The sequence below is a fragment of the Aestuariirhabdus sp. LZHN29 genome (assembly GCF_049985285.1).
In the GTDB taxonomy this organism is placed as follows: Bacteria; Pseudomonadota; Gammaproteobacteria; order Pseudomonadales; family Aestuariirhabdaceae; genus Aestuariirhabdus.
In genome coordinates, this window is record NZ_JBNIEU010000005.1 from 113,740 (window position 1) to 229,082 (window position 115,343).

General features: G+C 53.6%; 107 protein-coding genes and 1 pseudogene (2 of these 108 only partly in view). 36 read left to right on the top strand and 72 right to left on the bottom strand.

Annotated elements, in window-relative coordinates; all coding sequences use genetic code 11:
• From choW to ACP3PW_RS16295, 7 genes are all read left to right on the top strand, one after another.
• A protein-coding gene (gene choW, locus ACP3PW_RS16265; protein WP_426417789.1) for a choline ABC transporter permease subunit crosses the window boundary here: on the top strand, nucleotides 1–381 show its 3' end. 468 nt of this gene lie to the left of the window's left edge; only the last 381 of its 849 coding nucleotides appear in the window; its start codon lies beyond the left edge, outside the window; its stop codon occupies nucleotides 379–381.
• Nucleotides 378–1,550 carry a choline ABC transporter ATP-binding protein gene (gene choV / locus ACP3PW_RS16270; RefSeq protein WP_426417790.1) on the top strand — a complete coding sequence of 391 codons (1,173 nt, stop codon included), beginning with the start codon at nucleotides 378–380 and terminating at the stop codon, nucleotides 1,548–1,550. Before choW ends, choV begins: the two co-directional genes overlap by 4 nt.
• Nucleotides 1,551–2,085: 535 nt before the next feature.
• Nucleotides 2,086–2,433 carry a DUF3024 domain-containing protein gene (locus tag ACP3PW_RS16275; RefSeq protein WP_426417791.1) on the top strand — a complete coding sequence of 116 codons (348 nt, stop codon included), beginning with the start codon at nucleotides 2,086–2,088 and terminating at the stop codon, nucleotides 2,431–2,433.
• A 106-nt stretch (nucleotides 2,434–2,539) separates the two neighbouring features.
• The gene (locus ACP3PW_RS16280; protein WP_426417792.1) at nucleotides 2,540–2,983 is read left to right on the top strand and encodes a phosphate-starvation-inducible PsiE family protein; all 444 of its coding nucleotides are present in this window, start codon (nucleotides 2,540–2,542) and stop codon (nucleotides 2,981–2,983) included.
• Nucleotides 2,984–3,005: 22 nt separating this feature from the next.
• Entirely contained in the window at nucleotides 3,006–3,617 is a 612-nt protein-coding gene (locus ACP3PW_RS16285) for a MarC family protein (protein ID WP_426417793.1), read from the top strand.
• A 110-nt stretch (nucleotides 3,618–3,727) separates the two neighbouring features.
• Nucleotides 3,728–4,513, top strand: coding sequence for a GGDEF domain-containing protein (locus tag ACP3PW_RS16290; RefSeq protein WP_426417794.1), 786 nt, complete (start codon nucleotides 3,728–3,730; stop codon nucleotides 4,511–4,513).
• Between the two features lie 424 nt (nucleotides 4,514–4,937).
• Entirely contained in the window at nucleotides 4,938–5,510 is a 573-nt protein-coding gene (locus ACP3PW_RS16295; protein WP_426417795.1) for a YdeI/OmpD-associated family protein, read from the top strand.
• A 350-nt stretch (nucleotides 5,511–5,860) separates the two neighbouring features.
• On the opposite strand, the gene ACP3PW_RS16300 is transcribed toward ACP3PW_RS16295, so the two are convergent.
• Together ACP3PW_RS16300 and ACP3PW_RS16305 are read right to left on the bottom strand one after the other, a co-directional pair.
• On the bottom strand, nucleotides 5,861–8,638 hold the full coding sequence (locus ACP3PW_RS16300) for an AsmA family protein (RefSeq protein ID WP_426417796.1): 2,778 nt from the start codon (nucleotides 8,636–8,638) through the stop codon (nucleotides 5,861–5,863).
• Nucleotides 8,639–8,763: 125 nt separating this feature from the next.
• The gene (locus ACP3PW_RS16305; RefSeq protein WP_426417797.1) at nucleotides 8,764–8,952 is read right to left on the bottom strand and encodes a YgaP family membrane protein; all 189 of its coding nucleotides are present in this window, start codon (nucleotides 8,950–8,952) and stop codon (nucleotides 8,764–8,766) included.
• Between the two features lie 99 nt (nucleotides 8,953–9,051).
• On the opposite strand from ACP3PW_RS16305, the gene ACP3PW_RS16310 reads away from it, so the two are divergent.
• Genes ACP3PW_RS16310 through ACP3PW_RS16320 form a run of 3 tightly spaced genes read left to right on the top strand, consistent with a single transcriptional unit; the run spans nucleotide 9,052 to nucleotide 13,833 of the window.
• Nucleotides 9,052–9,354: an ArsR/SmtB family transcription factor gene (locus ACP3PW_RS16310; RefSeq protein ID WP_426417798.1), complete on the top strand. Its 303-nt coding sequence runs from the start codon at nucleotides 9,052–9,054 to the stop codon at nucleotides 9,352–9,354.
• A gap of 5 nt (nucleotides 9,355–9,359) precedes the next feature.
• Nucleotides 9,360–12,743: an efflux RND transporter permease subunit gene (locus ACP3PW_RS16315; RefSeq protein ID WP_426417799.1), complete on the top strand. Its 3,384-nt coding sequence runs from the start codon at nucleotides 9,360–9,362 to the stop codon at nucleotides 12,741–12,743.
• 4 nt (nucleotides 12,744–12,747) lie between these two features.
• On the top strand, nucleotides 12,748–13,833 hold the full coding sequence (locus ACP3PW_RS16320; protein ID WP_426417800.1) for an efflux RND transporter periplasmic adaptor subunit: 1,086 nt from the start codon (nucleotides 12,748–12,750) through the stop codon (nucleotides 13,831–13,833).
• A gap of 247 nt (nucleotides 13,834–14,080) precedes the next feature.
• Here ACP3PW_RS16320 and ACP3PW_RS16325 read toward each other — a convergent pair whose 3' ends face one another.
• Nucleotides 14,081–14,722 (bottom strand): hypothetical protein, encoded by a 642-nt coding sequence (locus ACP3PW_RS16325; protein WP_426417801.1) that lies wholly within the window; start codon nucleotides 14,720–14,722, stop codon nucleotides 14,081–14,083.
• A gap of 188 nt (nucleotides 14,723–14,910) precedes the next feature.
• Here ACP3PW_RS16325 and xthA point away from each other — a divergent pair, with 188 nt between their 5' ends.
• The 3 genes from xthA (at nucleotide 14,911) to ACP3PW_RS16340 (ending at nucleotide 18,756) form a co-directional block, all read left to right on the top strand.
• Nucleotides 14,911–15,726, top strand: coding sequence for an exodeoxyribonuclease III (xthA, locus tag ACP3PW_RS16330; RefSeq protein WP_426417802.1), 816 nt, complete (start codon nucleotides 14,911–14,913; stop codon nucleotides 15,724–15,726).
• Nucleotides 15,727–15,740: 14 nt separating this feature from the next.
• Nucleotides 15,741–16,658 (top strand): LysR family transcriptional regulator, encoded by a 918-nt coding sequence (locus ACP3PW_RS16335; RefSeq protein WP_426417803.1) that lies wholly within the window; start codon nucleotides 15,741–15,743, stop codon nucleotides 16,656–16,658.
• A gap of 124 nt (nucleotides 16,659–16,782) precedes the next feature.
• Entirely contained in the window at nucleotides 16,783–18,756 is a 1,974-nt protein-coding gene (locus ACP3PW_RS16340; protein WP_426417804.1) for an acetoacetate--CoA ligase, read from the top strand.
• 66 nt (nucleotides 18,757–18,822) lie between these two features.
• Here ACP3PW_RS16340 and ACP3PW_RS16345 read toward each other — a convergent pair whose 3' ends face one another.
• The 12 genes from ACP3PW_RS16345 to ACP3PW_RS16400 form a co-directional block, all read right to left on the bottom strand.
• Nucleotides 18,823–19,176: a PilZ domain-containing protein gene (locus tag ACP3PW_RS16345; RefSeq protein WP_426417805.1), complete on the bottom strand. Its 354-nt coding sequence runs from the start codon at nucleotides 19,174–19,176 to the stop codon at nucleotides 18,823–18,825.
• 59 nt (nucleotides 19,177–19,235) lie between these two features.
• On the bottom strand, nucleotides 19,236–20,249 hold the full coding sequence (locus ACP3PW_RS16350) for a DNA polymerase III subunit delta' (RefSeq protein WP_426417806.1): 1,014 nt from the start codon (nucleotides 20,247–20,249) through the stop codon (nucleotides 19,236–19,238).
• Between the two features lies 1 nt (nucleotide 20,250).
• Nucleotides 20,251–20,886: a dTMP kinase gene (gene tmk, locus ACP3PW_RS16355; protein WP_426417807.1), complete on the bottom strand. Its 636-nt coding sequence runs from the start codon at nucleotides 20,884–20,886 to the stop codon at nucleotides 20,251–20,253.
• Nucleotides 20,883–21,929, bottom strand: a complete 1,047-nt coding sequence (mltG, locus tag ACP3PW_RS16360; protein ID WP_426417808.1) for an endolytic transglycosylase MltG — start codon at nucleotides 21,927–21,929, stop codon at nucleotides 20,883–20,885. Before mltG ends, tmk begins: the two co-directional genes overlap by 4 nt.
• A complete protein-coding gene (pabC, locus tag ACP3PW_RS16365) occupies nucleotides 21,926–22,750 on the bottom strand; it encodes an aminodeoxychorismate lyase (protein ID WP_426417809.1) in 825 nt (274 codons plus the stop codon). Before pabC ends, mltG begins: the two co-directional genes overlap by 4 nt.
• Complete coding sequence (gene fabF / locus ACP3PW_RS16370; RefSeq protein ID WP_426417810.1) at nucleotides 22,750–23,994, bottom strand: beta-ketoacyl-ACP synthase II; 1,245 nt, start codon at nucleotides 23,992–23,994, stop codon at nucleotides 22,750–22,752. Before fabF ends, pabC begins: the two co-directional genes overlap by 1 nt.
• A 109-nt stretch (nucleotides 23,995–24,103) precedes the next feature.
• The gene (gene acpP / locus ACP3PW_RS16375) at nucleotides 24,104–24,337 is read right to left on the bottom strand and encodes an acyl carrier protein (protein WP_426417811.1); all 234 of its coding nucleotides are present in this window, start codon (nucleotides 24,335–24,337) and stop codon (nucleotides 24,104–24,106) included.
• A gap of 163 nt (nucleotides 24,338–24,500) precedes the next feature.
• Nucleotides 24,501–25,244 carry a 3-oxoacyl-ACP reductase FabG gene (fabG, locus tag ACP3PW_RS16380; RefSeq protein WP_426417812.1) on the bottom strand — a complete coding sequence of 248 codons (744 nt, stop codon included), beginning with the start codon at nucleotides 25,242–25,244 and terminating at the stop codon, nucleotides 24,501–24,503.
• 26 nt (nucleotides 25,245–25,270) lie between these two features.
• Entirely contained in the window at nucleotides 25,271–26,209 is a 939-nt protein-coding gene (gene fabD, locus ACP3PW_RS16385; RefSeq protein ID WP_426417813.1) for an ACP S-malonyltransferase, read from the bottom strand.
• A gap of 133 nt (nucleotides 26,210–26,342) precedes the next feature.
• Nucleotides 26,343–27,353, bottom strand: a complete 1,011-nt coding sequence (gene plsX, locus ACP3PW_RS16390) for a phosphate acyltransferase PlsX (RefSeq protein ID WP_426417814.1) — start codon at nucleotides 27,351–27,353, stop codon at nucleotides 26,343–26,345.
• A 7-nt stretch (nucleotides 27,354–27,360) separates the two neighbouring features.
• On the bottom strand, nucleotides 27,361–27,543 hold the full coding sequence (gene rpmF, locus ACP3PW_RS16395) for a 50S ribosomal protein L32 (protein WP_426417815.1): 183 nt from the start codon (nucleotides 27,541–27,543) through the stop codon (nucleotides 27,361–27,363).
• Nucleotides 27,544–27,563: 20 nt separating this feature from the next.
• Complete coding sequence (locus tag ACP3PW_RS16400; RefSeq protein ID WP_426417816.1) at nucleotides 27,564–28,091, bottom strand: YceD family protein; 528 nt, start codon at nucleotides 28,089–28,091, stop codon at nucleotides 27,564–27,566.
• A 126-nt stretch (nucleotides 28,092–28,217) separates the two neighbouring features.
• Between ACP3PW_RS16400 and ACP3PW_RS16405 the strand changes: the two genes are divergently transcribed.
• Nucleotides 28,218–28,814, top strand: coding sequence for a Maf family protein (locus tag ACP3PW_RS16405; RefSeq protein WP_426417817.1), 597 nt, complete (start codon nucleotides 28,218–28,220; stop codon nucleotides 28,812–28,814).
• 29 nt (nucleotides 28,815–28,843) lie between these two features.
• Here the strand turns inward: ACP3PW_RS16405 and sppA are convergent, their stop codons facing one another.
• The 3 genes from sppA to rluC are packed head-to-tail and all read right to left on the bottom strand — an operon-like array spanning nucleotide 28,844 to nucleotide 31,546.
• Nucleotides 28,844–29,854: a signal peptide peptidase SppA gene (gene sppA / locus ACP3PW_RS16410; protein WP_426417818.1), complete on the bottom strand. Its 1,011-nt coding sequence runs from the start codon at nucleotides 29,852–29,854 to the stop codon at nucleotides 28,844–28,846.
• 56 nt (nucleotides 29,855–29,910) lie between these two features.
• Nucleotides 29,911–30,579, bottom strand: coding sequence for an HAD family hydrolase (locus ACP3PW_RS16415; RefSeq protein WP_426417819.1), 669 nt, complete (start codon nucleotides 30,577–30,579; stop codon nucleotides 29,911–29,913).
• Nucleotides 30,572–31,546 carry a 23S rRNA pseudouridine(955/2504/2580) synthase RluC gene (gene rluC / locus ACP3PW_RS16420; RefSeq protein WP_426417820.1) on the bottom strand — a complete coding sequence of 325 codons (975 nt, stop codon included), beginning with the start codon at nucleotides 31,544–31,546 and terminating at the stop codon, nucleotides 30,572–30,574. The genes ACP3PW_RS16415 and rluC overlap by 8 nt, the downstream gene beginning before the upstream one ends.
• Nucleotides 31,547–32,066: 520 nt before the next feature.
• Here rluC and rne point away from each other — a divergent pair.
• The 6 genes from rne (at nucleotide 32,067) to ACP3PW_RS16450 (ending at nucleotide 40,062) form a co-directional block, all read left to right on the top strand.
• Nucleotides 32,067–35,000 (top strand): ribonuclease E, encoded by a 2,934-nt coding sequence (gene rne, locus ACP3PW_RS16425; protein ID WP_426417821.1) that lies wholly within the window; start codon nucleotides 32,067–32,069, stop codon nucleotides 34,998–35,000.
• Nucleotides 35,001–35,169: 169 nt separating this feature from the next.
• Nucleotides 35,170–35,901, top strand: a complete 732-nt coding sequence (locus ACP3PW_RS16430) for a glycerophosphodiester phosphodiesterase family protein (protein WP_426417822.1) — start codon at nucleotides 35,170–35,172, stop codon at nucleotides 35,899–35,901.
• Between the two features lie 197 nt (nucleotides 35,902–36,098).
• The gene (locus tag ACP3PW_RS16435) at nucleotides 36,099–37,172 is read left to right on the top strand and encodes an extracellular solute-binding protein (protein ID WP_426417823.1); all 1,074 of its coding nucleotides are present in this window, start codon (nucleotides 36,099–36,101) and stop codon (nucleotides 37,170–37,172) included.
• Between the two features lie 62 nt (nucleotides 37,173–37,234).
• The gene (locus ACP3PW_RS16440; RefSeq protein WP_426417824.1) at nucleotides 37,235–38,344 is read left to right on the top strand and encodes an ABC transporter ATP-binding protein; all 1,110 of its coding nucleotides are present in this window, start codon (nucleotides 37,235–37,237) and stop codon (nucleotides 38,342–38,344) included.
• The gene (locus ACP3PW_RS16445; RefSeq protein ID WP_426417825.1) at nucleotides 38,331–39,191 is read left to right on the top strand and encodes an ABC transporter permease; all 861 of its coding nucleotides are present in this window, start codon (nucleotides 38,331–38,333) and stop codon (nucleotides 39,189–39,191) included. Before ACP3PW_RS16440 ends, ACP3PW_RS16445 begins: the two co-directional genes overlap by 14 nt.
• 7 nt (nucleotides 39,192–39,198) lie before the next feature.
• Nucleotides 39,199–40,062: an ABC transporter permease gene (locus ACP3PW_RS16450; protein WP_426417826.1), complete on the top strand. Its 864-nt coding sequence runs from the start codon at nucleotides 39,199–39,201 to the stop codon at nucleotides 40,060–40,062.
• A gap of 14 nt (nucleotides 40,063–40,076) precedes the next feature.
• Here the strand turns inward: ACP3PW_RS16450 and ACP3PW_RS16455 are convergent, their stop codons facing one another.
• From ACP3PW_RS16455 to ACP3PW_RS16495, 9 genes are all read right to left on the bottom strand, one after another.
• On the bottom strand, nucleotides 40,077–40,745 hold the full coding sequence (locus ACP3PW_RS16455) for a haloacid dehalogenase type II (protein ID WP_426417827.1): 669 nt from the start codon (nucleotides 40,743–40,745) through the stop codon (nucleotides 40,077–40,079).
• Between the two features lie 72 nt (nucleotides 40,746–40,817).
• Nucleotides 40,818–41,843 (bottom strand): UDP-N-acetylmuramate dehydrogenase, encoded by a 1,026-nt coding sequence (murB, locus tag ACP3PW_RS16460; protein WP_426417828.1) that lies wholly within the window; start codon nucleotides 41,841–41,843, stop codon nucleotides 40,818–40,820.
• A complete protein-coding gene (locus tag ACP3PW_RS16465) occupies nucleotides 41,840–42,307 on the bottom strand; it encodes a low molecular weight protein-tyrosine-phosphatase (RefSeq protein ID WP_426417895.1) in 468 nt (155 codons plus the stop codon). Before ACP3PW_RS16465 ends, murB begins: the two co-directional genes overlap by 4 nt.
• 2 nt (nucleotides 42,308–42,309) lie before the next feature.
• Entirely contained in the window at nucleotides 42,310–43,071 is a 762-nt protein-coding gene (gene kdsB, locus ACP3PW_RS16470) for a 3-deoxy-manno-octulosonate cytidylyltransferase (RefSeq protein WP_426417829.1), read from the bottom strand.
• On the bottom strand, nucleotides 43,068–43,250 hold the full coding sequence (locus ACP3PW_RS16475; RefSeq protein ID WP_426417896.1) for a Trm112 family protein: 183 nt from the start codon (nucleotides 43,248–43,250) through the stop codon (nucleotides 43,068–43,070). The genes kdsB and ACP3PW_RS16475 overlap by 4 nt, the downstream gene beginning before the upstream one ends.
• Nucleotides 43,243–44,256 (bottom strand): tetraacyldisaccharide 4'-kinase, encoded by a 1,014-nt coding sequence (gene lpxK / locus ACP3PW_RS16480; RefSeq protein WP_426417830.1) that lies wholly within the window; start codon nucleotides 44,254–44,256, stop codon nucleotides 43,243–43,245. Before lpxK ends, ACP3PW_RS16475 begins: the two co-directional genes overlap by 8 nt.
• Complete coding sequence (locus ACP3PW_RS16485) at nucleotides 44,253–44,672, bottom strand: ExbD/TolR family protein (protein WP_426417831.1); 420 nt, start codon at nucleotides 44,670–44,672, stop codon at nucleotides 44,253–44,255. The genes lpxK and ACP3PW_RS16485 overlap by 4 nt, the downstream gene beginning before the upstream one ends.
• Nucleotides 44,669–45,304: a MotA/TolQ/ExbB proton channel family protein gene (locus ACP3PW_RS16490; protein WP_426417832.1), complete on the bottom strand. Its 636-nt coding sequence runs from the start codon at nucleotides 45,302–45,304 to the stop codon at nucleotides 44,669–44,671. The genes ACP3PW_RS16485 and ACP3PW_RS16490 overlap by 4 nt, the downstream gene beginning before the upstream one ends.
• Nucleotides 45,305–45,367: 63 nt before the next feature.
• Nucleotides 45,368–47,671 carry a DNA internalization-related competence protein ComEC/Rec2 gene (locus tag ACP3PW_RS16495; protein ID WP_426417833.1) on the bottom strand — a complete coding sequence of 768 codons (2,304 nt, stop codon included), beginning with the start codon at nucleotides 47,669–47,671 and terminating at the stop codon, nucleotides 45,368–45,370.
• A 79-nt stretch (nucleotides 47,672–47,750) separates the two neighbouring features.
• Between ACP3PW_RS16495 and ACP3PW_RS16500 the strand changes: the two genes are divergently transcribed.
• Both ACP3PW_RS16500 and ACP3PW_RS16505 read left to right on the top strand, forming a co-directional pair.
• Nucleotides 47,751–48,287 carry a DUF2062 domain-containing protein gene (locus ACP3PW_RS16500; protein ID WP_426417834.1) on the top strand — a complete coding sequence of 179 codons (537 nt, stop codon included), beginning with the start codon at nucleotides 47,751–47,753 and terminating at the stop codon, nucleotides 48,285–48,287.
• Between the two features lie 8 nt (nucleotides 48,288–48,295).
• Nucleotides 48,296–48,583, top strand: coding sequence for a hypothetical protein (locus ACP3PW_RS16505; protein WP_426417835.1), 288 nt, complete (start codon nucleotides 48,296–48,298; stop codon nucleotides 48,581–48,583).
• A 93-nt stretch (nucleotides 48,584–48,676) separates the two neighbouring features.
• Here ACP3PW_RS16505 and lolD read toward each other — a convergent pair whose 3' ends face one another.
• Nucleotides 48,677–49,366: a lipoprotein-releasing ABC transporter ATP-binding protein LolD gene (lolD, locus tag ACP3PW_RS16510; protein ID WP_426417836.1), complete on the bottom strand. Its 690-nt coding sequence runs from the start codon at nucleotides 49,364–49,366 to the stop codon at nucleotides 48,677–48,679.
• Complete coding sequence (locus ACP3PW_RS16515; RefSeq protein ID WP_426417837.1) at nucleotides 49,359–50,603, bottom strand: lipoprotein-releasing ABC transporter permease subunit; 1,245 nt, start codon at nucleotides 50,601–50,603, stop codon at nucleotides 49,359–49,361. Before ACP3PW_RS16515 ends, lolD begins: the two co-directional genes overlap by 8 nt.
• 92 nt (nucleotides 50,604–50,695) lie before the next feature.
• Between ACP3PW_RS16515 and ACP3PW_RS16520 the strand changes: the two genes are divergently transcribed.
• Nucleotides 50,696–51,274, top strand: a complete 579-nt coding sequence (locus ACP3PW_RS16520) for a PilZ domain-containing protein (protein WP_426417838.1) — start codon at nucleotides 50,696–50,698, stop codon at nucleotides 51,272–51,274.
• Between the two features lie 2 nt (nucleotides 51,275–51,276).
• Nucleotides 51,277–51,567, top strand: a complete 291-nt coding sequence (locus ACP3PW_RS16525; protein WP_426417839.1) for a hypothetical protein — start codon at nucleotides 51,277–51,279, stop codon at nucleotides 51,565–51,567.
• A 194-nt stretch (nucleotides 51,568–51,761) separates the two neighbouring features.
• Here the strand turns inward: ACP3PW_RS16525 and sthA are convergent, their stop codons facing one another.
• The 10 genes from sthA to ACP3PW_RS16575 form a co-directional block, all read right to left on the bottom strand.
• A complete protein-coding gene (gene sthA / locus ACP3PW_RS16530; RefSeq protein WP_426417840.1) occupies nucleotides 51,762–53,156 on the bottom strand; it encodes a Si-specific NAD(P)(+) transhydrogenase in 1,395 nt (464 codons plus the stop codon).
• Nucleotides 53,157–53,238: 82 nt separating this feature from the next.
• A complete protein-coding gene (gene nqrM, locus ACP3PW_RS16535) occupies nucleotides 53,239–53,478 on the bottom strand; it encodes a (Na+)-NQR maturation NqrM (protein ID WP_426417841.1) in 240 nt (79 codons plus the stop codon).
• 11 nt (nucleotides 53,479–53,489) lie between these two features.
• Nucleotides 53,490–54,491 carry an FAD:protein FMN transferase gene (locus ACP3PW_RS16540; RefSeq protein ID WP_426417842.1) on the bottom strand — a complete coding sequence of 334 codons (1,002 nt, stop codon included), beginning with the start codon at nucleotides 54,489–54,491 and terminating at the stop codon, nucleotides 53,490–53,492.
• A gap of 97 nt (nucleotides 54,492–54,588) precedes the next feature.
• Complete coding sequence (nqrF, locus tag ACP3PW_RS16545) at nucleotides 54,589–55,821, bottom strand: NADH:ubiquinone reductase (Na(+)-transporting) subunit F (protein ID WP_426417843.1); 1,233 nt, start codon at nucleotides 55,819–55,821, stop codon at nucleotides 54,589–54,591.
• 17 nt (nucleotides 55,822–55,838) lie between these two features.
• Nucleotides 55,839–56,450, bottom strand: a complete 612-nt coding sequence (nqrE, locus tag ACP3PW_RS16550; protein ID WP_426417844.1) for an NADH:ubiquinone reductase (Na(+)-transporting) subunit E — start codon at nucleotides 56,448–56,450, stop codon at nucleotides 55,839–55,841.
• A 2-nt stretch (nucleotides 56,451–56,452) separates the two neighbouring features.
• The gene (locus ACP3PW_RS16555; protein ID WP_426417845.1) at nucleotides 56,453–57,121 is read right to left on the bottom strand and encodes an NADH:ubiquinone reductase (Na(+)-transporting) subunit D; all 669 of its coding nucleotides are present in this window, start codon (nucleotides 57,119–57,121) and stop codon (nucleotides 56,453–56,455) included.
• 1 nt (nucleotide 57,122) lies between these two features.
• A complete protein-coding gene (locus ACP3PW_RS16560) occupies nucleotides 57,123–57,899 on the bottom strand; it encodes a Na(+)-translocating NADH-quinone reductase subunit C (RefSeq protein WP_426417846.1) in 777 nt (258 codons plus the stop codon).
• Nucleotides 57,889–59,100, bottom strand: a complete 1,212-nt coding sequence (locus ACP3PW_RS16565) for an NADH:ubiquinone reductase (Na(+)-transporting) subunit B (protein WP_426417847.1) — start codon at nucleotides 59,098–59,100, stop codon at nucleotides 57,889–57,891. Before ACP3PW_RS16565 ends, ACP3PW_RS16560 begins: the two co-directional genes overlap by 11 nt.
• A 3-nt stretch (nucleotides 59,101–59,103) precedes the next feature.
• Nucleotides 59,104–60,441 (bottom strand): Na(+)-translocating NADH-quinone reductase subunit A, encoded by a 1,338-nt coding sequence (locus ACP3PW_RS16570; protein ID WP_426417848.1) that lies wholly within the window; start codon nucleotides 60,439–60,441, stop codon nucleotides 59,104–59,106.
• 493 nt (nucleotides 60,442–60,934) lie between these two features.
• On the bottom strand, nucleotides 60,935–62,389 hold the full coding sequence (locus ACP3PW_RS16575; protein ID WP_426417849.1) for a glyceraldehyde-3-phosphate dehydrogenase: 1,455 nt from the start codon (nucleotides 62,387–62,389) through the stop codon (nucleotides 60,935–60,937).
• Nucleotides 62,390–62,610: 221 nt separating this feature from the next.
• On the opposite strand from ACP3PW_RS16575, the gene mfd reads away from it, so the two are divergent.
• Nucleotides 62,611–66,069, top strand: a complete 3,459-nt coding sequence (mfd, locus tag ACP3PW_RS16580) for a transcription-repair coupling factor (RefSeq protein WP_426417850.1) — start codon at nucleotides 62,611–62,613, stop codon at nucleotides 66,067–66,069.
• Nucleotides 66,066–67,112: a CsiV family protein gene (locus ACP3PW_RS16585; RefSeq protein ID WP_426417851.1), complete on the top strand. Its 1,047-nt coding sequence runs from the start codon at nucleotides 66,066–66,068 to the stop codon at nucleotides 67,110–67,112. Before mfd ends, ACP3PW_RS16585 begins: the two co-directional genes overlap by 4 nt.
• Here ACP3PW_RS16585 and ACP3PW_RS16590 read toward each other — a convergent pair whose 3' ends face one another.
• From ACP3PW_RS16590 to ACP3PW_RS16610, 5 genes are all read right to left on the bottom strand, one after another.
• Complete coding sequence (locus ACP3PW_RS16590; protein ID WP_426417852.1) at nucleotides 67,113–67,856, bottom strand: S-methyl-5'-thioinosine phosphorylase; 744 nt, start codon at nucleotides 67,854–67,856, stop codon at nucleotides 67,113–67,115.
• Entirely contained in the window at nucleotides 67,853–68,968 is a 1,116-nt protein-coding gene (locus ACP3PW_RS16595; RefSeq protein ID WP_426417853.1) for a mechanosensitive ion channel family protein, read from the bottom strand. Before ACP3PW_RS16595 ends, ACP3PW_RS16590 begins: the two co-directional genes overlap by 4 nt.
• On the bottom strand, nucleotides 68,961–69,983 hold the full coding sequence (gene nagZ, locus ACP3PW_RS16600) for a beta-N-acetylhexosaminidase (RefSeq protein ID WP_426417854.1): 1,023 nt from the start codon (nucleotides 69,981–69,983) through the stop codon (nucleotides 68,961–68,963). Before nagZ ends, ACP3PW_RS16595 begins: the two co-directional genes overlap by 8 nt.
• Before the next feature lie 25 nt (nucleotides 69,984–70,008).
• On the bottom strand, nucleotides 70,009–70,485 hold the full coding sequence (locus ACP3PW_RS16605) for a L,D-transpeptidase family protein (RefSeq protein ID WP_426417855.1): 477 nt from the start codon (nucleotides 70,483–70,485) through the stop codon (nucleotides 70,009–70,011).
• 68 nt (nucleotides 70,486–70,553) lie between these two features.
• Nucleotides 70,554–71,180, bottom strand: a complete 627-nt coding sequence (locus tag ACP3PW_RS16610) for a TetR family transcriptional regulator (protein ID WP_426417856.1) — start codon at nucleotides 71,178–71,180, stop codon at nucleotides 70,554–70,556.
• A 193-nt stretch (nucleotides 71,181–71,373) separates the two neighbouring features.
• Here ACP3PW_RS16610 and lexA point away from each other — a divergent pair, with 193 nt between their 5' ends.
• Nucleotides 71,374–71,973, top strand: a complete 600-nt coding sequence (lexA, locus tag ACP3PW_RS16615; RefSeq protein ID WP_426417857.1) for a transcriptional repressor LexA — start codon at nucleotides 71,374–71,376, stop codon at nucleotides 71,971–71,973.
• A gap of 90 nt (nucleotides 71,974–72,063) precedes the next feature.
• Here the strand turns inward: lexA and ACP3PW_RS16620 are convergent, their stop codons facing one another.
• The 7 genes from ACP3PW_RS16620 to ACP3PW_RS16650 all read right to left on the bottom strand — a co-directional run bounded on the left by ACP3PW_RS16620 (nucleotide 72,064) and on the right by ACP3PW_RS16650 (nucleotide 80,110).
• Complete coding sequence (locus tag ACP3PW_RS16620) at nucleotides 72,064–72,294, bottom strand: hypothetical protein (RefSeq protein ID WP_426417858.1); 231 nt, start codon at nucleotides 72,292–72,294, stop codon at nucleotides 72,064–72,066.
• A gap of 69 nt (nucleotides 72,295–72,363) precedes the next feature.
• Nucleotides 72,364–72,819, bottom strand: coding sequence for a DUF6586 family protein (locus ACP3PW_RS16625; RefSeq protein WP_426417859.1), 456 nt, complete (start codon nucleotides 72,817–72,819; stop codon nucleotides 72,364–72,366).
• Complete coding sequence (gene topA / locus ACP3PW_RS16630) at nucleotides 72,816–75,458, bottom strand: type I DNA topoisomerase (protein ID WP_426417860.1); 2,643 nt, start codon at nucleotides 75,456–75,458, stop codon at nucleotides 72,816–72,818. Before topA ends, ACP3PW_RS16625 begins: the two co-directional genes overlap by 4 nt.
• A 165-nt stretch (nucleotides 75,459–75,623) precedes the next feature.
• Nucleotides 75,624–75,845 carry a DUF1653 domain-containing protein gene (locus ACP3PW_RS16635; RefSeq protein WP_426417861.1) on the bottom strand — a complete coding sequence of 74 codons (222 nt, stop codon included), beginning with the start codon at nucleotides 75,843–75,845 and terminating at the stop codon, nucleotides 75,624–75,626.
• A gap of 57 nt (nucleotides 75,846–75,902) precedes the next feature.
• Nucleotides 75,903–77,078 carry an acetyl-CoA C-acyltransferase FadA gene (fadA, locus tag ACP3PW_RS16640; RefSeq protein WP_426417862.1) on the bottom strand — a complete coding sequence of 392 codons (1,176 nt, stop codon included), beginning with the start codon at nucleotides 77,076–77,078 and terminating at the stop codon, nucleotides 75,903–75,905.
• Between the two features lie 33 nt (nucleotides 77,079–77,111).
• A complete protein-coding gene (gene fadB / locus ACP3PW_RS16645; RefSeq protein ID WP_426417863.1) occupies nucleotides 77,112–79,262 on the bottom strand; it encodes a fatty acid oxidation complex subunit alpha FadB in 2,151 nt (716 codons plus the stop codon).
• A gap of 368 nt (nucleotides 79,263–79,630) precedes the next feature.
• Nucleotides 79,631–80,110, bottom strand: coding sequence for a hypothetical protein (locus ACP3PW_RS16650; RefSeq protein WP_426417864.1), 480 nt, complete (start codon nucleotides 80,108–80,110; stop codon nucleotides 79,631–79,633).
• Between the two features lie 57 nt (nucleotides 80,111–80,167).
• Between ACP3PW_RS16650 and ACP3PW_RS16655 the strand changes: the two genes are divergently transcribed.
• Complete coding sequence (locus ACP3PW_RS16655) at nucleotides 80,168–80,602, top strand: universal stress protein (RefSeq protein ID WP_426417865.1); 435 nt, start codon at nucleotides 80,168–80,170, stop codon at nucleotides 80,600–80,602.
• 79 nt (nucleotides 80,603–80,681) lie between these two features.
• Here the strand turns inward: ACP3PW_RS16655 and ACP3PW_RS16660 are convergent, their stop codons facing one another.
• Complete coding sequence (locus ACP3PW_RS16660) at nucleotides 80,682–81,350, bottom strand: DUF6901 family protein (RefSeq protein ID WP_426417866.1); 669 nt, start codon at nucleotides 81,348–81,350, stop codon at nucleotides 80,682–80,684.
• A 13-nt stretch (nucleotides 81,351–81,363) separates the two neighbouring features.
• The gene (locus tag ACP3PW_RS16665; protein WP_426417867.1) at nucleotides 81,364–83,304 is read right to left on the bottom strand and encodes an ATP-binding cassette domain-containing protein; all 1,941 of its coding nucleotides are present in this window, start codon (nucleotides 83,302–83,304) and stop codon (nucleotides 81,364–81,366) included.
• Nucleotides 83,305–83,567: 263 nt separating this feature from the next.
• Between ACP3PW_RS16665 and ACP3PW_RS16670 the strand changes: the two genes are divergently transcribed.
• Entirely contained in the window at nucleotides 83,568–85,520 is a 1,953-nt protein-coding gene (locus ACP3PW_RS16670; RefSeq protein WP_426417868.1) for a transglycosylase SLT domain-containing protein, read from the top strand.
• Here ACP3PW_RS16670 and ACP3PW_RS16675 read toward each other — a convergent pair.
• The gene (locus ACP3PW_RS16675; RefSeq protein ID WP_426417869.1) at nucleotides 85,513–86,304 is read right to left on the bottom strand and encodes an MOSC domain-containing protein; all 792 of its coding nucleotides are present in this window, start codon (nucleotides 86,302–86,304) and stop codon (nucleotides 85,513–85,515) included. The two genes, ACP3PW_RS16670 and ACP3PW_RS16675, sit on opposite strands and share 8 nt — an antisense overlap.
• Before the next feature lie 188 nt (nucleotides 86,305–86,492).
• On the opposite strand from ACP3PW_RS16675, the gene ACP3PW_RS16680 reads away from it, so the two are divergent.
• The 3 genes from ACP3PW_RS16680 (at nucleotide 86,493) to ACP3PW_RS16690 (ending at nucleotide 92,220) form a co-directional block, all read left to right on the top strand.
• Entirely contained in the window at nucleotides 86,493–87,581 is a 1,089-nt protein-coding gene (locus ACP3PW_RS16680) for an efflux RND transporter periplasmic adaptor subunit (protein ID WP_426417870.1), read from the top strand.
• A 4-nt stretch (nucleotides 87,582–87,585) separates the two neighbouring features.
• The gene (locus ACP3PW_RS16685; protein WP_426417871.1) at nucleotides 87,586–90,636 is read left to right on the top strand and encodes a MexW/MexI family multidrug efflux RND transporter permease subunit; all 3,051 of its coding nucleotides are present in this window, start codon (nucleotides 87,586–87,588) and stop codon (nucleotides 90,634–90,636) included.
• A 357-nt stretch (nucleotides 90,637–90,993) separates the two neighbouring features.
• Nucleotides 90,994–92,220 carry an EAL and HDOD domain-containing protein gene (locus ACP3PW_RS16690; RefSeq protein WP_426417872.1) on the top strand — a complete coding sequence of 409 codons (1,227 nt, stop codon included), beginning with the start codon at nucleotides 90,994–90,996 and terminating at the stop codon, nucleotides 92,218–92,220.
• On the opposite strand, the gene ACP3PW_RS16695 is transcribed toward ACP3PW_RS16690, so the two are convergent.
• From ACP3PW_RS16695 to ACP3PW_RS16705, 3 genes are read right to left on the bottom strand one after another with little or no spacing between them, the layout of a single operon-like run.
• On the bottom strand, nucleotides 92,208–93,761 hold the full coding sequence (locus tag ACP3PW_RS16695; RefSeq protein ID WP_426417873.1) for an FGGY-family carbohydrate kinase: 1,554 nt from the start codon (nucleotides 93,759–93,761) through the stop codon (nucleotides 92,208–92,210). The two genes, ACP3PW_RS16690 and ACP3PW_RS16695, sit on opposite strands and share 13 nt — an antisense overlap.
• Nucleotides 93,754–95,358 carry a glycerol-3-phosphate dehydrogenase/oxidase gene (locus ACP3PW_RS16700; protein ID WP_426417874.1) on the bottom strand — a complete coding sequence of 535 codons (1,605 nt, stop codon included), beginning with the start codon at nucleotides 95,356–95,358 and terminating at the stop codon, nucleotides 93,754–93,756. Before ACP3PW_RS16700 ends, ACP3PW_RS16695 begins: the two co-directional genes overlap by 8 nt.
• A 26-nt stretch (nucleotides 95,359–95,384) precedes the next feature.
• Nucleotides 95,385–97,007, bottom strand: coding sequence for an FAD-binding oxidoreductase (locus ACP3PW_RS16705; protein ID WP_426417875.1), 1,623 nt, complete (start codon nucleotides 97,005–97,007; stop codon nucleotides 95,385–95,387).
• Between the two features lie 126 nt (nucleotides 97,008–97,133).
• On the opposite strand from ACP3PW_RS16705, the gene ACP3PW_RS16710 reads away from it, so the two are divergent.
• A complete protein-coding gene (locus ACP3PW_RS16710) occupies nucleotides 97,134–98,171 on the top strand; it encodes an AraC family transcriptional regulator (RefSeq protein ID WP_426417876.1) in 1,038 nt (345 codons plus the stop codon).
• Here ACP3PW_RS16710 and ACP3PW_RS16715 read toward each other — a convergent pair.
• A complete protein-coding gene (locus ACP3PW_RS16715; RefSeq protein ID WP_426417877.1) occupies nucleotides 98,146–99,030 on the bottom strand; it encodes a cation diffusion facilitator family transporter in 885 nt (294 codons plus the stop codon). The genes ACP3PW_RS16710 and ACP3PW_RS16715 overlap by 26 nt on opposite strands.
• Before the next feature lie 178 nt (nucleotides 99,031–99,208).
• On the opposite strand from ACP3PW_RS16715, the gene ACP3PW_RS16720 reads away from it, so the two are divergent.
• Nucleotides 99,209–100,714, top strand: a complete 1,506-nt coding sequence (locus tag ACP3PW_RS16720) for a cobyric acid synthase (RefSeq protein ID WP_426417878.1) — start codon at nucleotides 99,209–99,211, stop codon at nucleotides 100,712–100,714.
• Here the strand turns inward: ACP3PW_RS16720 and cobS are convergent.
• The 6 genes from cobS to ACP3PW_RS16750 all read right to left on the bottom strand — a co-directional run bounded on the left by cobS (nucleotide 100,662) and on the right by ACP3PW_RS16750 (nucleotide 105,148).
• Nucleotides 100,662–101,429, bottom strand: coding sequence for an adenosylcobinamide-GDP ribazoletransferase (cobS, locus tag ACP3PW_RS16725; RefSeq protein WP_426417879.1), 768 nt, complete (start codon nucleotides 101,427–101,429; stop codon nucleotides 100,662–100,664). The two genes, ACP3PW_RS16720 and cobS, sit on opposite strands and share 53 nt — an antisense overlap.
• Before the next feature lie 2 nt (nucleotides 101,430–101,431).
• On the bottom strand, nucleotides 101,432–102,055 hold the full coding sequence (locus ACP3PW_RS16730) for a histidine phosphatase family protein (protein ID WP_426417880.1): 624 nt from the start codon (nucleotides 102,053–102,055) through the stop codon (nucleotides 101,432–101,434).
• Nucleotides 102,045–103,106: a nicotinate-nucleotide--dimethylbenzimidazole phosphoribosyltransferase gene (gene cobT / locus ACP3PW_RS16735; RefSeq protein WP_426417881.1), complete on the bottom strand. Its 1,062-nt coding sequence runs from the start codon at nucleotides 103,104–103,106 to the stop codon at nucleotides 102,045–102,047. Before cobT ends, ACP3PW_RS16730 begins: the two co-directional genes overlap by 11 nt.
• 23 nt (nucleotides 103,107–103,129) lie before the next feature.
• Nucleotides 103,130–103,645 (bottom strand): bifunctional adenosylcobinamide kinase/adenosylcobinamide-phosphate guanylyltransferase, encoded by a 516-nt coding sequence (cobU, locus tag ACP3PW_RS16740; RefSeq protein ID WP_426417882.1) that lies wholly within the window; start codon nucleotides 103,643–103,645, stop codon nucleotides 103,130–103,132.
• Nucleotides 103,638–103,901, bottom strand: a complete 264-nt coding sequence (locus tag ACP3PW_RS16745; protein ID WP_426417883.1) for a glutaredoxin family protein — start codon at nucleotides 103,899–103,901, stop codon at nucleotides 103,638–103,640. The genes cobU and ACP3PW_RS16745 overlap by 8 nt, the downstream gene beginning before the upstream one ends.
• 92 nt (nucleotides 103,902–103,993) lie before the next feature.
• Nucleotides 103,994–105,148, bottom strand: coding sequence for a DUF5610 domain-containing protein (locus ACP3PW_RS16750; protein WP_426417884.1), 1,155 nt, complete (start codon nucleotides 105,146–105,148; stop codon nucleotides 103,994–103,996).
• A gap of 137 nt (nucleotides 105,149–105,285) precedes the next feature.
• Here ACP3PW_RS16750 and ACP3PW_RS16755 point away from each other — a divergent pair.
• Nucleotides 105,286–105,468 (top strand): annotated as a pseudogene (locus ACP3PW_RS16755) (J domain-containing protein); the annotation flags it as partial.
• Between the two features lie 309 nt (nucleotides 105,469–105,777).
• Nucleotides 105,778–106,848 (top strand): hypothetical protein, encoded by a 1,071-nt coding sequence (locus ACP3PW_RS16760; RefSeq protein ID WP_426417897.1) that lies wholly within the window; start codon nucleotides 105,778–105,780, stop codon nucleotides 106,846–106,848.
• 5 nt (nucleotides 106,849–106,853) lie between these two features.
• Here ACP3PW_RS16760 and pepN read toward each other — a convergent pair whose 3' ends face one another.
• From pepN to ACP3PW_RS16800, 8 genes are all read right to left on the bottom strand, one after another.
• A complete protein-coding gene (gene pepN / locus ACP3PW_RS16765) occupies nucleotides 106,854–109,487 on the bottom strand; it encodes an aminopeptidase N (protein WP_426417885.1) in 2,634 nt (877 codons plus the stop codon).
• A gap of 6 nt (nucleotides 109,488–109,493) precedes the next feature.
• Nucleotides 109,494–110,330, bottom strand: a complete 837-nt coding sequence (locus ACP3PW_RS16770; RefSeq protein ID WP_426417886.1) for a DUF2797 domain-containing protein — start codon at nucleotides 110,328–110,330, stop codon at nucleotides 109,494–109,496.
• Between the two features lie 3 nt (nucleotides 110,331–110,333).
• A complete protein-coding gene (locus ACP3PW_RS16775) occupies nucleotides 110,334–110,609 on the bottom strand; it encodes a YeaC family protein (RefSeq protein WP_426417887.1) in 276 nt (91 codons plus the stop codon).
• A complete protein-coding gene (locus ACP3PW_RS16780) occupies nucleotides 110,609–111,493 on the bottom strand; it encodes a rhomboid family intramembrane serine protease (RefSeq protein WP_426417888.1) in 885 nt (294 codons plus the stop codon). Before ACP3PW_RS16780 ends, ACP3PW_RS16775 begins: the two co-directional genes overlap by 1 nt.
• Entirely contained in the window at nucleotides 111,480–112,490 is a 1,011-nt protein-coding gene (locus ACP3PW_RS16785; RefSeq protein ID WP_426417889.1) for a metallophosphoesterase, read from the bottom strand. Before ACP3PW_RS16785 ends, ACP3PW_RS16780 begins: the two co-directional genes overlap by 14 nt.
• A gap of 2 nt (nucleotides 112,491–112,492) precedes the next feature.
• A complete protein-coding gene (locus ACP3PW_RS16790) occupies nucleotides 112,493–113,374 on the bottom strand; it encodes an NAD(+) kinase (RefSeq protein ID WP_426417890.1) in 882 nt (293 codons plus the stop codon).
• Between the two features lie 75 nt (nucleotides 113,375–113,449).
• Nucleotides 113,450–114,892: a hypothetical protein gene (locus tag ACP3PW_RS16795; protein WP_426417891.1), complete on the bottom strand. Its 1,443-nt coding sequence runs from the start codon at nucleotides 114,890–114,892 to the stop codon at nucleotides 113,450–113,452.
• 239 nt (nucleotides 114,893–115,131) lie between these two features.
• On the bottom strand, nucleotides 115,132–115,343 hold the 3' portion of the coding sequence (locus ACP3PW_RS16800) for an FAD-dependent oxidoreductase (protein ID WP_426417892.1). 1,828 nt of this gene lie beyond the right edge of the window; 212 of the gene's 2,040 nt are visible here — the last part of the coding sequence; its start codon lies off the right edge, out of view; it ends in the stop codon at nucleotides 115,132–115,134.

Below are 115,343 nucleotides of genomic sequence, written 5' to 3' on the forward strand. Positions count from 1 at the left end.
CCCGGCCTGATCTCAACCATCATCTTTGCCATAGCGGCGCCCATTCGACTGACGGCGCTGGGTATCAGCAATGTCCCCGAAGAGCTGCTGGAAGCCGGCAAAGCCTTTGGCGCTACACGCTGGAAGTTACTGTTCAGGGTCGAGTTACCTGCCGCCATGCCCAGTATCATGGCCGGCGTCACCCAGTGCATCATGTTGGCGCTGTCCATGGTGGTCATCTCGGCGCTGGTCGGTGCCGATGGACTGGGTAAACCGGTGGTCAGGGCGCTGAATACTGTCAATATTTCCCAGGGGTTTGAGGCGGGGCTGGCCATCGTGCTGGTCGCGATCATCCTCGATAGATTGTGCAAGCAACGCGAAACAAAGGATGTCAATCCATGAGCCTGATCGAAATTGAACACCTGGACGTTATCTTCGGTGGTGAACAGGCGAAGGCGATCCAGTTACTGGATCAGGGCATGAGCCGGCAGGACATTATCGATCAGAGTGGCTCCGTAATCGGTGTTCAGGATGCCAACCTACAGGTTAAAAAGGGAGAGATCTGCGTGCTGATGGGGCTTTCCGGATCCGGAAAATCAAGCCTGCTGCGTACCGTCAACGGGCTAAACCCGATCAGTCGCGGTAGCCTTAAAATTCACGATGATGATCGCATCATCGATCTGGCAACCTGTGACGAGAAAACGTTGCGCCACCTGCGTACCCACCGTATCTCCATGGTGTTCCAGAAGTTTGCGTTGATGCCCTGGTTGTCGGTATTGGACAATGTTGCCTTTGGATTAGAGATGAAGGGCGTGAGCAAGAGGGAACGACAACTAAAAGCGATGGAAAAACTGGAGATGGTGGGGCTCAATGAGTGGGCCGCATCGCTCCCTCATGAACTATCGGGCGGCATGCAGCAACGGGTGGGACTTGCCCGTGCCTTCGCCATGGATACCGACATTCTGCTAATGGATGAGCCGTTCTCGGCGCTGGATCCGTTGATCCGGGCGCAGCTTCAGGATGAGTTGCTAGAGCTGCAGCGGAACCTGAAAAAGACCATTATTTTTGTGAGTCACGACCTCGATGAGGCACTTAAAATCGGCTCCCATATTGCGATCATGGAATCGGCTCGGATTATTCAGCATGGTGAACCGGAACAGATCGTACTGAATCCAGAAAACGGCTATGTAGAGAACTTTGTTGCCCACACCAACCCGTTAAATGTTCTGGTTGGTCGTACCCTGATGTCGTCCCCCGATCAGCTGAAAACCGATGGAGATCGCCTCATCCTGGATGGCAATCACAACTATTGGATCGAGCTGGATCAAGGCAAAATTAGCCGTGCGGGTAAGGCTGGCAATCTGCTGGATACCCGGCGCTGGGTCGAGGGCGACGGGGAGCGAGGAGCGTTTGCCGTCGCGTCACCGGATATCAGCATGCGCGACGCGATCAATCTGCGTTATAGCAGCCGCCTGCCGGTGTTGCTGGAGGAGGGCGGATTATTTGCCGGCGTGTTGAATGACGCCAACTTCTACTACGCCTTGCTGGGTAAGCACTTCGTTGCAGATTAGCAGAGTAGGGCGAACGCCCCCGAGTCGTTGACCCCTAGACGACTCTTTTGAATGTTTCTGTGAGGCCGCGTCAGGGTGCCGCTAACCCCGCCCACAATCTCCTCGGCTGTGGTCACGCCATTCAGCGCGCTAAGTACCGTAAAGCCTGCTTTAACGGTGATCGCTTCAAGGCGAGAGTTAGCGCCAGGAGGGCAGGCGTCGACTGTTCGCTGTAACGGGGGGATGACAGTAAGCTTCTTAAGGCGGAAAACGGATGATACCGGCCTATGTGATCACGAAAACTTGCAGGTGATGTCTCGTTTGCCGCTGGATAAAATAATAAATTAATCATTATTAGATAGTTAGCTTACTTCGGTTGGAAATAGACTGCGCAATGGTGCGAAACTATAAGCGCGCTCGGTTTGCCCGGGCAGAAAACGGAAAGTTAGTATAGAATCCTATTTTATTAACCCGTCACGGCTGTTTCATAAAAATCTGCCAAGGCATATATGAGATCGCTCGCTGTTAAAATGTTATGTTGTCATAGATATTGGTCATGGCATTCAGTGAACTCGAGATAGCACGTTACAAGAAAGAGGTCGGTGCCTATGTCGAAGGCAAGCGGCCTGCTATCCACATTCGGAAAGAACTGGATATTGGGTTTCGGGTTAAGGGCCAGTCCGTCGAAATCTTCGAAATTCGCCCCCGCTGGGAAGATTCGACAGAAATTTTGGAGCACCCTGTCGCTAAAGCAACGTACGTGAAGACCCAAAAAACATGGAAAGTATTTTGGCAACGTGCCGATCTCAGGTGGAACGGGTACAAGCCTGTCCTCACAGTGGCTACAATCACAGAGTTTCTCACCCTAGTCGAAGCAGATGAATATGCGTGTTTTTGGGGTTAACCACGTAACAATCGGGCAAGGAACGCGGCTAGGACCTCTGGTGTGTTGCGCACCACCTTCGTCCCTTTACATGGGGAGTTATGATAACATTAGGAGTATAGAATAAGTGAGTAAAAGCATTGAAAAGGCTGTTTCTACTATTCATACAATAAAGAAGTGGATGTCATTTATTGTTCTTATTTTAATGGTAGTAATCGTAGGTATCGCGATAGTAGAACTAGGCATACTCCTCTATGTTGATCTATTTGATCCGACAGACGGAGTCCTTTTTCTTGAAATAGACGCGCTGTTTAGAATATTTGGCTTCTTTTTCGTTATCCTTATAGGTTTTGAGCTCGTAGAAACTGTAGAGATGTATTTCAGAAATAATGTTATCCATGCTGAGGTTGTTTTATTGGTAGCGGTTATAGCTGTTTCTCGAAAGGTGATTCTACTAGATTTAGAAAAATATGATCCTTTAGCAATAATAGGTTTAGGTATTATTATTTTTTCATTAGGTGGCTGCTACTGGCTTATCAAGATGAGTTTTAGAAATAGAGTGCGCGCATAAAAAATCCTTCAAAAGGAACTAAATGGTGATTGATTTTGTTGCAACTTTCATTGTTTTCTTCGCTGTTATTGATCCTATCGGCACGGTACCAGTGTTTATTGCAGTGACATCTCATTTCGATAAAACGGAGAAAAACAGAATTGCGCTCATTGCGACACTTGTTGCAGCGATTATTCTTGTGTTTTTCGCCGTTGTTGGCGAGCTCATCCTGACTGCGATGTCGATACCACTAGCTGCATTCCAGATTGCAGGTGGAATCATATTATTTTTATTTGCGCTAACAATGATTTTTGGTGAGAGCAAACCAGACGAAGAGATCAAGCTTGCTTATAGTCGTCAGGAAACAGCCATTTTCCCTCTTGCGATTCCGTCTATTGCGAGCCCTGGTGCAATGTTAGCTGCTGTTCTATTGACCGAAAACAATCGCTACAACATCTGGGAGCAAGCACAAACAGCCGCGGTCATGCTGGTGGTGTTGATTTTGGTCTATTTGTTGTTGTTATTGGCTGGCCAGATAAATCGAATAATTGGTGTTGGTGGTGCGAGCGTAGTGAGTCGTGTGATGGGCATGATACTGGCTTCGGTTGCAACATCAAATGTCCTGGAGGGTATCAAAGTCTATTATGGCTTCTGAAAGCCGAATGCAAAAAAATCGCGCCCAGCCGGACCTTCTCAAGCGCGACGCGCTTTCATCGGCCACTGATGCAAGGTGTTATGTATAACACTCGAGAGTCTAAGTAAGTTATGTCGGTTTATGATATTAATACAAAAAAAAGCATATTAAATAGCTTAAAACAGAAAAGATGGCGATATGCGTTTCTTGGTGTTGTATTAAGCTTCATAGGCCCTTTGGGCGAGTGGTTATTTGTTAAGTTATTATCCAGATCGATCAATGACTCCTTTTACTTAACTTTGATTTACACAGAAATTTTTTCTTTGATACTTTTTAGTGTTTTTGGATACATTCTTGGGAAACATACCGAGAAGATAGAGCAGCTTGCTTTTCATGATAACCTTACAGGTCTCTATAATCGTCACTACCTGTTTGAAAAGCTGAACGAGTTAATGGCTCTGCATAAGCGATACCAAGAAAAACTTAGCCTTGTAATGATCGATTTAGATCATTTTAAAAAAGTAAACGACTCATATGGTCACGCAGTTGGGGATAAAACGCTAAAGGCTGCTGCGAAATGTATTATGCAGGAAATCAGAGACACGGATTTAGGTAGTCGATATGGCGGTGAAGAATTTGTTATTATTTGCCCTCATACAGCTGTGAGCGATTGTCATGAAGTAGCTGAGCGTATACGCACTTCAATCAATAGCTTGCAGTCAGACGCCTTGGGATTTCCAGGTCCACAGACTATATCTGCGGGCGTGTATGAATTGTCATCGGATCAGGACATGTCACTGACACAAATACTGAATAATATTGACGTAGCGCTTTATCACGCAAAAAAAACGGGCCGAAACAAAGTAGTGATTTATAGCCCAGATGTGTTCGAAAAACGTGATAGTAACACCCTGTAAATGGTGCAGGAAAAATTTTCGCTAAGCGCGGCTATGCATCTTGAAGCTTGGTTCGGCATGGGGGCTATTTTCCTTGTGATTGGAGTTAGCAGGTTTAAGTAAATTGTTTGCCGTCAGAATCCGTTGCCCCCTAAAGGCGAATTTGCGTATTTCTGTGAGGAGGCCTGGCAGTGACGGGCTTGCTCCACTCATACCTTCCCGGCTGAGCCCCACGCGCTACCCAGCGCGGTCAGTACCGTAAAACCTGCTTCTACGGTGATCGCTTCAAGGCGAGAGTTAGCGCCAGGGCAGGGCTGTAAACTGTTCCGCTGGGCGCGGTGGTGACAGGAGTCCAAGGTGTACCTTAAGGCCAAGGAGCAATGACCCTGCTGGTTTCGTTTTCCGTCACCTCAACGCGGTGCTATGCCGAAGAGAATCAAATTCGATGCCTGAACCCGATCCATTGAGAATCCTGACATTTGCAACCCCGAAAGATCTCGGCGAGTGGCTCAAGTTGAATCACGCGACCGAATGTGAATTGTGGGTAAAAATATTCAAGAAAAATACCGGAATCCTGAGCGTAAACTGGAATGATGTGGTGATCGAGGCTCTATGCTGGGGTTGGATCGATGGTGTTAAGAGGTCGGTCGATGATCAAGCCTATCTTCAGCGCATTACGCCCAGAAAAGCGCGAAGCAACTGGTCTAAAAGGAACACAGATCACGTGGAGCGTTTGATAAGTGAGGGCCGGATGATGGAACCTGGGCTCCTCCAGGTTCGTGCTGCGAAAACGGACGGTCGTTGGGAAAACGCCTATGTAGCAAGTGAGATAGAGGTGCCCGCGGATTTCCTCGCGGCACTGGAGAACCAACCCAATGCCAAACGCTTTTTTGAAACACTCACCAAATCGAGTCGTTATGCTATCGCGTACGGACTGACAAGTGCGAAAAAGCCCGAGACCAGGCAGCGGCGGTTTGCAAAATTCATGAATATGCTTGTTGACGAAGAAAAGCCTTAATAGGTGGAATACGGCATGACATGCTGCGCAAGTCGACGTATATCCTGCAAACCAATGGCAAATCAATGGGATCAGAGTCATTGGTATTGAGCCTGCCAGCGGTAAACAGAATTACGAAGTCACATTGAACGCTGCACAGATTAACTCCGGCATGAAGGACGCCTGGCTTAACTTGCGCGTGGAAGTCGTAGAGTCCAATCAAGCGCCCTGGTTAGCCAGGGTGCGGAAGCGAGTCTAACGAGCGCCCGCACACCGGGCTAACGACTCAATAGCGCATAATGTATATTATGTTAAATTAGTTGTTGAGATGTAACAACGTACTCCTGGCGTACTAAACGCCCCTACTTCTATTAGTTTGTTGCTGAAGGTTCGCGCTCTTTTTGCTTTTCCAGAACAGCTTCGCAACCGCTCGTCTTGTTCTGGGTGGTGTCATCATTGCTGGCTTCCTCCTCGCCGCGGAACTTGTTCCACAGCTTATCGGCCAGATACGCAGTGACACCGATGCCCGGTAGCAGCGCCGCTGCTCCCACTTTTAAAGCGGCCGCTTCCATGGGCAGCGCTTTTACGTTGGGGGCTTGCAGTTGGCCCTTGATGTTGACAGCGGTGATGCTTGAGTAGAATTTTTTTTTCTCTTTGGGTAACAACACCATATCAATGGTTTCGTTACCCAGGTCGATGGTAGCCGTACCTTCGATTCTCAAGTTGGAGCCATCGGCTACCAGTACCTTGCTGCTCGCGACTCCTTGATCAATCTTAAATGCACCGATCATGCAGTTAAGCTGGGTGTACGCCTGTTGGGATTGGACGCGGCCCAATGCCCAGCCAAACACGTCTACAGAGAGTAATCGAATGTATTTAAGGGGGATTTGGGTCTCTTCAACGCCAAAACCAGCGGTGCCCGAGAGGTTGGATGCCACTTCCTGGGGTGAGTTACCCTGGCTCTGGATGTCGATACGGAGCCATGATTCACCGAGTACCTGAATGCTGTCTTGGGCCTCCGCGATCAGTCTTTCAAGTTTCAGGTTTTCGGCGGCAAGTTTTAGCGTAAATTTCGGGGTGGAGGCAGCTTCTATTTTGAGATCCAGATCCCCTTTCCCCCCTTCGACCTCTACTTGCAGCGGATAGATATGAATCACCGACTCCTTCGCGCTGATGTGAGCGGCCAGTTTGCCCGCGGTTACCGCAGCCCCTGAAATCTGGTCGATATTGAGATCAAGCTCCAGACCGAGGTTTTCCGCCCAGGAAAAATCAAAAGGGGTGCGGCTAAATAGCCTGGTTTGGTCAATCTCTTGTGGAGTGTTCGTCTCCCCCGCCTTCGCTGAATCACCTGCTTCAGCCACTGCTTCGATAGGGTGGGGTGCGTCGCTGTCCGAGCCCTTCTCTTTAAGCCCCAGGTCTGAAAGGTGAAGCTTGGGTATGTCTACCTTTCCCCGTACCAGGATTTTTTCGTTTTCCCAGTTAATATCCACTTCACTATGACTCTCTGTTTCACCTAAAGCATCACCACCCTTGTAGTTGAGCTTGTTTCGGCCAATGGTGATTGCCCCGCTCGTGGTGTATGGCGAAATTCCGCTAAAATCCACCCCCAGCTCCGTGCCGAGGGCCGCTGGATTTGCGATTTGTACCTTATAATCGAACCCTGTCATCTCTGAGGTGGGTGACTGGGAGCGGTTTGTGGTGATGTGCGCCTGATACAGCTGGGTGCCGGTTGAATCCAGTTCCAACTTCTCGACGCGCCACTGCCCCTCCTCTTGCACTACGTTGAAGTGACCCTTAATGCGACCTAGCTTGCCTGATGTTCGGTTTGAAAACGCTTCGTCGTTTACCGCCACGCGAGCGAGTGTAGCGGTGGCGGCATCTACCTGTCCTTGAACCCTTATTGATTGGGACGCAGTTAGTGCGATGCTACCCGCTGCCTGTAGCTCAGGTTGAGCCTTTGGGCCAACAGTCAAGGAGATGTCGTCGACACTGATCTTTTGCCTATCCCGCACAAGGGTGCCGGTAAGGGATACCGGGCCAATATCCTCTATTGCCGATTTTCCTGGTGGAGCATCGGGCTGATGGGGGGCAGCTTGCACCTCTTTGGTGGCAGCGCCCCCCAAAGCCTCTATCAAATCGGCCACTTGGCCGAGGTTTTCGGTGCCAAAGCTGGCTTTCAGGTTCAGGTCCTGGAGTTCTAACAGATGGCCAACCTCCCCCTTAATGTCGAGGGAGACGCCTTGGGTATGGGTTAACGAGATGGAGAGATTTTTTAGTTGTGGGTCGGACAGGCTGCCGGTAACACTGGTACTGAGGTCCAACGTCTTAAGCGGCAGGTCGGGCGTGTCGAAAAGCGATAGCAGGCCACTAACATCCTCTCCTTTTGCTGCTATTTTGAGGTCCAGGCCCTTTCCCGTTGCCGGGTCCGCAATGGTCGCGCTCACCCGGGCGTTATGGCTTTTGCTGCTGAGGGTAATATCAACTCCATAGCCGGAACCCGATTCAGCGTAACTACCTTTAACAGAAAAAGGTTCGGACCCCAGGCTCCCAGTACCCGAAACCACTCCGTCAATCAGGGCTGGCTTGTTGTTTCCCGCCTCAGAAACCTTGGGCGCAATGGCGAATCGGTCCAGAACCAGAGTCCATGGCGCTGTGCGGCCGCTCTCCTGCAAGCTCAGGGTGATGCTTTTCAAATCGACGCGGTCAACAATAATTGCAGGAAGGTAGAGCGGCGTGTCCGGGTCACTCTGACTGGGCCCGGTGTCCAGAATCTGTATGTGGGTGTTGACCAGTTTAAGGGTGCTGAAGCGCCAGGTACGGGATCTCAGGGATGAAATAATATCCAGCCGCGCCTCAAATTTACCGGACGCTATTTTGTAGCTGCCATCATCCGCAATCAGTTGCGCTGTGTTTGCGGAAAGCGATAACTCCTTGCCGATACCAATAGCCAATGTCCCGTCGAGCTTAAGGGTGCTATCGAGAAAATGGTCGGCGCCCCAGATAAGGGCTCCGCGATATTGCTCATTGCTCACCAGCAGTACGATGGTTGCGCAGATTATAACGATAGCGGCCAAGAAGATACCGAGGCTCTTCGCTATACGCACACTCCAGGCCGCTATCGGCCCGTTATTAAACTTTCCCTGTTCCACTTGTCCACCAAGCGTCTGTCTGCCGTTGTCCTATTATATCGGGCAACGGCAAGCACCGTTACTCTCTTTAGCGATGATCCTCGTCAAAAGGGGTTGGTGCTGCCTGGGTTTGGCGGTTGTGGCGTTTAACCGGATACACCGAGCTTTCGCAAAACCGTCATCATCGGACACCATTTGGTGAAGGCCGACTGGAATAGATTGAGGCCAACAAAGCCCGTCAACCACAACCAGGAGGGGTCGACGTAAACGGCGGCGAGACAGCTGGCCATAACGACGACACCGGCAATAAGTCTTAAATATTCATTCACATTCATGTTTGCTGCCCTTCTATTAAATATATTAGATTTTTCTAATATTTGTTTATCTTAAAAAGTAAATGCTAATATAGCAACATCAATAACGAGGCCGGTTAAATGAGCGTAAAAAACGAAGAGATATTGGCGCAGAACGCCCATAGCGCAGAGCAGTTACTCAAACAAATGGCCAACAAGAATCGTTTGATGGTGCTCTGTACATTGATGGACCAGGAGCTGTCGGTCGGAGAGCTCAACCAGCGGGTTCCCCTGTCTCAGTCGGCCCTCTCGCAACACCTTACAGTGCTGAGGGATGCCGGGCTTGTCGCTACACGTCGTGAATCCCAAACCATCCATTACCGGATTAACGACCCTCGTGTCGGCAAGATCCTTGATGCGCTTTACAGCATCTTTTGTGAGTAATCATTATGCCTGACACTGGTGTTTTAAGTCGTTGGATTAGAGCTTCCCTGACCAGTAAAGCCCCGCTCTATCTTTTTCTGTTGGCGCTGGTCAGTGGCATTCTCGGGCTCGAGTTTACTCCCCGTGAGGAGGAGCCCCAGATTGTAGTTCCGATGCTGGATGTGACCGTAGAGGCTCCCGGACTAACAGCAAAACAGGTAGAGCGACAGGTTACGGTGCCCCTGGAAAAGTTACTTTCACAGATACCGGGGGTTGAGCATGTCTACTCAAGTTCATCATCGGGTGCCAGTGTTGTCACGCTCCGCTTTCTGGTGGGTGAAGATCGTGAAGATTCAATTCTTAATACATACAATAAGTTATATTCGAATTCTCATCTAATACCTGCGGTTGTGGAGGGGTGGCAAGTACGACCCGTCGAGGTGGATGATGTGCCGATCCTGATGCTTGGACTGTGGAGCAAGGACCGGGCACAGGTGGATGATTTCCTTTTGCGCCGGCTGGCCGAGGAGTTGTCGACCCAGCTACAAGGGATCAAGCAGACCGGTTCGGTTTATGTGATCGGTGGTCGTGCCAGGACGGTCTCGGTTTACCTGGACCCTGAGCGGCTAGCGGCTCATCAAACCGGTGCAACCGAGGTGTTGCGAGCCATTCGGCTATCCAACCAATTAAAGGCGTTGGGGGTGTGGACCCTCGATAACCAGTCATTCCAGCTGGAAAGTGGCGATGCGTTGCGGGACGTGGAGCAGCTCCGCAGCCTGGTGGTCGGAGTCATTGACGGAACTCCGATACTGCTGGGAGACGTAGCCACGATCGAGGATGGTCCCGCTGAAGCGGAAAACTATACCTGGTATCAGCAGCTTGATTCGGCGTCGAACAGATCCCCCGCCTTCCCTATGGTGGCTATCAGTGTTGCTAAACAGCGTGGCAGCAATGCGGTTTCGGTATCCCGTGAGGTTCAGGAGCGGCTCGCCGAGCTGGAACAGGACTGGTTCCCGCCCGGCGTTGAGGTTAAGGTTTTGCGCGACTATGGTGCAACCGCAAACGAAAAGGTTAATAGCCTGACCTCAAATTTGGCGTTGGCGGTGGTTATTGTCATTGTCTTTGTCGGTCTGTTTCTGGGTTGGCGCGCGGCATTGGTGGTCGGTTTGGCGGTGCCTGTTTGCTATGGCGTGACCCTGGGGTTGGATCTTGCGTTTGGTTACACCATCAACAGGGTTACCCTTTTCGCTCTTATTCTTGCTCTCGGATTGCTGGTCGATGACCCCATCACCGGCGCTGATAACATTGACCGACACCTGCGAAACGGCAAGGGCTCCAGAAGCGACCGTATTGTGGCTGCGATGAGCGAGATCCGTACTCCATTGCTGATGTCGACCCTGACCATCGTACTGGCCTTCGTTCCTTTGGGTTTCATTACCGGGATGATGGGACCCTATATGGCGCCGATGGCCTTCAATGTTCCCCTCAGCGTGATCATGAGTACGTTGGTGGCGTTCATGATCACCCCCTGGATGGCGAAGCGGCTGTTGCGGCCTTCACGCCAATGTCGGCGTCGCCCCGATAGTCGCCTGCTCAGATTCTACCGGGCATTACTGGGACGAATTCTGGATACCCGTGGGCGCGCGAAAGCGACCCTATGGATGATGCTGCTGCTTTTTGTGGTCGCAGCGTCCCTGCCGCTACTGCGTGCGGTGCCCCTCAAGCTGTTACCTTATGACAATAAAAATGAGGTGCAGGTCCTTATTGATCTTCCCGAGTCGGCAAGTCTTGAGGCGACCGCAGCTACGACCTCCATGATCGCCCACCAGGTATTGCGGGTCTCTGAAGTTGAATCCGTCGCTGCTTTCGTTGGTGTCCCCTCTCCCATCGATTTTAATGGCATGGTGCGCCGCTATTATCAGCGCCAGCAACCCCATCAGGCCGAGCTAAGGCTGGTGTTACTGGATAAGCCGATGCGGGAGCATCAATCCCACGCCGTTGTTTTGCGGCTCAGGGAGTTGCTCGCCCCTATGGTGCGCGACGGAGTATCGATAAAGGTCGTTGAGGTTCCCCCGGGGCCGCCGGTGATGAGCACACTGGTTGCGGAGATCTATGCTGACCCCCTGGCGCCATCATCAACCGCCGAGACTAGCGCCCGGAATTTGATCGCCAGGCTTAAAAGAGAGCCCCATGTGGTCGAGGTGGATTCGAGTCTGGAGGCGAACCAGCCGCTGCTGCGTTTCGTTACGGATAAGCAGAAGGCGGCGCTGGCTGGTATCTCGACCGAAACGCTCAATGACACCCTGGCGATCGCTAATCGGGGCGTGGTGGCGGGTTACATCCGCCAGCCCCGTGAGGCGAGCCCCCTCCCCGTTCTGCTTCGCATCCCTCAGGCGTCTCGCGCAGATGCCGGTGATTATGATCGGCTGCTGGTGAAGGGGGAGTCAGGCGCTCTACAGAAAAGTGATAGAACGGGGCTGGAGCGGGAGCCGCAACCGCTCGTCGCCCTGGGAGAGCTTGGAGCATGGAAAAGATTTGATGTTGAAAAAACAATACATCATAAGGATTTACGGCCTGTTATTTATGTGACAGCTGAACTTTCTGGAAGAACCCCGGCGGAAGTGATTGCCGACTTGAATGCTGACCTCGAACCCAGCGCCGCCTCGTCAAGCACGGCCAGAATCGAGCCGGAAAATGTATCTCCATGGCAACAGCGCTCTTTTCTGTCGCCCGGGGGTGGGGATACCTGGCACAGCCTGCACGACACGGAGCTGAGCTGGAGCGGTGAGGGCGAATGGCGGATTACCGTACGGGTGTTCAGGGATATGGGCATCGCCTTTGCTTTTGCACTGATGGCGATCTATCTGGTACTCAGGGTGCAAACCGGTTCCGCAGCACTTTCGTTGATTATTATGTCGGCTATCCCGTTGACGGTGATTGGCATTATGCCCGGTTTCTGGCTGCTCAATCAGTTGGGGGAACGCACGGTTGCCGGGGCTCCGGACCCGGTACTATTTACCGCCACCGCCATGATCGGAATGATAGCCCTGGCAGGAATCGTGGTACGCAACTCACTGATCCTGGTGGAGTTCATTAGCCAGGCCCGACTGCAGGGGATGGCGATCCGTGAAGCGCTGATACAGGCAGGGTCGGTGCGGATGAGACCTGTCTTGCTAACGGCGGGAACCACGTTGCTGGGGAATTTGGCGATCACCCTCGATCCTGTTTTTAACGGACTCGCTTTGGCAATTATTTTTGGCATCGTCGCCTCGACGCTCTTCACCCTGTTGGTGGTTCCGGCTGTCTACCTGCTGGCGTTTGATCGCGCGACACCAGACGGATCACTTAAAGGCGTTGTAAGCCCCAAAGGGCGGGCGTTTCCTACTCTACAGAATACCCATGAGGATTGATTTCATGACATCATCCATTACGCGCATTGCCCTGCCCCTTATAGTCCTGGCTAGCCTACTCTTAGGGCTCGGTTTTATGGCCGGAGTATTCGACAATAAAGTAGCGCCGGGGCTGTCGTCTTCCCCTGCCGGAGTCGCTGCCAGTCATCGCGTTACGCTGGAGTCTGTTGAGCGCAGCGAACCGGTTCCTGCGACGATAAGAGCGAGGCAGTCAACCCGAGTTTCATCGCGAATTCTGGCGCGCATTAAGACCATTGAGGTGCGAGCAGGTGATACCGTCACCCCGGGTCAGGTATTGGTGAAGCTGGAGCAGGAGGACCTTTCGGCGCGAGTCAGCCAGGCCAGTTCGCGCTCTAACGCTGTGCTCGCACGCCAACGGGAAGCGGCCAGCACGCTTGCACGGATAGAGTCTCTGTTCGCGCGTGGCGCCGTCTCCCAGTCTGAACTTGACCGCGCGCGCTCCACCTTTGATGCACTCTCTGCCGACTCAAGTGCCGCGCAGCAAGCGCTCAACGAGGCCCGTACAGCCCTCTCCTATACGGTTATTCGCTCCCCCATTGCCGGTCGTGTCGTTGATCGCTACTCCGAGCCCGGTGATACGGCCCAGCCCGGCTTACAGTTGCTGGCACTCTATAACCCCGGGGCGATGCAAGTGGAGGCGGCTGTGAGAGAGTCATTAGCGCTGGGCCTGAAGCCCGGAGATGGTGTTGATGTCGATGTGCCGGCGTTGGGAAAAACACTGCCAGGGCGTATTGAGGAGATTGTTCCCGCTGCCAGTGCCAGCACGCGAAGTTTTTCAATAAAAGTACAGGTTCCTGCGCAGCCCCGCCTGCTACCGGGGATGTACGCCAGAATGCAGGTTCCCGTTGAGGATGTCGTGCGCATTACCATTCCACGGAACTATGTGGCGCAGGTTGGCCAGCTCAGCCTGGTTTGGGTCTCTCGCAATGGGGTAGTGGAAAAGCGGATAGTGCGCCTGGGCAGAGCGTTAGCCCGTAACAGGGTTGAGGTGATTGCAGGTTTGGCGGAGGGTGAGGGATTGCTCCTCCCCCACCTCGCGGACGAAGCACTTGCCCGTGGGACGTTGTAGAATCAGAGGGTTGAATAGCGCCTATTTGGGGGCGCTAAGATTGGCGAAACAGGGGGCACCGGTGCTCGTAAGTGCAACGGTAAGGCCGACAACCAGTAGGGCGTAGATCAACATGATGGATATCCTCGGGAAACTACCGCCATCATCTCACCAAAGAGCGGCGCCCCCAATCCGTGAATCTACCCATAGCATTGCGGTTTTCCACTAGAACCTCCGACGCAGGCTTTCTACCCTGCCTGGGGCAGGGCTAAACCAGACGGACAGGGTTCGCCCTTAACAGCACTTTTTCCTCGAGGTCGTCTACGGCCAGGGTGTCGATAACCTGATAACCCTGCGCGAGGTAGTAATCCAGAAAGGCCGGGTTAGCGGTATCAATAACGACTCCACGTGCCTCCGGGTCGTTTTCTACCCGGCGATGAATTTCGTCCAGTAGCAGTTTTCCAAGTCCAATATGACGCTGTTCGGTACTGATACCGATCAAGGGGATCTGGTAGCAGTTACGCAGGTGGCTGGCTACCCGCCCCTGGTACTCGCTAAGGCGCTCAGTGCAGCCAAACCCGGCCGTAAGAAACATCTTCCAGCGCCAGCTAAAAATGTCAGCCAGAGGTTTTGGGTTTGGACTGTAAAGCACCGCGACGCCGGCTAAACGCTCATTAACCAACAGGCCCAGCACGGGATCATCGGAATCGAAGTAGATGCTGCACATCTCCCGGATTCCGCTGCGCAACCGTTGGGCGAAGCCATCGACTTCTGAGGAGAATAAACGCTGGTATATGGGGCAATCACGGTAGGCATGAAACAGCAGGGAGCGGGTTTCCCGCTTCCAGCTATCGTCTAGCTCGATGATGCGAGTTTGCTGGGAACTCTGGTTGGACTGCGTGCTCTGCATGGGCGTTACCTCCGCTCCAGGGTCAGGTTGATGAGCGACTGCGTGACAATTAACCTAGCAAAAAGATCAACATAAGACCAATCGCTCCGCTCCCAATTTGACCGAAAGCCACCTTATAATACCCGACTTATGTGGTAAGCTTCTGATTTCTTGCTTGTTTTCCTCTTGAGAGTTAATTCGACAAAAATATGAAACTGGTCTCTTTCAACGTTAATGGAATACGCGCGCGCCTCCATCAGCTGCAGGCGTTAATTGATCGGCATCAACCCGATGTGATCGGCATTCAGGAAAGTAAGGTGGTGGACAACGAGTTCCCCCACGGAGCTATTACCGAGATGGGCTACCACGCAGAGATTCATGGCCAAAAAGGCCACTACGGCGTGGCCCTGCTGAGTCGAACCCCACCACGGCGAGTTATAAAGGGCTTCCCTGGTGACGACCCTGCTGATCAGAAACGGATGATCATGGCGGAGTATGCGATCGAGGGAGAGGAACCCCTGATGATTCTTAATGGCTACTTTCCCCAGGGTGACAATCGCGCCCACGAAACCAAGTTTCCTAATAAACGCCGCTTCTACGGGGATCTGATCGAGTACCTGACAACAGAGCATAAGCCCTCTGAACGACTACTGGTAATGGGAGATTTTAATATCTCCCCTACTGACGCAGATATCGGCATTGGGGTGGATAATGCGAAGCGTTGGCTTCGTACCGGCAAGTGCAGTTTTTTGCCCGAAGAGCGCGAATGGTACCAACAGCTGCTGGGTTGGGGGCTTGAGGATTGCTATCGCGCAATTCACCCCGATGCCACGGACCATTACAGCTGGTTTGACTACCGTAGCCGTGGATTTGACGATGATCCCCGTCGCGGGCTAAGAATCGACACCTTGCTGGCAACACAGGCGCTCAAGGCCAAGTGTGTTGACGCTATTATCGACTACGATATCCGGGGGATGGAAAAACCATCAGACCACTGCCCTGTCCTGGTTCGCTTTGAACCCTAAGCGAGGAGCTGTGCATGAATCTTAGTGGCATAGACCTTAATCTGTTTGTTGTGTTTGAAGCGATCTACAACGAGGGCAACCTGACCCGGGCGGGACAGGTTGTTGGTATCACCCAGCCCGCGGTAAGCAATGCCCTGTCGCGCCTGCGGGACACCTTTGACGACCAGCTTTTTATTCGCTCCTCCCAGGGCATGGTACCCACTCCCCTGGCGCAGAATATTATTGGCCCGGTACGGCAGGCCCTGCAGTTAATGCGCAATAGTGTGCAGCATGGTGATGAATTCATACCCGCCAGCGCCGACAAATTGTTCCGCTTTAGCATGGGAGACCTGACCGAAGCCCTGTTTTTGCCTGCCGTTTTTTCGCGCATGGCGAGCATCGCCCCCCGCGTTCGAATCGAGAGTTTTCAGGTCCGGCGCAGGGAAGCCTCCAAAGAGCTGGCGAGTGGCCGCCTGGATTTCGTCATTGATGCCAACCTGCCCCTGGATGAGCAGCTACACCATGTACAGCTTTACGAGGAGCGGTATGTTTGCGTGCTCAGAAAGGAACATCCTCTTGCCGCAGATACCATTACACCCGAGCAGTACCTCGCCCTCGATCATATTCAGGTATCAAGCCGCCGAAGCGGTTTGGGCTATGTGGATTTGGCTCTCGGCAAGCTAGGCTTGCAGCGCCGCATCGCCTTGCGTGCCAATTATAATTTGATGGCATCGCGAGTCGTAAAGACAACCGATATGGCATTAACGATTCCCTATAGCCTTTTCGCGGGAGACCCTGACCTGCGAGTGCTGGAGTTGCCCTTCAAAGGGGTAGATCCACTGCAGTGTCACCTCTATTGGCACGACAACTCGGAACACGATCCTGCGAGTGTCTGGATGCGAACATTTTTAACGTCCATGGCGCGGGAGGTTTTTGGCAGCTGCGCACGTTAACGTCTTGTTCGTCTTTACGTTAACGTAAACTGCAAGTAAAGTATTCGCAAGCACCCTTTCGGTGCCAATGAACAGATTGCCGCAACGCCTGAAGCCGTGGCAAAGACCAAACAGGATACACCCCATGGATCAACCGCTCTGGACTCCATCGGAGGAGCGCATCGCCCGGGCGAACCTCACCGATTTCCGTAATGCCCTCAACAGCAATCGATTCGGTACGACACCCGGGCTCAACCTGCAAGACTATTGGCAACTGCACCAGTGGAGTGTGGATCATGCCGGCCTCTTCTGGGACGCTATTGCCCGCTATGACGGCATTCACTTTTCCACCCCTCCGGATGCAGCGGTGGCCGATGAAGACAAGCTTCCCGGTGCCTGCTGGTTTCCCGGCGCGAGGTTAAACTTTGCGCAAAACCTGCTACGCCGACGGGATAGTCACTGTGCGTTGGTCTTTCGGGGTGAAAATGGCGAGCGCCGGACGGTAAGTTATGAGGAGCTTTATCGCGCGGTTGCACAGCTCGCCAACAGTCTCAAGGCGCGCGGGCTGGTAAAGGGTGATCGGGTAGCCGCATTTATGCCTAACTGCCTGGAAACCGTTATTGCGATGCTAGCCACCACCAGTTTGGGGGCTGTCTGGTCCTCCTGCTCCCCCGATTTTGGTATCAATGGGGTGATTGACCGATTTGGGCAGATTAAACCCCGAGTGCTGTTTACAACAGACGGCTATTTTTACAATGGGAAGGTTCTCGATAACCTGGAAAAGGTGGCGCAAATTGAGGGTCTGATCGACTCTCTGGAGACCGTGGTCGTAGTGCCCTTTTTAGAGCCCTCGAACCCAGCACCGGAGCTGGGAGCCCTGACGCTCGCTGTTCATTGGGATCAGATGCTGGATAACGATGCCGAAGATATTCACTTCGAGGCGACTGCGTTTAACGATCCTCTCTACATCGTGTACTCATCGGGCACTACGGGAGTCCCTAAATGCATCGTTCATGGCGTCGGCGGCACGCTGCTTCAGCATCGTAAAGAACACCTTTTGCATACAGATCTTCATCCGCAAGATGTGCTGTTCTATTACACGACCTGTGGTTGGATGATGTGGAACTGGCTGGTGAGTGGGCTGGCGAGTGGCGCGACCCTGGTGCTTTATGATGGATCGCCCTTTTACCCCGAACCGCGCTCCTTGATCGATATGGCAGAGCAGGAGTCCATTACCGTTTTCGGCACCAGTGCCAAGTATATTGCGGCGCTGGAAAAGGCCGGAGTTCGTCCTGTCAAAACCCACAAGTTACCCGCATTGCACACAATACTGTCGACGGGCTCCCCCCTTTCCCATGAAAGCTTTGATTATGTTTACCGAGAGGTTAAGCCGGACCTTTGCCTGAGCTCTATCTCCGGGGGAACCGATATCCTGTCTTGCTTTGCGTTGGGAGCACCCGTACTTCCGGTTTCTCGGGGCGAGCTACAGTGCACAGGGCTTGGAATGGATGTTCACTTTGTCGATGATGAAGGGCACAGTCATATAGGCGCAAAGGGTGAGTTGGTGTGCCGAAACAGCTTTCCCTCAATGCCCATAGGGTTCTGGAATGATGAGGACGGATCTCGCTACCGGAGTGCGTACTTTGAAAGCTTCGAGGGCTGGTGGTGTCACGGAGATTACGGAGAGCGCACGGCTACCGGTGGCGTCATGATTCATGGCCGGGCCGATGCCGTGTTGAACCCGGGTGGCGTACGTATCGGCACCGCCGAGATCTACCGGCAAGTAGAGCAGATCCCCCAGGTGCAGGAAGCGATCTGCGTCGGTCAGCGCTGGAATGATGACGTCAGGGTGGTTCTTTTTGTCCGTTTGAGTGCAGGCGTAGAGCTGGATGACGACCTGATAGCGCTCATTCGTAGCTCGATCCGAAAAAATACGACTCCTCGTCATGTTCCCGCCAAAGTGATAGCGGTTGCGGATATTCCCCGCACAATTAGCGGCAAAATTGTCGAGCTGGCCGTGCGTAATGTAATACATGCAGAGGCGGTCAAGAATACCGATGCGCTGGCTAACCCTGAAGCGCTTGAGCTGTATCGAAATCTTCCGCAGCTGCAGTACTAGAGCTGATCCGCCCACAAAAAAACCGCCAGATGGCGGTTCTTTTTCAGGCGGCCCGTAATGTTGGGCTTACATGGTATGGGTGGGGCGATCGGATTCGAGAGAGCCCGCCAGATAGGTCTCGATCTTGTTACGGGCGATATCGTCTTTCTCATTAAACTGGACGCCTATCCCTGCCGCGCGGTTGCCCTGGGCCCCACGGGGCGTTACCCAGACGACTTTACCTGCAACCGGGATCTTTTCCGGTTCATCCATCAGGTTTAAGAGCATAAACACTTCATCACCCAATCCGTAATTCTTATTGGTCGGGATGAAGAGACCACCGTGACTAACAAAGGGCATATAGGCAGCATAGAGTACCGCCTTATCCTTGATCGTTAGTGACAGTATTCCGTTACGGGGCGATGGCTTGGCTTGGTTCATGGTTATCCAGAAGCAACTGTATCGATGGAGTGTGTGTACAGGCTTTATTATTCACTATTTTAGCCGAGAGTTAAATGCAACCATCGAATCAGCAACTCTTCGAGCATGAGATGACGGTTGAGATTGGCAGAGCCTTGGCTAAGGGCTCGTTGCTCGTTAACCCATTGCAATAGCTCAAATAGCGAGCGTGAACTGGCCTTGCTGCCAATGTAGCTGGCCATGGCAGCCAGATCCGGGTTGCTGAGCGTTGTTGCATCCCCTGTCTGTTGCATTCGCACGATATCGGCCAGCCAGCCGGACACCCACCCCAGCAACTGAGTCACATCCTGATCTTTCCATCGCTGGGCGATCTCCATAGGAGAATTTTTGCCCTTGGTGACCGAGCCGATCTCTTCAATCAGGCGGGCTCGCTCCTTGAGGATCTGGTCATTAGCAAATTGTAATGCCGTCAGGGGCTGTCCATCCGCCAGGGTGAGCAACAGTTCCAGCTCCCCGGGTTCGACGTTGGAAAGTCCCCCCAACCATTCAAGGCTCTCCTGACGTGCCGGAAGCGGGAAAGGCAGCTGTTGGCAGCGGCTGTTAATGGTCGCGAGCATCGCCCCCTGACGCGCAGAGACCAGCAGGATCAAGGTTTTCTCCCCCGGCTCTTCAAGGGATTTAAGGAGTGCGTTAGCTGAGTTGCTGTTCATCGCCTCCGCAGGATTGATGATGATGACCCGGTAGCCGCCCTGCTGGGCAGTTTTGGATGCGAATTCAATCACCTCCCTCACCTGGTCAACTTTTATAATCCGACTCTTCTCTTCCGGTTGCAGTATCCTCAGGTCGGGGTGGCTACCAGAGCGGAACAGGTTGCAGTTTTTACAATGGCCGCAGGCAGCCTCCCCTTCGGGTTGGGAGCAGAGAACATAACCCGCAAACGCGGTCGCGAAGGAAAACTTTCCTGTTCCCCTGGCACCTTTTAACAGATAGGCATGGGACAGCTTTTCGGTTGCTTTCTGGGCGCAGAGCCGCTGCCACTGGGTCGCTTGCCAGGGATAGGGGTGCAGTTTGAAGTCGCCGCTCTCGTAAGTCATATTACTGCCCCAGCAGTCGAGCCATCACCTGCCGAACCTGATGCTCAACCGCGTCAAGTTCTACGGAGGCATCAATGACTCGAAAGCGCTGGGGGTATTGCTTAACCCGGGCCAGGTAGCCCTCTCGAACGCGTTCAAAAAATGCCATCTGCTCGCTCTCGAAGCGGTCAAGCTCACCCCGCTGCCGAGCCCGCTCCATCCCCACCTCAATGGGAAGGTCGAAAAGCAGCGTCAGGTCCGGCTGCAACCCCTTCTGAACCAACTGCTCAAGCTGGGTAATCTTGTCAAGGGCGATGCCTCGCCCTGCCCCCTGGTAAGCGAAAGTAGCGTCGGTGAAGCGGTCACACAATACCCACTCGCCTCGCGACAAGGCTGGAAGTATTACCCCGTTAAGGTGTTGTGCACGCGCTGCAAAGGCCATCAACAACTCTGCATCTGCCGCCACTGGCTCCTGGCGCGGAGCCAGGAGTAACTCCCTAATCTCTTCTGCCAGGGGCGTCCCACCGGGCTCTCTGGTATGAACAAAGGCGATACCTGCCGCACTCAGGCACTCTTTAACGACAGCGATGTTGGTACTCTTCCCGGCACCCTCACCGCCCTCTACCGTAATGAACCGGGGCTTTAGCTGCGATGTCACTTTGTAGCGTCTCCATTCGCCGGTGATGAGCGGTAGTCTTTCCGGCGTTTGAGTTGGTATTTCTTTACCGCCCTGTTGTGCTCTTCAAGGGTTGCAGAGAACTGGTGACTACCATCCCCGCGGGCGACAAAATAGAGGCTGTTGCCGGATTTGGGGTGCAGGGCTGCGTGTATCGCCTCCCGGCCTGCCAACGCAATCGGTGTTGGAGGAAGCCCTGCGATACGATAGGTATTGTAGGGCGTGAATTCGTTGAGGTGCTTGCGTGTTATGTTGCCCTTGTAGCGATCACCGAGGCCATAGATAACGGTTGGGTCCGTTTGCAGACGCATCCCCCTCTTCAAACGACGCACAAACACGCCGGCAATTTCGCCGCGCTCTTCCGCAACGCCTGTCTCGCGCTCTACTATCGAGGCCATTATCAATGCCTCGTATGCTGACTCATAGGGCAGGTCGGGGGCTCGCTTGCTCCACTCTTCATCGAGCACGGCCTGCAGCCGGTCATAGGCCCGTTTCGCCAACTCTATGCCCGGAGTGCCGGCAGTAAAGAAATAGGTGTCGGGAAATAGCAAGCCTTCCGGTTGTTCGGGTAGCCCCAAAGTCTGTGCCAGGGTGGTTACATTCAGTGGTGGAGAATCCGCTAAAAGGCCCTCTTGTGTGCGGATAGCGGTGAGGGCATCAGCCACGGTTCTTCCCTCGACAAGGGTAATGCTGAGTTGTTGCACCCGGCCATTAACCATCATATCCAGTAGTGCGGACACCTGGGTTCCGGGTGAAATCTGGTAACTCCCGGATTTGATTTTTGTCGCATTCCCCTGCAGTCGACTGTGCCATTCGAACCAGCGGGCATCGTCAATTAACCCTTGCGCCACCATATCGCGGGAAACTGATTTGATAGAACTTCCACGTGGCACATCCATAACGAGGGTCTCGTCATTCATCAGCATCGAATCGCCATATTGATCGAGGGAGTTAATCACTAGATACCCTCCTACTAGAACCAATAAAAACAATGAGATGGCGATAATAGCTAAACGTCGAATCATCTATTTAAGGCCTCTTCCACCCGTTGCTGGACGGTTCGTGTCACCGGGCCGATGCTCCAACGGTGAGCGGCGTAGGCAACCACTGGCCAGACACCGAACACGCTATTGCAAATAAACAGCTCATCGGCTTCGAATAATTGCTCAAGGAAAAGTGATCCTGTTTCCACCGCTATTCCCCACTGGGCAGCATGGTTGATTACAAACTGCCGGCAAACACCTGCCACTCCGCTCATAGAAAGGTCGGGCGTCAGCAGCGTACCAGCGGAGACCAAAAATAGATTGCTCATGGTGCCTTCTATCGGCTGGTTGTTGATATTGAGCATGAGCCCTTCTGCATAACGAGCGTCGTCCCACTCCCCTCGCGCCATAACCTGTTCGAGGCGATTGAGGTGTTTCATGCCCGCGGTGGCAGGAGACAGGCCAAGGCGGGTTTGGCAGTCAAATAGCTCAATACCGTTAACACCGGGGCCGTCTGTATAATCGGGCACCTCAAAGCATGTGAGTATGCGATGGTGGGACTCGCAGCCCGAGGGGTTGTAGCCGCGCCCCCCGACACCCCGGCTCAGAATGATTTTGAGGACGCCCTCTGTTATCTCATTGATCAACAGGTATCGCTGAATCTCGGAGACCAGGGCACCAGAGTCAAGGCTGAGACCCAGTCGGGTGGCCCCCTCCAACAGGCGTTCCATGTGAAGCTCGAAAAGAGTGGGCCGGGATTTGGTTATGCGAATGGTTTCAAAGAGACCATCTCCATAGGCAAGCCCCCTATCCAGCGGGCTAACCCCGGCCGCTGGTTCCCCATTAAGCCACACCGGGTGCATCAGGGCTCGATTCGAGAGAACAGAAGCGAGCCGTTAGTACCACCAAAGCCAAAGGAGTTTGAGAGCGCGTGATCAATTTTCATTTTACGCGCCTTGTGTGGCACATAGTCGAGCCTGCAACCTTCACCGGGGTTATCAAGATTGATGGTTGGTGGAGCAATCTGGTCACGAATCGACAATATGCTGAATATTGACTCGACGGCACCTGCAGCTCCAAGCAGATGACCAATCATCGATTTGGTTGAGCTGACAGCAATGTTTTTGGCGTGATCCCCCATGACCGACTCAACCGCCTGGCTTTCTGCGATATCCCCAGCGGGGGTCGAGGTGCCGTGGGCGTTAATATAGTCGACCTGCGAGGGGCTCAGGGATGCATCCTCGATGGCGTTTAGCATTGAGGACGCGGCGCCCTCTCCGCTTTCGGGGGGAGCGGTCATATGAAAGGCGTCACCACTCATACCGAAGCCGGATAGCTCGGCATAGATGTGAGCGCCGCGCTTTCGGGCGTGTTCATACTCCTCGAGGACCAGTGCGCCGGCGCCATCACCGAGCACGAATCCATCCCGGTCGCTGTCCCAGGGCCGGCTGGCCGCGGCTGGGTCATCGTTACGGGTAGACAGCGCCCTTGCAGCGGCAAAACCTGCCATCCCGATCTCACAGGAGGCTTTTTCAGCCCCCCCTGCAATCATAATGTCTGCTTCGCCGTATGCGATGTTACGCCCCGCCATGCCGATGCAGTGAGTGCCCGTGGTGCAGGCCGTGCTAACGGCGTAATTGGGGCCTTTAAAGCCATAGATTATAGAAAGGCGGCCACTGATCATATTGATGATGGCGCCAGGAACAAAGAACGGTGATATCCGTCGGGCTCCACTGCTGGCGAGGGTTTTAACGTTATCTTCGATCATGCTGAGTCCGCCGATTCCCGAACCCATTACAACCCCTGCGCGACGGGCGTTGGACGGGTTGATTTCGATGCCGGAATCTTCAATCGCCTGTGCGGCCGCAGCGATGCCGTACTGCATAAAGATATCGATCTTGCGGGCATCCTTGGCGGCCATATAATCCGTGACATCAAACCCCTCGACGACACCGCAGATGCGGGTGCTGTATGACACTGCATCAAAGTGCTCGATCATACCGATGCCACTGCGGCCGGCAAGTACGCCGTCCCAGCTGGTTTTTACCGATGAACCGAGCGGGGTCAACATCCCTAACCCCGTAACCACTACACGCCGACGTGACACTTCGATCGTCTCCTTACTGCAAGCATGGCAGAGTATTTTTTCTGTCCCATATACACAAGAAAAGCCGCACTACCAGGTAGGGCGGCTTTTCACAGAAGCAAAACGCTGACTACTGATGCGCGATCACGTAATCAATGGCTTCCTGAACAGTGGTGATTTTTTCAGCTTCTTCGTCAGGAATTTCAGTTTCAAACTCCTCCTCCAAAGCCATTACCAACTCTACAGTGTCCAGAGAATCAGCACCAAGGTCTTCTACGAACGACGAGCTGTTGTTAACTTCTTCTTCTTTTACGCCAAGCTGTTCGCAAACAATCTTTTGGACGCGTTCTTCGATGGTACTCATACCTTGTTTAACTCCTATTAAGAATTCGGTCGACTATTTAGGTCGCCGGCTAATTTTATATAAACGTCAGTCGGCTTTTCAAGCAGGTGTTACGTAATCTAACCAAATAAGTTTCGATTAGGTGGTGATTTCGGTCAAAAAAGCATCAAACTCACCAAAATGGCTAACCCATGTACATCCCGCCGTTAACATGGAGGGTTTCACCGGTAACATAGCCCCCACCCTCTCCCGCCAGAAAAGCAACGGCAGCGGCGATCTCTTCGGGCTTGCCAAGTCGTGCAGCAGGGATCTGTGCCAGCAGGTGCGCCTTGTGGTCTTCGGGTAACTCTTTGGTCATATCGGTGTCAATAAAGCCGGGGGCGACAGAGTTAACCGTGATTCCACGAGAGCCGATCTCCCGAGCCAGGGATCGACTAAAACCTTCAACTCCTGCTTTAGCCGCCGCATAGTTGGTTTGGCCAAGGTTCCCCATTGAGCCAACAACCGAGCTGATGTTGACAATACGTCCCCAGCGCGCCTTGGTCATACCTCGAAGGCAGGCTTTGCTCAGCTTATAAATTGAACTCAGGTTGGTACTGATAACGTCGTCCCACTGGGCGTCTTTCATGCGCATCAGAATGTTGTCCTGGGTGATTCCAGCGTTATTGATCAGAATCTGGGGCGCTTCGTACTGTTCGGCTATGGCTTTGAGAACGGTACTGATGGACTCGTCGTCACACACATTAAGCTTCATGCCGGTGCCTTGAACACCGTTTTCAACCAGTGTCTTTGAGATGTTTTCTGCACCATTGTCACTGGTCGCGGTGCCAATAACGATCGCACCAAGCTTGCCGAGCTCCAGGGCTATGGCTTGGCCAATACCGCGGCTTGCACCGGTGACTAAAGCTACTTTTCCATTTAAACTCATTGGGTTATCGCCTTAAGTTAATTTTTTTATGAGGTTAGTTCCAGTGCCTTGGCGAAGCCGTCGGCACTCTCGATGGAGGTCGCACTGAGGCTGCGATCGATCCGCTTGGCAAGGCCGGATAGTACCTTCCCGGGCCCACACTCAAACAGCACTGAGACGCCACTATTAGCTAACATCTGCACGCTATCTACCCAGAGTACGGGACTGTATAGCTGCTGCAACAGATTTTCCCGTACTTGCTCTGGGCTGCTTGCAACTTTGGCCGCGACGTTTTGCACTACCGGAATCTCCGGGGTGACAAAAGCAATATTGTTAAGGGTCTGGGCCAGTTGCTCTGCTGCGGGCCGCATCAATTCGCAATGAGATGGGACGCTCACAGGGAGGGCTAATGCGCGTTTGGCACCCGCTTCTTTACAGTGGCCTATGGCGCGCTCTACCGCCGCCGCGCTACCGGCTATTACGACCTGCCCTGGAGAGTTGTAGTTTACGGCACTAACAACATCGCCGTTGGCTGCTTGCTCGCAAGCTGTCCGCACCTGCTCATCGGTAAGGCCGAGAATCGCTGCCATGGCCCCTTCGCCTGCCGGTACTGCTTGCTGCATCAGTTGCCCGCGCATGTTAACCACTTTCACGGCATCGGCAAAGTTGATGCTGTTAGCACAGACTAGCGCAGAGTATTCGCCCAGGCTGTGTCCCGCCATGTATGCAGGGCGTAGCTCACTGCGTTGCTGCCAAAGGCGCCATAGCGCAACACTGCAAGTCAGCAAGGCTGGCTGGGTGATCTCGGTGGAGTTGAGCTGTTCTCCAGGCCCAGTGAGGATAATTCCTGAAAGGTCGATGCCCAGGGCTTCCGAAGCTTCGGTGAACGTATCACGAATGATAGTTTCTTGTTCGTGCAGGTCGGCAAGCATGCCCACTTGCTGGGAGCCTTGGCCGGGAAATACAAACGCGATTTGACTGCTCATTGGTATTGGAAATCTCACATGTAGGGTAGATTGTTCAATATTATCCCGCCAAGGTTTGGCTCCAATGGCGAGATTCAAGAGCACGTATTATAGGGGAAGCGATACTGGCTGGGGGTAACGATATGTTTCTGTTTTAAACCAGTAGGTGTTCAAGGTGCTCGTTAAGCAGGCTGGGAACACTGTTTTCGGCCTCCTCCATCGCTTGCCGAATGGCCTGCTGGATTCGTTTACAATCTGATTGGCCGTGGCTTTTGATGACGATGCCCTGCAGACCCAGCAGGCTGGCACCGTTATAGCGGTCAGGGTCACCGCTATGAAGCAGGCGATCCAGATAGGGCTTAAACAGTCGCGATGCCAGTTTCGTGTACCAGTTACGGGAGGCGATCTGCTGTATGTTGTCTTGTAGCATGCGCCCTAGCCCTTCACTTGTCTTGAGCGCGATATTACCTACAAAACCATCGCATACGATCAGTTCGCATTCACCTGAAAAGAGATCCGAGCCTTCGATGAAGCCTTGATAGTTGAGGGCTTCGTTTTGCTTGATAAGCTGGGCTGCCAGGCGTACCTGCTCGTTCCCCTTCATCTCTTCAGCGCCTACGTTGAGTAGGCGAATACGAGGCCGGGGCTTGTGATGTAGGGCGGTGATCATCGCCGCCCCCATCACTGCAAACTGGTACAGGTGCTCAGCCGTGCAATCGACATTAGCACCAAGATCGAGCATATAGGTGCAGCTTTTCGGGGTTGGAAGCCGGGTAATAATCGCGGGTCGTTCAATGCCTGGAAAAGTCTTGAGCAGAAACCGCCCCAACGCCATCAGCGCACCGGTGTTACCGCAGCTGATACAGGCCTGTGCGGGACCTAATGATACCTGCTCCAGCGCAATGCGCATGGAGGATACTCGCTTGGAGCGAAGGGCAACGGAGGGCTTGTCGCCCATCAACACCACTTCGGGTGCGTGTACGATAGAAAGGCGTGATGTATCGTAGGGGGGGCAGTCGCCAAGATGCTCCCTTAGAATAGGAGTATCGCCGACCAAAATCAGGGAGAGATCGGGGTGCTCTTGCAAACTGGCTATCGCGGCAAGAACGGCTTCACGGGGACCGAGGTCCCCGCTCATCGCATCAAGGGCAACAGTAGTTGCCATTGGCAAATTACTCGTCGTTTTTGCTAGCTACCACTTTCTTGCCACGGTAAAAACCGTCAGCACTAACGTGGTGGCGAAGGTGAGTTTCGCCGGTAGTTGAATCAACGGACAGAGTTGGTGTATCCAAACCGTCATGTGAGCGACGCATATCGCGACGTGAACGGGTTTTTTTGTTCTGCTGAACAGCCATGCTAGTAGCTCCTGATCAAATCAATTGTCAGATTTAAGGTTAGCAAGCACGCTAAAGGGGTTCGGTTTCCCGGTATCCTTTGCCTCGTCGGCAAACTCACCCGTGGAATACCCTTTACTCGACTTGCATTCATCCTCCCGGTGGTAGGGTATCAGGGGAAGCGCCAAAATAAGCTCCTCCTCTATGAGGGAGGCTGTTGCCATCTCCTCTTCACCCACCACAACGGGCTCGTAATGCTTGGGTAGTGACTTGGCACCGTCCTCGTTCCAGACGACCGCCAGGTGACACTCACCTTCGACGTTTAGATTGACCGCTTCGAGACAGCGTTGGCAGATCATCGTAACCGGCGCGCTCATCTTTGCGTCTATGACAAAGAAACCCTGCTCATCACGATCAAAGCGTAAAGAAGCCGTAACGGCCCCCTCACTATCTGCCAGATAATCCTGCAGCCGCTTAAGGTCGTCAAGATCAATAGTGCCACTTAAGTGAGCCCCTTTACGGGCCAATTTCCGTGGATCTATCTTCTTGGGAAGGGTCTCGGTCAACATAAGCGCGCAATCATAGGGATATGGTGCCCCTGTGTCAAAGGGAAAAAAGGCCAGAAGCCACTAAAAATCAAGGTTTTGGCTCTGTTATGATGGCACTCGACTCGTTTTAAGGTTAAACAGGCACTTATGACCACCATCCTCCCCCCTCTGGTGCTGGCATCCAGCTCTCCGTATCGACGTATTTTGCTCGACCAGCTTGATTTAACATACGACTGGGCAGCACCGGATATCGACGAAACCCCAATACCCGGAGAGCCGGCAGATAGGCTGGCGATTCGTCTGGCGAAGGAGAAAGCTCGCAGCCTGAGTTCACGCTTTACTCATCATTTACTGATTGCCTCGGATCAGGTGGCGGTTATAGATGACGCTTTGTTGGGTAAGCCCGGAGGACGACCCCAGGCGATCACACAGCTGAAAGCCTGCAGCGGGCGACGCGTGAGTTTTTTGACGAGCCTCTGTGTGCTCAACACAGCAACCGGTAAAGAGCACATAAGCCTGAGTCCCTATTCGGTGCAATTCAGGGAGCTGACCCACACCCAGATAGAGAGCTATCTGGACAGGGATCAACCCTTTGATTGCGCCGGTAGCTTTAAAGTTGAAGGCCTGGGCGCGGCGCTATTCCTTTCCCATGAAGGGGAAGACCCCTCCAGCCTGATTGGTCTCCCTCTTATTCAGCTCTGTACAGCACTGCAAGCCGAAGGTGTCGATCCGCTGGTCCGGTGACCCTGGAAGCTTACGATTAATAGAGAAGGCTAGCGCAACGGCGGGCCGGTTAATCCCAGCCGGGTAGACATCGCTTCGACGGCACCAGCACCGATCCGCTTGGCGAACCGCTCGATAGGCGACTCCTCCTGTGTGAAATCGACGATATTCTCCTCGCCAATGATTTCCCGCGCCACGTAGCCGCTACTGCCCAGCCCATCAATCAACCCCATATCAAGTGCCTGCTCACCGGACCAGACCAATCCTGAAAAGAGTGCCGGGTCCTGCTTCAAGCGCTCCCCTCGCCCCCGCTTCACACTCTCAATAAACTGCTGGTGAGTGGTTTCCAATACGCTCTGCCAAAACTCTACCTCGTCACTGTCCTGAGGGCGAAACGGGTCCAGAAACCCTTTGTGCTCTCCGGAGGTATAGATGCGCCGATCCACTCCCAGCTTGTCGAGGAGATCCACAAAACCAAAGCCGGCCGAAACCACGCCGATTGATCCGACCAGACTGGCCTTGTCTGCATAGATCTCATCAGCGGCGGCAGCTACGTAGTAGGCTCCCGAGGCGCCAATGTCACTGATGACCGCGTAAACAGGAATATTGCCATGCAGCGCCTGCAAGCGGTTTATCTCGTCGTAGATGTACCCTGATTGCACAGGGCTGCCACCAGGACTGTTGATGCGCAGAATAATGCCTTTAGTGCCGTTATCCTCATAAGCGCTCCTGAGTGCAGCGACGATATTATCCGCGCTTGCCTGCTCCTTGTCGGCGATCACCCCTTGCACATCAATCAGGGCTGTATGGCTCACAGAACCACTGCTGCTGGTTAAGTCGAGCTGGTCGGAAGCCAGGAAGAGGTAGCCGAGAAAAAATAGATAGGCAAAGGTTAAAAGTTTAAAAAAGATACCCCAGCGCCGACTGGAACGTTGCTCCTTTACGACCGAATTGACGAGATTATCAAGCACTCGCCGTTGCGTTTTCTCGAGGTCCTGCTCAGCATTGTTGGCCTCAGCCGTGTTCGGCTCGCTATTCTCTTTCCAGTTATCCTGAGTCATCTATTTAGTGCTTCCTTTATATGGCTATAGGCAGTGAGCCGAAATGTACGTCAAGATCAAGAAACGATCGATCGATCGAGAAACGCCATTACGTCATCGAAGTGGTGTGCAGACAATACGGGGGCGTATGGCGCAAGTCGATCGATGCTGTGGGCACCATACCCCATTGCGATACGATCAACCCCCGCCTGCCGAGCCATATCCATATCGTATTCCGTGTCACCGACCATAATCGCATCTTCCGGGGCGGTGCCGGTTTCCTCAAGAATCTCCATCAGCATTTGTGGGTGCGGCTTGGAGCGGGTTTCGTCGGCACAGCGAGTTGCATCGAAAGCGCCATGCCAGCCACAAACATCGAGCACCCGATTGAGGCCGCGACGGCTCTTTCCTGTTGCTACGGCTGTTTTAAGATTCGACTCCCACAGGCAGGCCAACCCCTCCTCTACTCGCTCATAAAATTCAGAGGGTGAATCCTCGCGCCCAAGAAAATGATGGGAGTAGCGATCACGCATCCTATCCATGGTCGTAGCGCAGCTCACCCCAGGATAAAGCTTGCGGAATGCTTCGGGTAATCCCAAGCCGATAATATCGCGGTACTGCTCAGCCTCAAGAATGTCGAGGCCTGTATCTTCTGCGGCGAGCGCCAAACATTGGCAAATACGGCCGGCGGAATCGATAAGGGTGCCATCCCAATCAAAAATAACGAGTTGATACTGTTTATTCATTGCGTAGTGCGGTTAAGCCCTCTTCCAGGTCATCAGGCAGTGCTGCCTTGAACTGCTGTCGTTTGCCGCTGCCAGGAAGATTGATCTCCAGCGCAGCTGCGTGTAAGAACAGACGCCGAATCCCGCGCCCCTTGTAGTACTGATTGACCTCTTTGCTGGTATACTTGTCATCGCCTACGATTGAATGGCCCGCATGCAGAGCGTGAACCCGAATCTGATGGGTGCGCCCAGTCACGGGGGTGGCTTCTACCAGGGTGCTGTCTCTAAATCGCTCAATGACCCGAAACCGGGTCAGGGACGCTTTACCCTCCGGGTCCACTCGCACTACCCGCTCGCCGGATTGCAGGGTGTTTTTACGCAGAGGCGCATTAACTTGGCGGGTGCGGGTTGGCCAGCGGCCCTCTACAAACGCCCAATAGGTTTTATTGACCTGATTATTGCGAATTTGTTCATGAAGATCCCGTAGCGCGCTGCGCTTTTTTGCGATCATCAGGCACCCCGAGGTATCCCGATCGAGTCGGTGCACGAGTTCGAGAAACTTCTGTTGGGGACGAGCTTCCCGCAACGCTTCAATTAAACCCAGATTGATACCGCTGCCACCGTGAACGGCCAGCCCGGAAGGTTTATTGACAATAATAAGGCGCTCATCCTCATAGATAATGCTGGACTCCACGCTGTCGATCATCCACTTGCCAGCCTTTGGGGTCGTTTTTTCGCTGACTCGGACCGGGGGTATGCGCACAATATCGCCCCCCTTAAGGCGGTAGTCAGCCTTCGATCTTCCCTTGTTAACCCTAACCTCCCCCTTACGAATAATCCGGTAGATAAGGGTCTTGGGGACGCCTTTAAGCTGGGATAGCAGGTAGTTGTCGAGGCGCTGCCCTGCCCGATCCTCATCAATTTCATGCTGTTGTACGCGGGGTGAAACCACCACACCCGCCATGAACTGCTCTGTCTGTTTAGTCATGCTGGCATTTTACCAGTTTTCTAGGTATTTGAAGCACTTAGCTTTTCCTGTTATATTCGCGCTGCTGCAGATTGTAGTGGGTGCAAGTAAAATGACTATCGCGCTCATGAATGCAGTAAAAAATTACGAAACCTGGGTCAATGACCCGGGATGAAATGGGACGGTGCTAGGCTTAGCCAAATGCACCGATTTACAGCCGCTTTTCGTCAACGGCCCCATACCAGATTTGACGTGTAAGGTGGAGATGCAACGCCGACCGGACTACCACGGACAGAGTATAACTGAGCGCGTGGTTAAAACAGAATCTGATCCGGTACTTATGGCCTATTCCTCCGTAATTGGGTGACCTGAAATCCCCATGAAAAAGAGCGCTATATCGTCACACAGTAAATTGATGTGAGACTGATAGCCAAACACAGCCTGCGCGCAGCTATGTTGTTGCTATGCCGGGTCAGTGCCTGACACTGCGAGACTGATGTAGGGTGCCTTGATCGGAAAGCTCTGATCTGATTGGTACTACATGAAAAGAATGCTAATTAACGCAACTCAATCTGAAGAGTTGCGCGTAGCGTTGGTCGACGGACAACGCCTATACGATCTGGATATTGAATCCAGTGCCCGCGAGCAAAAGAAAGCTAACATTTACAAAGGTAAAATCACCCGCGTCGAGCCCAGTCTCGAAGCAGCCTTTGTCGATTTCGGAGCCGAGCGTCACGGTTTCCTGCCCCTTAAAGAGATCTCTCGAGACTATTTCCAGCCTTCTGCTGCGAGCAGCAAAGGTCGCCCCAATATTAAGGACGCGATCAAAGAGGGAGTGGAGATCATTGTTCAGGTAGATAAGGAAGAGCGTGGCAATAAAGGCGCGGCTCTGACCAGCATGGTTAGTCTGGCCGGGCGCTACCTAGTCCTGATGCCTAACAATCCTCGTGCCGGTGGTATTTCTCGACGCATCGAAGGCGATGAGCGAACCGAACTGCGGGAAGCGCTAAGCAAACTCGAAATTCCAGAGGAGATGGGCGTTATTGTGCGCACCGCAGGCTTGGGTCGTAGTGCCGAAGAGCTGCAGTGGGATCTCGACTACCTGCTTCATCTCTGGGCGGCTATAAAGACCGAGGGGAGTAGCAAAAAAGCCCCCTTTCTGATCTATCAGGAAAGCGATGTCGTTATTCGTGCCGTGCGCGATTACCTGCGTCAGGATATCGGCGAGGTATTGATCGATACGCCTGCTGCCTACCAGCGAGCTATGGACTTTATCTCCCAGGTAATGCCCCAGTACCAGAACAAGATCAAGCTCTATGAAGACAGCACACCGCTGTTCAACAAGTACCAGATCGAGCGTCAAATCGAGACCGCTTTCCAACGCGAAGTTAAACTTCCGTCTGGTGGCTCTATCGTTATTGACCCCACCGAGGCATTGGTATCGATCGATATCAACTCTGCGCGCGCAACCCGTGGCAGTGATATTGAAGAAACCGCGCTAAATACCAACGTTGAAGCGGCAGACGAAATTGCTCGCCAACTTCGTTTGCGCGATATCGGCGGCCTGGTTGTTATCGACTTTATCGACATGGGTCCTGTTCGCAACCAGAAAGAGGTTGAAAATCGTATTCGCGACGCTCTTCAAATGGACCGGGCCCGCGTTCAGGTTGGACGCATTTCGCGTTTTGGTTTGATGGAGATGTCCCGTCAACGCCTGCGCCCTTCCCTGGGTGAGACCAGCGGCGTTGTTTGTCCTCGCTGCAATGGTCAAGGCAGCATTCGAGATATCGAGTCGCTGGCCCTGTCTGTTATGCGGATTATTGAAGAGGAAGCCCTTAAAGAGCGCACCTCCGAAATTCGTGCACAGGTTCCTGTATCCGTTGCTACCTTCTTGCTCAACGAGAAGCGTCGAATGATCGAGGAGCTCGAAGCACGTAACCGCATTCGCGTGGTTATCGTTCCTAACGTAAACCTGGACACTCCTCATTTCGAAATTCAGCGTTTACGTGACGATCATGAAGCGGTAGCCGCTGCTGAAACGAGCTACGAAATTAGCACTGATATCGAAATCGTTGCAGAACCGGTTTCTCCCACCCGTGCCCCGGTTCAGCGAGCTGAAGCTGCGGTGAAGAACATCGCCCCAACCCAGCCAGTACCAACATCCAGCCCGGTTCCCGTTCCAACCAAGCCGGGACTTTTCAGCTCATTAGTGAAGTCCCTGGCCGGAATTTTTTCTGCCGACGAGCCAGTCGAAGAAAAACCAGCCGCTACTCGCAATCGCAACGAATCCACAAGAAATGGTGGACGTGGCAATCGCGGTGGTCGCGGTAACGAGCGCAGCGGTAACCGCAACGATAAGCGAGGCGATAGAAACTCACGTCGAGACAGAAGTGAGCGTGCTCCATCGGGTAACAGAACACGCAAAGAGGGTGATCGCCAGCCGCGCCCCGAAAAAAGCAAAGAGGAAGACCGCCAGTCTTCCAGCAGCAATGATCGCGGTGGCAATCGCCAGTCCCGTGGCGAAGCCAATCGAGGTCGCAATCGTCGCCGCGAGCCGGAGCAGGAAACCCTGGACAACAATCAAGCCTCTGCCAGCACACCGAGTGCAGGAGAGGTCGAAGGCGGAGAGCGTAAACGCCAACGCCGCCCTCGTGCAGCTCAGGGGCGTAGTAATAACCGCGTATCTCAACGTGACCAGGTAAAACCTGAAGAGGCTGCTGCTGGAGCTGAAGCTTTGGATAAGCTCGCCGCTACTAACCAGGGTGCAGCACTCGTAGCGAACACTGACACCTCAGCAACGGCTAGCGATGCGAACGGAAATGTTACTAAGCCTTCTCGTCGTCGTAGTTCCCGTCGCGGCCGCCGCGGAGCGGCTGCCGATCAAAGCTCGGTAGAACAGGCGCCAGCAGAGACTACTGCGGTTAATACGGAAACACCTGCCAAGGCTGAGGCTCCTGCCAAGGCTGAAGCTCCTGCCAAGACTGAAGCTCCTGCCAAGGCTGAAGCTCCTGCCAAGGCTGAGGCTCCTGCCAAGGCTGAGGCTCCTGCCAAGGCTGAGGCTCCTGCCAAGGCTGAGGCTCCTGCCAAAGCGAAGACCCCTGCCAAGAGGAAGGCTCCCGCACCCCAAGGGGAGGCGGTTGATATCGCTGAAACTGCGACTAACGAGTCAGGCGAAGGTGAGCCGAAAAAGCCAACCACGCGCCGCGCGGCCCGTAAAAGAGCCCCTCGTAAGGAACCTGTCGCAACCGAGCAAACCCCGGTAGCAGCAGAAACAAAGAGCGATCAATCCAAGCAAACAGCGACTGATTCGAGTGCGGCGGCTATTGTAGAGCCCGCCAAACCGAAACCTCGCCGTGCACGCCGAACTCGTGGGCGAGCTCCCAACGATCCTCGAGCTGAAGGTAAGGAATCCGCAACCAGTGGGCCGGTAGACGCCGACAAACCGACCCGGAATGAGCCAACCAGCGAAAGCTAGTTATAATCATCAGGGACCCTGGGCGACACCGACACTATCGGTGTCGCCCTTTTTATATGGAATACTCTTCGCTCCCGGACGACTCGGTATACCGGCCTGAAGGTAGCCATCACAGTAACTCAAATACATTCTACAATAGGGTATCGGTGTAGTGCCTATTGGAGGATTTATGCAGCTGGACCGGGTTATTGGCCATAGGGGTTGCGCGGGGTTAGCGCCGGAAAACACAGAAGCCGCCCTGCGCCTGGCGGCAGATCTCGGGGTCAAGGCGGTGGAGGTCGATGTGGCGTTGACCCGTGAGGGGATGCTTCCCATTTTTCATGATCAATCACTGTCACGCTGCACCAATGGGCGAGGAAATATTCGTGATGCGGACTGGCACTACCTGTCCTCACTGGATAACGGCAGTTGGTTTGATCGACGCTTTAGACACAGCAAAATCTTGCAGCTTCACCAGTTATTGCCCCTCATTAATGAACTTGACCTGACACTCAATCTGGAACTCAAGGTTCATGACGCCGAAGCCAAGGCGTTGGCATCCAGTACGTCTATTGTGATGACGGATTTCACCTGCTCTGGAATCGCTAACAAGCTCATAGTCTCCAGCTTTTCTCATCAGGCGCTGGCGACCTATCACCGTTTACAACCTCGGCATCCAATTGGATACCTGTTTGAAAGCTTACCCGATGACTGGCAAACAAAGGCTTCATCTGTCTCAGCGGCAACCATCCATGGAAATGCACGAGCCTTTACCTCGGCTAATGTCCATACTGTAAAAAGCGCTGGGTATCCCCTTTACCTCTATACGGTAAACCAAAAGGCGGACTTCGATCGTTGGTTGGAGCTAGGTGTTGATGGTGTCTTCACTGATTTTCCTGACAAATTCCTTCCATTCCAGTAATGCAAATGCTCCACCACGGATTGTTTAACCCTCTAGGCGTTTTTCCTATGGATCACAGCCTCCCATAATTTTTTAGCGATATTCCAGTTTCGCAATCACCCTGTGTGGTCAATTCATCAAGCCGTCACAGTTGCAAGATAACCTGGTGTCTTCTATACATAGAAGCTCTCAATACAACAAAAATCTTGGTGGGAATAATGAAAAAGTTGGCTAGAAATGGATTTATGAGCGCACTGGCGACCACGCTATTGGCGTCGGCCACGATGGTTCAAGCGGAAACACTGCGTTTACTGACGTGGGGTGGGTATGCGCCGCAGGACGTAATTGAAGCCTTTACCAAAGAGACAGGAATTGAGGTCAAGGTCACAAAATCGAACAATGAAGATATGATATCGAAACTGCGCGCAACCGGCGGGGCAGGTTTTGATCTGGCGCAACCAAGCCAGGATAGAATTGCCAGCGCGCAAGCCGACTTCGATATCTATAAGCCGATCGATCTCAACCGTATCGACGGTAATCAGATTATTGCCTCTATGTTGGATGCCACCAAAAAAAGCACCACTTATGACGGGAACGTGTATGGAGTCCCCCATGTCTGGGGTACAAGCGGCTTGATCGTTAACCGCAAGCAGGCCTCCATGGTAGGTGACTATACTGACCTTTGCGATGCCTCTATCGCAGGAAAAGTCTCCTACCGCCTTAAACGCCCTACCCTGATTGGGTTTGCCTTCGCCATGGGTGAAGACCCCTTCGCGGCCTATGGGGACAAAAACCAGTACCAAAAAATACTGGATAAAGTGGAAAAGCAGCTGGTGTCTTGCAAAGCGAATGTGAAGGCATACTGGAGCGGCGGCGACGCCCTTATGAACCTGGTGAGGTCCAACGAGGTCGTGGCTGCAATGGCATGGGACGCGGGTGGCTGGAAGCTCAACAACGAGAATCCCGACGTTACCTTTGTCGCGCCAAAATCCGGTGCCCTGGGCTGGATAGATACTTTCGCGATCCCCCGCAAGAGCAAAGCGGAAGATGCCGCCTACCAATGGATAAACTTCGTTATGCGCCCCGATATGGCGGCCAAAATCACGGAGTCGGCAGGTAACTTTACTGCGGCCCAGGATGGCGACCAATTTGTGACGGCCAAACTTAAATCCCAGTTTCAGGAGAGTTTCCCCAAAGCGGATATCGATAATATCAAGTGGTATCCACCGGTCCCCCCAGGCCTTGAGGAGATGGAAGGTAAAACGTTAGACCGGATCAAGGCAGCGCAATAGAAAACCCACGGGTGGGGGCGCACCCCACCCGGTACCCCAGCTCTCCTGACAAGGCGGTAACGTTGAGCGATTCATATGTTGCAGACCTCGAGTGTCGTTCCCTAAGCAAGCGTTTCGGTCACTTCGAGGCGGTTAAGAACCTCTCCTTTCAGATAGAAAATGGCTCTTTCTTTTCAATATTGGGCCCTTCTGGCTGTGGCAAGACGACCTTACTTAGAATGCTGGCAGGCTTTGAGGCGCCGGACAGTGGAGATATATTGATCAAAGGGCGCTCGGTGCTGCATGTCCCCCCTAATCATCGACCGGTCAATATGGTGTTCCAGCATCTTGCACTGTTCCCGACAATGAGTGTTGCTGAAAATATCGGCTACGGTTTGAGACGACGAAATGAGTCTGCCTCGGCTATTCGCGGTAAGGTCGAGAATATGCTGGAGCGCATTGAGCTACCAGGCTCTGGTAACAAGTCGATCTCCCAGCTATCAGGTGGCCAAAAGCAGCGCGTTGCGATCGCCCGTTGCCTGGTGTTGGAACCTGACCTGTTGCTCCTCGATGAACCTTTGGGTGCGCTGGATCTCAAGCTTCGTGAACAGATGAAGCTTGAGTTAAAAAGAATGCAGGTGCAGTTCGGTACGACGTTTGTTTATATCACCCACGATCAATCGGAGGCCTTGGTAATGTCCGACCGCGTGGCGGTTATGAACGCGGGGCAATTTGAGCAGATCGCTACCCCTGAAGAGCTCTACCATCAGCCTCAATCCCCTTTTGTGGCCTCCTTTGTCGGTGACAGCAATCAACTGCAGGGAACCGTTAGCGCGCTTTCGAATGCCGACACAAAGGTTGATACAGCCCTGGGAAGTTTCTATGGCGGCCCCCAAAAGCAGCCTATAGGCACCGCAGTTGATCTTTTTGTACGACCTGAATCCATTGCTATATTGCTTCCATCAGGCCCTGCTTACGATAACGAAATGGACGTTACTGTAGAGAGTGTTATCTTCGACGGAGCCCGCAGCCAGCTTCTGGTGAAGCACCCGGCGCTTCGACAACCCATCAGTATTGCCCACCTCCATAACGGTGATTCGGCCCTTTCAGAAGGCGAGGCGATTCGCATCGGCTGGATGAAAAAGGATATGCTGATGTTCCCTCAGGACGCCTCTTCCCATGCGACGACCTGAACGCTCACTGGGGCTTTACCTACTTCTTGCACCCCTGCTGTTGTGGCTACTGCTGCTGATCGTTATTCCGCATTTGGATATGCTGTTAATATCACTTCAGGAGCGGGTGGCGGCCCGGCAATACAAGCTTAGCATCACCCATTATGTTGAGTTTTTCTCTGAGCCACTCTATATAAAAACCTTTCTGCGCACCGCGATTATGAGCATTATCGCAACCCTGATAACACTTTTAATCGCATTTCCCATCGCGTATTACATCGCCAAAATGGCGCGCGGTAGAAGCAAACAGTTACTCTTTCTACTGTGCTTAATCCCGTTCTGGGTGAGCGAGCTTGTCCGAACCTATGGCTGGATGATACTGCTACGGGAATCTGGAATTGTTAGCAAAAGCCTCCTTTGGTTGGGATTAATACCCGCACCTATGGAGATGCTTTACAATGATGTCGCGATAATGATCGGGCTTGTTTATGGATCTATGTTGTTCATGGTTGTGCCTCTTGTGACCACCCTCGACAGCTTGGACGATAGCCTGATTGAGGCGGGCTACGATCTGGGTGGAAACCACTGGAACGTTCTTCGGGAGGTGATTATTCCTCATGCTGTTCCTGGCATCACCAGCGGCTGCATCGTCGTATTTATGCTCTCTTTGGGTAACTATCTGACGCCGGTTCTGCTGGGTGGAAAGGATAGCCTATGGTTTACCGAACAGATCTATACGCAATTCATTACACGCTTTAATTGGGAACAGGGGTCTGCTTTGGGCCTACTTCTTCTATTACTCTCCTCCTTGATTGTCTGGAGCGGGCTGAAACTAAGCGGTCAATCATTCCGCAAAGTGATGAGCTGACGCGAACATGATCCCCTCTATTCCTATAAGCCGTCGATTTCAGACAACTTACGCGCTCTACGTTGGTGTTTTTTTCCTCTACTTATTGCTGCCGTTAGTTGTTGTGATTCTTTTTTCCTTTAATGACAGTCTGTTTCCATCACTGCCCTGGAAAGGCGCAACTCTCGATTGGTACCTGGGGGCTCGTGAACCACGGCTCGGAATTTTTAATGATGGAGAGCTTCTCGGTGGTGTGTGGACCAGTATTATCGTGGCATCGGCGACAACTCTATTGAGCGTTGGCGTTGCGCTCTGTAATGCCTTTCTGTTCGAGCGAGAGCATTTTTTTGGGAAAAATTTCCTTTACGTGATGATGCTGGTTCCCCTGGTGATTCCCGGCGTTATTTTGGGCGTATCCATCCTGATATTCAGTAGCAGTGTTGCAAATCAACTGGATGATCTTTGGGGTATTGAAATAGAGGGTTTACGCCCGGGCTTGCTGCTGGTCGTATTAGGGCAGTTTGCGTTCATCACCACCATTTCAACCCTGGTGATCTCGGCCCGCTTGAGAAAGTTTGATCAGAGTCTGGAGGAGGCTGCGCTCAATCTCGGCGCCAGCCGTTTTACAGCCGTCGCTACCATTACACTGCCCTACCTTAAACCCGCGATCCTCGGTGCTGCCATAGTCAGTTTCTTAATGTCCTTCGAGAACTTTAATACGACACTGATGCTCGTTGGCTCCGACGCTCCCTTGACCATTGCGATGTTTGACCGCCTCAAGGAGGGTTCAACCCCGGTTATTAATGCGGTATCAACCCTCTTAATGCTGTTTTCTGGATTACTGGCCGCGGTCTCCATCTTTGTACAGCGCCCGCCTACGGGGAAAAATTAGGCGGACAGCGTCAATCAGTATTCCAGTGTTTTAGGAAGATGGGAAAGGCTGGGTAGCGTCAGGTGAGGCACCACTCCGAAACGATCAAATACGGTATCCGGGTTGCGTTGAACCCACGCCGTTTTCATACCGTAGCGAATTGCCCCTATGATATCGAAGGGGTTTGATGACACCAACCAGCAGTCTTTTGCGTCGCTACCACTGCACTGGGTAAAGTGGCGGTACACTTTAGGCGAGGGCTTGAAGGTTTTAACATCATCTACGCTAACGACACCCTTGAAATAGGGAAGCAGCCCCGCATGGCCTAGCACCCCGTTTACAGCGTCCGCGGTGCCGTTTGAGAACGCCCATAAGGGTAACCCCTGCTCTGCCAGTAGCTGCAGGGATGGAGCTGCATCTTCAAAAGCTGGAAGGGTTTGGTAACTGCCCAGAAGCTCGCTCCTTTGGTGATCGTTCAGCTCAAGAGAGAAGCGTTCGCAGCAGTAATCGAAGGCGTCTGCTGTGCAGCCAGCGAAGGTGTTGTAATCTTCCATGAGCCCGCGACGGAATGAATACTCAAGCTGTTTCTCTCGCCACAGGGTTGAGAACTCACCGGCCAACTCATCCAGAAACAGAGCAAGCTGGCGAGTAACCCCCGAAGTGTCAATAAGGGTGCCGTAAACGTCGAATGCAAAGGTGGTCATCGGAGGTGGCGATCCATTGAGTAACAGGAGTTAATTGTGCGTCGAGTGAGCGGTGCTGTCAAAATAGAGCGGCTATGACTGCACCGTGCCATCTTCGTTATACCACTGGGGCTCCACCTCCAGCAATACGCCAAAACGCTCCGCGACGCTTTGCTGAATCTCCTCAACCAGTTTTTTGAGCTGCCCGGCATCGGCGGAACCGCTGCTGGTAAGCACCAGAGCCTGTTTGTGATAGACGCCTACCTCGCCTCGATGGATGCCCTTTAATCCGGCATTATCAATCATCCACCCCGCAGCAAGCTTTCGCCCGGAATCGGTTTTAAAACTGACCAATTGTGGAAATTTGGCCTCAATAGCAGAGGCTTGCGCTTCGCTCACTATCGGGTTCTTAAAAAAGCTCCCCGCATTAGGTACTGTTGAGGGGTCGGGGAGTTTCGCCATCCGCAGCTGGCAAACGGCGTCTCTCACGCATTGCGGTGAGACTATTTCGGGGCGAGCCAGGATCTTTTTCAAACCACCGTACTCGAGCATTGGCGCTGCTTCGTATGAAAGGTTAAACGTGCAATCCAAAACCGCGAATCGACCGCGGTAAGCCCCTTTAAACAGGCTGTCACGGTAGCCGAAATTGCAATCGGCGCCGGACAGGGTTTCCACCTCACCGTTTTCGAGGTTAAGCGCATGCAACTGGAGCAGGTGGTCCTTAACCTCAACGCCATAGGCCCCTATGTTTTGTATGGGAGCTGCGCCGACCGTACCGGGAATCAGGGAGAGGTTTTCCAGCCCCCATAACCCTTTTGAAACTGTCGCCTGAACAAGGCTATCCCAGCTTTCTCCTGCGGCTGCCGTAACCTGCGTACCCAACGCACTCTCAACCAAGCTAACCCCTCGCAGGGCAATATGGACAACCAGTGCGTTGAGGTGTCGAGGCAACACTACATTACTGCCCTGCCCCAACAACACAAGTGGCAACCCTTGTTGGGAAGCATAAGTTGCCGCTTCATGTAACTCGTCGGTGGTTGTGACTTGGCAATAATGGCTGGCCGTTGAGGCCAGGCGCAGGGTGTTGTGTGCCCTTAGGCAAACCCGCTGCTGGATCATTGTGTGTCACGCAGCTTGTTTAACAGTCCCCGGGCAGCATCCTCAACGAGATCAACAACCTCCTCGAAGCCATTCTCACCACCGTAGTATGGGTCCGGGACCTCATGTCTATTGCATGAACCATAATTAAGAAATAGCTCCACCTTATTCCGGTGCTGCACCGGAGCCATCTGCTGCAGGGCGCGGAGGTTCTCGCCATCCATCGCCAACAGCAGATCATAGTGAAGAAAATCGGCTTCAATAACCTGCTGGGCGCGAATCGAGCTAAGATCGTAACCACGAGCCGATGCTGTGGCGATCGAGCGGCTGTCGGGTGGTTGTCCGATATGGTAAGCCGAGGTTCCGGCAGACTCGACCTCGATTTGCCCCTCCAGACCGGCCTCTTCAACCAGCCGCTGGAATACACCCTGGGCCGTCGGCGAGCGACAAATATTGCCAAGACAGACAAAGAGTACACGCTGCATCACTAGCGCCCCATCAGCAGGCGACGAACACGTTCAAGGTCTTCAGGCGTATCGATACCTGCGGGGGGAGTTACCGTAGCTTGCTCTACATGAATCCGGTCACCATGGTAAAGCACTCGTAGCTGCTCAAGGCACTCAATCGCTTCGAGAGGACTAGGCCCCCATTGCACAAAGCGATTCAGGAGCCCTACCCTGTAGGCATAAATGCCAATGTGCCTGTTGAAGCAAACACCTTCTGGCAGATCCTGTATATCGCCAGCAAAGGCATCTCGTGCCCAGGGCAGCGCCGCACGACTAAAATAGATCGCGTGAGAGCGGGCATCGAGCACGACCTTTACCGCGTTGGGATTAAAAAGCTCCCCGGCCTCATGGATAGGCTCACAGAGGGTCGCAACAGACGCTTCGGGGTCCCCTGCCAGATTGCTGGCGACCTGGTCGATGAGTGCAGGCGGGATAAGTGGTTCGTCGCCCTGTACGTTGACTATGATATGGGCTTCATCGAACCCAAGGGTTTCCGCTACCTGTTGCAGTCTATCGGTTCCGGACGGGTGCTCACTGGAGGTCATCACCACCTCAGCACCAAATGCTTTTGCGGTCGCTTCGATCTCAGGATGGTCCGTGGCAATTACCACTCGATCGGCGGAGCTGAGCGTTGCCTGCCGGTAAACCCGTTCAACCATGGTTTTACCGCCAATATCCGCCAGCGGCTTACCGGGCAGGCGGTTCGAGGCGTAGCGGGCCGGGATGACGACACTAAAACTCATCCCAACCGCTCATCAGTCGTCAGGGTGCGGGCTTCATTTTCCAGCATGACGGGAATGCCATCACGAACAGGAAAAGCGAGAGCATCATTTTTACACAGTAGCTCCTGCTTTTCCTTGTTGTATTGCAGATCGCTTTTACACAGCGGGCACGCGAGAATTTCGAGCAGTTTCTTATCCATCATTTTGTCCTCGTAGGGTCTCCAGCTGTTGCTTGAGGTGATCGAGCAACTCCGGTGGCAACATCGCACCTACCTGCAGGTACCAGTGATTAGGGGTGGCAAGGTGGCGGCATTTGACCGCATCTTTTTCGGTCATAACGACAGCGCCATTATACGCAATATCTGCCGCTCGATAAGTGTGGTGATCTGGAAACTCCCGGCTTTCACCCTGAATATCAAGGACTGCCAGGGTATCAAAGAAGCGCTGCGGGTTGCCGATTCCCGCCAACATAAGAAGGGGCTGGTGGGCCAAAGCCTCCCGCGCTTTGCCGGGCTCTATAACCTGGCCATCGAACAAATTTACCAGCGCAAGGGGGGCTAGCTGCATCCTACAGGCGTTTTCAACGCCGGGTAGATCCCCTCCCCCATTGATGACGACACGATCTACGCTGATCAACCTGCTGATGGGTTCGCGCAATGGCCCCGCGGGGATTAACCAGCCATTCCCCAGACCACGGACGCCATCCAGAACGGCCCACTCAATGGAGCGCCCTAGCCGGTAGTGCTGTAATCCATCGTCAGCGATAATCAGGTTAACGTCGGTGGCGGACAACAGGGCTTGGGCGGCCGCGCAGCGATCAGGATCAACAAATACCGGACAGTCGGTAGTCTGGGCAAGTAGCAGTGGTTCATCACCGCACTGGGCGGCATCGGAGTCAGGAGTCACCCTGAGGGGGTAGTGGGCACTATTGCCTCCATACCCTCGACTGATAATACCCGGGCGGTAGCCCCACTCTTTAAGTGATCGCACGAGAGCCTGCACCAGGGGGGTCTTGCCGGTGCCTCCCACGGTGATGTTACCGACGATGATCAGCGGCACAGGGGGCTGCCAAAGGGGACCCTTGCTGAGAAAACGGGCGCGCCTGCGCCTCGCAACCCAGCCCACTATCAGGCTCAAGGGCGCAAATAGCAGCGGCCAGCGCTGGCCGCCATACCAGGCGCGGCTCAGGCGCTCGCCAAAGCTCACTCTGGAGCGACCTCCATGGTGGTAATGGTGAGATGAACAAACCCGAGTTGACCGGCCGCATCCATTGCGGTGACAACCGCCTGATAAGGGGTCTTGCCGTCAGAGGTAATCACCAATGGCAGGCTGCTATCCCCTTTGGATTCTTTTGCCAACGCCGTCTGCAACGTTTTAGGATCGCTGTTCACCAGGGGCTTGCCATTGATGGCATAGCCACCCTCCTTACCGATGACGATCTCTACCTGCTGCCTGTGCTCGACCGCGGGTTTTCCGGTGGCTTCTGGCAGGTCAATACTCAGGTGCGTTTCCTTGGTAAACGTAGTGGACACCATAAAAAAGATCAGCAGCAGAAACACCACGTCAATCAGGGGTGTCAGGTTTACGCTGACCTCCTCCGTCTTTTGACGTCGAAACATCATCGCTTAGACGCTCCCTTGGTCTCTACTTCACGTTCGCCATGAAGCACCTCTACCAACTTGGTAGCCTCTTGCTCCATGGTTACCACGAGTTCTTCCACCCGACGCACAAAATAGCGATGAAAAATAACTGCGGGAATCGCCACAGTTAAGCCAGCGGCCGTGGTGATCAGTGCTTCGGAGATGCCGCCAGCAAGAACGCCGGTATTGCCTGTCCCTTCAAGCATGATGGCCGAAAATACCTTGATCATGCCGATGACGGTGCCGAGCAGCCCCAGCAAGGGAGCGACCGCAGCGACGGTACCAAGGGCGGTCAGGTAACGTTCCATTTCGTGAATTACCCGGGCAGCACTTTCCTGAATACTCTCCTTCATTACCTCGCGGCCATGCTTGGAGTTACTCAGACCCGCCGCCAGGATCTCTCCAAGCGGAGAACTGGCCTTCAACTCCCGTAGCTTCTTCGCATCCAGCTGATTGCTTTTGATCCATTTCCAGACCAGGGCAAGGGTGTATTTAGGGGCGATGCGTGAATTACGCAACGTCCAAAAACGTTCAGCGCAAACAGCCGCTGCAAATATGGAACACAATATGATTGGCAGCATTAACCAGCCGCCAGACTTTACCAACTCGAACACAGGAAGCTCCCCCAATAGACTGGCCACACTCTATCACAACAATCTGCTGCGCCGAATACCCTCTCACCACCAATAACGGCGCTTTGAGAGCCTGTACTCGCTTTGTAATACCAAGCCCCCATTCCCTTCCTGCACGAAGGTCAGGGTGCCGCTGTCAGCGGTGTTGAGTAGATGGGACCCCAGCGCCCGATAGCGACGGCTAACGGCAGGATGGGGGTGGCCGAAGCGATTACGGTAACCGGCTGAAATAACCGCGTAATAGGGTCTTATGGTCTTTATAAAGGGCCAGGACGATGAGCTTGCGCTGCCATGATGGGGAACCTGCAACAGGCTGACCCTCTCCAATAGCGGAGCCATATCCGGGATCCGGGGGGCAGACAGCGACAATGAGCGTTCCACATCCTGTCCGATATCTCCGGTCAGTAGAATTTTAACATCAGCGCTTTCAATCAAAAGCACGCAGGAGCCATCGTTGCCTGATAGATACGGAGCCCCTCCCCAGAGCATGGAAAACTTTACAGAATCCCACTCCCATTGTTGACCATTGTGACAGGGTTTTAATCTCGCCAACTCCATCTGTGAGGATTTCCCACCGCCCAATATGCGTCCCACATTCATCCCCTCAACCACATGCCTTGCCCCGCCCATGTGGTCGATGTTCTCGTGACTGATAACCATTGTGTCGAGATAACTACGCCCCTGGTCACGGAAAAATGGCAATACAACCGCGTTGCCCCCACTGAACCTCGGGTTAAAAGAGACCCCGGTATCAAAAAGAAGAGCATGATTGGGGGTTTGCACAACGACGGATAACCCCTGGCCTACATCGAGGAGATCGACCCTGAGCCGCGGGCGATGAATCTGATAACCCAGCAGAGAGAGGCAAAGCAGGCATACCAGTAACGGCCTGAGCCGCAAGGCTGCAGGCAGCAGTAGCAAAAACACAGCCACTGCGCCAAGTAGCAGAAGGCTGAACGGCAGCGCAGGCAGCAACGTATCACTGGTGCCGTGCCCTCCTGCTTCGATCAGCCACCACAGGGCAGCCAATGGAAAGCGGAGGGTCTCCATAGCAAGCCACGATAGACCGGGCAGAGCCAAAACCAACAACAACGTGAAGACCAGGGCTGGCACGATCAGGAGGCCCACCAAGGGGATTGCGACCAGATTGACCAGCGGTGACAAAGGGTTCCACTCCCCTGCCAGCTGTATACCCACCAGTGCTACAACCAGAAATACGCCAAGCTGGGTACTAAGCGCCCCTCTCAGCCCACCGGATCGGTTGGTTCTGTTCACTATCATTAACATCAGCGCTGCAACCGTCAAAAACGAGTACCAGAACCCTGCGCTGATGGGTGCCAGCGGGTCGACAAGCAGCACCAGTACCAACGCCGAATACAGCACGGTGCCAGGGGAAGGCTTGAAACCCAGCGTCATGCAAGCCAGTGGCACGAACAGCATGGTAACGGCCCGTTGGGCGGGTAGTTGGAAGCCGGTAATTGAGGCGTAAACGATCGCGAACCCAAGTGCTGCGACAGCAGAGATAGAATAGAACGGTAGTTGCTCACCCAAGCCAAGCCGCTGAATGACTACACGGCACAACAAAAAACCGATACCTGCGAAAAGAGTAATATGCAAACCCGAAACCACCATCAAGTGGATTGTTCCGCTGCGTCGAAGGGCGTTCCATTGATCATCGCTAAATCCGCTACTGTCGCCCAGCAACAGTGCCTGCGCGGTCGATAGGTAGGACTCGGGCACGACTAAGGGTAATGCGTCTTGTAAGCGTGTGCGCAGCTGCGCAAAAGAGGCTCCAGCAGCCTTTGCCAGGCGGACGGGTGTGTCATCGTCGCGGACATACCCACGGGCATCGATTCCCTGCCGAAGAAGATGACCGGAGTAATCAAACGCCCCCGGGCTTGCAAAGCCCCGAATCGGCTTAAGAGTGACGTTAAAGCGCCAGCGCTCGCCCGCCTGGGGATTCTGCGTAGGGAAATACCAGGCTAGCTGAATGCTCCGAATACGATCCAGATCGAGCTCTTGTGACGGGTTCAGGTGATGGATGTTTGAAAGCACCAGGCGTAAGGCATCGGTGCCCCTCAACACCGCCGAATCCACCCGCGCCTCTAGCACAACCTCCTTGTTCAGTAGTGAGGGTGGGGCCCGGTGATCCAGGGAGTCATAACCCCGGTAGAGCCCATATAGCGAACCGAGTAGGAACAGTAACGCCATCTGTACCCAGACTGACAGACAGCCAACCGCTAATACAACCAGTAACATCAGAAGCGCCAAAATCAGCCAGAGCGAAAGCCCCAGTCCTAAGTCGGGGCAAAATAATGGCGCGGCGATCCCGACGGCGAATGCAATCATCCTTGTTTGCATCCCTAGAGAACCTAATTAATTACAGGCATAATGTTGATCTTCCAGCGAAGCTGTCACTATTGTTTATATGCCACGTAAACTGATAAAACGGTATCTCCCAGACCCCCGAACTATCAAGGGGAACCGTTACCTTAGTTTTCTTGGGCATCGCATTCACGATCCTAACCTGTGGCACCTGAATCGACGATCGGCTGCGGCTGCTTTTCTTGTAGGCATTTTCTGCGCCTTCCTGCCGATCCCTTTCCAGATGGTTTTAGCCGCGACCCTGGCAGTTGTTATCCGCTGCAATCTTCCGCTTTCAGTAGCCCTGGTCTGGATTACCAACCCCGTGACCATGCCCGGGATTTTTTACTTTACTTACAAGGTGGGGTGCTACTTACTTGACACCCCTATCCGCAACATTCCCTTTGAGATGACACCCCAGTGGCTTGAAGCGGAGCTGGGTGCTATCTGGGAGCCCCTGTTGGCGGGATCGATTTTGACCGGGGCCGTAATGGGATCATTCTGTTATTTTATGATTCGTTTTTACTGGCGCTGGTCGGTTGGGCGAAGCTGGCGCGCGCGGCAATTACGCCGCAGCCGCGAACCCGACACAAAGGAGTAACGCAGTTAATGAATCGCAGAAATTTTTCGAAGCGCCCGCCAAAGCAGCAGGCTAAAGGCACTCTTAAGCAGATAGAGACCGATGGGCCACACAGCGAATGGCTGGGTATGCCGGATTACTTCATTCACACGCTGACGGTCGATGACGAGCAATACAGCTATCTCAGTGCCGCCGAAGTACTCGACGTCAAAGTGGGGGACATCGTGGTTTTCCGCTTCCAGGTTGTGGGCGACAGCAACCGCATTGATAAGCGATCACTGGGACTGTGGATAGACCCCGCTACCTATAACAACTAAGCAACCTGCGTAGCCGCCCCACTGCTCTTTGGGATGCAGGCTACAATACGCCGATTGAGCGCCCGAACGCACTGGGTCAAGCGTAACTTCACCCTAGACGAGCTGCAGAAAACCATCGTTCAATTGGTAGGTTTTGTCCATACTTCGTGCCAGTTCGACATCATGGGTAACCATGACAAATGCGGTCTGTAGCTGCGAACTGAGCTCCTGAATCAAATCATGAACCTGCTGTGCGGTACGTTGATCCAGGTTCCCGGTTGGTTCATCCAGCAACACAACGGCGGGCTCGGTTACCAGAGCCCGGGCAATAGCGACACGCTGCCGTTCGCCGCCGGAGAGCTCCGATGGTTTGTGGCTAAGGCGCTGGGCCAAACCCACTCTTTCCAGCAGCACCTGAGCCTTGCCGCTCGCTTCTGAAACGGACGTCCCCTTGCGCAGCAAAAGCGGCATGGCGACGTTTTCCAGCGCGCTAAACTCTGCGAGCAGATGGTGAAATTGGTACACAAACCCCATACTACGATTTCGCAACGCTGCCTTGGCACTATCGGAGAGCTGGTGCAGCACCTGCCCCTGGATCTGGACGGCTCCACTTGTCGGTGCGTCCAGCCCCGCCAACAGGTTGAGCAGCGTACTCTTACCGGAACCAGAGGAGCCAATAATCGAAATCCGCTCCCCTGCCCACAGCTTCAGGTTTACACCATTGAGCACACAGAGGCGCTGGGGGCCCTGCTGATACTCTTTTACCAGGTTCAGGCATTCAAGCACTGGGACGCTATCACTCATAACGCAGTGCCTCTGCGGGTTCGGTTTTTGATGCTCTATAAGCTGGATACAAAGTGGCCAGGAAGCTCATGCCAAGACCGGCGCTCGCTACCATCCCCACATCGGACCACTCCAGTTTTGAAGGTAGGTAGCTGATAAAGTAGACATCCGAACTCAGGAAGTGAGTGCCTAATAAACTTTCAAGCGCACTGACCAGCTCGGGTACGTTAGGTGCCAGGATCACACCCAGTAATACCCCCAGCAGTGTCCCAAAAATACCGATGACTGCCCCCTGAACCATAAAGATTCCCATAATAGTGTTGGAAGTTGCTCCAAACGTCCTCAGAATCGCGATATCCGCCTGTTTGTCTGTAACCACCATGACCAGGGTGGCGACGATATTAAACGCCGCTACGGCGATAATCAGGGTGAGTAGCAACCCCACCATGGTTTTTTCCATTTTGATCGCCTGAAACAGGCTGCCATGAGTCCGGGTCCAGTCGCGTACGTAATAACGTCCGGGTAGCGTATTGGCAACATCCCAGGCAATACGCGGAGCCTTAAACAGATTGTCGGTTAACAGGCGGATACCCTCAACGCCCCCCGTCATACGCTTTAAGCGCGCGGCATCGTCGATGTGGATCATGGCAAGGTTACTGTCGAGCTCTGCACCAACAGAGAACGTTGCTACCATGGTGAACCGCTTCAACCGTGGGAACACTCCCGCAGGGCTTGTGGTGGCTTCGGGTAATACGAGCGTAACCTTGTCGCCTTTGGACAGGCCGAGCTGACGAGCCAAAATATCACCAAGAATGATCCCGAATTCGCCGCTTTGAAGCAGGTCCAACGAGCCATCCTTGATGTGGCTCTCTACAATGGAGACCTGTTTTTCGTACTCCGGCTCAACTCCATAGATCAGAGCACCTTTTACACGCCCTCCTGCACTGAGCATCCCCTGGTTGTTAATGAAGGGGGCGGCCTTGAGAACCCCATCCTGTTGTTCAATTTCACCGATCAGGGGGGCCCAGTCTTCGATCACACCATAGGCGGCACTTATCGTGGCATGGGGCACCATGCCAAGGATTCGTTGCTTTAGCTCTCGGTCAAAGCCATTCATTACTGATAGAACAACAATCAAAACCATCACCCCCAGTGTTAATCCGGTCATGGAGGTAAGAGAGATAAAGGAGATAAAATGGTTCCGGCGTTTAGCTCGCGTGTAGCGCAAGCCAACAAACAGGGGTAAGGGTTTAAACATCCAGTGGGATCCGGCTCACGCCTTTAATTTGAGAAGCTAAAATACTAAAGTAAGTTGGGTTGCTTGCATAGGCTAGGCTGAGGACACAGAAAATGATTCAGGATGACCGGCGTAATTTTTTTCGTATCACCGACAAGGTAGCCTTGGAGTATCAGCTAATTGATAAGCCGCTGCACCCCAAAGAGAGTGGATTCCCCTTTCAACACACCGGTGAAGTATTCTCTCTAGCCAGTGAAATTCAGTCCATAGAGACCGAGTCACAGCATATACTGCGGGCGATCCATGAGGAAAATCGATTGGTCTCCCAATATCTGAAAAGTATTGATAAGCGTATCCACCTGCTAGGTCGTATGGTTTCAGCGATCGGCTTTAACAGCGCAAACCCGGACCTGGTAGAAGCTGATCTCAGTGAAGGGGGCATCTCCATTATTACCGATAGCAAGCTGGCTCCTGATCAGTACCTCGCCCTAAAGTTAACGCTTTTCCCCTCCTATGCAGGCATTATGGCGTCTGGGCGACTTCTCGATAGCATTAAGGTCGACGGTTTTTATCGCCATAGTATTATCTTCGAAGAGATCACCGAACCCGACCGACAGCTGTTGGCGAGACACATCATTCAGTATCAATCTCTCCTACGTCGTCATCAGAGCGGTCAATCTAAACAGGATTAAAAATGAAAAAGCATCTACTTCTGGGCGTTGCGCTCTTAATAACCCCCACTGTTAACGCGGAAGAGATTCGCGTCATGGTTGGTCAACAAAACCCGGAGCAAGCTCAACTAGATCGCCCCCAGTTTGGAGCCACTATGGTGCAGGTCGAGGAGCGATATGGCGCCCCGATGAATCAAAAAACCATTGGCACCCCTCCTATTACCACCTGGAGCTATGAACGCTTCAGCGTCTATTTCGAAGGTGACAGGGTTCTGCGCAGCGTACTGCATAAGAAACCGTCCAGCAGTAACTAAAGACCCGGCACAGCGCCGTCATTATGCTCAGCGGACTCTGGCACCGTCAGGCCCGCCACCCCCCTTAGCGAGGTTGACGCTTTTGGAGCGCGCCCAACAGGGTTAGAGAGCGTTCCAGATGTGCTGTTATTCGTTGCCACAAGCACTAAAACAAAAAAGGCCGGCAATGCCGACCTTTTTACCCATTCGCCAGTTTAAAAGAGGCGATTTAAGCCGTCCAGCGCAGCGACTCGATAGGTCTCCGCCATGGTAGGGTAGTTAAAAGTGGTGTTGACGAAGTAGCGAAGCGTATTGCCTTCGCCCGGTTGGTTCATAATAGCCTGGCCGATATGGATAATTTCTGCAGCCTGGTCACCAAAGCAATGGATACCCAGTATCTCGAGGGTATCGATATGGAACAGGATCTTTAGCATACCCACTGGTTCATGGGATATCTGCGCCCTTGCCATCGCACTAAAATAGGCTCGGCCTATCTCATAAGGAACCTTGGCGTCAGTTAACTCTTTTTCGGTTTTTCCTAACGAACTGATCTCTGGAATGGTGTAGATTCCGGTCGGAACATCGTCGACAAAGCGCCACTCATCATTACTGCTTGCGTTACCAGAGGCTGAACGTCCCTGATCGAACGCTGCGCTGGCAAGACTGGGCCACCCGATCACATCCCCTGCGGCGTACACCGACTCTATATCGGTTTGATAGTTACGGTTAACTTCGAGCTGGCCACGGGAATTCGCCTGAAGGCCAATGTTCTCGAGACCGAGCCCCTGTGTATTGCCGGATCGGCCATTAGCCCACAGCAAAGCGTCGCCCTTGACCTTTTTCCCGGAGCGCAGATGCATAATTACACCATCGTCCGATGCCTCTACCTTGGAGTACTCCTCATCGTGACGCACCATGACGCCGATGTTGCGCAGGTGGTAACTTAGCGCGTCGGAGATTTCGGTATCCAAAAACGACAGTAGTTTATCCCGGGTATCAATCAGGTCAACTTTCACGCCCAAGCCGCTAAAAATAGACGCATATTCACAACCGATAACGCCAGCGCCATAGATGATCAAGCGACGGGGCGTGTGCTTAAGCTTAAGAATCGTGTCGCTGTCGTACACTCGACTGTGATTAAAATCGATATCCGCTGGACGATAAGGGTGTGACCCGGTGGCGATAACCACCTTTTCTGCCTGCAAGCGCTCGACACTTCCATTGCGCTCAATCACTTCGATGGTGTTGTTGTCTACAAAGCTCCCGCGCCCAAAATAGATATCGACTCTATTGCGTGCGTAATAGCTGGTACGCGACTCTACTTGCTTACTAATCACCTTCTCTGCGCTTCGCAGCACATTAGGAAAGCTAAACCAGCGAGGCTCCCCTATCTCACGAAACATTGGATTGGTATTAAATGAGATGATTTGTTTGACAGAATTACGTAAGGCTTTGGACGGAATAGTACCAAGGTGGGTGCAATTGCCCCCCAGTTTAGGGGCCATTTCAATAACCGCTACCTTTTGTCCGAGCTTTACGGCATTGATCGCCGCACCCTCGCCTGCAGGGCCAGAGCCCAGTACCACAACATCGTAATTCTTAACACTCATCCGGGAACTCCCTGGTCAAATAGTCGAACCTATCCGCGGTCGCGGATGCATTCCAGCGACCGGTCTGTTACTTCGTTAGATATTATTTTTCGGTGGCGTCGTAGAAACTATCTTTGCTTACACCGTCTGCGGCACCTTCATCTGCCTGGGATTCTTCGCATTTATCAGGATTACCGCCGCAAATCGAACACTCTGAGTCGATGCCAACAGCGCCGAGGCCACCACAGGATCCTTTGATCGGCTTATTGGCGAAGATTACACCCAGGGACATTGCGGCGACTATCACCAACAGTCCAACAAAAGTAAGAAGAAATACCGTCATAATGTGTTACCTCATTCGGGCTTACTCAGCACGTACTGGTCGAAACCGGGAGTACTGGTAAAGAGAAATTCGTTTTCGCTCTTTTCGATAAATAGAGCAGAAATATTTTCTTTAAGGGCGACCTTCATCCCTTCTTGCGGGCCCAACGCCATAAACATGGTCGCTAACCCATCGGCCAGTGCAGTCGAATCGTCGACCACCGTCACCGACACCAATTTATGATCAATCGGATACCCGCTACGTGGGTCAATCGTGTGGGAGTAGCGCTTGCCGTCCACCTCGAAATAGTTCCGATAATCGCCAGAGGTCGCAATGCCCTGATTTTCTGCACTAATAACAAAAGAGGCGGTGCGCTCATCAACGGTGGGTTTTTCTACCCCAATCCGCCAGCTGGCTCCGTTAGGTTTGGTGCCTTTCATTCGCACCTCACCCCCCACTTCTACCAGATAGCTCGCGATACCGAGGGCTTCGATCTCTGCCGCTACCCTGTCTACGCCATAGCCCTTGGCGATTGACGACAGGTCTACAAAAAGGGCCCGCTGTTTGATTAGCACACTGCTATCAGCATCAACGTTCAAATATTGATAACCGACATTCTGTCGAGCGTCTGTGATCTCGCTAACACTCGGTTTTTTGATGGGTCGCTTGTCTGGACCAAAGCCCCACAGGTTGACCAAAGGGCCTACTGTGACATCAAAGGCACCATCGCTTATACGAGCTAAGTAATGGCTAACCTGGATTAATTCTATCAGGTCTGCAGATACCTCAAAGCGACTCTCTGCGGGTAAAACATTGAACTGCATCAGTTCGGAATCGGAACGATAGGTCGACATACGTCGGTCCACGTCCCCAAGAGCCTGTTCGGTAACCTTACGGACTGCAGGCTCGTCGATATTGGAGAGCGCAACATACTTTACGTGGTATGTCGTGCCCATGGTGAGGCCATCGAACCCATATAACTCAGGCTCCTCCTCAAAAGAACAACCCGCGATAACCAGCTGCGTGAACAGCATAAAGATTAATGCGGGTATCCTCAGCTCCTTCGACGAAATAGCTTGTCGAGGGGCCTTAACCAGCAGCGAAGCCGCCGATGCAGTTCTATATAGCGGACTAACCACCAAAGTCATCGAGCAAGATATTTTCAGGCTCTACACCCATATCTTCCAGCATTTTGATAACTGCGGCGTTCATCATTGGCGGACCACACATGTAATACTCACAATCTTCCGGAGCGGCGTGATCCTTCAGGTAGTTATCATGCAAAACGTTGTGGATAAAGCCAGTATAGCCTTCCCAGTTATCCTCAGGCTGGGGATCGGAGAGCGCAACATTAAACGTAAAGTTGCTATTCTCCTCGGCAAGTTTTGCGAATTCGTCGTAGTAGAACATCTCGCGCAAGCTTCGTGCACCGTACCAGAAAGTGATCTTGCGATCGCTGTTGAGGCGCTTGAGCTGGTCGAAGATATGCGAGCGCATAGGCGCCATACCAGCACCACCACCGACAAATACCATTTCGTTATCAGTATCCTTGGCAAAAAACTCACCAAAGGGACCGTACACATCAATTTTGTCGCCGGGTTTCAGATTGAACACATAAGAAGACATGATTCCTGGCGGGAAGTCCGTGCCTGGAGGCGGCGAAGCGATACGGATATTGAACTTAACAATACCCTTCTCTTCTGGATAGTTCGCCATAGAGTATGCGCGAATCGTATCTTCGGTCACCTTGGACTTGTACTGCCAGATATTGAACTTATCCCAATCCGGATGGTACTCCTTCTCGATATCAAAGTTCTTGTAGTCGACCTCGTGAGGAGGACACTCAAGCTGAACATAACCTCCGGCACGAAAATCCACGTTTTCGCCTTCAGGCAGTTCGAGAACCAACTCCTTGATAAAGGTTGCAACGTTATGGTTGGAGCGTACGGTGCACTCCCACTTCTTAACGCCAAACACCTCCTCCTCGACCTCGATCTTCATGTCCTGCTTAACAGGAACCTGGCACGAAAGACGCCAGCCTTCGGCAGCTTCACGCTTGGTAAAGTGGGTTTCCTCGGTCGGGAGCATGGAGCCCCCTCCAGCCAGAACCTTGCACTTACACTGCGCGCAGGTACCGCCTCCACCACAGGCCGATGACAGGAAGATGCCCTGCCCCGCCAGAGTTTGTAGCAACTTATCGCCACCAGGGGCTTGGATGGACTTTTCAGGGTCCTCGTTGATGTCGATCGTAACGTCACCCGAGCTGACCAGTTTTGAGCGGGCTACCAAAATTACCGCTACCAGTGACAGCACCACTGCGGTAAACATGGCTACGCCGATTGTGATTACACCCATTTCAGACATAGTTTATAACCTGTTTTTTAGAGTTGGATGCCAGAGAAAGACATGAAGCCGAGTGACATCAGACCAACGGTCAGGAAGGTGATTCCCAAGCCGCGCAGTCCATCAGGAACGTCACTGTATTTCATCTTCTCGCGAATACCCGCCAGCGCAGCGATGGCTAACGCCCATCCCAGGCCAGCACCCATGCCGTACACCGTACTCTCAGCCAGGTTGTAATCACGCTCTACCATAAACAGAGAACCGGCCATAATGGCGCAGTTAACGGTAATCAGCGGCAGGAATACACCCAGGGCGTTGTAGAGCGCCGGCACATACTTGTCCAGCACCATCTCCAGGATCTGTACGATGGCAGCGATAACACCGATGTAGCTCAGCAGCCCGAGGAAGCTGAGATCAACATCGGGCAATCCCGCCCAAGCCAGCGCACCATCTTTTAGCAAGTAGGTATAGATCAGGTTGTTAACTGGCGTTGTAATGGTCAACACCACAATGACGGCTACACCAAGACCAATAGCGGTTTCGACTTTCTTGGAGATCGCCAGGAATGTACACATTCCCAGGAAGAAGGCCAACGCCATGTTTTCAATGAATATCGCCTTAACGAAAAGGCTTAAGTAATATTCCAGCATGATTACGCGGCCTCCGTAGCTTTACTGTTAGATGTGATCGTGAAGTCTGCCTTCTCAACCTGCTCTGTTTTCCAGCAACGCAGAGCCCAGATCAAGAGCGCGATAATGAAAAATGCGCTTGGCGGCAACAACAACATTCCGTTGGGTAGATACCAGCCACCGTCGTTCACGGCAGGGAATATAGTGACACCAAATAGCTTGCCGGCCCCGAAGAGCTCACGAATAAAGGCCATTGCCAGCAACACGATGCTGTAGCCCAAACCGTTACCGATACCATCGAAGAAGCTAATCAGCGGTGGGTTCTTCATGGCGAACGCTTCCGCACGCCCCATCACGATACAGTTTGTGATGATCAATCCCACAAACACCGATAGCTGCTTGCTGATCTCGTAAGCAAAGGCCTTCAGGGTCTGATCCACCACGATAACCAGCGATGCGATTACCGTCATCTGGCAAATAATACGGATGCTGTTAGGCATCTGGGAGCGGATGATCGACACGAACAGGTTGGAGAAACCGGTTACTGCGATTACCGCCAGACACATCACCACGGTCACCTGCAGGCTACTGGTAACTGCCAGTGCCGAACAGATTCCGAGGATCTGCAACCCTATTGGGTTATTAGCGAAAACGGGGTTCAGTAGAACCTCTTTTATCGTTGGAGTGGACATATCAAGCCTCCCCTGCTCTTAGGTTGGCAAGGAACTGGCCGAAACCGTTCTCACCCAACCAAAATTTAACCAGATTCTCAACGCCGCGAGTGGTAAGGGTCGCACCGGCCAGGCTATCGATCTGGTGATCGTAATCCGGGCTGTTGCGATCAGCACCTGTTTTCGGAAACTGCAACTTGAAGTTGAAGTCGTTGTCGAACACCTTTTTCCCAGGCCAGATACCAGTCCATTTCGGGTTATCGACCTCACCACCCAATCCAGGAGTTTCGCCCTGGTCGTAGAAGCCAAAACCTACGATGGTGCGAGTATCACCTTCAAGCGCAAGGAAACCGTACATGGTCGACCAGAGGCCGTAACCATGGACCGGTAAAATCACCTTCTCTATCTGGCCGTTATTTTCAACCAGGTAAACCGTCGCAAAGTCTGCGCGGCGCTTGATACTCGCGATATCCACGGCGCCATCAAGGGCTATGGATGTACTCCCATCCTTTGCTGCCGACCGCTGATCATAGCTGGCAGCGGAGACTTCATCGGTGAATTTACCACTGCGCAGATCAACTACTTTTTGAGTAACTGTCTGGAAGGTTTCACTCACAGCTTCAGGCTGGAAAGGGATGGCAGCAATCTTAAGGATCGACTCCTGCTTGGCCAGCAGCTTGTTCTTCTCCTGAAGCGGCTTCAGGAAAACGGCTGCACTGGCTACTACTACTGCGCACACGAGGCACAGCAGTACGGTAACCGTAATCGTTTTCTGGATTGTGTCGTTATTAGCTGACATTCGTACGAGCCTCCCGACGTTTGATATTAGCCTGCACCACAAAGTGATCAATCAGCGGTGCGAACAGGTTCGCGAATAGAATCGCTAGCATCATGCCCTCAGGGAAGGCAGGGTTTACGACACGAATCAGCACCACCATGACACCGATAAGTGCACCGAAAACCAGCTTGCCTGTATCTGTCATCGCTGCTGACACAGGGTCTGTCGCCATGAAATACATACCAAAGGCAAATCCACCAAGAACCAGGTGCCAATGCCACGGCAAAGCAAACAGCGGATTGGTGTCTGAGCCAACAGCGTTAAACAACACGGAGGTAGCAAACATACCGATCATTACACCGGCAACGATTCTCCAGGACGCAACACCCATGGCCATCAACACCACACCACCGATAGTCAGTGCAATGAAAGAGGTCTCGCCGATGGAACCTTGAATGTTTCCAACCGCCGCATCCCACCAGGTAATACCGTTAGCAAGGATGGCTTCAACGCCACCGCTGGCAGCGAGACTCAAGGCTGTAGCGCCACTAAACCCATCGACGGCGGTCCAGACAGCGTCACCCGAAATCTGTGCGGGATAGGCAAAGAAGAGAAACGCACGACCGGCAAGGGCGGGGTTCATGAAGTTTTTGCCCGTACCACCAAAGACCTCTTTGGCGATCACTACGCCGAAAGAGATACCCAACGCAGCCTGCCAAAGTGGCAGTGTGGGAGGTACGATCAGGGCGAACAGGATAGAGGTAACGAAGAAGCCTTCGTTGACTTCGTGACCGCGCACCATGGCAAACAAAACTTCCCAAAAACCACCGACGATAAACACTGTCATGTAGATAGGCAGGAAGTAAGCTGCCCCATGAATCGTGTTATCCCAGACGCTGGTCGGGTCGTAGCTTGCAAATAGGCCAATCAGCAGCCCGCGCCAGCCCTCGGCACTTTCAACGCCGAGGATCTGCATCGCTTCGTTTGCTTGCAGGCCAACGTTGTACATGCCGTAGAACATGGCTGGAAAAACGCAGAACCAGACGGTGATCATAACCCGCTTGAGGTCTATACCATCGCGTACATGGGCACTGCTTTTTGTTACGGATGATGGAGAGTAAAAAAGAGTGTCCGCCGCTTCATAGAGGGCATACCACTTCTCATACTTGCCACCTTTCTCAAAACTTGGCTCGATTTTATCGAGAAACGCTCGCAAACCCATTGATCAGCCCTCGACAAAGATACGGTTAAGGTTGTCACGCAGAATGGGGCCGTACTCGTACTTACCCACGCAAACGTATGTGCACAATGCCAGGTCATCCTCGTCAAGCTCCAGGCAACCCAGCTTCTGCGCAACATCGGTATCACCGACGATCAGCGCCCGAAGCAGTTGAGTTGGGAGGACATCAAGAGGCATCACCTTCTCGTAGTTACCGATTGGCACCATTGCCCGCTCACTGCCATTGGAGTTGGTGGTGAACGGCAAACTCAGGGTGCTGGAGAGCTTGGACAGATAGATCCCCATCACTGAGTGTTTCTGGGCACCCGGAGATAACCAGCCGAACAACTCGCGATGATTGCCCTCAAGCAACACCGATACCTGGTTGTGGTAGCGGCCCAGATAAGCCAGCCCGCCGTGAGCTGTGCGCCCACCAAAGACCGATCCGGAAACAACACGATTATTACCTTCAACCTGTTCGCCTGCAGCGAGCTGATCGAGGCTAGCGCCAATGCGAGTACGAACCAGACGAGGATTACTGGCCTGGGGGCCTGCAATCGAAACCACGCGATCGGTAAACAGCGTACCGCTGGTAAACAGCTTGGCGATGGCAATTACATCCTGGTAACCCAGAGTCCACACTGTTTTGTTGGCCCCTACGGGGTCCAGATGATGGATATGGGTGCCTGCAAGACCCGCAGGGTGAGGACCGGAAAACTCTTCTGATTGTGCAGGGCCAGATGGGATATTGGCCCCCGGGGCCTTACACAAATAAACTTTGGAGGCAAGACGCGACAGCAGTGTCAGGCCCTGTTCAAAAGCCTCGGCGTGTTCAGCAATAACCACTTGGGGGTCAGCCGCCAATGGATTGGTATCCATCGCCGTTACAAATATTGAGCTTGGACGGCTACCGGGTGCAGGAACCCGCGAGTATGGCCGGGTCCTAAGTGCTGTCCATAAGCCTGACTCAATCAGGTTTTTTTCAACCTGCTCACCGCTTAGACCAGCCAGCTCACTTGCACTGTAGCTGGCAAAGGATTCTGCATCCTCCGCCTCTGCATCGACATCGATAACCACGGAGAGCAGTACTCGCTTCTCACCACGGTTAATAGCAGACACGACCCCTCCGGCCGGTGCAGTATACTGCACACCGGGAGTCTTTTTATCTGAGAACAGTACTTGACCTAGTTTGACACGATCCCCGACTGCAACGGCCATGCTTGGCTTCATACCCACATAGTCAGGACCAAGCACGGCTACGCTGGTTATTGCGCTGCCCTGCTCAATACTCTGCTTTGGAGTACCCGTTATCGGTAGATCCAGGCCCCGTTTGATATTGATCATACGTCTCGCCTATTTCTGGTTAAAATTCGGTAGGCTGGCTTTACTGGTGTATCTAGACACAACGTCGATAAGTGGCGCTCCAGCGGTGGGAACGCGCCTGAGCTAGATAGAGCATTGGCCATCGAGGCTCAAGGCTCTTCGACATTGGTTTGTTGATACGACACCCAGCAGGCCTTAACCCCGCACTAAAAACGCGAGAATTATAATGATCAGCAGCCTTTTATGCTACTTATCTCGCTGAAATTATGCATTTTTTAGACTTTTGTGTAATGGCTGCAGGGTAGCTTGAACGCCCAGCCCAGTTCGGAGACGGGGTGTTAGCAAAAGCGCTTACACACTTTTCAACCGATCTATCGTCGCTCACAGCAATATACACCGCGAAGCCCCCCTGCCACGACAATTAATCTTGCAGCGAGCCGCTTTAACCCAAGACAAAAACAATCAGGAGATAAAAAAACCCGCCGTGGCGGGTTCTTTTACTTCAGGCCTGGCATCAAGCCGTCGGGAAGGTCGGGTAGTTCACGCCCGCCAGATGTTGCAGGATCCGGTTAACCTGACAGCTATAGCCGAACTCATTGTCGTACCAAACGTAGAGGACGCAACGATTGCCATCAACAATCGTCGCCTCGGCATCAACAATTCCAGCATAGCGGGAGCCTACAAAGTCGCTGGATACCACCTCTGGCGACTTTACGTAATCGATCTGCTTTTGCAGGTCAGAATAGAGCGATGCGTGTCGCAGGTAGTCGTTCAGCGTCTCAACATCGGTACTCTTTTCAAGATTAAGGTTGAGGATTGCCATGGACACATTGGGGATCGGTACACGAATGGCGTTCCCGGTCAGCTTTCCTGCCAGCTCAGGCAAGGCCTTGGCAACCGCCTTGGCAGCACCGGTTTCGGTAATAACCATATTGAGTGCGGCGCCGCGACCACGGCGATCGCCTTTGTGGTAGTTATCGATCAGGTTCTGGTCGTTGGTGTAGGCATGAACGGTTTCGACGTGGCCATTTGCGACCCCGTATTGATCATTCAGCGCTTTGAGTACCGGCGTGATCGCGTTGGTTGTGCACGATGCTGCGGAGAGAATCGTATCGTCTTCGCTGATCAGGTGGTCATTAACACCGTATACGATGTTCTTGATATCCCCTTTTCCTGGAGCCGTCAGGATAACCTTGGATACTCCCTTGGATTTGAGGTGCTGACCGAGGCCATCTTCATCTCGCCACACCCCCGTATTGTCGACGACGATGGCATCCTTGATGCCATATTCGGTGTAATCGATTGAGTCGGGTGAGTTTGCATAGATAATCTTAATCGGATTACCGTTGGCAATTATGTATCCGCCTTCGTGATCGATGGTCAGGGTGCCCTGGAACGTACCATGAATGGAGTCCCGACGCAGTAGACTGGCACGCTTGGCAAGGTCATCGACAGCATTGCCTTTGCGGACCACGATGGCTCTCAGGTTTACCCCATCTCCACCGCCAGCACGTTCGATCATGATACGCGCCATCAGGCGGCCGATACGGCCGAAGCCGTACAGAATAACATCCTGCCCCCCAGCGTTGACGCCATTGCCCTTCTGGTCAATGATCTCGGCGACCTCTGTACGCAAAAACTCCTCAACAGAGCGGCCATCACCCTGCGTCTTGTACTTGATAGCCAGCTTACCAATATCGATACGGGCAGGTCCCAGGTTCATCTCGCTCAAGGCCTTCACGATAGGGTAGCTATCTTCGACGGTGAGACCACGGCTTTCTACCTGGCGGACAAAACGGTGAGCCTTAATAATGTCGATAACCGAGCGGTTAATAACCGCGCGAGCGTACACAGAAGTCACTACATTGTTATCGCGGTACAATTTTCCGATAAGCGGAATCATCGCCTCGGCAATGGCTTCACGCTCTTTCCACTTTTCGAAACTTCCGCTGATTGTTTCCTGAGTCACGGGTATACCCTCGTTGGCTGAAAGACAGTAAAAAAAGGCGCCCATTATCTAGCCTAGTTTCCTGCAAAGCAACAGCCTGAAGGTTAGCGATAAGTGTTATTTGTACGAATTTGGCGGGTATTTATACCCTTTTCCGGCCACAGCTATCCTGCACTGTTTTCCCTCCCATTAACTGGTACCATTTGCTCCCATTTTTTGCCCTTCTGATCGGTATTCCAGACATGGCCAGCGTATTACCTACCCCTCTGCCTCTTCCCACCAAAATCAGCGAAAAAGGTTTCTGGGGGCAACTGCACGGTGCATCCCTTGGTTTAATGGTGGCTGAGGCTGCAAAGCAGAGCCGGGGACTGGTGATGGTCGTAACACCCGACTCTGCGAGCGCAGAGCGTCTGGAGCAACATCTGCATCTGTTTTTGCGCGGGGATAGCAGTGTAGAGATCCTCCCATTCCCCGATTGGGAAACCCTGCCCTACGATCATTTCTCCCCTCATCAGGACATCATCTCCCAACGCCTGCTGACCCTCTACCAGCTTCCCAGAGTCAGTGCTGGAGTAATGATTGTTTCGATAACGACCTTGATGCACCGCCTCCCCCCGCTGGACTACCTGATGAGCAACAGCCTGGTCCTGAATCGGGGTGAGCGATTTGAACTCGAAACTCGTCGAAGGGAGTTGGAATACGCGGGCTACCGGTGCGTGGAATCGGTTTATGAGCATGGCGAATTTGCTGTTCGCGGATCAATTGTGGATATATTCCCCATGGGCAGCCAGTGCCCCTATCGAATCGACCTGTTTGACGACGACATCGACAGCCTGCGCACCTTTGACCCCGAAACACAACGCTCTATCGACCGGGTCGATAGCATCAAGCTATTGCCAGCAAAAGAGTTTCCCTTGTCGCGCGCCGCTATAAGCCAATTCAAGGATGCCTGGCACGAAGCGTTTGATGTTGATCATCGAGAATGCTCACTCTTTATGGACGTCAATCAGGGGATTAGCCCTGCAGGTGTCGAATACTACCTGCCCCTGTTTTTCGAGCGTTGCGCAACCCTATTCGACTACCTCCCTGAAGAGACCCTAGTGCTCGCACTCGAAGGAGCCGAGCAGAAGCTACAGCAGTTTTTGGACGAGGTTAATACACGATACGAAAGCCGCCGCTACGATCGGCAGCGCCCCCTGCTACCGCCTCACCGGGTGTTCGTCAGCGACGAAGAGTACCATCGCCACATTAAGCGGTTTGTGCGGGCAGATCTCTGCGCGGACACAAGCGCTGTCCGCGCCGGCGCCCAGAATTTCGGGTTTCTACCTACCCCCGAGCTGGCAGTCGCCCCCCATAGCGAATCGCCCCTCAAGAGGTTACAGGCCTTTATTGCAGACACCCCGGGCCGCATCCTCTTTTGCAGTGAATCAGCCGGTCGCCGGGAACAGTTGCTGGAGCTGCTCAACCGCGCCGACATAGACCCGCCCCCCGTCGACAGCTTCAACCGATTTTGTGCCAGCGAGCAGCCTTACGGCATCATGGTAGCCCCCATTGAGGGTGGTTTTTGGCACCCCGAAAAAGAGCTCCTACTGCTGACCGAAGGCGAGCTGTTCGGGCAACGGGTGTTACAACGGAGACGACGGGACAAGCAACAAGACCAGTCAGAACTGATGGTCCGTAACCTTACCGAACTCCACGTGGGTGCTCCCGTGGTTCACCTGGATCATGGAGTAGGACGCTACCAGGGGCTGCAAACCATCGATATCGATGGCCAAACGGCAGAGTTTCTCACCCTTCTCTACGCCAACGAGGCCAAGCTCTACGTACCGGTTTCCTCCCTGCACCTGATCAGTCGCTACAGCGGCTCCGATGAAGGGTTGGCCCCTTTGCACAAGCTTGGAAGCGACCACTGGGGGAAGGCCAAGAATAAGGCCGCCGGAAAAGCCCGTGACGCTGCCGTAGAGCTGCTGGATATCTATGCGCGCCGCGCCGCTCGGGAAGGGTTCCGTTTCGCCCCGCCCGACGCAAGTTACCGTATCTTCGCAGCAGGCTTCCCCTTTGAGGAGACTGCGGACCAGCAGTCGGCTATCGAGGCCGTGATCGAGGATATGGCCGGGAAGAATCCGATGGACCGGCTGGTTTGTGGCGATGTGGGCTTCGGTAAGACCGAAGTCGCGATGCGGGCCGCATTCCTCGCGGTCCAAAGTAACCGCCAGGTCGCGATATTGGTGCCGACAACATTGCTAGCCCAGCAACACTACGAAAGCTTCCGTGACCGTTTTGCGGACTGGCCGGTCAATGTGGAGGTTATGTCTCGCTTCAAAACCCCAAAACAGATCGCGGGTATTCAGCAGCAGATAGGCGAGGGCCGGGTAGACATTGTGATCGGCACCCACAAATTGCTGCAAGGTGATATTCGCTTTAAACAGTTAGGGCTGTTAATCATTGATGAAGAGCATCGTTTTGGGGTACGGCAAAAAGAGCGCCTTAAAGCGCTCCGCGCAGAGGTCGATATACTGACCCTTACCGCGACACCCATCCCCCGCACACTTAATATGGCAATGGCCAGCCTGCGTGATTTGTCGATTATCGCCACGCCGCCTGCGCGGAGACTTTCGGTTAACACCTTTGTGCGCCAACAGGACCTTGCCGTTACCAAGGAGGCGATCCTGCGGGAACTCCTCCGTGGGGGGCAGGTGTACTATCTCCACAACGAGGTGAAAAGCATCGACCGGGTCGCCCGCGAACTGGGTGAACTGGTACCCGAAGCCCGGATTGGAGTGGGTCACGGGCAGATGCGCGAGCGCGAGCTCGAACAGGTGATGTCCGACTTTTACCACAAGCGGTTTAACGTGTTGGTGTGCACCACCATCATAGAAACCGGCATAGATGTACCGAGCGCCAACACCATCATCATCGACCGTGCCGACAAGTTCGGCCTTGCTCAGCTGCACCAATTACGAGGGCGCGTCGGGCGCTCCCACCACCAGGCGTATGCCTATCTTCTCGCCCCTCACCCCAAAGCGTTGACCAAGGACGCCCAGAAACGCCTGGAGGCGATATCCCAAGCCTCCGACCTGGGGGCAGGGTTTACGCTGGCAACCCACGACATGGAGATTCGGGGTGCCGGCGAGCTCCTCGGGGATGACCAAAGCGGGCAGATCGAAACCGTTGGCTTCAGCCTTTATATGGAGATGCTCGAGCGTGCCATCTGCTCCATAAGAAAAGGCGAAACACCGGACATTAGCCTCGAACCGGATCAAGGTCCAGAGATCAACCTGCGCGTCCCGGCACTGATCCCGGATGACTACGTGGCCGACATACACAGTCGCCTGATACTCTATAAACGTATCGCCAGCGCGACCGACAGCAACGCCTTAAGAGAACTTCAGGTAGAGATGATTGATCGTTTCGGGCTGTTGCCAGACTCCGCCAAAAACCTGTTTCGCATTACCGAACTGAAACTCCAGGCCACCGCCCTGGGCGTCAAAAAGATTGAAGCGGCAGTGAGTGGCGGACGCATCGAATTTGGAAGCGAACCCAAGGTGGATGCGCTCACAATTGTAAAACTGGTCCAATCCCAACCGCAGAAATATCGCCTTGAAGGAGCGACTGTGCTGAAATACGCTCTGGATATGGACAATACCGAGCAACGCTTCCACAGAACCGAACAACTAATGGGCCTGCTAACCGCATCATGAACCAATCTATTGCAAAGACCTCCTTGCTCGCTGCAGCGTTTGCTGCCTCTGGAATGCTCTCCAGCGTGCAGGCAGAAACGACCAGTGAACCCGATGAAGAGCGCTGGTTTCAAGTCGAGCTTATCGTGTTCGAGCACCGTAACTCCTCCAGTAACGAACAATGGAGCGAAGAGCTGCGAAAAGAGCCGGTACCGGATGACGAGGCCGGATGGGAAGAAAACGTTGCGGCCGCCAACCCGAGTGACTCGGTTATAGAGGGTGTAACCACTCCAGTCACTCCCCCAGCGGCAGAAATACCTCCCGTGGCCACGGCCCAACCTCCCCTGGAGGAGCTCACCTACCCGGATGGATCCCCCCTTCTACCCCCTGCAACCGATGATGCGAACGCTGTAAACGTCAACGCTACAACCAACGAGCTGTCTGCACTATCGAGCCTTCCCCCGGCACGGGACGACAGTATCGAACGCCCCCTGGTTATATTGCCTGACGAGGCACTGAGCCTTCAGGAGATCAGCGCACGGCTAAACGATGATGAGGCTTATCAGGTACGATTCCACCATAGCTGGCGACAGTCTATGGTGGAAGCCGCCAACGCTCCCTGGATTCGAATCGAAGGTACAGAACGTTTTGGCAACACCCCCGTGCTAAGTGGGTCGGTCAGTTTCTCTCTGAAACGTTATCTACATATCAGAACGCGCCTGAGCATCACCGAGTTCGAGCCTTTCCAGAACCTGTCGAGCGAAATACCCGACGACTACGTCGCGATCGAGTCCGCGCCTGAACTGCTGGAGGACGGAATAGGCCTAGACGCCGATGACAGCCCGATCAGCTATGAGCCCTTACGCCGCTTCGACCTGATAGAGAGCCGTCGAATGCGCAGCGGAGAACTCCACTATATCGACTCTCCCGTGCTGGGAGTGCTAGTAAAAATCACACCTTATGAGGCTGCCGAGCCTGAGACTGAAGCGCCACCCGCTCTCGAGGTGAGTCCGCAGCAGGAGGAAAATACTATCCAGCCAGCGCCAGCCCCGGCGACGGAATGATCAATCGGTAGCGGCTAGCACCTGCTTCACGATCGCTAAAACTGAACTCATGCCGCTGTCAATGACACGATGGATCTCCTCCATCGTGATCAACTCCTCTGTGCGGCCTGCCGCCCAGTTAACGACCAGCGCCAGAGTGGCGTAATCGAGCTCAAGCTCCCGGGCAAGCCCTGCCTCGGGCATCGCCGTCATACCGATAATATCGACACCGTCCCGCTCCAGACGGTTCACTTCAGCCGCGCTTTCAAGGCGGGGCCCCTGCGTACAGCCGTAAACCCCATGATCCAGCAAAGGTAACGAGCAGCGGGATGCCGCAGCGATCAGTTGCTGCCTTAGGGGTTCACTATAGGGGTAGCTGAAATCAACATGCACCACTTCGTCCAGGTTGTCCGCGTGGAAGGTGTGCTCCCGGCCCCAGCTGTAATCAATAATCTGATCGGCAACGACCAGGGCTTCGGGCCCCATCTGTGGGTGAATTCCGCCGACGGCGTTGATGGCAATGATTCTTGAGGCTCCGGCATCCTTTAGGGCTTGAAGGTTGGCGCGATAGTTAACTCGATGAGGGGGGATGCGATGAGGGTTTCCGTGACGGGCCAGAAAGATCACCCGGGAACCTTCAAGAACACCCGTCACCAGCGGTGCCGAAGGCGCCCCCCACACAGTATCTACCTCAATAACGTTGCGCTCCTCAAGCCCCTCCAGCGCGTAGAGACCGGAACCACCAATTATTGCTGTTACACTCACTCTGTTTGCCCCTTCATATCGGCCCCGATTAGCGAGCTAATGTCAGGCGCGAGAAGGGTGCGGGTCGGGAACGCAATCTCGGCACCATGCTGCTCAATGATATTCATAATCCCTAACAAAACCTCCTGCTTAACCTCATGAAAGTGGGTCCAGTTAGTGGTTTTGGTAAAGACATAAACGAAGAAATCGAGTGAAGAAGCCCCAAAACTATTGAAATTGACCATCAGGGTTTGCTTAGTATCAATCTCGGGGTGGTTTTGCAGGAAAGCTTTCACTGCAATGAGGATCGGTTCGACCCGAGCTCCATCATCGTATCGCAAACCAATGGTTTCATAGATTCGTCGGTTCGTCATACGAGAAGGGTTTTCTACTGAAATGCTGGAAAAGGTGGAATTGGGTACGTACAAGGGGCGCTTATCGAAGGTTCTTATGCGCGTTTGTCGCCAGCCAACATGCTCAACCGTCCCCTCTATATTCTTATCGGGGGAGCGAATCCAGTCACCCACTTTAAAGGGGCGGTCGAGGTAAATGGTAAGGCCACCAAAAAAGTTGGCGAGCATATCCTTGGCTGCGAAGCCCACCGCGATTCCGCCAATACCGCCAAAAGCAAGCACTCCGGATATGCTGTAACCCAGGGTTTGCAGTGCCACCAAACTGGCCGTAATGATGATTGATGCCCGCAATAATTTACTTATGGCTTGCAGTGAGGTCTCATCCACCGCGGCGACACCCTCTTCACCGGCCTTACCGAGCACCTCCTCACCGCCATGGACCAGCCGCACAAGAAACCAGGCTAGCAGCCAAACAACCAGCACATCTCGCACAGAGTCCACTGCATCAAATAGGTGCACCCCGGAGCCACTGTGGGCAATGTCAATTGCCCAGCAAAACCCTAACACCCATATCAATAACGCAAGGGGGCGCTGCGCAGCCCCGATAATCACATCATCCCAACGATTGCGGCTGCGCGCAGCCTGTTTTGCCAGTTGCCGCATAATGATGGTCACAACATAGTTGCCCACCAGAGTGAGGGTTACTACCAAAAACACTTCGTAAGTCCAGTAGTCGAGCCCTGTTATGTACGCCTTTAAGGCCACCATCTGTTCATCCATGGGTTACCTCCCCCAGACTTTTTAATGCCGCTGCGGTACGTTGCTGGCGCGCTAAATCCTTTATTGGTACCAACCGCCCCCTTAGCTCTGGCAGGCGGGTGCTTACGGGGGTATCCCTGGTCTCAAGATACTCCAGCACCTCCCGTGCAGCCTTGGGGTTATTGCACACCAACACCATATCGCACCCTGCTGCCAGGGCGTGTTCTGCCCGCTCGCGATATCCACCGGCTATACTCGCGCCCTCCATGGAGAGGTCATCACTAAAAATTACGCCGTCAAAACCGAGCTCTCTCCTGAGGATCGTCTGCAACCAGTACGGAGAAAAACCTGCGGGCAGAGCATCAATTTTCTCATAGACGACATGAGCAGGCATTACCGCATCGAGCCCCTTTCTGGCCAGCGCGGCGAATGGCTTTAGATCCTGCTGGCGAATAGACTCCAGATCCCGCTCATCCGTTGGAATATCTACATGGGAATCTGCCGTGACCCATCCATGTCCCGGAAAATGCTTACCTGTAGATTTCATCCCGGCAGCATGCATCCCTTTAATGAGCGCCCCTGAAAGCTCAACAACACGCTCGGGGTTGGCCGAAAAAGCACGATCACCGATCACGCCACTGCGTTTAAAATCGAGATCGAGAACCGGAGCAAAGCTGAAGTCGATACCGCAGGCCAGCAATTCGCTGGCCAGCAACCATCCGGTGTCCTCGATAAGTTTGAGCGTTTCTACTGGACTCTTCAGGAAACGCGCCTCGAAACTCGCCATCGCAGGAATGGCAGAGAACCCCTCGCGAAAGCGCTGCACCCGCCCCCCCTCATGATCGACCGCAATCAGAAGCGATGGATTGGTATCGCGAATATCACGGGTAAGGGCGGTCAACTGATCCCGGTCGCGATAATTTCGCGAGAAGAGTATGACCCCGCCGCATACCGGATGTTTAAGCAGTACTCGCTCCGCCTGGGTAACGGTTTCACCCGCAAGATCGAGCATGAGTGGTCCGGGATTTTGCTCCAACGCCAGTCTCCTTAAAGTTATCTAGTCAGGCTGAAATGATGACTTCTTCGCCCGCGTGGACGCGCTCAAAGAGCACCAGTAGATCCTTGTTGCGCAGACGAATGCAGCCATGGGAGGCGGGTACCCCCATGGGTTCGGTGTCGGGTGTACCGTGAATATAAATATACCGCGCCATGGAATCTACCGCGCCGAGACGGTTGAAGCCCCTCTCATCACCGCACAACCAAAGTATTCGTGTGAGGATCCAGTCTCGGCCGGGGAACTGACGGGCAAGCGCCGGAGTGTAGACCTCACCCGTAGGCCGCCGTCCCACCAACACAGCACCTTCAGGCAGCCCGGTACCTATTTTTGCTCTAATACGATGCACACCTAACGGAGTCTGCTCACTGCCGCTGAGCTGGCCAACACCCTTGCTAGCGCTTGAAATAGGCACCGTCAGTGTCGGCAGCCCGCCCCGTGAATGGCGCAGCTGCTGCTGATTAATGAGGATATGTATTGTCAATGATAGCCCCCGAACTGGAACTCGTCAGGGTACTTAAAAACCTTCCCAAGTGGAACCGGCTCACGACCTTAATGACGCAGACCGGCCGCCAGAAAGGGAACCATTCTGTAAAGAATAGCGGCGACTGTAGACCGGTCATCGTAGTCTCGCACAGCGATAGCTTGCATGGCGTCAAATCCTGACATCGTAAATGCCAAGCTGCCCAGCATAAAATTAAATCTCCAATAGAGCTCCGCCGGCTCCAGGTTCGGACAGGACGCGGTCAGCAGCTTCATGTAACGAACAAAAACACGGGAATAGGTATCACGCATATAACGGCGCAAATGCCCTTGAGACTGGGAAAAAGCCAACCCCAATAGGCGCATAAATACGGAAAGATCATTGTCCGAACGAGACTCGACCCTCAGGGCGGTATCCATCAACAACTTAAGGCAAGCGTCGACATCGTGTGAGGTGTCGCCCTCCTCCTCAAGCCGAGTCAGCTCGGCATCAAGGAGTTCGCAAAATGGATCGAGGAAGCGGGAGAACACAGCCTGTATAAGCGCTTTTTTTGAACCAAAGTGATAATTCACCGCGGCCAGGTTAACACCCGCCTGCCCTGTAATTGTGCGAAGTGAAGTCTCCGCGAATCCTTTTTCTGCGAACAGCTGCTCTGCTGCATCCAATATTCGAACTACGGTTTTGGATTGAGCCATCGTTATTATTCTTGAGCCATGGTTAATGAATGTACGTTCGTTTCAAACATACGTTTGCCGGTATGAAATGTCAACGTTTTCGGGGGGTTAACGGGTAACCTGGAGTGTGCAGCAGTTACCGTTGTTTGCCAGCAGACAAAAACTGTATATAATGCCAGTAACTGTATAAAATCACAGATGCGAAGGTAGGTACATGCAAAAACTAACTGCACGACAGGCTGAAATACTGGCGTTTATAAAATCCTACCTTGAGGAGAGCGGGTTCCCGCCAACCCGGGCAGAGATTGCGCGCGAACTTGGGTTTCGATCGCCCAACGCAGCGGAAGAACACCTGAAAGCGCTTGCCCGCAAGCAGGCAATCGAGATAATTCCCGGTGCCTCCAGAGGGATCCGCATACCAGGGCCTGTGGAGGAGGAGGGGCTTCCAGTTATAGGGCAGGTTGCCGCCGGTAGCCCCATCCTTGCGATTGAGCATATCGAGGAGCACTGCCCCTTAAAGTCGAATTTTTTTAACCCTGCCGCTGACTACCTGTTACGCGTTAAAGGCGAAAGTATGCGCGACATAGGGATCATGGATGGTGATTTGCTGGCGGTCCACAAAACCCAGAGCGTGCGTAACGGGCAGATAGTTGTTGCTCGAATCGATGACGAAGTGACGGTAAAACGATTTCATAAAAACCGTAATCGAGTCACCCTGTTTCCAGAGAACGACGAATTTCAACCGATTGAGGTTGACCTGACACAGGACTACTTTGAAATTGAGGGGCTAAGTGTAGGGGTTATCCGCCGCTAAGCGGACCTTGGGTTGCCTCGCTCAGTGGCAGTCGAGGCAGTGAGAAAAGATGTTCACCTGCTTACCGGGAGAGCGGTGCACACAGCGGACTCAATGAACCGTCTGGGATGCCTCAAGGGAGGGCGAACCTTCGGCCATGCTGCCTACAACGGCAATACCTGCGTTGATCATGGCTTTAGCGACCTCTACATGGCCCTCTTGCAGGAACAGCTTGGCCTCTTCCGAAAAATCGATCGTCACCAAAGGCTCCTCCTCATCTGAGCGCTGCAGTACGATTTCACCAGTAGGTAGCTCAACTATTTCAAGATAGGATGCGGGCATGGTTACAACTCTCGCGTTAGGGGGCGTGTATGCTACCACCTTTCACCCGCAACCACTACAGCGAGTCCGCTACCATTGTGCGGAAGCTTCCCGCAGTCGGAGCGTCAACTCATGGAGTTGGCGGTACCAGCTGTCACATTGCACAGGATCGATCCCTCCCCCGAAGGCAATTGCGTCAACGGCAATGTCAGCATCGTATCGAACCCGCGCATTGAGCATGGCGTGCAGCCAGTAGCTGGAACTCTTTTCCATTCGCTGCAACTCCGCCAGTTCCGGGCTTACCGTACCCTGTATAGCAAGGGCTTCACACACAGAGCTGAGCGTTGCCGCGCCCCCGGTGTAACCACAGGCTGCTGCCAACTCCATGTACAGGGATCTGTAGGCGGCGCCCAGCAAAAGCAGCACCGCCTCTGCATAGGCGTCATAGAGGGGCTCCCCTTTCGCAGTCTCCAGCGAGGCCCACTGATCCAATAGAAGCCAAGCCTGATGTAGGGAGCGCCCTGTAACCAGTTTCGAGTCCCTCACGCTTTTTTCTTGCGCGGTGTACCCTCTTCGACCCAGGCCCCATCCTTATGTAATGCCTTCCATCCAGAGGCCTTGCCGTCCACCTCACTCATCACATACTGCTCCTTGGTTTTTCGGCTGTATCGTATGATTGCGGCATTGCCGTCGGGGTCTTGTCGCGGAGCATCAAGCAGGAAGCCATATTTAGGGTCAAGTGCAGCCTGATGGGGAATTAGCTCTACCACTAGCGGAGCTCTGGTCTCCCGGTTCTTGGGAAACTGACTGGCGGCCAAAAACAGGCCCGCAGCACCATCGCGTAGAATGTAGGTATCCTCTACCTTTTCGCAGACCAGCTCCGGCATTGGAATTGGATCCATCTTGGGCGGTGCAGCTTCCCCACTCCTTAGTAGCTTGCGGGTGTTCTTGCACTCGGAGTTCGAGCATCCAAAGTATTTTCCAAAGCGCCCGGTTTTTAGCTGCATCTGTGCGCTGCACTTGTCACATTCGATAACAGGCCCTTCATAGCCCTTTATCTTGAATTGTCCCTTTTCTACCTCATAACCCGAGCAGTCCGGATTATTACCACAGACGTGAATTTTCCGGCCCTCGTCAATCAGGTAGCTTTCCATCGCTGTACCGCAGATTCCACAGCGGTGTTTTGCCCGTAGCGCCTTGGTTTCAGCCTCATCATCATCGAGGGCAATCGCCTCTTCACCAGGAATCAGGTTAACCGTATTCTTGCACCGCTCTTTAGGAGGAAGTGCATAACCCGAGCAGCCCATAAATACCCCAGTGCTAGCCGTGCGTATCTGCATGGGGCGACCGCAATCACTGCAGGGGATATCCGTAGGGGTAGGCAGGTTAGCACGCATACCATGCTCATCTTTCTCAGCATCCACAAGGCGTTCGCTGAACCCTTGATAAAAGGCATTCAGCAGCGCCTTCCAATCAAATCTACCGGTCGCAACCTCATCCAACTCCTCCTCCATACGCGCAGTGAAGCCGTAGTCAAGAAGATCACTGAAGGATTCTGTGAGCCGGTCCGTAACGATATCGCCCATTTTCTCAGCATAAAAACGCTTCTGCTTGATGGAAGCGTACCCCCTATCCTGAATGGTGGAAATAATCGCAGCATAGGTGGACGGACGGCCAATGCCTCGCTTTTCCAACTCCCGTACCAGTGCCGCCTCGCTAAAGCGAGCAGGAGGTTTGGTGTAATGTTGCAGCGGGTTGAGCTTAACCAGTGAAACGGCCTCGCCCTGGGTAAGTTTGGGAAGAATCACATCCTCCCCCTTCTTGCCACCCGGTGGCAGGATACGAGTGTACCCATCGAAAAGCAGTACCCGGCCTTTGGTACGAAGCTCAAACCCCGCGGCTTCAACCACAACACTGGTGCTGAGGTAGCGCGCTGGGTTAGCCTGACAAGCAACGAACTGGCGCCAAATCAAGTCGTAGAGCCTGACCGCATCAGATTCCATGCCGGCCAACATGCCAGAATGGGTCGTCACGGACGACGGACGGATAGCCTCGTGGGCTTCCTGTGCACCCTCTTTGCTGCTGTATCGAATGGCTGCCTCGGGGAGGTATTCGGCGCCGTATTCACTACCAATAAAATCGCGACAAGCAGCAACTGCCTCCTCACTCAAATTGGTCGAATCGGTGCGCATATAGGTGATATGCCCCGCCTCATACAACCGCTGCGCCTGCATCATCGTCTTCTTTACGCTAAAACCAAGGCGTGTGCTGGCAGCCTGTTGCAAGGTAGAGGTTATAAACGGCGCATTGGGCTTGGTAGATGTTGGCTTCTCGTCGACCCGCGCCACACGGTAGTTTGCACCCTCTAACTGGGCCAGGGCCTGATCGGTTTGCTCCTTACTGGTGGGCCGGAACGCCGAACCGTTTTGCTTACTGACTTCAAGGTTGAGTTTATCCCCCCCCTTGCTATTGCAGTCAGCATTAATTTCCCAGAACTCTTCGGGAATAAACGCTCGAATCTCGCGCTCGCGCTCTACCACCAGTTTTACCGCAACCGACTGTACACGGCCCGCCGACAGGCCCCGTGCGATTTTGGCCCATAGCAGTGGCGATACCATGTACCCGACGACTCGATCCAGAAATCGTCTGGCTTGCTGGGCATTCACCCGGTTGATATCCAGACTGGAGGGCGCTTCAAACGCCTCCTGAATCGCCTTTTTAGTAATTTCGTTAAAAACTACCCGGCGATACTTACTCTCATCTCCACCAATCGCTTCACGCAGGTGCCAGGCAATGGCCTCTCCTTCACGGTCCAAATCGGTCGCGAGATAGATTTGATCGGCATCTTTAGCAAGGCGGCGTAGTTCATCCACCACTTTTTCCTTGCCGGGCAAAATTTGGTAGTTGGCTTTCCAACCATTCTCGGGGTCGACCCCCATTCGCGAAATAAGCTGCTCCCGCGATTTTTTCTGTTTGTGGAGCACCTTTTCTTCAGGGTTCATCTTTCGGGTGATGGCCGCAGCCTTGGCGCGCGCTTTGGCATCGACCGGCTTGCGGGCTCCACCACTGGTGGGAAGGTCGCGAATGTGCCCCACACTCGACTTAACAACAAAATTCCGACCAAGGTATTTATTAATGGTCTTGGCTTTTGCGGGAGACTCGACGATGACTAATGATTTACCCATAGAATCCTGACTTTATGGCGAAAGTGAAATGCCATCCTACCTGATGGCACTATAGAACTATGCTTTTAGCAAAGTTGCGACATATATAAGGGCTGAGTTTGCAGGGGTCAAGAGGAAAGCACCGCTATATACCCATGTTTTTCTTATGGCTATACCCAGAGCCGGCTATTCCTTTTCCCTAACCCAGGAGAATCTTGGGCAGAACTTACCCTCAACTTTCACCTGGGATAGAAACATCTCCAGAGGGCGGACCCAAAGGCCTCTATCCCCGTAGAGCGGTTTGTAGACCACTAACTCCTCCTCATTTTCAGAGTGTCGAGCAACCCCAATGGCCAGATACTCCTTACCCTTGTAGTGACGATATACGCCGATTTTCAATTGAGTCATCTTTCCACCAAAACAAAAAAGCCGGAGACAAGCTCCGGCTTTTTCTGGGTATCGTTATCAGACCCGTTCGAAAACGGTTGTGATTCCCTGTCCCAGACCGATACACATAGTAGATACACCAACAGTACCACTATTTTGCTTCATTACGTTCAGCAGCGTACCTGAAATACGGGCGCCGGAGCAACCGAAGGGATGACCCAGAGCGATAGCGCCACCATTAAGGTTGACCTTTTCGTCCATTTTATCGAGCAGTTTGAGGTCTTTGAGCACCGGCAAAGCCTGCGCGGCAAAGGCTTCGTTTAGCTCAAAATGATCGACATCCGTAAGTTCAAGCCCTGCGCGCTTGAGTGCTTTCTTGGTTGCCGGTACCGGTCCATAACCCATAATGGCCGGATCTACCCCGGCAACAGCCATCGCGCGAATTACCGCTAATGGCTCAAGGTTAAGATCCTTGGCACGCTGCGCAGACATTACGATCATGCATGAAGCACCATCGGTAATCTGGGATGATGAACCGGCGGTCACGGTTCCGCCCTTGGGGTTAAACGCGGGCTTCAACTTAGCAAGCGATTCGGCGGTGGTTTCAGGGCGAATCGTCTCATCGTCAGTGAACAGACTAAGGTTACCCTCAGCATCATGCCCCTGCATCGGAATGATCTCATCACGGAAACGGCCATCAACCGTTGCGAGGTGGGCCCTCTGGTGCGAACGGGCAGCAAACTGGTCCTGAGCCTCGCGGGTAATGCCGTGCATTTTGCCCAACATCTCTGCGGTCAGTCCCATCATACCCGAGGCCTTCGCCGCGTAGAGACTCATGTGCGGGTTAGGATCCACTCCATGCATCATACCTACATGCCCCATGTGCTCAACTCCGCCGATAACAAACACATCACCGTTACCCGTCATGATGGCCTGTGCAGCGGTATGCAATGCAGACATAGAGGAACCGCACAGTCGACTGACAGTTTGGCCACAGGAAGTGTGCGGGATCGGTGTCATCAAGGATGCCATGCGGGCGATATTCCAACCCTGCTCCAGGGTTTGGTTTACACAACCCCAAATAACATCTTCAACCTCCGCTGGGTCGATGCCTGGATTACGGGCTAACAGACCGGTAATCAGATCCGCGGACAGGTTTTCAGCACGCACATTACGGTACATACCCCCCTTGGAACGCCCCATCGGGGTGCGTCCGAAATCGACGATAACTACGTCTCTAGGATTTAAACTCATAGCTTGGTTCTCGCTTTCGAATCGGTGTGCTGATTAGTTGCCAAAAAAGGATTTGCCGGCCTTAGCCATTGCGCGCAGTCCTTCTGTGGGGTGGTAAAGTGCTCCAAGATCGGCATATTTATCCGCCAGCTCACAGAACTCGGCAACGCCCATGGAATCAATATATTTAAGCGCACCACCACGGAATGGAGGGAAGCCGATGCCCATGATCAGAGCCATATCGGCATCCGCTGGGGATTCAACAATATTGTCCTCAAGGCAACGAACCGTCTCGAGGCACAAGGGGATCATCATGCGAGCAACAATCTCCTCGTCGGTGAACTCGCGCGCTTCACCACAGACAGGCTTGAGAAGCTCGTAAACCACCTCGTCGACCACTTTCTTGGGTTTCCCCCGCTTATCGGTTTCATAAGCATAGAATCCCGCGTTCGTTTTTTGGCCGAAACGCTTGTTATCAAACAAGACATCTCCAACGCTCTTAAAGTCTCGACCCATTCGCTCCGGGAAGCCTTCGGCCATAACGGCTTCTGCGTGCTGGCCTGTGTCGATACCGACAACGTCCATAAGGTACGCAGGTCCCATGGGCCAACCGAATCGCTCCATAACCTTATCAACTTGCTGGAAGTCTGCGCCATCGCGCATCAATCCTGCGAAACCGCCGAAATATGGGAAGAGGACGCGGTTAACCATAAAACCTGGGCAGTCATTGACAACAACCGGCGTCTTACCCATTTTTTTCGCGTAATTAACAACGGTGGCAATGGTTTCATCGCTGGTTTTCTCGCCGCGAATAACCTCAACCAAAGGCATCATGTGCACCGGGTTAAAGAAGTGCATCCCACAAAACTGCTCTGGACGCTCCAGGGCTGTTGCCAATTCGGTAATGGAGATGGTAGACGTATTGGAGGTCAGGAACCGATCCTCACCGATGTGCTTTTCACACTCGGCAAGCACGGCCTTTTTGACCTTTACGTTCTCTACCACGGCCTCTACAACTACATCGACGGTATTAAAATCGCCGTAGTTCAGGGTGGGGACAATTGCGTTAAGCACGGTCGCCATTTTTTCGGGGGTGACGCGCTTTCGACCCAACTGCTTCACCAGCAGCTTGGACGCCTCACTCAGGCCCAGATCGATACCCGCCTGCGCAATATCCTTCATCAGGATAGGGGTACCCTTTAGTGCGCTCTGGTAGGCAATACCACCACCCATAATGCCGGCACCCAATACCGCGGCACGTTCAATTTTCGCTGATTGCTGCTCATATTTTTTGGCCTTTTTCTTCAAGGCCTGATCGTTAAGGAACAGACCAATCAAACTGGCCGCAACATCGGTCTTCGCTAGCTTAACGAATCCCTTAGCTTCTACTTCAAGCGCTTTATCGCGCCCCATGCCAGAGGCTTTCTGGATCGTTTTAACGGCCTCTACAGGCGCGGGATAGTGAGGCCCCGCCTGACCGGCAATAAAGCCTTTTGCGCTTTCAAACGCCATCATGCCTTCCATCGGGTTCAGGCGAAGCTTGTCCAGCTTGGCCTGGCGCTTGGCTTTATAATCCAACTCGCCTGAAATACAACGCTGCACCAGGTTGAGGGAGGATTCACGCAACTGCTCTGGTGTTACAACCGCATCTACTGCCCCCGCCTTAAGGGCAACTTCAGGACGCTGCTCCTTGCCGCTGGCAATCCACTCGATCGCATTGTCCGCACCGACGATACGCGGAAGCCGGACAGTTCCGCCAAAGCCGGGGTATATCCCAAGCTTCACTTCCGGCAAGCCTACTTTAGCTGCGGTGGACATAACGCGGTAATCCGACGCCAGGCACATCTCGAAACCACCGCCGAGAGCAATGCCATTGATCGCGGTGACCGTAGGAAACTCTAGATCCTCAAACCCGTTAAAGATCTGATTAACCTCCAGGTTACTCTTGAGCAGCTCCTCTTCGGGCTTACTGAAGTTATCCAGAAATTCGGTAATATCTGCACCGACAATGAAAACATCCTTGGCACTGGTAACTATCAAACCCTTTACAGATTTGTCAGCCTTGAGTGCCGCTACGGCCTCGTTCAGCTCATTTAGTGTCAATGCATTGAATTTATTAACGGATTCGCCCTGCAGGTCGAAATTTAGCTCTGCTACGCCATTTTCAACCGGCTTCACCGTGATGGCTTTACCTTCGTAAATCATCAACTGATCTCCACGCTAGAGTTAAGGCAAGTTAGTTGCTGTGCTGTCTGTTGAGCTGCTTGCCGGCCACCCAACCTGGTATCTCCAAACTACCCGTAACGGGCGGACAGCCCCGTAGACCGATCATCGGCCCCTATTATTAGCCAAGACAACGCAAATTTCATACAAGCGTTTGAATTGAGAGGGTCACCTTCTTTGAAATGGAACTTTTTGTCAATAGGAGATTTTAGACCCGATTGTGCTCAATCGTTCACCCCTGCAAACATATTGGCTCTCTTTCAACCAATATATCCATATATATCAATATGTTAAGATATATTCCAAATATTCTTGCGGAATAGATTTATAGGCTCAAGTAGAAACAGGACTCACTCAAGGGGAACAGCAAGCAGCGCCTCAAGCGTATTGGAGATCGACCCTAGATCCGAGAGCGAGCCCTTTTCCTGCCACTCAACAGCAACCGCACCAGCGGTTAAAAGCACTCCGAATACGTCCTCTGGCAGATCAGCCAGTAACCTACCCAACGCCTCCGATGTCGCCCCATCGCAAGCGCGGTCCGGGGTCCAGCCAGGCACCGGACCTTCATCCTCTGGTATCCGTAGCAGGTGAAGGGTGGGCGCGCCCTCCTGCGGCACCGCTCTTGACTGGATATATTGCATATACGCTACTGCACCGTAGCCTCTATCCAAACCATGGGGCAGAACCCGGGTCTTATATTGGAGCTGCAGCCCCAACTCCTTGGCTCGCGAGCGCATTAACGCCTGTTTTTTATCTCGCCGCGATGGCATAACCCAGGTCAGTGTGCCAACAAGATATAGCACCACTACTGCTATGATGAGGTAAGTCATGATAATGTCGCACCTTATGGATTACACTGAACCAACAGGACAGTTAAGGAGAAAAGGATGAGTCAGTATAAACATATTCTGGTGGCGGTCGACCTGACCGAAGATGCTGGCATGGTGCTGGACAAAGCCCAGGAAATTGCGCGAAATAATGACGCAAAGCTCACGCTTGTTCATGTTGTCGAACCCCTCAGTGTCGCTTACGGCAGCGATATACCCCTCGACCTCTCTTCCCTGCAAGAGGAGATCACGGAGCAAGCTCGACAGAAAATTGATGGGCTCGCGGCCTCGATCGACGTTGCCCAGGGTGGACAGCACGTCGTCTATGGCCGCCCTGAGAAAGAGATCCATCGCATGGCAAAAGAGTTTGATGTTGACCTGATTGTCGTTGGCAGCCACGGTCGTCATGGACTTGCGCTGATTCTCGGATCGACCTCAACCAGCATTCTGCACGGCGCCAGCTGTGACGTACTCGCCGTTAGAGTCGGCGACTAAATAAGGGTGATGGCGGTCGCCAAGGCGACCGCAGACTGTTCCCTGAGGGACATCTCCAGCTGCCGACTTCTGGCAAGCGCTATACGAATTCCCGTCTCAACTTCTGCAACTGTGTTTCCAACGAGTAGGAAACGCTTGAGGAGAGAGTAAAGAAACTCAACAATGCTTTCAGATTAGAGTCCTCTCCGCAGGCAGAATGAATTCGTTGCCAGAAGGCCTGATTAACCAGCTGCAACTCTTTATTGTTTTCTACCAATCCCTTAAGGTCCCAGTCCGGCACTCCCCCCTCGCGATGAATAAAATACTGTTGCGTCAGATAAATAGAAACCGATCTTAGAATAAACTCATCCATCGTCGTAAAGGGCAAATGGTGTCGAGCCATGGGTTTCAGCTTGGTTAAAATTGGGCAGTTGCTTGAAGCCATAATAAGCCCCATCAAGGCGCGAAGCCCCTCTTCCAGACCGACCATTTTTACGTACTCGCGCTCGGCACTCACTACGGTCACCGACGCTTTTTTCATCGACGGCAAATCCTTGAAATCATCGACGACCTGGCGCAGGTCAAGCGCCACAGGGCAATGACTATTTTGCTTGGCATCCAATGGGCAGTTAGTACAACGGCAATGCCCTAACTGGGTCCACTCGGGCTCAAAGGTGAGGTCGAGATCCGGATCCTCTTTCCTGTCTACCTCAATGTCATAATGAAGCTCGAGGTTGTGTTCCAGTTTAAACGTGTACTCAATGTGCATCAGTAAGCTCCCTTCATTCGCCCGCTTCACCAGCGACTATCAACTCCAGCTCAGCCCAGCGATCTATCTTCTGTTCCAGCACCGCTTCCAGTTCCATAAGTCGTGACAAGGCTGTGTCCACGACCTTCTGGTCCTGCTGGTAAAAATCATGTTCAGCACTCTTAACCTGAAGTAGCTCAAGCTCCTTTTCGAGATTTTCAATCTCCTGAGGGAGTTGATCCAGCTCTCTTTGCAGTTTATAGCTTAACTTCACTTTCGCCTTGGCTTTGGGTGCAACGACCCCCTGAGAACTCCCGGCCTCAACCGGGGTTGCTTGGGGTTGGCTAGGACCTTGCCCAGATGGCTCCGGCAGCAGTTTATCCAGCGCTCCGCCCTGACTCAACCAATCGGAGAAACCACCTACGTACTCGCGAATGACCCCGTCACCTTCAAACACCAGAGAGCTGGTGATCACGCTATCAAGAAATGAGCGATCGTGGCTAACAATCAGAACCGTCCCGGTAAACTCTACCAACAGCGATTCCAGAAGTTCCAGGGATTCAACATCCAAATCGTTAGTCGGCTCATCGAGCACCAACAGGTTGGCGGGCTTACTAAACAGCTTAGCCAGCAACAAGCGATTTCGTTCACCTCCAGAGAGCGCCTTTACAGGCGTGCGTGCGCGACGGGCGGAAAAAAGGAAATCGCCCAGATAGCTGATCACATGGCGATCACGACCATTGATACTAATCGAGTCCCGCCCCCCGGCAACGTTATCAATAACACTTTTCTCGGGATCAAGCTGGGACCGCAATTGATCGAAATAGGCAACCTCGAGTTTCGTGCCTAACTCCACCTTACCCTGCTGGGGGCCGATCGAACCGAGCAGTAGCTTAAGCAGCGTACTCTTGCCACAGCCGTTGGCTCCAATGAGCCCGACCTTGTCCCCGCGAATCACCGTAAGCGACAGATGGTTAATGACGGGTTCGTTACCGAAGCCTAGGCTAACGTCCGTTAGCTCAGCCACCAACTTACCGGAACGCTCCGCTCGGTCCACAGTGAAATTGGCCTGCCCCTGGCGCTCTCGCCGCTGCGCCCTCTCGCGGCGCATCGCCTCTAGCGCACGAACCCGGCCCTCATTTCGGGTCCGACGCGCCTTGATACCCTGTCGAATCCAGGTTTCCTCCTGCGCCAATCTTTTATCAAACTCATCATTGTGGCGCTCTTCAACTTCCAGCAGATGGGCTTTATGCTCGAGAAAGGAGGCATAGTCGCCCTTCCACTCGGTCGTAAACCCGCGATCAAGCTCCACGATTCGGGTTGCGATATTTTGTAGAAAGGTTCTATCGTGGGTAATAAAAAGGATGGCCCCTTTGAAGTCGAGTAACTGCTCTTCCAGCCATTTGATCATCAAAATGTCGAGATGGTTGGTTGGTTCATCGAGCAGCAGCAGGTCGGGATTCGATACCAGTGCTTGTGCGAGAATGACTCGACGCCGCCAGCCCCCGGAAAGCTCGCCCATAAGCTTGTCCGCGGGCAGCGAGAGGCGCTGAATAATTCGCTCGATGCGCTGATTAAACTCCCAGCCGTCCCGCGCTTCCAGCTCATGCTGCACCTTTTCAAGCGCGTCCATCTTTGAGGGGTCCTCGGCGACATCCAACACAAGATGATGGAATTTAGCGAGCAACGATCCCACTTCGGGGAGCCCGGCTGCAATAACATCAAATACCAGTTGGTCGTCTGCATCGGGCAACTCTTGGGGAAGCTGCGATATCTTTAGCCCCGGACGGCGCCATATGGTTCCACTATCGGGCATCATCTCCCCATCAACCAGTCGCAGGAACGTTGATTTTCCAGCGCCGTTACGACCAATCAGGCAGGCGCGTTCGCCACGGGTAATGGAAAAATCAACCCCATCCAATAGGGGGGTATCGCCGTAGGCGGCGCTAACGCCGTCAAAACGAAGCAAGGGCATGGGTATACTCGTCAATGGAATCTTGGGGGGCGAATTCTACACCCTGGAAAGGCCTAAATCGAAGCCCACCACAAATAACCCCAGGATCCGTGACCCAGAGCATCCAAACCGCCTGCCATCTCTACTTATTAGCCATAAATTGGCCCTTTTTGCTTTTAAGAATGTAAAAATCTAATAAGTTTGGAATAGACACAGCTTTTGTTAGAAATTCCCGTTACTCTTAATTTTAAAAAGGGCTTCACCACAAAGGGTGCGCGGTATTTATGGTAAGAATCCGTTTTATACTTCCCCTGATCTTATTGCTGGTCAGTATCAGTAGTCAGGCTAACATCCCGGATACAGCGATAGATTTTAGCCGGGAGCGCGTTCTTTACGAGCAGGCGCTGCACGCCTTGTCCAAGGGCCGGATCGGGAGCTACCAACGTCTTCGCAAACAACTAACCCAATACCCCCTCTATCCCTATTTGCTCCACAGGGATTTGATGCGCAGGCTATACACGCTTCCAAATGAGGCGGTGGCGGCATTTATCCGCCGTTACCCCGATTTGCCGGTTACCCGAAAACTGCACCGAGCCTGGTTAAAAATGCTGGCGACCAAAGGCCACTGGGATACCTTCAATACGCACTATGAGCCAGCGATTGCCAACGACAGTTTACAGTGCTTTTTCTACCGTAGTGCGCTAGCCAAAGGGGATGTAGAGAAAGCCTGGTCAGGAGCAAAACAACTTTGGCGAACAGGGCAGTCCCGTCCGGATAGCTGTGACCCGCTATTCAAAGCCTGGCATCAAAGTGGACAGCTGACCGCTGACCTGGTGTGGGAGCGGATCACCCTCGCTTACGAAAGGCGCAATGGAACTCTTGGTCGTTACCTTATCCGTTTTTTACCCGACAATGAAAAGGCCCTGGGGCAGCTCTACCGCAGCGTTTACAGGAATCCCAAACAGCTTTCCGATACCCGCCGATTCTCTCCATCGGGAGATCGCTTTACCGACATCATCTATATAGGGCTCCACCGTCTTTCCTACAAGGACCCGGTTAAAACCCTCGAGCTGTGGAACCAATATCAGGCACAACGACCCTTCACGGAATCGCGCCAACGCGCCATGAACGGTCGTATATCTCTCTATTTGCTTAAGCAGTTCAATAGTCAGGAACTTTCCTGGATAGAGGACCTGAGTAACAGCGGCCAACACCCTGCACTAATTGAGTGGCGAATTCGTTTGGCATTGAGGGAGCAGGACTGGCACGACACCCTGACCTGGATCGCACAGTTACCCGAGGCAACCCGCAACGACCCACGCTGGCGGTACTGGGAAATTCGCGCCCAGGAAGCGCTTGAGCCGATTCCTGCCCCGGAGTATTTCGAGCGTCAGTACGATGAACTCGCGAAAAAGAGAGGGTTCTATGGTTTTATGGCGGCGACGAAAAACGGTAGTAAACCCACGATTTCGGACCTTCCTGTTACCCTGGAAGCCCCTGTCCACAACTCAGTATCCACCCTGCCCGCTATCCAGAGGGCCTATGAGTTTTTCCTTCTGAAAGACCTTACCGCTGCGCGCAGAGAGTGGAACTTCCTCTCCAACCGCCTCAGTCAACCTGAGCTTATCGCTGCAGCCCGCATTGCCCACGAGTGGAAGTGGTTTAACCAGGCCATTCGCAGCGCTATCAGTGCAGAGCAGTGGGACGATATGGAGCTCCGTTTCCCCCTCGCGTTTAAAGACAAAATCGTGCAACAGAGCCAACGAAATAATCTTAACAGCAGCTGGGTATTCGCCGTTGCTCGTCAAGAGAGCGCATTCATGCACGATGCTCGCTCCAGTGCCGGTGCGTTGGGCCTATTGCAGCTGATGCCGAGCACCGCAAAACAGGTTGCCCGACGCGCGAAGTTTAGTTATCGCGGCAAACGGGACCTGTTAAACCCCACCACCAACATCCTCCTCGGAAGTAACTACCTTGCCCAGCTGTTAAAGCAGTTCAAGGGTAACCGGGTATTAGCCACGGCAGCGTACAACGCGGGACCACACCGGGTAAAACAGTGGCTCAATAGCAGTGGCTCACTGCCGTTTGACGTGTGGATAGAGACCATCCCCTTTTCAGAAACCCGCCAATACGTTCAAAACGTGCTCAGCTTCAGCGTTATCTATAGCGACAAGTTGGGGGGCAACTCTCAACTGTTGAGCATGGATGAGATAAGCCACGATTACAGCCTTAACTGATCACCCTGACCCGATCCCCTACCCGTAACGTTCCCTCGTTACGGTGGATCAAGTTTTGCCCAAACATTACCCCTCCCGCCTGTCGGCGGTACCGGCTTAACGTCTGCAACGGCTCCTTGCCCCCAGCACCGGTAACAGGGTCGACGGTGGTCAAAATACAACGGCTACAGGGCTTGACGACCGAGCAACGGATGCCACCAATTTCAATCTCGTGCCACCGATCCTCCTCAAAGGGTGTATCGGTGGCTACCACCAGATTTGGGCGAAAACGATCCATGCTAACCGGTACCTTCAAACGGCTATTCAAGTCGCGTAGTGACGCCTCACCGATCAACAACAGGGGAAAACCATCTGCAAACGAGGTGACAACGCCCTCTTCTGCATATTGAAGATCTACCTGGCGTCGACAATCAGGTTCCATATAGACCAACCGACAGGGCGTATTCAATACCCTTTCAAACCAGCGCGCAGCGTCGTCTCCCCCATCCAGGGCAGATACCTCATCGTTCCAGACGACTACCGACCTCCTGCCTGCTATGGCGTCCGGCCTTGCTACGATCAGCGATGGATGCCCACTGCAGCTTAGGCTCAGTCCGTCCGCGAAAGGCTCTACTACGACCGTTGTCAGTAACGGAAATTTACGCCCGGTTATAAATTCTCCCGCAGGGGTTACTAGCATCCAGCGACGGTCCCCGCACAAACCCAAATGGTCCATTGTCCAGAGTTCGGGCGACAGCTTTCGGGCAGATTTAAGCGGATATAGATTAATCTGTGTGAGTAGCATAATGACCCCCTCTTTTGCGGTGGACCTGTCCCCCTACGAACACAGGCATTTACAACCGGGTTTACCGTATCAACATAACGGATTATGGCACCAGTTCGGTTTCTACCTAGTTATTTACCGAACCATTTTCAGCTACACTGGCGCGATTATCCTGTCTTTGCCTTAGCTCCCCTTCAAAGGATCGATTCATGTTACCTCGCTTTGTCATTATGGTGCTCGCCCTCGTCCTCGTGTTTGGGGGGATTTTTGGCTTCGAGCTCTTCAAACAGCAAAAAATTGAGGAGTATCTGGGCAATTTTAAGCCGGCCCCGGTTACCGTATCCGGCGATCTGGCAACCCAGGAACAATGGATCCCCTATCTATCATCTGTGGGTACTTTACTCTCCCTGCATGGGGTAGAGGTTGCTAGCGAACAGAGTGGTATCGTATCGAAAATCCTCTTTCGCTCCGGGCAAAGCGTGCGCAAAGGTGATCTCCTCTTGCAGCTTGACGACAGCGTTGAACAGGCCAACCTTAGAAGCTTCAAGGCACAGCTCAATTTGGCCGAACTCAACTTCAATCGCGATAAAACCCTGATCGCCCGCAAAGCTATATCCCAAACCCGATACGATCAAGCCAAAGCTGAGCTGGATCAGGCTCAAGCTCAGGTACAGCAAACCCAAGCCATCATCGAACAAAAGAGTATAAGAGCTCCCTTTTCCGGCGCGCTAGGCATTCGCAATATTGAGGTCGGGCAGTTCCTCCCATCCGGGATGGACATTGTTACCCTACAGGCCTCCGATCGGCTTTACGTCGATTTCAATTTACCGGAACAAAACGTTCCGTTGCTGCGTCAGGGCCAGCAGATTGAATTTCGAGTTGAGGCCCATCCCGACACCCGGTTTGTCGGCGAAATCCAGGCCCTTGATGCCCGTATTAATAGCAAAACACGGAATATCCTGGTACGCGCCGTGGTTGAAAACCCTGAGCGACTGTTGACGCCCGGCATGTTCGCCGACATCCGCGTCCTTACCGGTGCCCCCCAGCCGGTGACGACATTGCCGGAAACAGCCATTACCTACTCACTCTATGGCGATACTGTTTTTAAAATTACGGCGGATGAGGAGGGAACACTGAGTGTTCTGAGGCACCCGGTTAAAACAGGACGAATTCAGCAGGACCGCATTGAGATTCTGGAGGGGGTTGAGGTCAACGAGCGAGTCGTCACCTCTGGCCAACTCAAACTAAACAACGGCACGACGGTTGTTATCGCAGATTCAGTTGCAAAGGATCTGTAGTTCAATGAAATTCACAGACCTCTTCATCAAACGCCCCGTACTCGCCTCGGTGGTTAGCCTGTTTATTTTGCTACTCGGCATCCAAGCCTTCCAGAACCTGAGTATCCGCCAATACCCCGAGTTGGAAAACTCGATTATCACCATAACAACAGCCTACCCCGGCGCTAATGCGGATATTATCCAGGGTTTCATTACCACCCCGATACAGCAAGCCATCGCCAGCGCTGAAGGGATCGACTACGTCACCTCCAGCAGTCAGCAAAGCGGATCAACTGTCAGTGCATACATCAAGCTTGGCTATAGCGCTAACAGTGCATTGACAGAGATTCAGGCCAAGGTTGCCGCCGTGCAAAACGAGCTGCCCAGCGAAGCAGAAAAGCCCGTTATCAGCAAAGCCTCAGCCCGTGGTTCGGCCCTCATGTACATCAGCTTCTTTAGCGATGAGATGAGTAATGAGCAGGTAACCGACTACCTGGTTCGAGTTGTCCAACCCAAACTGTCTACCATTGACGGGGTGGCGGAAGCGCAGTTACTGGGTGCAAAAACGTTTGCCATGCGGCTATGGCTCAACCCTACCCGAATGGCTGCTTATGACGTAACGCCCAAGGAAGTTAAAGACGCTATCCGGGAAAATAACTTTTTGACCGCGGCGGGTGAAACACAGGGTGCCTATGTAGCGACCGCGGTTAATGCCCTTACCGACCTCAAGGACCCGGAGAGTTTCTCCAATATCGTAATCAAGAGCCAGGGAGATACGCTGGTCCGGATGCGCGACATAGCACGGGTCGAGTTGAACGCCGAGAATTTTGACAGCTACGTGGCATTCAATGGCATTAGTTCGGTCTATATCGGTATCAGCAGCACCCCGAGTGCCAACCCCCTTGATGTTATTGATCTGGTGCGCGAACGCTTCCCAGAGGTCACCACCCAGCTACCCGCCGGATTACAGGGTGAAATAGTTTACGACGCTACCGAATTTATCCAGGCATCTATCGACGAAGTGGTAAAGACACTGCTAGAGGCCAGCCTGATCGTAATCTTCGTCGTATTCCTTTTTCTGGGGTCGTTTCGCTCAGTTATCATCCCGGTTATTACCATCCCCTTATCGATAGTGGGTGTCCTCTTTTTTATGCTGGTGATGGGTTACAGCATCAACCTGTTAACCCTGCTCGCAATGGTGCTGGCGGTAGGCTTGGTGGTTGACGACGCGATCGTCGTCGTAGAGAACATACATCGCCACCTTGAGGAGGGGCTCTCCCCCTACGAATCTGCATTGAAAGGAGCAAGGGAGATCGCCCTGCCGGTTATTTCAATGACAATCACCCTCGCCGCCGTCTACGCGCCGATCGGATTTATGGGAGGGTTAACGGGTAAATTGTTTACCGAGTTTGCCTTTACTCTCGCCGGCGCGGTGCTTATATCGGGGATCATCGCACTGACCTTATCGCCGATGATGTGTGCCAAGCTGCTTCGCCATGAAAGCAATGATAGCGGTTTTGCTCACCGGGTTGACCGTATATTCGACCGTTTGCGTCAGGGTTACCACCGCCAATTGCACTCGGTATTGAACTACCGACCCGTTACCCTGCTCATGACGGTGACCATCCTGGCCAGCATCCCCTTTCTCTACCTGTTCACCAAGAGTGAACTGGCGCCTACCGAGGATCAAGGGATCGTCTTTATATCGGCTAACGCCCCCAAGTACGCCAATCTGGACTACTTGAATCATTACACCCAGGGCTACGAGTCGATCTTCAAGGAGTTTCCGGAGTTTTCTCACAGCTTTCTGATTAATGGCTCAGGCTCGGTTCAAAACTCAATTGCGGGCATGGCCCTTAAACCCTGGGACCAACGACAACGGACCCAGATGAACCTGCAGCCCCAGGTGCAAAAAGAGCTGGCGAAGATTCCAGGGCTTCAGATCTTCTCGTTTAATATGCCCTCTCTTCCTGGCGCCGGCGGCGGGTTACCGGTCCAGTTCGTGGTCAATACGACCGCCGACTATGAAACCCTCTACCAGGTATCCGAGCGCATAACCCAGGCGGCTCGTGAAAGCGGATTGTTTATGTTCGTCTCCAACGAACTCCGCTTCGACAAGCCCGAAACCAAGGTGTTAATCGACCGGGACAAAGCTGCCCAGCTAGGCATCAATATGCAGGATATCGGCGACGCCTTCTCCCTCCTGCTGGGAGAGTCTCGCATCAACCGTTTCTTCCTCGAAGGCCGTAGCTATAAGGTGATTCCCCAGGCAGAACGGGAGATGCGTAACAACCGGGATTGGCTGCAGCACTATTACGTGAATACCGACAGTGGGGACAAAATCCCCCTGTCCACGCTGATTCGTATCGAATCCACCACCCGTCCCGGACAGCTAAACCAATTCCAACAGCTCAACTCCTCCCTGATACAGGGTGTAATGGCGCCAGGAGTTACCATTGGTGATGCTCTCGACTTTCTAAACCAGAAATCTGGTGAGCTATTTCCCCAGGGATTCTCCAAAGATTATTCAGGTCTATCTCGACAATATGTAGAAGAGGGCAACAAACTCTTTTATACCTTCTTGGTATCCCTTGCGGTCATATTTCTGGTGCTCGCGGCGCAATTCGAGAGTTTTCGGGACCCGCTGGTTATTCTGGTGACGGTTCCCCTCTCAATTTGTGGTGCGATGATTCCCCTCGCGCTGGATTTCGCCACGTTCAACATCTATACCCAGGTCGGGTTAGTGACGTTGATTGGATTGATCAGTAAACACGGGATCTTAATCGTCGAATTTGCCAATAAGTTGCAACAGGAAAAAGGTATATCTCCCAGGGAAGCGGTGGAGGAAGCCGCCTCCATCCGCTTACGCGCGGTATTAATGACAACCTTCTCGATGGTGCTTGGCGTGGTTCCCCTAATACTCGCCACCGGAGCCGGAGCGGTCAGCCGTTTTGATATCGGTTTGGTATTGGCAACCGGCATGACCATCGGTACCTGTTTCACCCTGTATGTGGTGCCAACACTGTACACGCTACTAAGCAAAGGACACACCACGCCCCTCCCCGCTGCTGACTAGGGCTGGGGTTCGGCCAGTGGCGGGCAGAACAGTGACGAGCAAAGCCGCGGAGGGGATCGCTGCACCTTCGCATACGGCCCGGTAATACAGGCAGCCTTCGGAGGTCGCTCTTAGAATGGACAGGTCGAGTGTGGGGGGGGGGTAAACAGAGCGGCGATTACAGGCCTGCAGGCACCCTGTAATCGTTAGCTTAACGAGCCAAGCACAAGGCCACGATTGGCGCACACTCCCACGCCCCTTAAGGTAAAAGTCACATCACCATTGATCTCTCTCAAGCCTTTTACACAGTCAAAGGGTGACGCACTGCCAACACGCTGCGTAGAATTAAACGCTACGGTGTATTAAGGGAGAAGGGGTTTGGATACTCCACCGGGAAGATTACTGGCGCGGCAACCGGTTTTTGATGTGGACCGCCAAATAAAGTGCTTCGAGCTTCAACTAGACGACAGTGCGGACGCGAGCACGGGTCTATTGCCTGAAGCGGAAACGCCACCCTCGCACATCGTAAACGACCTCTGCATCGAAGACCTCGTAGGAACCTATCCTGCGATGCTCTCGCTTTCACACGACCTTGTGCTTCCTCTGCCCGGCCTTGCTACCCAAAGTAACATCATAATGATAACCCCAAGTACCAAGGCAAGCGCCCCGCTGGTTACTGCACTTCAGGATTTTCGCAAAAAGGGGGTACGTATTGCCCTCGATAGTTTTGACTTGTCGTCCGATCAGCAACCGCTAATCCCCTACACCGACATCGTCGCCGTGGACGTACTGCATCAACCATCAAACTCAGTAGTATCGATTTCGGAGCACTTTAATGAGCTTCCCGTGGCGCTTATGGCAAGGAATGTCGATACTTATCAGGCCTTCGAGTTTTGTGGCAAGGCAGGCTTTGAACTGTTTCAGGGTGAGTTTCTCTGTAAACCGGAAAAGAGCAACGGAAAAGACATAAGCTCCAGTCAGCTGGCTGTGCTCAAGCTTCTGGAGATGTTGCAGGATGAATCGATCACTTTCGCCCAACTGGGCGCCGTGATCGACCAAGACCCCATTCTAACCCTTAAGCTCGTTAAGCTGGTCAACTCACCCATCTACCGACGGGGACGAGAGATCGACTCCATAGAGCGCGCGGTTTCCATGCTGGGCATACAACAGGTCAAAAAGCTTGTTTCCATGATCTCGGTTTCCGCAGCTTGCTCCAAACCGGATGCATTAGTGGTCATCGCCCTCACCCGCGCCAATATGCTCGAACACCTTGCCCGGTTCGCCTCCCTCCACCCTGGCCAGCTCTTTCTGGCCGGTGTACTGTCGTTGATGGACGCGTTTATGGATCGACTGCTGCCGTCACTGATCGAGGGCCTGTCGTTGACCAATGAACTCAAGCGGGCGGTATTGCATCTAGACGGGCCGATGGGCACGCTGCTCAAGGCATCAATTCAATTTGAACGTGCACAGTGGCAACAAATTGATTGGCAAGCTCTCTCCAAAATAGGTGTTACTCCTGACGCCATGCGAGACAGCTATCTACACGGTTTACAGATGGCTCAGCGTATAAGTAACGAACTCGACGGTGCGCATCACTCAGGGTAGCCGGTGATCGCTCGAATCTCCTGATAAAGGGGTTTCAGGCGTCTGTACATCTGTCGATAGACGCGCTGATAGAGCTGCTCGTATAACCTATGCACTTCAGGGTCGGGGGTAAAAACTTTTCCGGTTCGCGTCATCGCCGCAACCGCGGCGGGAAAGCTCGGGTGCATTCCGATGCCGACCGCGGCATCGATCGCTGCCCCCAAGCCAGAGGTTTCATAAGTGTGGGGGCGTTCCACCGGGAGACCAAAAATATCAGCGGTGATCTGCATGGCCGCATCGCTTTGAGAGCCCCCCCCGGACACACTCAAACGAGTAATCTTACGCCCACTGCGCCTCTCTATCTGCTCTTTGCCCTCGCGCAGGCCATAGGCAAGCCCCTCCAGTATGGCTCGGTAAATATGGGCTCGGGTGTGGAGATCACCAAAACCGATAACCGCCCCTTTCATATCGCGATCGTTGAGTCCGGGTGACCAGTAAGGCTGTAACATCAATCCCATCGAGCCCGCAGGAACCTTATTGACCAGTTCGTCGAACAGCTCTTCGGCGGTAATACCCAACTCTTTAGCGCGCAGAGACTCGCGCAACCCAAACTGGTGTTTAAACCAGCTCACCATCCAGAAACCCCGGTAGATCATCACCTCGGTATTGTACGCATCGGGTACTGCCGCCGCATAAGGCGGAATAAATCGTAGCGGTTCAACATAACGGTAACTATTGGTATTGATAGTGGCCGTGGTACCAAAGCTAAGGCAGCCAACATAGGGCTTTAAGCCACCTGAGCCGAGCACTTCACAGGCTTTGTCGGAGGCCGCCGCAATCAAGGGTATACCGGCGGGAATACCGGTCACAGCGCTGGCCGCGACGGTTATCGTGCCCAGACGTTCCCCCGGCTTAACCAATTCGGGTAACTGCCCGGGTTTGACACCACTGCACGCCCAAGCCCAGTGATGGCGGCTCGCCCACTGCTGCTTTCGATAATCGAAGGGTAGATATCCAACAATGGCGCCGACCGAATCCCGATAGCAGCCGGTAAGACGGTGGGTCAAAAAGCCCGACAGCAGCACAACTTTATGGGTACGTTCATAGATCTCAGGCTCCCGCTGAGCAATCCAGTTTGCCTGCGCCTTGGAGCGGAAAAAATCTACTTTATCCTGCTGTCTGGCTAACCAAAAAACGCTCTTCCAGGGTTGAGGTATCGGAGCGGTTGTCTCGGCGCGACGCTGGTCAAGCCAAAGAATCGCCGGACGTAAAGCCTTTCCGCCAGCATCCAGATTGATCACGGTGCCCCGTTGTGTCGTCAAGCTCACGGCAACCACTCGGGATGCATCAACCCCCGAGGTAGCCCAAAGCTGCTGACAAACCTTGCCGAGTTTCTCCCAAAAATAATCGGCCTCCTGTTCCGCCCAGCCCGGCGCTCTGGAAACATAAGCCTCCAGTTCCAGCTTGGCCTTGGCAACAAGCACTCCCTGCGCGTCAAACAGCAACGCACGAACGCTTTGGGTGCCATTGTCCAGCGCAAGAATCAAATCAGGGTCAACCATCTAAAGGCTCCGGCACTCCATAATAGCGCTCAATGATATTGAGGTATCGACTCTGCTCTTGCTCCCAGACCTCTTCATCCCACCCCAGAATTGGCAGGCATAGCTCTTTGATCTGGGGCAGCCAGTCACGGGCGCCGTGGGGCAACTGCACACCGATTCGGGTTCTCCTCAACAGCAGGTCATCGAGATGCACCACCTGTTGCGCGCTTGCCGCCCAATAAAGTTCACACCACAGCGTTGGTGTACTGCCTACGCGCTGCGAGTTAGCATTGAGCGGCCACCATTCGGACAACCGGCGACCATAGCGTCCTACCAATCGGCGCCAGGCTCCTGCGCCCAACTCTCGCGGACAGGCCATCACCAGTCCAGACTCAAACATCGGCACCTGATCCGTTTGCAGGCCCGGCAATAAGCCTTGTGCGGCTATGCGATCCAGCACCTGGTCGGCAATCGCACGGAACGTCGTTAGTTTGCCGCCCCCAACCGAAACCAGCCCGGGCTCACTCCATACTGCGTGCTCCCGCTTCTCATCGGAAGGTGACACCCCCTCCTTTTCACTGATTACCGGTCGCACGCCGGACCAGGTAGAGAGAATCTCATCTGCCTGCAGATTAAGGTCCGGGAACTGATAGTCCAGGCACTGCAGCAGATAATCCAGTTCAACGCGATTGATCGACGGGTCCTGATCCATTGGCTGGTCATGATCCAGATCCGTCGTTCCTATTACCGTGGTCTGCTCCCATGGGAAGATAAATACATTCCGACCATCGACCGGGTGCGGCAGAGCCAGCGCGCTACCAATGGGAAGGCGGTGCCCGGGTATAACGATGTGACTCCCCCGCAGCGGACGAATTCGCTGTTGCTTATCGCCCTCCTTGCCACCGAGCTTTCCCCATAACTTGTCGACCCAGGCACCACAGGCATTGACCGTGCAGGATGCATTGACAGAAAAGACCTGATTCTCGACCACATCTTCCAGCTTCACGCCAATAACAGCGTCATCCTTATAGATCAAGTCAGAGACCTGGAGGTAGTTGATCGCAACGGCGCCCAGTTGGTGAGCTTCATCGAGGGTACGCAGAACCAGCCGGGCATCATCGGTGACGGCATCCTCGAATCGTGTTCCTGCGACGAGGCCCTGGCAACGTATACCAGGCAACATCTCCCGGGTCTCCTCCGCATCCAGCCCGCGATGGGTCACTCGACCGGCGAAATAGTCATACAGCTTAAGGATAAGGCGCAGCCCGAATCTCTCAACCCAACGCCCACGGTAGTGAGCATAGATATAACTCATCGGCTCGACCAACCCGGGCAATTGGTTGGCCAACAGCTCTCTCTCCCGCACTGATTCCCGGGTAAGGGCAAAGTCACCCTTGGCCAGGTAACGCAAACCACCGTGCACCATTTTGGAGGAGCGACTCGAGGTACCCCAGGCAAAGTCTTTCTGCTCCACCAATAGCACCTTTAACCCACGCTGGGCCGCGCGTAATAGAATCCCCGCACCGGTAATTCCGCCACCAATAACGACCAAATCCCACTGGGTTTGCTGTACCAGGGTTTGCTTTATCAGCTGTTTACGTTGTGCTGCGGCGTCCATGCTCGCTCCTGTGTCTATAAGGGTGCTTAATCATTCAGCAGTGTACCGGGGTTTAGCTGCTGCTTCTCGTCAAACAGGCCACAGATCTGCCCCATCCTCTCCATCGCATATTCGCCTTTTTCTATCTTAAGGTAGGGGGCGTGATCTTTACCCACTCCGTGCTGATGGCTGATGGTTCCCCCAAGTTCCACCACGACCCGAGAGGCTTTCGCCTTTAGCGTTTGCCACCGTTCCAGCGTAGCCTGCGGGTCCGGTCCAGCCCTGAACAGATAGGTGGTATAGATACTGGATCCCTGCGGGTACACATGAGACAGGTGGGAAAACACATGTACCGACTCCTTATCCTGTTCCAGCGCTGCCGAGAGGGTCTTTTCAATGGCCTCCATCAGCGGGGAGACGTTGCTCCAGGGCGTGCAGGTTTCAAGGGTGTCCACCATATACCCGTGGTGCCACAGGGATTCACGCAGATAGGGAAACCGGAACCGACCATGACGCCAACGTTTACCCAGTATCGAGCCCACATAAACACCTTCCGCCCGACGTATGAGGGAACGGATTTGACGGTGGGCGCTGCGGTGTTGCGGCTTGCTACCGGTAATCCCAAAGGTCAGCATGGTCGCTCCCTCCTTGCCTCCTTCGCCGACCCGATTACCCCGCAGGCGCAGATAACCTTCCAGCAGGGAGATCGCTTTGGCATGGCCGGCGAGGCGTAACTGGGTATAGGTCTCCAGTGGATTACTCAGACGCAGCATCGATAAACCGATACGCTGTTGCGCCGCCTGTTTAACCACGGCTACGCCCTGCTCCCAGTCAGGAAGGAAGGCCACATAGAAACCCTCTTTCTCTGGCAAGGGACTAATACGCACATCGATCTCCGACAGGATACCTATACGACCTTCCGACCCCATAACCAGCTCGCGGAGATCCATGCCCGCAGCGGAGGCAGGAATGGGTGCTATCTCGAGGCAGCCATCAAAGGATTCCAGTTTGCCTCCCGCAAAGAGTTGCTCGATACGCCCATAGTGCAATGACTGTTGCCCACTGGAACGGCTGGCGACCCAGCCTCCCAGGGTTGAGAGTTCAAAGGACTGTGGGTAATGGCCCAGGGTGAAGTTCTGGCCGCGCAACTGTGACTCCAGCGCAGGACCCGCCACACCGGCGCCAAAGGTGGCAATCTGGCTCTGTTTATCGATCGCAATAAGCCGATTCATACGCCCCATATCCACGGTTACGATGGGTAACCCATCATCACGAGGATTGATGTGTCCGGCAACACTGGTGCCGCCACCGTAGGGGATGAGGGTATATCGCTTTGATCGGGCCAGCACCATTAACTCGACCACCTGCTGACGGTTTTCTGGAAAGGCCACTGCGTCAGGAAAACAGCCATAACTACCGCATTTCATCGCTATCCAGTCGGGCAGGCTTTGTCCCCGAGCGTGCCGCACCCGCTGTTCGGGAGAGGTGTCCAGCAACGGATGCCCTTCGACACGGCTGGCCGGGACCTGTTTGACCACCTCCTCGAGGGTGACCCCGGGCAGTGCCTTTGCCTGCCCAATATGTTGATTCAAAAACGCCAGCGCTTCCCCTGGCAGGGGGTAATCGGTATCGGGGTGACCCCATCCATTCCATCGACGTGTTTCGCTCACACATTACTCCATAAGGGTTTGTTTACTATTGCGAGTGCCGCCCTATACTAGTCTGCTGCTATTTTCTGGGTCAGTGGCGGATTGGGACATCAATCTCTCCAATAGGGTCAACGCAAGGGAGGTTTAATGAGTAGGTTAGGCAAGGTATCGATCGCAGCTGTGCAGCAATACTTGCTCCACGCCGAAACTTGCAGTATCGACACGGCTGCGGTCCTTGAGTCTGTTGAACTCCCCCAAAGCAAGTTAGCCGACAGTAGTCAGCGTATCACTGGGGAGCAGTTTCAGCAGCTAATCAAAGCCCTGCTTAAGCATTCAGATGATCCGCTGTTTGGCCTCCACTGTGCGCGTCATGTTCAACCCGGTTCCTACAGCGTATTGGGATACATTAGCATGAACTGTGAGACCCTGGGGGCTGCAATCCGCCGAATAGTCCCCTATGAAAAATTGATAGGCGACATGGGTACCTCCAGCGTCGAATATTACAAGGATCACAGCGTCCTCCATTGGCAATGCCACTATGATGACCCCGAGGTGGTCAGCCAGATGGTGGACAACTGTCTCGCCTCATGGCTCGCTTACGGTCGCTGGATAACGGACGGGAAAGGCTCGCCTTTAAAAGTTACCTTACAACGCCCTGCCCCTTCCGAAGAGCAGGAACAGGAATATAGAAACACCTTTGGCTGTCCGGTCCATTTCGATCAAACCCATAACGCGCTATTTCTTAAAAATGCACATCTCCACCTCCCCCTTCGCCAGCCAGACCGGCAGCTGCTACTGACCCTCGAAGAGCACGCTAAGGCACTGATCAGTGAACTCGACGGCGAGCAAAAACTCGCGTTAAGAGTGCGCTACGCCCTAAAACAACAGATACGCAATGGTATACCCCGCAAAGATTCGATCGCAGCACAGCTGGCAATGACACCCAGGACGATGCAGCGCAAACTGCGGCAGGAAAATAACAGCTATCAACAGATTCTGGATCAATTACGACAGGAAACCGCCGAACACTTTCTGTTAGAAACAACCCTGCCGGTTACCGAAATCGCCCTACGGTTGGGCTTTAGCGAGCCCCGCTCGTTTCACCGCAGTTTCAAGCAATGGTGCAGCGTAACGCCAGGCGAGTACCGCAATAACAAAGCTATACCGGATCCTGGTGAATCGTGACATCGGCCCCGGGAAAGCGATCCATGATAAGCACCATGACCGCCTCTGCGATATCGTGGGCTTGGTGCAACGTCAACGAGCCATCCATCTCAATATCAATCTGAATAATCGGGGTCGTCCCACTGCGCCGTGTGCGCAGGTCATGCAGCCCCTGTACGCCAGCCACACTCAACGCCAGGCTCTCGATCTCTACAAGCTGTTCCGATGGTAACTGGCGGTCCATAAGAAGATCAAAACTCTCCATCACGATCTCCCTAACCCCATAGAGCATATAAACCGCTATGCCGATGGCCACCCAGGCATCCATCGATTTATAGCCCAGATAGGAGAGAACCAGCGCCACCAACACCGACGCATTGGTCAGCAGGTCCATTCGGTAGTGCAACGCGTCGGCTTTGATGGTGACAGAACCGGTGTGTCGCACGACATAGCCCTGGTATAAAACAAGTGCGCCGGTGAGGACTATGGAGAACAGAATTACCCATATACCAATCTGCTCATTATTCAGCTCGCTTCGGCTACGCAGATCATCAATGGCATGAAAGATAAGGAATATAGCCGAGCCACAAATAAAGGCGGTTTGTACCAGTGCGGCCAGGGACTCGGCCTTACCGTGCCCAAACTGATGATCGTCGTCGGCGGGTTTGAGGGAGTAGCGTACAGCGAAAAGATTAACCAGTGATGCCATGGCATCCAACATAGAGTCCACCAGGGACGCCAGAACGCTGACACTCCCGGTAAATAACCAGGCCACCAGTTTTGCCAATATAAGGGTAAAAGCGGTAATCACAGAGGCGAGGGAAGCTCTGCGCATCAGCTGACCACGTTTAAGTGGATCGAAATTCTTGTCTGTATCCAAGGTCTACTCAGGTTCCGTTGTGGTAGAGGTTTTGTGAGCAGCGGATGAAAACGGCGACGTTAACGCCAGCCAACAACTTCCTGCCCAAGAGCCCCATATAATGCCTGAGACAACGGAGTGTTATCAAACCCCCTGGGCGGGCATAATGCGCCTTCCAACTCTCAGGATTTCTATACCTATGCCAGCCATTAGCCTGATGATACAGGGCACGACCTCCAACGCAGGAAAGAGTACGTTGGTTGCCGGTTTGTGCCGTGTGTTGGCTCGCCGGGGTTTGGGGGTCGCGCCCTTTAAGCCGCAAAACATGGCGTTAAACAGCGCAGTTACCGATGACGGCGGAGAGATCGGCAGGGCTCAGGCACTTCAGGCCCAGGCCTGCAAGTTGTCGCCCCATACGGATATGAATCCGGTGCTGATCAAGCCCAACAGCGATTGCGGATCGCAAATTATCGTACAGGGCAAAGTCGCGGCTGAACTCAATGCCGGAGACTACCATCGTTATAAGCCGGTCGCCATGAAAGCGGTACTGGAATCTTACCAGCGGCTGGTTCAACAGTATGAGGTAGTCTTGATCGAGGGCGCGGGAAGTCCTGCAGAGATCAATTTACGCGATGGTGATATCGCAAATATGGGGTTTGCCGAGGCGGTCGACTGCCCGGTCATCATCATTGCAGACATCGATCCTGGGGGAGTATTCGCCCACATAGTCGGAACCCAGGAACTCCTGAGTGAAAGTGAACGTCAGCGTACGCTGGGTTACATCATCAATCGCTTTCGGGGCGATTACGAACTTCTAAAACCGGGCATTGAGTGGCTGCAACAGCGTACCGCGAAGCCTGTTTACGCGACCCTGCCCTACCTTCACGGACTCCACCTCGATGCGGAGGATGCGGTGAATCCGGTTCAAACGGTTGATAGCGATCACCCCATGCGAGTGGTTATACCTCGCCTTCCCCGGATCAGTAACCATACGGATTTCGATCCCCTGCGACAGCACCCTGGGATCGATCTCTGCTTCGTGCATCAGGGAGAGGTGCCCCCCCCTGCCGACCTTATTATACTGCCCGGCAGCAAAAGCGTGCGCGGGGATCTCGCGTGGTTGCGTGAAAATGGCTGGCCATCGGTTATCGACCGTCACTTACGATACGGTGGCAGGTTGCTCGGTATATGCGGGGGCTACCAGATGTTAGGCAACACCATAGGGGATGTACTGGGGATAGAAGGTACCGCAGGGAGCAGCGACGGTCTCGGCTATCTTCCCCTCGCCACCGAGCTCGCGCGCACCAAACAGCTCAGCCGGACGAGTGCGCAATTATTACTCGCAGGCGAACCCGTGCAACTGGATGGATATGAGATCCACTCGGGTATCACAAAAAAGACAAGCGCAATCAAGCCGATGCTGGACAGTTCCCAGGGACGGGATACCGGCGCAGTCTCCGATGACGAGCAGATAGCAGGCTGTTACCTGCATGGTCTATTTGATCACCCCCAAGCCATCGAACGGCTATTCCAGTGGGTTACGGGGGAATCTGTTCAGGGGCTCGATATCAACCAGATCCGGGAGCAGCAACTGGAACGGCTGGCCGACCTGCTAGAGACACAGCTGGATATTGATGCACTACTGGTCGAGATCAACCAATTTGCGGAGCAAATACCGCAGCCACCAGTACCGTCGTCTCGATAACTTCAATGAGTGCCCCGGCGGTATCGCCGGTTGTGCCACCGATCCTTATTAGCATCAGGCGCCGGCACGCCCAGAACACCACAGTAACGGCGATCAGCAGCAAACCTGCCTGTAGTCCAAACAGCCCAAGACACCCGACCAGGACGATGAGGCTGATGCCCCATAACTCTCCACCCCGGCAATGGCTCGAAAAACACCCACCCAACCCAGTGGGGCGCACATAAGGGGTTGTAGCAAACAACAACAGCATACTGGTCCGTGCCCAAAGTGGAGCGATAAGCAACGCTACATATTGCTGGTTTAAGAGCAGGTGCTGCAATGCGGTTAACTTCAGCAGCAAGACCAGCGCGACGGCTACCAGCGCTCCGGTCCCGGCATGGGTGTCCTTCATAATTGCAATGGTACGCTCCCGGTCCCCACCACCCAGCCAGGCGTCCGCGCTGTCTCCAAGACCATCGAGATGAAGCGCCCCACTGAGCATTGCCCAAATCAGCAGCACCAGCGCACTCACAACAAAGCTTTCGGTGACTGAAACGCTCATAGGTAGCAGGTGATCCAATAGAACAGCTATCGATACCAGCACGACCCCGTAAAGTAGACCCACCACCGGGTACCAGAGCAACGCACGGCCAACGGCCCTTTCACTCACCCTGTCTATGCCGTTTATTGGAATACGGGTTAGAAACTGAAGCGCCAACTTTAGTGAATCAAGCATCGTTAATATCCGGTGACCCCATAGCGTTCAACCTGGAACCAATCATCCTTCCCCTCTTGGTGGTAGATTTTGATCCGGCACAGGCTTCCATGGGCAATCATTATTGTGCGCCATGCGCTGGATTCGCAACCCAGCAGAGCCATAAGGTACGCCCGAATAAGCCCACTGTGGGTCACCATCAATATGTTACTGCCTCGATGAGACTCCAGAATACTGGCCACGAACCTTGTCATGCGCAGTTGCAACGCCTCAAGGGTTTCAGCGCCCTTCGGCGGGTATCGCAAAGGCTCGGCCCAGAAGCGCGCCAACCCCTGAGGGTCCTCGTTCTCTACATCCGTCACCGACCGTCCCTCCCAAACCCCAAGACTCCCTTCGACTAAAAGCTCGGTTTGCTGGCACTCAACACCATGGACGGCAGCCCAATGTTCGGCAAATCCTGAGCAGCGCGAGAGAGGAGAGGTCAGCGCCAGATCATAACCTGGCGCAACCGCTGAAAGGGTTGTTTCCATCTGCTCCCACCCGCACTCGCTTAGGGGGTTGTCACTGATACCATAAAAACCGGGGGGCCAGCTGCAATGACCGTGGCGTAACAGATCAATCGTCGTGACAGAACACTCAGCCGGCATTACTAACCGCAGCCTCGGCAAAGGTCGCCATATTGTTGTGCAGCGCGCACGCGTTTCTAATCAATGGGGTTGCCACTGCCGCACCGCTGCCCTCCCCCAGGCGCATCTGCAACTGTAGCAGGGGTTCCAGCTCCAGCGCCTCGAGCACTACCCGGTGTCCGGGCTCAGCAGACACATGGCCTGCAAACGCCCAGTGAGCGGTTCCGGGCGCCAGACGCTCAGCGCATAGGAACGCCGCCGTACTGATAAAGCCGTCTACAAGGATCGGTACCCCAAGCTGCGCGCAGCGCATGTAAGCACCGGCCATGGCCGCAATCTCGAACCCTCCCACACATTGCAAGACCTCAAATGCATCCTTGAGATCGGCACCCTGTGCACGATGAAAGGCCAACGCCGTTTCGATAATCTCCGTTTTGCGGGCAAGGTGTTCGGCGTCGATTCCGGTGCCGGGTCCTACCAGATCGGCTGGAGTTCGATCGAGAAGAGAGGCGGAAATTGCGGTCGCCGAGCTGGTATTGCCGATCCCCATCTCGCCTGCAATAAATAGCTCACAGCCAGCCTTGCCTATGCTGTCCACCTGTTCTGCACCTGCTGCCAACGCTTGCAGCAGTTGGGGTTCGGTCATCGCCCTGTGTTGATCGAAGCTCAATGTTCCTGCGGATACGGTGCGATCGATAACACCCGGGATACTCAAAGGGGAGGAGCAGGTCCCCATATCAACAACCTCAAGATCGGCACCGATCTCACTAGCAAGCACACTGATAGCGGCCCCACCCTGACAGAAATTCGCTACCATCTGCACGGTAACCTCCTGGGGGAACGCGGAAACTCCCTTGCGAGCAATTCCGTGATCAGCTGCGAACAAGCGGATAGAAACCGAATCCACCGAGGGTTTCTCTCGTTCCTGCATCGCAGCCAGGCGGCAGGCAATCCTCTCCAGGGCACCCAGGGACCCTGCCGGCTTGGTTAACTGGGCCTGCCGATCACCGGCATCTTTAAAGTGGATATCATTGGGGGGTGTTATCGACTTACGAAACCAAAAATCCTGCATTACTTTTCCCTTTTTCCTTAGTCCTATTTGATTTGCTGAACGATTCCCGCGATGCTCAGCCACACGCTGTCAGCTCTCTCGGCCAGGCGTTGGTTTAGAAGCCCCAACTGATCGACAAAATCCCTGCTCAACTCCCCGGCAGGAAGCACCCCAAACCCCACCTCACTGGAGACAACGACAAGCTCTTTTTCGGTAGCGGAACACACCTCCATAAATGAGAGGATCTCCCGTTCGAGCAGGTGACGATCGTTTGTGAGTAACAGGTTGGTAAGCCACACGCCCACGCAGTCAACCAGTAGGGAGTTGGCATTGCATTGGGTAATGGCAGTCGCCAGTTGAAGGGGTTCTTCGAGCACTAACCAATCGCTTGGACGCCGCTGTCGATGCATCGCGATACGCTGCGAAAACTCAGGGTCGTCCCTATGAAATGAGTTTGAGGCCGTAGCAAGATAGCCTCGGGGTTCTTTGCAGAGTTGCAGGCGTTTTTCAGCAAACTGGCTCTTGCCACTGCGCACCCCTCCCAGAACCAGATCAAGCATTGTCCAGTTCTCCTAAGGAGCGGTTAAGAAATTCAACAGCCTGCATTTCATCAAAGGGCCATCCCAACTCTCCCTGAGCCCCCTCAAGCTTGATAACCGGGATACGGATACCGTAACGCTCGATCATCTCATCGCTGTCGGCGATATCAACCAGCAATAGCTGTAGATTGTTCACCTCAATCGTCGGGCGTAGTAGCTCCAGCGCCTGCTCGCACAGGTGGCATCCACTGGTGGTGTACAATACAAGCGTCAACATCAGGCTACGGACCGGTTAGAAAGTGGGCCCAGTTTACCTGATTTATGCTGTTTTCGGCGCGTCCAAACTACTGAAAATAAGTCATCGTGGCTTTAGATCGACTCAAGTAGCCAGTCGTTAAGCTCTCGATGCCCGGCCAGCTGCTGCTGTAGTAATTCGGGAGTTGCCCTTAGCCGGTCCTCGAAATCCAAAAGTTGCTGCAACAGCTCTCGGGGTGCTTCGAAACGACTCGCCTCTTTCAATGCCTGTTGTAGATCGTTTGCGTACTCGGCCAGCTCCCGAATACCCGCGCCCTTATCTGCCGAATCACCCATCTGTGACTGATACTGCTCGATCGCGGTATAGGTCTTGGTTTGACTGAGGTCCAGCTCAAAGCTATTGATCTGACGACTGTCGAATCCCAGGGAAAGCGCCTTGCTAAACGCTTCGTCGAGGTTTCCATTAAAAAAGGAATCGCTCAGATCATTAACTTGGGACAGCAGGGCATCAATGGCTTTCAGCTCCTCCTCATTTAGATCCCCCTGCACCTCGAAAGCGAAAGATCCTCGTTGGTAGGCGGCGCTGGCAAAAGCTGAAACAGACTGACTCTCCCCCTCCCCCGACTCGATGCCCTGATAGGATCCCTGCCCATAGCCAGCAGCCCCGGCGGCATTGATCGTTACACGATCACCCTCGGCGGTGGTCAATTCAAACTCGAAGCTACGGGATACCTGAATGGCCTCTGCAGAAAAATAGGTTTGTACGGCCTCAGGGCTTATTTGAGGCTGCGTAGGGACCGGCGCGATCATTTCATTGCGCATGGCCTCGGCCTGCTGGGTAAACAGGTCGAAGGTAGTATCGATATCGGTAGCGATCTGCCCTTGTAGAACCCCCATTTGCTGTAATATTTCCTGGGCCTCAGCAAATCCGTCCGCCACTGCCTGCACGCCAATATCGTAGAGTTCCTGTAAACGATCATCACTAGCACCTGCAGTACGCTCGCGCTCCATGTGGCTGCGGATGTGGTTTGTCAATTTGTCCGCCACCTTGTCAGGCGAGTAAGGGTTATCAAAAACCACCGGTTCGCTGGCTGGCACCCGCTGCAGATGCTTGCGCAGGGCACCGTTAAGGGTTTCCATTCCCTGCTTCCCGCTTTGATCGCCGGCGTTGCCGCCGGGCTGGAGTGGGAACGTCAGGTTCCCGGGATGGCGTTCACGCAATGAGGGGGCATTAAAAAGCGCGGCGTTTGTAAATTGGGACAGGTTCATGATGATTACCAGATGAGGGGTTACACTAAGCAGGGTTATCGGCCGTAGCTGACCGCGCTTTAGTCTACCGCTATACTCTTTCAGATTAAGCTAATCGCTATTAATTCCATTCGACACACCTGAGAGTCAAGCTGGCCATGGAGCGACACACAGAAGGCCTTTACAAGCTATTTGGGCTGGCCCCTGGCGCATCACCGGAAGAGCTGCGCCAGGCGTACAAAAGGCGCGCTCGACTCCTTCACCCTGATAAGAACCCCGACCGGGACACCACAGAACAGTTTAAACGCCTACAGGATGCCTATAAGCGAATCAACGACCATCTCAATCGCGCAGGGCTACTACCACCTGAGCCCGGGCTAAATCCCGCAACGGTACGGGTTGGGGAACCATCGCCGCGGTCAACGGAAACTCCCCCCACGGCCGAGCCTCCAGCGGCAGACCCCCGCCTTAACCGCAGTCGACTACAAAAAGCCTACCGCGAAGAGAGCAACGGGGGTAACCCCGTTAACGGGCAAGCACCGAGCCCGGGCACAACAGGCGCCCCCCGTTCCCTAAAAGCCCCCAAGTGCCAAGGCTGCGGGGTTACGGACAGTTCGCTGCGCTGTCGAGAGGTTACCAAGGTAACAGGGATGATAATAACCACCGTCAGCAACTGCCACCGCAGCGATCTCTGCCGCTCCTGCGGGTTACGCGCGACCCTGGCAGCAAATTTACACAACCTGGTATTCGGATGGTGGTCCCTGGGCGGACTCCTGCGTACGCCGGGCGCACTCATTAACAATGCCCGTGGTGGCAAGCTGGAAAGTGAAAGCAACGCCATACTGCTGTACCGACTTGCCAGCCACGAACTACAAACCAATCACAACACCAGCGCACTTGCCCTGCTGGACCAAGCTCGAAACCTGACTCAGAACGCCTCCCTCGTCGATCGAATTGAGCGTCTGTTGAAGCGACTGGGAAATCCGAGCACCAGAGCCGCCAGCGTTCAAGGCTCCGCGCCAAACTTTCTGTTTTACCACGCATTAATGATCCTGTTACCTGCGATCGCTGTGGTTCTGCTGCTCAATCCCCACTGGTTGCTTCGGGCCGCCACAGTACCCGCACCCATTGGGGCGGGCGAGCCGGTGACTATCTCCCCATTTCACCGCCCCCTCTATGGGGAGGAGCGTTTGGGACAACATTACAGTCTTGGGCTTGTGGATCTTCACCAGGAGGCAGCAGTGGAGAGTCGCGTGCTTACCCGAATACCCGTATACCATCAGGTCAGGGTCGAATCAGTTGCAGATTCGGTCTGGCTCAAAGTGTCCAGCGGCATGCACAGCGGGTATGTGAGGGAAGCAGAAATGGGTTTTGGCGATGCAACGATTGCTCGCAAGGAGCAGTGTAATAAGTACCCACAGCCCCGCCCTTTTGATGGTGAAATCCTTAAAGGCATACCCGGCGAGGCATCCTTGGGTATCGTCAATGAAAAAAGCGAGGACGCTATGCTGCAGTTTTATAACGGCAAAACACCCTTGCTGAGTCTCTACCTGCGGGGTGAAAGCACGCTGGAATTCAACCGCTTACCCGCCCAGGCCACAGATCTGCGGGTAACCCACGGGACTTTTTACAATGCCAGCTGCGGAGTTTTTACTCGCATTAACGGTAGCAAACGGTATCGCTTGACCCTGTTTGGAACGAATCAAGCGATTAGCCTGTAGCGGGCCTATTGCAAACTTTTACTGACCACCTCGTAGAGATCCGCTGAGAGGGTCTGGGCAAAAATTCGCTGCAGCTGCTCAAGCATCTTCTGCTGGCGTGCCACTGGATATTTGCGCCAGCGAGTCAACGGTATGATTAAACGTGCCGCAATCTGCGGGTTACGCTTATCGAGTTCGATAACCTGATCTGCGAGGAAACGGTACCCCTCACCCTCCCCACCGTGAAATCCGGTAGTGTTTTGCGAACAAAAGACCCCGATTAAGGAGCGCAATTTATTGGGATTCCCGCTATCAAAGGCGTCGTGCTGGATCAGGGCTTTCACCCGCGCAAGTGCACCCTTCCGCTGGCAGGATGCCTGAACAGATAGCCATAATTCAATGACTTGCGGATCATTTTTAAATTTATTATAGAATTCGTTCAGGCTGTTTGCGGAGCGCGCCTCCGCCGCTTCACGCTCACTGTGCACTAAAACGGCCAATGCTCGAAAGCGGTCGGTCATATTGTTGGCCAGGTGATACTGCTGTTCGGCCAGTTCAATACCACGATCCGAGGCCCGGGCCAGATAAGCGAGAGCGGCATTCTTTAAGCTTCTACAACCCATATGAGACGCACTGGGTTGGTACTCCCCTTCCAACTGGCTCAGTTGATAAAGTCGCTCAAACTCGGGCTCAAAGGCCGCCGATAGATGGTTTGCCAGAGCTTCACGGGCAGCATGATTGGCTTCTACTTCAACCACATCAGAGATCTCCGCCAGATAGGCTTCCGCCGGCAACACCAACATCGATTCCAGCGCCGCATGATCCGTCACCGGGGCATTAAGAAGCTGGCTAAACGCTGCGGTCAAGATCCTGTCGACCTCCATTGGCGTGCCGCTAAGATAGTGCTTCGCCATGCGTTGCAACACGCGCACGCACAATTGCTGGCACGCATCCCAACGATTGAAACCATCGCTGTCATTAGCCATCAAAAACGCCAACTGGGCATCGCTGTACTCATAGCTAAGTTTTACCGGGGCAGAGAAACCCCGCAGCAGTGAGGGGACCGGACGCGCTGTGACGCCTTCAAAGGTGAAGTTCTGCTGTGTCTGCGTCAGATTCAACAAGCGCGTTGTTTCAGGCAACACGTTGGCGCCAGAGTCGTCCAGTAGGCCAACGGCTATCGGTATATGAAGTGGCTGCTTCTCCTTCTGCCCCGGGGTTGAAGGACAGCTTTGAGTAAAACTGAGGGTATAGCTGTTTGCCTCTGGGTCGTAACGGTCAGTGACCTCAACCCTGGGTGTACCCGCTTGCTCATACCAGCGACGAAACTGGCCCAGGTCGACACCACTGGCCTCCTCCATCGCACTGACGAACTCCTCAACCGTTGCGGCCTGACCATCGTGGCGCTCGAAATAGAGATCACTGCCCTTGCGAAACGCATCCGCCCCGAGCAGATGGTGAATCATCCGCACGACTTCCGCTCCCTTTTCATAGACAGTCAGGGTATAGAAGTTCGAAATTTCCATATAGGCTTCCGGTCGGACCGGATGGGCCATGGGTCCTGCATCCTCCGCGAACTGTGCGGTTCTGAGCAGACTGACATCCTCGATCCGCTTGACCGAGCGTGAATTCATGTCCGCAGAAAACTCGGCATCGCGAAAGACAGTAAAGCCCTCCTTTAGGCTCAGCTGAAACCAATCGCGGCAGGTGACCCGGTTACCCGACCAGTTATGAAAATACTCATGGGCAACGATCGCCTCAATGCGTTGAAAACTGCTGTCTGTTGCCGTATCGGGGCTTGCCAACACGCACGATGAGTTAAAAATATTGAGGCCCTTGTTTTCCATCGCCCCCATATTGAAATGATCAACAGCGACGATCATAAAAATATCAAGGTCGTATTCACGCCCATAAACCTCTTCATCCCAGCGCATGGCACGCTTGAGAGAGTCAATAGCATGATCGCACTTTCCAATATTGCGGGGTTCGGTAAAGAGTTGCAGGGTAACGGCGCGACCACTGCGGGTCACAAACTGATCACTCACATGCTGGAGATCGCCGCCAACCAGGGCAAATAGGTACGCGGGCTTGGGAAAGGGGTCGTGCCACTGCACCCAATGACGCCCACTATCGAGGTCACCACGGCCCGTTTCGTTGCCGTTACTGAGCAAGATCGGATACCGCTCCTTATCCGCGTTAATACGACAACTGAACACCGACATTACGTCGGGGCGATCAAGGTAGTAGGTGATTTTACGAAACCCCTCTGCCTCACACTGGGTGCAGAACATTCCGTTGGATTTGTAAAGTCCTTCCAATGAAGTGTTGTTTTGGGGCTCTATTGTGCAGCGGGTGCGAAGCTCAAACAAAGGCGCTGGCGCAGTTACCCTGAGACCATCTTGCAGGCACTGATAACGGGCTTCAGCGGCGGTTTCACCATCGATCCAAACCGCCTCCAGCTTGAGGTCAACACCCTGCAATTCCAACGCGGGCAGTGGCTTGTCCGCGCTGTATTGAGCTTCATTGAGGCGAACATGCAACGTCGCCTCTACGGTACTGCTGTCTTCGTCCAAGGTGATCTCCAGCTCGGTACGGTCGATCCAGTACGCAGGCTCTCGATAATCCTTTAGGTAGATGGTTTTGGGCTGGGCATCTTTCATTCGGGTTTAATCCTGTTCCACACTGAGGCCGACCTTGTAGCCGGAATATTTACGGACATTGAGCACGCCGGTATCAAACAGCAAGTACTGCCCCTTGACCCCTTCAAGCACACCACTAACTGAGGGGTCCTTATCGAGATTAAAGGCTTTAACTTTGAGTGGATGACGGCTAACCGGGTATTGGAATTCGAATGGCTCTGCACCATCGAGGCGTACCATGCGCTGAATACCCTGTTCCCGCTCCAGTTCGGCTAGCGACTCCCCGCAAAGGCTGAATAATCTTTGGGCTTCTTCGCGCAGGTTAAGCGGTTGGGGCGCGCCTTTGAGCATCGCCTGCCAACTGGTGCGGTCGCTGACATGTTGCTTGAAAATCACCTCAACCAGACCGGATAGACGCCGATTCGATACCCTGAATATGGGCAACGCCTGGGTTGCCCCCTGATCTATCCAGCGCACAGGCACCTGGGATATGCGGGTAATGCCCACTTTAAGCGACGATGAGTTCGCCAGATACACGATATGATCGTGCATGCAGACCTCCTGTGCCCAGCCTTCATCGCGGCAGGTGCCAGCGTCGAAGTGACAGGTTTCAGGTTTCATCATACAGCTGTCGCATTGGGGCAGGTCACGAAAACAGGGGTAGCAATAACCCTGACCAAAACTTTTTTTACTGGGACGCCCGCATCCCTGGCAAATCACCTGCTGCAGATACTCCAAGCGCAGATGACGGCCGATCATTGAGTTAATATCGAGCCGCTGGTCCCCCAAAAGCAAACGATAGGACACAGGAGAGCCGTGCTCGCTCTCCATTTTGGTCAGCGTGCCTTCAAATTGATAACTCACTGCTCAGTGCCGGGTGAAATTCAGGGGTTGAGGTTCAAGCTCTTTAATCTGCTTCTCCAGGGATTTGCACTGCTGCTCCATATAGCCTGAGTGCTGCTCTTCAGGCAGGTTCGACTTCTCCCAGGCGATCATCGCCTGCATACACTGCAGCCGCTGCTCGGAGGTTAGTTTTCGTCCGTTGGGCCATTTCCCCAGCTCTACTGCGCGACGCAGGTTTTGGTAAACTTCAGGGGTGATGCTCCCCAGCAACTGCTCAAACGTCATGCCATCCGCACTCATCAGGACTCCTCTCTCATTCTCTGTTGGCGGCGGGAGTAACCGTATATCCCGCCTAACACGCACCCACTTACCAGGCCTGCGGTATGGGCCGCGTTTGCTATAGCGCCGAAGCCTACCACTTCAAGTATTCCGGTAAAACAGACTAGTAACCATCCCACCATAAAGCCGATCACTGCACGTGGCTGCGCCAACCCCGCCGAAGGAAGATAGTAGCTGTAGATCCAGCAAAATCCGAGCAGGCCATAAACCACTCCGGAAAACCCGCCGAACAACGGGTGATCTATTGAAAATAGATACTGGGTTAGGTTGGATGTAATGCCGATCACCACCACAAGCAGCAGCAGAAACAGGCCTCCCCGATACTGCTCGATTCGCCCGCCCAAAATAAGCAGCCAAAGCATATTGAAGACCAGGTGCAGGCCCGAAAAATGAAGAAAAACCGGGGTTAAAAATCGCCACCACTGTCCCGCATCCAGGCTTTGTGAGAGCGGTAAAAAATAGGGGTAACCGGCCACTAATTCGAAATCACTAAAGCTAAGCCAATGCACCCATGCAGGGTCAGCACCAAAGCGTGACAATATTGCCACCCCCGCCGTTAGCGCGATCAAGGCAATGGTAACAGGGTGCTTGATCAGCATCCCAAATACGCCGGAGCTATCGATATCAAGGGTGGGTTGCTGCCCTCCCTCGGTTTCGAGTTCACCTCGCTCAAACGCTTCTAGCGCTGTTTTCGCAAAATCAACTGCGCTTTCGTCAGCGAGCCATAGCACCTGCTGACCCGCCTCTTCGGAGATACGATGAGCAATACCCGCCCGCCATAGCCAGCGAGAATATTCGGTCAGATCTTTCCCTGCATCGGTACAAAGCGCCCTAATCATCGGCATCACTCTCACGCTCAGGGAGCCCCGGTTCCTGGGGATCAACCTCGACCCAGACAAACTTGCTATCACAAAGCTGCTGCTCTCCATCCATGCGGTAGGCCACCAGTTTTCCATATTTGACCGCGCTGTAATCAAGGCAGGCGATGTTAGGGGTCAGCGTACGGGGAATCCCCGAGCGCCAGTAGTGACCGATAAAGAGCGGCTTTTGTTCCGCCCCATAATGAAACAACCGGGCTTTCTCCTCCTCGCTCATCTGGCGATGGGCAATGGGTTCGGGCAAGGGGTCTGGCTGAAACACTACATCGTTATAGGTTTGGGGGTTGTCGCCCCAGAAGTGAGCACGAAAAAAATGACGTACAAAACCGTCGCGGCTGGTAACCTGCAGGCCATCGGGTAAACGAATATCGAGCCCCCGTGTTAACCGGTCCATCACGCGGCCAGGTAATGTCGACTTGTCGACCGATTCGACAAGTCGCGCGTCATCAAGCTGGTTGCAGCCATAGTGCTGGAGATAGTCGTCAATCAGGCGAGGATCCCAACAGGCGTGTACGACCCGAAACTGCTCCAGCTCAAGAAACAGCGGCAAGGTAAGAAACCACTCCAGCATCTGCTCCCACTCATCGGGATACGCTTGGTACTGATCCAGGGTTTCAGCAATCAGGCGCAGGTGGCGGGGATTGTGCTCACGCAAAAAAGTCACTTCATTGGTGTGAACGTTTTTGACGGCGGTGCAGTAACAGAGTGCATTGTATTCGTGATTACCCATCAAAAGGGTGCCATGGCCTGCGTCGACCATCGCCTTAACCAGACGCAATGCCTCTGGAATTCGAGGCCCACGGTCAATGATATCGCCGACAAAAATCGCGTGGCGCGTCGGGTGCCGCGCCCCCTCATCAATGTCGCGATAACCCAGGCGCTCGAGCAGTAACCGTAAAGTCAGCGCGCACCCGTGTACGTCACCTATTAGATCGAAACCCTGAGCTTCCTCGAGAGATGCCATAACTAGTTCCCAGGCCTGCTACTCCAGCCCAGCTTGGATCGGCAAATTTCGTAGAAATTGTGGTTAAGGGGGTGAATCAGCTTCAATTTATGGGGCTTTTTATGGATGGTGACGGTGTCACCGGGCTGGGTAGTGATAATTTCCTGGCCATCACAATTAACCTGCGGGAAAACCTCATTGTCCGCGCCAATCACAATCTTGATTTCGCTATTACCATCTACCACGATCGGCCGGCTACTCAACGTATGGGGAAACATGGGAACCAGTACCATGGCATCAAGCTTGGGATGCATAATCGGCCCCCCTGCCGACAAGGCATAGGCGGTCGAACCCGTTGGGCTCGCTACAATCATTCCGTCAGAGCGTTGGCTATAAACGAACTGCCCCTCGATATAGAGTTCGAACTCGATCATTCGAGCTGACTTACCAGGATTGAGCACCACATCATTCAGTGCCGCCCCTTGCCCGGTGGGTTCGCCATTTCGTTTTACCTGCACCTCAAGCAGGAAACGACTCTCCATAATGTAACGCCCGTCGAGCACCTCACCGATCAGGGTGTCGATCTCATCGGGTGAGATATCGGTGAGAAAGCCAAGCCGACCCCGGTTAACGCCCAGCACCGGTACATTGCTACGGGCCAATGCCCGGGCAGCACCCAAGAGGCTTCCGTCGCCCCCTACCACGATGACCAGATCACAAACCTCTCCCAGCATTTTATAACTGCCACTTTGGAGATTGCGATCAGGAAGGACTCCGGTCAGGCTTTGTTCGAGGATGATATTGAGATCGCGCTTATCGAGAAACTCGAGCAACCGATTAAGGGTGTCAACGACCTCTGAACCGCCAAGCCGTCCGATGATCCCAACGTTTCTGAACTGTTCCATAATACCGCGCGCTTGATGTAAAGCGTCATTATAACCAAATGCGTCATTGGTTGGTGTAGATATCGAGAAAAGCCGCTAACGCTGCTGCCTAGCGGCTTTCACGACTTCGACAGCACTCATACCCCGATGCTTTTCACAGTGGTTTGAGTGACCTTCGGTATACATCCCGGGGGAATCGACGCGATCAAGGCGAGTACCACAGCGACTGCCATCGGCTGTGCGGGCATCACAGTTCGGTGATTCGTAATGTCGCAGCCATTGATTGTAGATCTCCTCGGAGACGAAACATTTGCCGGACACATAGGACATCGTGTGATTCATATACTTGGGAATATCCCGCAGCGGAATCGTAATGTGCCCTACACCGGGGTGATAGGCGACAAATACAACACCTTTATGGGAAAGGTCTTCCAGTACATCTTCAGATTGTCGCAGGCTATATTCTTCAACCTTGGCTCTTAACTCCTCCAGCTCCTCTTGCATCTGGCCATCGAGCTCATTTCTATAGGCCATCTCAACATCCCGAACCTCGACCTGCTCTTGCAGCTCCGCTGTCGCGGCCTGCAAGCGCTCTGCCATTTCAGCCTCGTATTGTGCCTTGAGACTGGCAATATCCTGCCCCTCGTCGTGCTCAATATTTTGTAACTGACGGGTAAGCTCTTCTCGACTGCGGCGAAACTCGTCGAGTTGCTGCTTCATGGTTTGCTTCAGGGTAGTGTTCTGGCGTTGCTGAGCCTCCATCTCGGTACGTTGAGACTCCAACTCTGCTTTGAGCTTTTCTTGCTGCTGCTGAAATAAGCGATTCCTCTGAACCATCTCCTCTTTGAATCGGTTTTTGAGCGTGGCGATCTGCAACCGCTGCTGCTTGATCAGATTAGCGACTTTATTCCGGTGGGCGGCCTGAAACTTTTTGGAGAGCCGGTTTTCAAGCTCGCCTTCATCCACGGCCGCCTGAGCCGGGGCTGGCTCTTCAAAATCAAGGGCTGCATCCAGCGTCGGAACGTCGTCATCGAGCATCGGGGGTTCTGACAACGTAGGTGCGGTGATCGAGGCGACCGGTACGGGCGGAACATAGGATCGATCAATCAGGATGCCCAGGCTATTGGACTCGGCTGCACGCTTGAGGCTATGAAGATGATTGGCATCAGGACTCATATCCGGATCCCACATCTGCGCCTGATGCCAGCTAACAGGGCACTGGCTTCGACAAGCCAGCTTGATGGGGCCGGCACCCAGGTCCGGGCCCAGCCCTGCAGCGTAGACAAGGTGCTGCAGGGGAATATTCCAATCCTTGTCTGCGTTCCCCTGCTCATCAAAGTCGATAGTAAAAAGTACCGCCGCCCTGATCATCAACTGGCCGTCTATTTCAACAAACGCCGCATTGACCAACTGATTGCGAAAGTCACTAATTGTTACTACGCCATCAAGCACCGCCTCGAACTCGGGGTACATCATCTCCTTGACCACATGGTTCTGGTCAAAAAACATGACGGCTTCTGTGATGGTACCCTGACCCATTGGGTGACTCCTTTTACCCTGACGTTGACCGGAAAGCCCTAGCAAGCTCATCCAAATGAGACCACTATTCAACGGCTAACTATACATCAGGCGCTGGAAACCAGCCATAAAACAGGTGGAACGAGAAGCAATTTGCATCCCGCCCCATCCCGGGAAGTCCCCAGTGTAGAACACCCAAATAAAAACGTCGTGACGCGGTTATCACACCACCAAAAAATTCCGAGCCTCGCCAGACGGTGTTAAAGGGTAGCCACCAATCGTGCGCCCCGGTCTATCGCACGTTTAGCATCAAGTTCAGCGGCAACTTCTGCTCCTCCGATCAGGTGCAGCGATAGTCCGCTATGTTCGAGATCATCGTACAGCTCCCGTAGTGAGTCCTGGCCTGCGCAAACCACAACCGAATCCACAGGCAGCAGCCGAGACTCTTCGCCTACCTTAATATGCAGCCCCT

Coding starts and splice junctions, on each gene's coding strand:
- choV (WP_426417790.1), top strand. CDS start 378: ATGAGCCTGATCGAAATTGAACACCTGGACGTTATCTTCGGTGGTGAA.
- ACP3PW_RS16275 (WP_426417791.1), top strand. CDS start 2,086: ATGGCATTCAGTGAACTCGAGATAGCACGTTACAAGAAAGAGGTCGGT.
- ACP3PW_RS16285 (WP_426417793.1), top strand. CDS start 3,006: ATGGTGATTGATTTTGTTGCAACTTTCATTGTTTTCTTCGCTGTTATT.
- ACP3PW_RS16290 (WP_426417794.1), top strand. CDS start 3,728: ATGTCGGTTTATGATATTAATACAAAAAAAAGCATATTAAATAGCTTA.
- ACP3PW_RS16295 (WP_426417795.1), top strand. CDS start 4,938: ATGCCTGAACCCGATCCATTGAGAATCCTGACATTTGCAACCCCGAAA.
- ACP3PW_RS16305 (WP_426417797.1), bottom strand. CDS start 8,952: ATGAATGTGAATGAATATTTAAGACTTATTGCCGGTGTCGTCGTTATG.
- ACP3PW_RS16310 (WP_426417798.1), top strand. CDS start 9,052: ATGAGCGTAAAAAACGAAGAGATATTGGCGCAGAACGCCCATAGCGCA.
- ACP3PW_RS16315 (WP_426417799.1), top strand. CDS start 9,360: ATGCCTGACACTGGTGTTTTAAGTCGTTGGATTAGAGCTTCCCTGACC.
- ACP3PW_RS16320 (WP_426417800.1), top strand. CDS start 12,748: ATGACATCATCCATTACGCGCATTGCCCTGCCCCTTATAGTCCTGGCT.
- ACP3PW_RS16325 (WP_426417801.1), bottom strand. CDS start 14,722: ATGCAGAGCACGCAGTCCAACCAGAGTTCCCAGCAAACTCGCATCATC.
- xthA (WP_426417802.1), top strand. CDS start 14,911: ATGAAACTGGTCTCTTTCAACGTTAATGGAATACGCGCGCGCCTCCAT.
- ACP3PW_RS16335 (WP_426417803.1), top strand. CDS start 15,741: ATGAATCTTAGTGGCATAGACCTTAATCTGTTTGTTGTGTTTGAAGCG.
- ACP3PW_RS16340 (WP_426417804.1), top strand. CDS start 16,783: ATGGATCAACCGCTCTGGACTCCATCGGAGGAGCGCATCGCCCGGGCG.
- ACP3PW_RS16345 (WP_426417805.1), bottom strand. CDS start 19,176: ATGAACCAAGCCAAGCCATCGCCCCGTAACGGAATACTGTCACTAACG.
- ACP3PW_RS16350 (WP_426417806.1), bottom strand. CDS start 20,249: ATGACTTACGAGAGCGGCGACTTCAAACTGCACCCCTATCCCTGGCAA.
- mltG (WP_426417808.1), bottom strand. CDS start 21,929: ATGATTCGACGTTTAGCTATTATCGCCATCTCATTGTTTTTATTGGTT.
- pabC (WP_426417809.1), bottom strand. CDS start 22,750: ATGCACCCGGTGTGGCTTAATGGGGAACCAGCGGCCGGGGTTAGCCCG.
- acpP (WP_426417811.1), bottom strand. CDS start 24,337: ATGAGTACCATCGAAGAACGCGTCCAAAAGATTGTTTGCGAACAGCTT.
- fabG (WP_426417812.1), bottom strand. CDS start 25,244: ATGAGTTTAAATGGAAAAGTAGCTTTAGTCACCGGTGCAAGCCGCGGT.
- fabD (WP_426417813.1), bottom strand. CDS start 26,209: ATGAGCAGTCAAATCGCGTTTGTATTTCCCGGCCAAGGCTCCCAGCAA.
- plsX (WP_426417814.1), bottom strand. CDS start 27,353: ATGGCAACTACTGTTGCCCTTGATGCGATGAGCGGGGACCTCGGTCCC.
- rpmF (WP_426417815.1), bottom strand. CDS start 27,543: ATGGCTGTTCAGCAGAACAAAAAAACCCGTTCACGTCGCGATATGCGT.
- ACP3PW_RS16400 (WP_426417816.1), bottom strand. CDS start 28,091: ATGTTGACCGAGACCCTTCCCAAGAAGATAGATCCACGGAAATTGGCC.
- ACP3PW_RS16405 (WP_426417817.1), top strand. CDS start 28,218: ATGACCACCATCCTCCCCCCTCTGGTGCTGGCATCCAGCTCTCCGTAT.
- sppA (WP_426417818.1), bottom strand. CDS start 29,854: ATGACTCAGGATAACTGGAAAGAGAATAGCGAGCCGAACACGGCTGAG.
- ACP3PW_RS16415 (WP_426417819.1), bottom strand. CDS start 30,579: ATGAATAAACAGTATCAACTCGTTATTTTTGATTGGGATGGCACCCTT.
- rluC (WP_426417820.1), bottom strand. CDS start 31,546: ATGACTAAACAGACAGAGCAGTTCATGGCGGGTGTGGTGGTTTCACCC.
- rne (WP_426417821.1), top strand. CDS start 32,067: ATGAAAAGAATGCTAATTAACGCAACTCAATCTGAAGAGTTGCGCGTA.
- ACP3PW_RS16430 (WP_426417822.1), top strand. CDS start 35,170: ATGCAGCTGGACCGGGTTATTGGCCATAGGGGTTGCGCGGGGTTAGCG.
- ACP3PW_RS16435 (WP_426417823.1), top strand. CDS start 36,099: ATGAAAAAGTTGGCTAGAAATGGATTTATGAGCGCACTGGCGACCACG.
- ACP3PW_RS16445 (WP_426417825.1), top strand. CDS start 38,331: ATGCGACGACCTGAACGCTCACTGGGGCTTTACCTACTTCTTGCACCC.
- ACP3PW_RS16450 (WP_426417826.1), top strand. CDS start 39,199: ATGATCCCCTCTATTCCTATAAGCCGTCGATTTCAGACAACTTACGCG.
- ACP3PW_RS16455 (WP_426417827.1), bottom strand. CDS start 40,745: ATGACCACCTTTGCATTCGACGTTTACGGCACCCTTATTGACACTTCG.
- murB (WP_426417828.1), bottom strand. CDS start 41,843: ATGATCCAGCAGCGGGTTTGCCTAAGGGCACACAACACCCTGCGCCTG.
- ACP3PW_RS16465 (WP_426417895.1), bottom strand. CDS start 42,307: ATGCAGCGTGTACTCTTTGTCTGTCTTGGCAATATTTGTCGCTCGCCG.
- kdsB (WP_426417829.1), bottom strand. CDS start 43,071: ATGAGTTTTAGTGTCGTCATCCCGGCCCGCTACGCCTCGAACCGCCTG.
- ACP3PW_RS16475 (WP_426417896.1), bottom strand. CDS start 43,250: ATGGATAAGAAACTGCTCGAAATTCTCGCGTGCCCGCTGTGTAAAAGC.
- ACP3PW_RS16485 (WP_426417831.1), bottom strand. CDS start 44,672: ATGATGTTTCGACGTCAAAAGACGGAGGAGGTCAGCGTAAACCTGACA.
- ACP3PW_RS16495 (WP_426417833.1), bottom strand. CDS start 47,671: ATGATTGCATTCGCCGTCGGGATCGCCGCGCCATTATTTTGCCCCGAC.
- ACP3PW_RS16500 (WP_426417834.1), top strand. CDS start 47,751: ATGCCACGTAAACTGATAAAACGGTATCTCCCAGACCCCCGAACTATC.
- ACP3PW_RS16505 (WP_426417835.1), top strand. CDS start 48,296: ATGAATCGCAGAAATTTTTCGAAGCGCCCGCCAAAGCAGCAGGCTAAA.
- lolD (WP_426417836.1), bottom strand. CDS start 49,366: ATGAGTGATAGCGTCCCAGTGCTTGAATGCCTGAACCTGGTAAAAGAG.
- ACP3PW_RS16515 (WP_426417837.1), bottom strand. CDS start 50,603: ATGTTTAAACCCTTACCCCTGTTTGTTGGCTTGCGCTACACGCGAGCT.
- ACP3PW_RS16520 (WP_426417838.1), top strand. CDS start 50,696: ATGATTCAGGATGACCGGCGTAATTTTTTTCGTATCACCGACAAGGTA.
- ACP3PW_RS16525 (WP_426417839.1), top strand. CDS start 51,277: ATGAAAAAGCATCTACTTCTGGGCGTTGCGCTCTTAATAACCCCCACT.
- sthA (WP_426417840.1), bottom strand. CDS start 53,156: ATGAGTGTTAAGAATTACGATGTTGTGGTACTGGGCTCTGGCCCTGCA.
- nqrM (WP_426417841.1), bottom strand. CDS start 53,478: ATGACGGTATTTCTTCTTACTTTTGTTGGACTGTTGGTGATAGTCGCC.
- ACP3PW_RS16540 (WP_426417842.1), bottom strand. CDS start 54,491: ATGCTGTTCACGCAGCTGGTTATCGCGGGTTGTTCTTTTGAGGAGGAG.
- nqrF (WP_426417843.1), bottom strand. CDS start 55,821: ATGTCTGAAATGGGTGTAATCACAATCGGCGTAGCCATGTTTACCGCA.
- nqrE (WP_426417844.1), bottom strand. CDS start 56,450: ATGCTGGAATATTACTTAAGCCTTTTCGTTAAGGCGATATTCATTGAA.
- ACP3PW_RS16555 (WP_426417845.1), bottom strand. CDS start 57,121: ATGTCCACTCCAACGATAAAAGAGGTTCTACTGAACCCCGTTTTCGCT.
- ACP3PW_RS16560 (WP_426417846.1), bottom strand. CDS start 57,899: ATGTCAGCTAATAACGACACAATCCAGAAAACGATTACGGTTACCGTA.
- ACP3PW_RS16565 (WP_426417847.1), bottom strand. CDS start 59,100: ATGGGTTTGCGAGCGTTTCTCGATAAAATCGAGCCAAGTTTTGAGAAA.
- ACP3PW_RS16570 (WP_426417848.1), bottom strand. CDS start 60,441: ATGATCAATATCAAACGGGGCCTGGATCTACCGATAACGGGTACTCCA.
- mfd (WP_426417850.1), top strand. CDS start 62,611: ATGGCCAGCGTATTACCTACCCCTCTGCCTCTTCCCACCAAAATCAGC.
- ACP3PW_RS16585 (WP_426417851.1), top strand. CDS start 66,066: ATGAACCAATCTATTGCAAAGACCTCCTTGCTCGCTGCAGCGTTTGCT.
- ACP3PW_RS16595 (WP_426417853.1), bottom strand. CDS start 68,968: ATGGATGAACAGATGGTGGCCTTAAAGGCGTACATAACAGGGCTCGAC.
- ACP3PW_RS16610 (WP_426417856.1), bottom strand. CDS start 71,180: ATGGCTCAATCCAAAACCGTAGTTCGAATATTGGATGCAGCAGAGCAG.
- lexA (WP_426417857.1), top strand. CDS start 71,374: ATGCAAAAACTAACTGCACGACAGGCTGAAATACTGGCGTTTATAAAA.
- ACP3PW_RS16620 (WP_426417858.1), bottom strand. CDS start 72,294: ATGCCCGCATCCTATCTTGAAATAGTTGAGCTACCTACTGGTGAAATC.
- topA (WP_426417860.1), bottom strand. CDS start 75,458: ATGGGTAAATCATTAGTCATCGTCGAGTCTCCCGCAAAAGCCAAGACC.
- ACP3PW_RS16635 (WP_426417861.1), bottom strand. CDS start 75,845: ATGACTCAATTGAAAATCGGCGTATATCGTCACTACAAGGGTAAGGAG.
- fadA (WP_426417862.1), bottom strand. CDS start 77,078: ATGAGTTTAAATCCTAGAGACGTAGTTATCGTCGATTTCGGACGCACC.
- fadB (WP_426417863.1), bottom strand. CDS start 79,262: ATGATTTACGAAGGTAAAGCCATCACGGTGAAGCCGGTTGAAAATGGC.
- ACP3PW_RS16650 (WP_426417864.1), bottom strand. CDS start 80,110: ATGACTTACCTCATCATAGCAGTAGTGGTGCTATATCTTGTTGGCACA.
- ACP3PW_RS16655 (WP_426417865.1), top strand. CDS start 80,168: ATGAGTCAGTATAAACATATTCTGGTGGCGGTCGACCTGACCGAAGAT.
- ACP3PW_RS16660 (WP_426417866.1), bottom strand. CDS start 81,350: ATGCACATTGAGTACACGTTTAAACTGGAACACAACCTCGAGCTTCAT.
- ACP3PW_RS16665 (WP_426417867.1), bottom strand. CDS start 83,304: ATGCCCTTGCTTCGTTTTGACGGCGTTAGCGCCGCCTACGGCGATACC.
- ACP3PW_RS16670 (WP_426417868.1), top strand. CDS start 83,568: ATGGTAAGAATCCGTTTTATACTTCCCCTGATCTTATTGCTGGTCAGT.
- ACP3PW_RS16675 (WP_426417869.1), bottom strand. CDS start 86,304: ATGCTACTCACACAGATTAATCTATATCCGCTTAAATCTGCCCGAAAG.
- ACP3PW_RS16680 (WP_426417870.1), top strand. CDS start 86,493: ATGTTACCTCGCTTTGTCATTATGGTGCTCGCCCTCGTCCTCGTGTTT.
- ACP3PW_RS16685 (WP_426417871.1), top strand. CDS start 87,586: ATGAAATTCACAGACCTCTTCATCAAACGCCCCGTACTCGCCTCGGTG.
- ACP3PW_RS16695 (WP_426417873.1), bottom strand. CDS start 93,761: ATGGTTGACCCTGATTTGATTCTTGCGCTGGACAATGGCACCCAAAGC.
- ACP3PW_RS16700 (WP_426417874.1), bottom strand. CDS start 95,358: ATGGACGCCGCAGCACAACGTAAACAGCTGATAAAGCAAACCCTGGTA.
- ACP3PW_RS16710 (WP_426417876.1), top strand. CDS start 97,134: ATGAGTAGGTTAGGCAAGGTATCGATCGCAGCTGTGCAGCAATACTTG.
- ACP3PW_RS16720 (WP_426417878.1), top strand. CDS start 99,209: ATGCCAGCCATTAGCCTGATGATACAGGGCACGACCTCCAACGCAGGA.
- cobS (WP_426417879.1), bottom strand. CDS start 101,429: ATGCTTGATTCACTAAAGTTGGCGCTTCAGTTTCTAACCCGTATTCCA.
- ACP3PW_RS16730 (WP_426417880.1), bottom strand. CDS start 102,055: ATGCCGGCTGAGTGTTCTGTCACGACGATTGATCTGTTACGCCACGGT.
- cobT (WP_426417881.1), bottom strand. CDS start 103,106: ATGCAGGATTTTTGGTTTCGTAAGTCGATAACACCCCCCAATGATATC.
- cobU (WP_426417882.1), bottom strand. CDS start 103,645: ATGCTTGATCTGGTTCTGGGAGGGGTGCGCAGTGGCAAGAGCCAGTTT.
- ACP3PW_RS16745 (WP_426417883.1), bottom strand. CDS start 103,901: ATGTTGACGCTTGTATTGTACACCACCAGTGGATGCCACCTGTGCGAG.
- ACP3PW_RS16750 (WP_426417884.1), bottom strand. CDS start 105,148: ATGAACCTGTCCCAATTTACAAACGCCGCGCTTTTTAATGCCCCCTCA.
- ACP3PW_RS16760 (WP_426417897.1), top strand. CDS start 105,778: ATGATAATAACCACCGTCAGCAACTGCCACCGCAGCGATCTCTGCCGC.
- pepN (WP_426417885.1), bottom strand. CDS start 109,487: ATGAAAGATGCCCAGCCCAAAACCATCTACCTAAAGGATTATCGAGAG.
- ACP3PW_RS16775 (WP_426417887.1), bottom strand. CDS start 110,609: ATGAGTGCGGATGGCATGACGTTTGAGCAGTTGCTGGGGAGCATCACC.
- ACP3PW_RS16780 (WP_426417888.1), bottom strand. CDS start 111,493: ATGCCGATGATTAGGGCGCTTTGTACCGATGCAGGGAAAGATCTGACC.
- ACP3PW_RS16785 (WP_426417889.1), bottom strand. CDS start 112,490: ATGGCATCTCTCGAGGAAGCTCAGGGTTTCGATCTAATAGGTGACGTA.
- ACP3PW_RS16790 (WP_426417890.1), bottom strand. CDS start 113,374: ATGGAACAGTTCAGAAACGTTGGGATCATCGGACGGCTTGGCGGTTCA.
- ACP3PW_RS16795 (WP_426417891.1), bottom strand. CDS start 114,892: ATGGGTCAGGGTACCATCACAGAAGCCGTCATGTTTTTTGACCAGAAC.